Origin of the sequence: Sphingobacterium spiritivorum, from assembly GCF_016725325.1 — a bacterium.
Classification (GTDB): Bacteria; Bacteroidota; Bacteroidia; order Sphingobacteriales; family Sphingobacteriaceae; genus Sphingobacterium.
In genome coordinates this window covers 748,997-864,339 of the sequence record NZ_CP068083.1, presented here as the reverse complement: position 1 = coordinate 864,339, position 115,343 = coordinate 748,997, and the positions used below count along the sequence as shown (strand labels likewise).

102 protein-coding genes and 6 tRNA genes (1 of these 108 cut by a window edge) are annotated in these 115,343 nt (G+C 38.8%); 74 read left to right on the top strand and 34 right to left on the bottom strand.

Features of this window, described 5'->3' with window-relative positions:
* On the top strand, nt 1-166 hold the 3' end of the coding sequence (locus tag I6J02_RS03510) for a hypothetical protein (RefSeq protein WP_201680475.1). 992 nt of this gene lie to the left of the window's left edge; only the last 166 of its 1,158 coding nucleotides appear in the window; its start codon lies beyond the left edge, outside the window; the stop codon is at nt 164-166.
* Nucleotides 167-174: 8 nt separating this feature from the next.
* Here I6J02_RS03510 and I6J02_RS03505 read toward each other — a convergent pair whose 3' ends face one another.
* Nucleotides 175-1,026, bottom strand: coding sequence for a transglutaminase-like domain-containing protein (locus I6J02_RS03505; RefSeq protein WP_201680474.1), 852 nt, complete (start codon nt 1,024-1,026; stop codon nt 175-177).
* A gap of 166 nt (nt 1,027-1,192) precedes the next feature.
* On the opposite strand from I6J02_RS03505, the gene I6J02_RS03500 reads away from it, so the two are divergent.
* Nucleotides 1,193-1,714 (top strand): SAM-dependent methyltransferase, encoded by a 522-nt coding sequence (locus I6J02_RS03500; RefSeq protein ID WP_201680473.1) that lies wholly within the window; start codon nt 1,193-1,195, stop codon nt 1,712-1,714.
* Here the strand turns inward: I6J02_RS03500 and I6J02_RS03495 are convergent, their stop codons facing one another.
* Nucleotides 1,715-2,878 carry a BamA/TamA family outer membrane protein gene (locus I6J02_RS03495; RefSeq protein WP_201680472.1) on the bottom strand — a complete coding sequence of 388 codons (1,164 nt, stop codon included), beginning with the start codon at nt 2,876-2,878 and terminating at the stop codon, nt 1,715-1,717.
* A gap of 317 nt (nt 2,879-3,195) precedes the next feature.
* On the opposite strand from I6J02_RS03495, the gene I6J02_RS03490 reads away from it, so the two are divergent.
* From I6J02_RS03490 to rpoC, 14 genes are all read left to right on the top strand, one after another.
* Nucleotides 3,196-3,268: transfer RNA gene (locus tag I6J02_RS03490), tRNA-Thr, on the top strand.
* A 31-nt stretch (nt 3,269-3,299) separates the two neighbouring features.
* Nucleotides 3,300-3,380, top strand: a tRNA-Tyr gene (locus I6J02_RS03485).
* Between the two features lie 58 nt (nt 3,381-3,438).
* Nucleotides 3,439-3,511: transfer RNA gene (locus tag I6J02_RS03480), tRNA-Gly, on the top strand.
* A 90-nt stretch (nt 3,512-3,601) separates the two neighbouring features.
* Nucleotides 3,602-3,673, top strand: a tRNA-Thr gene (locus I6J02_RS03475).
* Nucleotides 3,674-3,734: 61 nt separating this feature from the next.
* Complete coding sequence (gene tuf / locus I6J02_RS03470; protein WP_002992774.1) at nt 3,735-4,919, top strand: elongation factor Tu; 1,185 nt, start codon at nt 3,735-3,737, stop codon at nt 4,917-4,919.
* A 159-nt stretch (nt 4,920-5,078) separates the two neighbouring features.
* Nucleotides 5,079-5,149 (top strand) — tRNA-Trp (locus I6J02_RS03465).
* A gap of 22 nt (nt 5,150-5,171) precedes the next feature.
* Nucleotides 5,172-5,366, top strand: coding sequence for a preprotein translocase subunit SecE (gene secE / locus I6J02_RS03460; protein WP_002992776.1), 195 nt, complete (start codon nt 5,172-5,174; stop codon nt 5,364-5,366).
* Nucleotides 5,367-5,385: 19 nt separating this feature from the next.
* Nucleotides 5,386-5,931, top strand: coding sequence for a transcription termination/antitermination protein NusG (nusG, locus tag I6J02_RS03455; RefSeq protein ID WP_002992777.1), 546 nt, complete (start codon nt 5,386-5,388; stop codon nt 5,929-5,931).
* Nucleotides 5,932-6,122: 191 nt separating this feature from the next.
* Nucleotides 6,123-6,566, top strand: a complete 444-nt coding sequence (gene rplK, locus I6J02_RS03450) for a 50S ribosomal protein L11 (protein WP_002992779.1) — start codon at nt 6,123-6,125, stop codon at nt 6,564-6,566.
* Nucleotides 6,567-6,589: 23 nt separating this feature from the next.
* A complete protein-coding gene (gene rplA / locus I6J02_RS03445; RefSeq protein ID WP_037459808.1) occupies nt 6,590-7,288 on the top strand; it encodes a 50S ribosomal protein L1 in 699 nt (232 codons plus the stop codon).
* Between the two features lie 2 nt (nt 7,289-7,290).
* Nucleotides 7,291-7,809 (top strand): 50S ribosomal protein L10, encoded by a 519-nt coding sequence (gene rplJ / locus I6J02_RS03440; protein ID WP_201680471.1) that lies wholly within the window; start codon nt 7,291-7,293, stop codon nt 7,807-7,809.
* Between the two features lie 78 nt (nt 7,810-7,887).
* Nucleotides 7,888-8,265 (top strand): 50S ribosomal protein L7/L12, encoded by a 378-nt coding sequence (gene rplL / locus I6J02_RS03435; RefSeq protein ID WP_003011668.1) that lies wholly within the window; start codon nt 7,888-7,890, stop codon nt 8,263-8,265.
* A gap of 168 nt (nt 8,266-8,433) precedes the next feature.
* Nucleotides 8,434-12,243 (top strand): DNA-directed RNA polymerase subunit beta, encoded by a 3,810-nt coding sequence (gene rpoB, locus I6J02_RS03430; protein WP_201680470.1) that lies wholly within the window; start codon nt 8,434-8,436, stop codon nt 12,241-12,243.
* 74 nt (nt 12,244-12,317) lie between these two features.
* Nucleotides 12,318-16,598 carry a DNA-directed RNA polymerase subunit beta' gene (gene rpoC, locus I6J02_RS03425; protein WP_201680469.1) on the top strand — a complete coding sequence of 1,427 codons (4,281 nt, stop codon included), beginning with the start codon at nt 12,318-12,320 and terminating at the stop codon, nt 16,596-16,598.
* Between the two features lie 66 nt (nt 16,599-16,664).
* Here rpoC and I6J02_RS03420 read toward each other — a convergent pair whose 3' ends face one another.
* Together I6J02_RS03420 and I6J02_RS03415 are read right to left on the bottom strand one after the other, a co-directional pair.
* A complete protein-coding gene (locus I6J02_RS03420) occupies nt 16,665-17,306 on the bottom strand; it encodes a bifunctional 4-hydroxy-2-oxoglutarate aldolase/2-dehydro-3-deoxy-phosphogluconate aldolase (protein ID WP_201680468.1) in 642 nt (213 codons plus the stop codon).
* A 4-nt stretch (nt 17,307-17,310) separates the two neighbouring features.
* A complete protein-coding gene (locus I6J02_RS03415; protein ID WP_201680467.1) occupies nt 17,311-18,309 on the bottom strand; it encodes a sugar kinase in 999 nt (332 codons plus the stop codon).
* A 171-nt stretch (nt 18,310-18,480) separates the two neighbouring features.
* Between I6J02_RS03415 and I6J02_RS03410 the strand changes: the two genes are divergently transcribed.
* From I6J02_RS03410 to I6J02_RS03395, 4 genes are read left to right on the top strand one after another with little or no spacing between them, the layout of a single operon-like run.
* Entirely contained in the window at nt 18,481-19,302 is an 822-nt protein-coding gene (locus I6J02_RS03410) for an SDR family oxidoreductase (protein WP_201680466.1), read from the top strand.
* Between the two features lie 23 nt (nt 19,303-19,325).
* Nucleotides 19,326-20,486 (top strand): mannonate dehydratase, encoded by a 1,161-nt coding sequence (gene uxuA, locus I6J02_RS03405; protein WP_201680465.1) that lies wholly within the window; start codon nt 19,326-19,328, stop codon nt 20,484-20,486.
* 2 nt (nt 20,487-20,488) lie between these two features.
* Complete coding sequence (gene uxaC, locus I6J02_RS03400) at nt 20,489-21,904, top strand: glucuronate isomerase (protein WP_201680464.1); 1,416 nt, start codon at nt 20,489-20,491, stop codon at nt 21,902-21,904.
* A 32-nt stretch (nt 21,905-21,936) separates the two neighbouring features.
* Nucleotides 21,937-23,286: an MFS transporter gene (locus tag I6J02_RS03395; RefSeq protein WP_201680463.1), complete on the top strand. Its 1,350-nt coding sequence runs from the start codon at nt 21,937-21,939 to the stop codon at nt 23,284-23,286.
* Here the strand turns inward: I6J02_RS03395 and I6J02_RS03390 are convergent.
* The 3 genes from I6J02_RS03390 to I6J02_RS03380 form a co-directional block, all read right to left on the bottom strand.
* Nucleotides 23,283-24,314 carry a LacI family DNA-binding transcriptional regulator gene (locus tag I6J02_RS03390; RefSeq protein ID WP_201680462.1) on the bottom strand — a complete coding sequence of 344 codons (1,032 nt, stop codon included), beginning with the start codon at nt 24,312-24,314 and terminating at the stop codon, nt 23,283-23,285. The two genes, I6J02_RS03395 and I6J02_RS03390, sit on opposite strands and share 4 nt — an antisense overlap.
* 101 nt (nt 24,315-24,415) lie before the next feature.
* The gene (locus I6J02_RS03385; RefSeq protein ID WP_201680461.1) at nt 24,416-25,072 is read right to left on the bottom strand and encodes a LolA family protein; all 657 of its coding nucleotides are present in this window, start codon (nt 25,070-25,072) and stop codon (nt 24,416-24,418) included.
* A 2-nt stretch (nt 25,073-25,074) separates the two neighbouring features.
* Nucleotides 25,075-27,696, bottom strand: coding sequence for an FtsK/SpoIIIE family DNA translocase (locus I6J02_RS03380; RefSeq protein WP_201680460.1), 2,622 nt, complete (start codon nt 27,694-27,696; stop codon nt 25,075-25,077).
* Nucleotides 27,697-27,844: 148 nt separating this feature from the next.
* Between I6J02_RS03380 and I6J02_RS03375 the strand changes: the two genes are divergently transcribed.
* Entirely contained in the window at nt 27,845-28,549 is a 705-nt protein-coding gene (locus I6J02_RS03375; protein WP_201680459.1) for a DUF4397 domain-containing protein, read from the top strand.
* Between the two features lie 79 nt (nt 28,550-28,628).
* On the opposite strand, the gene tyrS is transcribed toward I6J02_RS03375, so the two are convergent.
* Nucleotides 28,629-29,912, bottom strand: coding sequence for a tyrosine--tRNA ligase (gene tyrS / locus I6J02_RS03370; RefSeq protein ID WP_201680458.1), 1,284 nt, complete (start codon nt 29,910-29,912; stop codon nt 28,629-28,631).
* Nucleotides 29,913-30,023: 111 nt separating this feature from the next.
* Here tyrS and I6J02_RS03365 point away from each other — a divergent pair, with 111 nt between their 5' ends.
* The gene (locus tag I6J02_RS03365) at nt 30,024-30,707 is read left to right on the top strand and encodes a hypothetical protein (protein ID WP_201680457.1); all 684 of its coding nucleotides are present in this window, start codon (nt 30,024-30,026) and stop codon (nt 30,705-30,707) included.
* 59 nt (nt 30,708-30,766) lie between these two features.
* The gene (locus I6J02_RS03360; protein ID WP_201680456.1) at nt 30,767-32,467 is read left to right on the top strand and encodes an amino acid permease; all 1,701 of its coding nucleotides are present in this window, start codon (nt 30,767-30,769) and stop codon (nt 32,465-32,467) included.
* 38 nt (nt 32,468-32,505) lie between these two features.
* Here the strand turns inward: I6J02_RS03360 and I6J02_RS03355 are convergent, their stop codons facing one another.
* The gene (locus I6J02_RS03355; protein WP_201680455.1) at nt 32,506-34,449 is read right to left on the bottom strand and encodes a KUP/HAK/KT family potassium transporter; all 1,944 of its coding nucleotides are present in this window, start codon (nt 34,447-34,449) and stop codon (nt 32,506-32,508) included.
* A 250-nt stretch (nt 34,450-34,699) separates the two neighbouring features.
* On the opposite strand from I6J02_RS03355, the gene I6J02_RS03350 reads away from it, so the two are divergent.
* Nucleotides 34,700-35,206, top strand: coding sequence for a T9SS type A sorting domain-containing protein (locus tag I6J02_RS03350; RefSeq protein ID WP_201680453.1), 507 nt, complete (start codon nt 34,700-34,702; stop codon nt 35,204-35,206).
* A gap of 73 nt (nt 35,207-35,279) precedes the next feature.
* Here I6J02_RS03350 and ispG read toward each other — a convergent pair whose 3' ends face one another.
* Together ispG and I6J02_RS03340 are read right to left on the bottom strand one after the other, a co-directional pair.
* A complete protein-coding gene (gene ispG / locus I6J02_RS03345) occupies nt 35,280-37,298 on the bottom strand; it encodes a (E)-4-hydroxy-3-methylbut-2-enyl-diphosphate synthase (RefSeq protein WP_201680451.1) in 2,019 nt (672 codons plus the stop codon).
* 45 nt (nt 37,299-37,343) lie between these two features.
* Nucleotides 37,344-38,291 (bottom strand): LiaI-LiaF-like domain-containing protein, encoded by a 948-nt coding sequence (locus I6J02_RS03340; protein ID WP_201680449.1) that lies wholly within the window; start codon nt 38,289-38,291, stop codon nt 37,344-37,346.
* 293 nt (nt 38,292-38,584) lie between these two features.
* Here I6J02_RS03340 and I6J02_RS03335 point away from each other — a divergent pair, with 293 nt between their 5' ends.
* From I6J02_RS03335 to I6J02_RS03325, 3 genes are read left to right on the top strand one after another with little or no spacing between them, the layout of a single operon-like run.
* Nucleotides 38,585-39,319 (top strand): MlaE family ABC transporter permease, encoded by a 735-nt coding sequence (locus I6J02_RS03335; protein ID WP_002992825.1) that lies wholly within the window; start codon nt 38,585-38,587, stop codon nt 39,317-39,319.
* Nucleotides 39,320-39,324: 5 nt separating this feature from the next.
* The gene (locus I6J02_RS03330; RefSeq protein WP_115170483.1) at nt 39,325-40,089 is read left to right on the top strand and encodes an ABC transporter ATP-binding protein; all 765 of its coding nucleotides are present in this window, start codon (nt 39,325-39,327) and stop codon (nt 40,087-40,089) included.
* A gap of 52 nt (nt 40,090-40,141) precedes the next feature.
* A complete protein-coding gene (locus tag I6J02_RS03325; protein WP_201680446.1) occupies nt 40,142-41,050 on the top strand; it encodes a class I SAM-dependent methyltransferase in 909 nt (302 codons plus the stop codon).
* A 77-nt stretch (nt 41,051-41,127) separates the two neighbouring features.
* Here the strand turns inward: I6J02_RS03325 and I6J02_RS03320 are convergent, their stop codons facing one another.
* The 4 genes from I6J02_RS03320 to I6J02_RS03305 form a co-directional block, all read right to left on the bottom strand.
* A complete protein-coding gene (locus I6J02_RS03320; protein WP_201680444.1) occupies nt 41,128-42,912 on the bottom strand; it encodes a hypothetical protein in 1,785 nt (594 codons plus the stop codon).
* Between the two features lie 101 nt (nt 42,913-43,013).
* Complete coding sequence (gene purU, locus I6J02_RS03315; protein ID WP_201680442.1) at nt 43,014-43,856, bottom strand: formyltetrahydrofolate deformylase; 843 nt, start codon at nt 43,854-43,856, stop codon at nt 43,014-43,016.
* Nucleotides 43,857-43,882: 26 nt separating this feature from the next.
* Nucleotides 43,883-45,736, bottom strand: coding sequence for a DNA topoisomerase IV subunit B (locus tag I6J02_RS03310; RefSeq protein WP_201680440.1), 1,854 nt, complete (start codon nt 45,734-45,736; stop codon nt 43,883-43,885).
* A 158-nt stretch (nt 45,737-45,894) separates the two neighbouring features.
* Nucleotides 45,895-46,362, bottom strand: coding sequence for a GyrI-like domain-containing protein (locus I6J02_RS03305; RefSeq protein WP_236582273.1), 468 nt, complete (start codon nt 46,360-46,362; stop codon nt 45,895-45,897).
* Nucleotides 46,363-46,570: 208 nt separating this feature from the next.
* Between I6J02_RS03305 and I6J02_RS03300 the strand changes: the two genes are divergently transcribed.
* A complete protein-coding gene (locus tag I6J02_RS03300; RefSeq protein ID WP_201680436.1) occupies nt 46,571-47,263 on the top strand; it encodes a hypothetical protein in 693 nt (230 codons plus the stop codon).
* A gap of 309 nt (nt 47,264-47,572) precedes the next feature.
* Here the strand turns inward: I6J02_RS03300 and I6J02_RS03295 are convergent, their stop codons facing one another.
* Nucleotides 47,573-47,764 carry a hypothetical protein gene (locus I6J02_RS03295; RefSeq protein ID WP_201680434.1) on the bottom strand — a complete coding sequence of 64 codons (192 nt, stop codon included), beginning with the start codon at nt 47,762-47,764 and terminating at the stop codon, nt 47,573-47,575.
* Between the two features lie 341 nt (nt 47,765-48,105).
* Here I6J02_RS03295 and I6J02_RS03290 point away from each other — a divergent pair, with 341 nt between their 5' ends.
* From I6J02_RS03290 to folE, 4 genes are all read left to right on the top strand, one after another.
* Nucleotides 48,106-48,582, top strand: a complete 477-nt coding sequence (locus I6J02_RS03290) for a hypothetical protein (protein WP_201680432.1) — start codon at nt 48,106-48,108, stop codon at nt 48,580-48,582.
* Between the two features lie 35 nt (nt 48,583-48,617).
* Nucleotides 48,618-49,106: a hypothetical protein gene (locus tag I6J02_RS03285; protein WP_201680431.1), complete on the top strand. Its 489-nt coding sequence runs from the start codon at nt 48,618-48,620 to the stop codon at nt 49,104-49,106.
* 137 nt (nt 49,107-49,243) lie between these two features.
* A complete protein-coding gene (gene yidD, locus I6J02_RS03280) occupies nt 49,244-49,462 on the top strand; it encodes a membrane protein insertion efficiency factor YidD (RefSeq protein WP_201680430.1) in 219 nt (72 codons plus the stop codon).
* A 4-nt stretch (nt 49,463-49,466) separates the two neighbouring features.
* Nucleotides 49,467-50,126, top strand: a complete 660-nt coding sequence (folE, locus tag I6J02_RS03275; RefSeq protein WP_201680428.1) for a GTP cyclohydrolase I FolE — start codon at nt 49,467-49,469, stop codon at nt 50,124-50,126.
* Nucleotides 50,127-50,361: 235 nt separating this feature from the next.
* Here folE and I6J02_RS03270 read toward each other — a convergent pair whose 3' ends face one another.
* Entirely contained in the window at nt 50,362-52,104 is a 1,743-nt protein-coding gene (locus I6J02_RS03270) for a DUF262 domain-containing protein (protein WP_201680426.1), read from the bottom strand.
* Nucleotides 52,105-52,340: 236 nt separating this feature from the next.
* Between I6J02_RS03270 and I6J02_RS03265 the strand changes: the two genes are divergently transcribed.
* The 3 genes from I6J02_RS03265 to I6J02_RS03255 all read left to right on the top strand — a co-directional run bounded on the left by I6J02_RS03265 (nt 52,341) and on the right by I6J02_RS03255 (nt 57,989).
* Nucleotides 52,341-53,402, top strand: a complete 1,062-nt coding sequence (locus tag I6J02_RS03265) for an efflux RND transporter periplasmic adaptor subunit (protein WP_201680424.1) — start codon at nt 52,341-52,343, stop codon at nt 53,400-53,402.
* A gap of 21 nt (nt 53,403-53,423) precedes the next feature.
* Nucleotides 53,424-56,531, top strand: a complete 3,108-nt coding sequence (locus tag I6J02_RS03260; RefSeq protein WP_201680422.1) for an efflux RND transporter permease subunit — start codon at nt 53,424-53,426, stop codon at nt 56,529-56,531.
* Nucleotides 56,532-56,639: 108 nt separating this feature from the next.
* Entirely contained in the window at nt 56,640-57,989 is a 1,350-nt protein-coding gene (locus I6J02_RS03255) for a TolC family protein (RefSeq protein WP_236582272.1), read from the top strand.
* A gap of 451 nt (nt 57,990-58,440) precedes the next feature.
* On the opposite strand, the gene I6J02_RS03250 is transcribed toward I6J02_RS03255, so the two are convergent.
* From I6J02_RS03250 to I6J02_RS03230, 5 genes are all read right to left on the bottom strand, one after another.
* Nucleotides 58,441-58,908, bottom strand: coding sequence for a DUF6265 family protein (locus I6J02_RS03250; protein ID WP_201680418.1), 468 nt, complete (start codon nt 58,906-58,908; stop codon nt 58,441-58,443).
* Between the two features lie 3 nt (nt 58,909-58,911).
* A complete protein-coding gene (locus I6J02_RS03245) occupies nt 58,912-60,129 on the bottom strand; it encodes a DUF6596 domain-containing protein (protein ID WP_201680415.1) in 1,218 nt (405 codons plus the stop codon).
* Nucleotides 60,119-60,475 (bottom strand): YciI family protein, encoded by a 357-nt coding sequence (locus I6J02_RS03240; protein ID WP_201680414.1) that lies wholly within the window; start codon nt 60,473-60,475, stop codon nt 60,119-60,121. Before I6J02_RS03240 ends, I6J02_RS03245 begins: the two co-directional genes overlap by 11 nt.
* Nucleotides 60,476-60,634: 159 nt before the next feature.
* Nucleotides 60,635-61,048, bottom strand: a complete 414-nt coding sequence (locus tag I6J02_RS03235; RefSeq protein ID WP_201680412.1) for a DUF5367 domain-containing protein — start codon at nt 61,046-61,048, stop codon at nt 60,635-60,637.
* Nucleotides 61,049-61,300: 252 nt separating this feature from the next.
* Entirely contained in the window at nt 61,301-62,398 is a 1,098-nt protein-coding gene (locus I6J02_RS03230) for a DUF695 domain-containing protein (protein WP_201680410.1), read from the bottom strand.
* A gap of 495 nt (nt 62,399-62,893) precedes the next feature.
* Between I6J02_RS03230 and I6J02_RS03225 the strand changes: the two genes are divergently transcribed.
* Nucleotides 62,894-63,664 carry a hypothetical protein gene (locus I6J02_RS03225; RefSeq protein ID WP_236582271.1) on the top strand — a complete coding sequence of 257 codons (771 nt, stop codon included), beginning with the start codon at nt 62,894-62,896 and terminating at the stop codon, nt 63,662-63,664.
* A 197-nt stretch (nt 63,665-63,861) separates the two neighbouring features.
* Here the strand turns inward: I6J02_RS03225 and I6J02_RS03220 are convergent, their stop codons facing one another.
* Together I6J02_RS03220 and I6J02_RS03215 are read right to left on the bottom strand one after the other, a co-directional pair.
* Nucleotides 63,862-64,899, bottom strand: a complete 1,038-nt coding sequence (locus I6J02_RS03220) for a hypothetical protein (protein ID WP_201680408.1) — start codon at nt 64,897-64,899, stop codon at nt 63,862-63,864.
* A gap of 234 nt (nt 64,900-65,133) precedes the next feature.
* A complete protein-coding gene (locus tag I6J02_RS03215; RefSeq protein ID WP_201680406.1) occupies nt 65,134-65,541 on the bottom strand; it encodes a hypothetical protein in 408 nt (135 codons plus the stop codon).
* A 214-nt stretch (nt 65,542-65,755) separates the two neighbouring features.
* Here I6J02_RS03215 and I6J02_RS03210 point away from each other — a divergent pair, with 214 nt between their 5' ends.
* Nucleotides 65,756-66,151, top strand: coding sequence for a BlaI/MecI/CopY family transcriptional regulator (locus tag I6J02_RS03210; RefSeq protein ID WP_201680404.1), 396 nt, complete (start codon nt 65,756-65,758; stop codon nt 66,149-66,151).
* Nucleotides 66,144-67,940: a M56 family metallopeptidase gene (locus I6J02_RS03205; protein ID WP_201680402.1), complete on the top strand. Its 1,797-nt coding sequence runs from the start codon at nt 66,144-66,146 to the stop codon at nt 67,938-67,940. Before I6J02_RS03210 ends, I6J02_RS03205 begins: the two co-directional genes overlap by 8 nt.
* Nucleotides 67,941-68,044: 104 nt before the next feature.
* Here I6J02_RS03205 and I6J02_RS03200 read toward each other — a convergent pair whose 3' ends face one another.
* Nucleotides 68,045-68,545, bottom strand: a complete 501-nt coding sequence (locus tag I6J02_RS03200) for a phosphomannose isomerase (RefSeq protein WP_002992870.1) — start codon at nt 68,543-68,545, stop codon at nt 68,045-68,047.
* A 121-nt stretch (nt 68,546-68,666) separates the two neighbouring features.
* On the opposite strand from I6J02_RS03200, the gene I6J02_RS03195 reads away from it, so the two are divergent.
* From I6J02_RS03195 to atpG, 10 genes are all read left to right on the top strand, one after another.
* On the top strand, nt 68,667-69,653 hold the full coding sequence (locus tag I6J02_RS03195; RefSeq protein ID WP_201680401.1) for an imelysin family protein: 987 nt from the start codon (nt 68,667-68,669) through the stop codon (nt 69,651-69,653).
* A 90-nt stretch (nt 69,654-69,743) separates the two neighbouring features.
* Nucleotides 69,744-71,975 (top strand): helix-turn-helix domain-containing protein, encoded by a 2,232-nt coding sequence (locus tag I6J02_RS03190; protein WP_201680399.1) that lies wholly within the window; start codon nt 69,744-69,746, stop codon nt 71,973-71,975.
* A gap of 73 nt (nt 71,976-72,048) precedes the next feature.
* A complete protein-coding gene (locus I6J02_RS03185) occupies nt 72,049-72,267 on the top strand; it encodes an AtpZ/AtpI family protein (protein ID WP_201680397.1) in 219 nt (72 codons plus the stop codon).
* Nucleotides 72,260-72,655, top strand: a complete 396-nt coding sequence (locus I6J02_RS03180) for a hypothetical protein (RefSeq protein WP_201680396.1) — start codon at nt 72,260-72,262, stop codon at nt 72,653-72,655. The genes I6J02_RS03185 and I6J02_RS03180 overlap by 8 nt, the downstream gene beginning before the upstream one ends.
* Before the next feature lie 84 nt (nt 72,656-72,739).
* Nucleotides 72,740-73,825 carry a F0F1 ATP synthase subunit A gene (gene atpB, locus I6J02_RS03175; RefSeq protein WP_201680394.1) on the top strand — a complete coding sequence of 362 codons (1,086 nt, stop codon included), beginning with the start codon at nt 72,740-72,742 and terminating at the stop codon, nt 73,823-73,825.
* Nucleotides 73,826-73,863: 38 nt separating this feature from the next.
* Nucleotides 73,864-74,055, top strand: a complete 192-nt coding sequence (gene atpE / locus I6J02_RS03170) for an ATP synthase F0 subunit C (protein WP_002992877.1) — start codon at nt 73,864-73,866, stop codon at nt 74,053-74,055.
* Between the two features lie 108 nt (nt 74,056-74,163).
* Complete coding sequence (locus tag I6J02_RS03165; RefSeq protein ID WP_002992878.1) at nt 74,164-74,664, top strand: F0F1 ATP synthase subunit B; 501 nt, start codon at nt 74,164-74,166, stop codon at nt 74,662-74,664.
* 36 nt (nt 74,665-74,700) lie between these two features.
* A complete protein-coding gene (gene atpH, locus I6J02_RS03160; RefSeq protein WP_201680393.1) occupies nt 74,701-75,246 on the top strand; it encodes an ATP synthase F1 subunit delta in 546 nt (181 codons plus the stop codon).
* A 51-nt stretch (nt 75,247-75,297) separates the two neighbouring features.
* The gene (gene atpA, locus I6J02_RS03155) at nt 75,298-76,872 is read left to right on the top strand and encodes a F0F1 ATP synthase subunit alpha (protein WP_003011810.1); all 1,575 of its coding nucleotides are present in this window, start codon (nt 75,298-75,300) and stop codon (nt 76,870-76,872) included.
* A 79-nt stretch (nt 76,873-76,951) separates the two neighbouring features.
* Nucleotides 76,952-77,845, top strand: coding sequence for an ATP synthase F1 subunit gamma (atpG, locus tag I6J02_RS03150; protein WP_201680391.1), 894 nt, complete (start codon nt 76,952-76,954; stop codon nt 77,843-77,845).
* An 80-nt stretch (nt 77,846-77,925) separates the two neighbouring features.
* On the opposite strand, the gene I6J02_RS03145 is transcribed toward atpG, so the two are convergent.
* A complete protein-coding gene (locus I6J02_RS03145) occupies nt 77,926-78,972 on the bottom strand; it encodes a 3-oxoacyl-ACP synthase III family protein (protein WP_201680390.1) in 1,047 nt (348 codons plus the stop codon).
* 69 nt (nt 78,973-79,041) lie between these two features.
* On the opposite strand from I6J02_RS03145, the gene I6J02_RS03140 reads away from it, so the two are divergent.
* The 3 genes from I6J02_RS03140 (at nt 79,042) to I6J02_RS03130 (ending at nt 82,799) form a co-directional block, all read left to right on the top strand.
* The gene (locus I6J02_RS03140) at nt 79,042-79,323 is read left to right on the top strand and encodes an ATP-dependent Clp protease adaptor ClpS (RefSeq protein WP_003011815.1); all 282 of its coding nucleotides are present in this window, start codon (nt 79,042-79,044) and stop codon (nt 79,321-79,323) included.
* Between the two features lie 109 nt (nt 79,324-79,432).
* Nucleotides 79,433-81,877: an outer membrane beta-barrel family protein gene (locus tag I6J02_RS03135; RefSeq protein WP_201680389.1), complete on the top strand. Its 2,445-nt coding sequence runs from the start codon at nt 79,433-79,435 to the stop codon at nt 81,875-81,877.
* Nucleotides 81,878-81,971: 94 nt separating this feature from the next.
* The gene (locus I6J02_RS03130; protein ID WP_201680387.1) at nt 81,972-82,799 is read left to right on the top strand and encodes a DUF1080 domain-containing protein; all 828 of its coding nucleotides are present in this window, start codon (nt 81,972-81,974) and stop codon (nt 82,797-82,799) included.
* Nucleotides 82,800-82,873: 74 nt separating this feature from the next.
* On the opposite strand, the gene I6J02_RS03125 is transcribed toward I6J02_RS03130, so the two are convergent.
* Nucleotides 82,874-83,575, bottom strand: a complete 702-nt coding sequence (locus tag I6J02_RS03125; RefSeq protein ID WP_201680386.1) for a YjjG family noncanonical pyrimidine nucleotidase — start codon at nt 83,573-83,575, stop codon at nt 82,874-82,876.
* 218 nt (nt 83,576-83,793) lie between these two features.
* Between I6J02_RS03125 and I6J02_RS03120 the strand changes: the two genes are divergently transcribed.
* The 6 genes from I6J02_RS03120 to I6J02_RS03095 all read left to right on the top strand — a co-directional run bounded on the left by I6J02_RS03120 (nt 83,794) and on the right by I6J02_RS03095 (nt 88,404).
* Nucleotides 83,794-84,669: a sensor histidine kinase gene (locus I6J02_RS03120; protein ID WP_201680385.1), complete on the top strand. Its 876-nt coding sequence runs from the start codon at nt 83,794-83,796 to the stop codon at nt 84,667-84,669.
* Complete coding sequence (locus tag I6J02_RS03115; RefSeq protein ID WP_002992899.1) at nt 84,659-85,363, top strand: response regulator transcription factor; 705 nt, start codon at nt 84,659-84,661, stop codon at nt 85,361-85,363. Before I6J02_RS03120 ends, I6J02_RS03115 begins: the two co-directional genes overlap by 11 nt.
* 6 nt (nt 85,364-85,369) lie before the next feature.
* A complete protein-coding gene (locus I6J02_RS03110) occupies nt 85,370-85,885 on the top strand; it encodes a hypothetical protein (protein ID WP_201680384.1) in 516 nt (171 codons plus the stop codon).
* Entirely contained in the window at nt 85,885-86,922 is a 1,038-nt protein-coding gene (hemE, locus tag I6J02_RS03105) for a uroporphyrinogen decarboxylase (RefSeq protein ID WP_201680383.1), read from the top strand. The genes I6J02_RS03110 and hemE overlap by 1 nt, the downstream gene beginning before the upstream one ends.
* Before the next feature lie 140 nt (nt 86,923-87,062).
* The gene (locus I6J02_RS03100; RefSeq protein ID WP_201680382.1) at nt 87,063-87,596 is read left to right on the top strand and encodes a CopD family protein; all 534 of its coding nucleotides are present in this window, start codon (nt 87,063-87,065) and stop codon (nt 87,594-87,596) included.
* Between the two features lie 58 nt (nt 87,597-87,654).
* On the top strand, nt 87,655-88,404 hold the full coding sequence (locus I6J02_RS03095; protein ID WP_201680381.1) for a DUF4476 domain-containing protein: 750 nt from the start codon (nt 87,655-87,657) through the stop codon (nt 88,402-88,404).
* A 26-nt stretch (nt 88,405-88,430) separates the two neighbouring features.
* Here the strand turns inward: I6J02_RS03095 and I6J02_RS03090 are convergent, their stop codons facing one another.
* On the bottom strand, nt 88,431-89,861 hold the full coding sequence (locus I6J02_RS03090) for an NAD-dependent succinate-semialdehyde dehydrogenase (protein WP_201680380.1): 1,431 nt from the start codon (nt 89,859-89,861) through the stop codon (nt 88,431-88,433).
* A gap of 43 nt (nt 89,862-89,904) precedes the next feature.
* On the bottom strand, nt 89,905-90,297 hold the full coding sequence (locus I6J02_RS03085) for a thiol-disulfide oxidoreductase DCC family protein (protein WP_201680378.1): 393 nt from the start codon (nt 90,295-90,297) through the stop codon (nt 89,905-89,907).
* 149 nt (nt 90,298-90,446) lie between these two features.
* Between I6J02_RS03085 and I6J02_RS03080 the strand changes: the two genes are divergently transcribed.
* The 5 genes from I6J02_RS03080 (at nt 90,447) to I6J02_RS03060 (ending at nt 98,033) form a co-directional block, all read left to right on the top strand.
* The gene (locus I6J02_RS03080; protein WP_201680377.1) at nt 90,447-91,124 is read left to right on the top strand and encodes a response regulator transcription factor; all 678 of its coding nucleotides are present in this window, start codon (nt 90,447-90,449) and stop codon (nt 91,122-91,124) included.
* Between the two features lies 1 nt (nt 91,125).
* On the top strand, nt 91,126-92,475 hold the full coding sequence (locus tag I6J02_RS03075) for a sensor histidine kinase (protein ID WP_201680375.1): 1,350 nt from the start codon (nt 91,126-91,128) through the stop codon (nt 92,473-92,475).
* 90 nt (nt 92,476-92,565) lie between these two features.
* On the top strand, nt 92,566-93,834 hold the full coding sequence (locus I6J02_RS03070) for a TolC family protein (protein ID WP_201680374.1): 1,269 nt from the start codon (nt 92,566-92,568) through the stop codon (nt 93,832-93,834).
* A gap of 1 nt (nt 93,835) precedes the next feature.
* A complete protein-coding gene (locus I6J02_RS03065; RefSeq protein ID WP_236582270.1) occupies nt 93,836-94,939 on the top strand; it encodes an efflux RND transporter periplasmic adaptor subunit in 1,104 nt (367 codons plus the stop codon).
* A 1-nt stretch (nt 94,940) separates the two neighbouring features.
* A complete protein-coding gene (locus tag I6J02_RS03060) occupies nt 94,941-98,033 on the top strand; it encodes an efflux RND transporter permease subunit (RefSeq protein ID WP_201680370.1) in 3,093 nt (1,030 codons plus the stop codon).
* A 50-nt stretch (nt 98,034-98,083) separates the two neighbouring features.
* Here the strand turns inward: I6J02_RS03060 and I6J02_RS03055 are convergent, their stop codons facing one another.
* The 3 genes from I6J02_RS03055 to I6J02_RS03045 form a co-directional block, all read right to left on the bottom strand.
* Nucleotides 98,084-99,298 carry a bifunctional 3,4-dihydroxy-2-butanone-4-phosphate synthase/GTP cyclohydrolase II gene (locus tag I6J02_RS03055; RefSeq protein WP_003011860.1) on the bottom strand — a complete coding sequence of 405 codons (1,215 nt, stop codon included), beginning with the start codon at nt 99,296-99,298 and terminating at the stop codon, nt 98,084-98,086.
* A gap of 72 nt (nt 99,299-99,370) precedes the next feature.
* Nucleotides 99,371-100,855, bottom strand: coding sequence for an LptF/LptG family permease (locus tag I6J02_RS03050; RefSeq protein ID WP_201680369.1), 1,485 nt, complete (start codon nt 100,853-100,855; stop codon nt 99,371-99,373).
* 86 nt (nt 100,856-100,941) lie between these two features.
* On the bottom strand, nt 100,942-101,319 hold the full coding sequence (locus tag I6J02_RS03045; protein WP_201680367.1) for an START-like domain-containing protein: 378 nt from the start codon (nt 101,317-101,319) through the stop codon (nt 100,942-100,944).
* A 325-nt stretch (nt 101,320-101,644) separates the two neighbouring features.
* Between I6J02_RS03045 and I6J02_RS03040 the strand changes: the two genes are divergently transcribed.
* Together I6J02_RS03040 and I6J02_RS03035 are read left to right on the top strand one after the other, a co-directional pair.
* Nucleotides 101,645-101,718: transfer RNA gene (locus I6J02_RS03040), tRNA-Met, on the top strand.
* Nucleotides 101,719-101,867: 149 nt separating this feature from the next.
* On the top strand, nt 101,868-103,148 hold the full coding sequence (locus tag I6J02_RS03035) for a phage integrase SAM-like domain-containing protein (RefSeq protein ID WP_201680365.1): 1,281 nt from the start codon (nt 101,868-101,870) through the stop codon (nt 103,146-103,148).
* Here I6J02_RS03035 and I6J02_RS03030 read toward each other — a convergent pair.
* Both I6J02_RS03030 and I6J02_RS03025 read right to left on the bottom strand, forming a co-directional pair.
* Nucleotides 103,089-103,400: a helix-turn-helix domain-containing protein gene (locus I6J02_RS03030; RefSeq protein WP_201680364.1), complete on the bottom strand. Its 312-nt coding sequence runs from the start codon at nt 103,398-103,400 to the stop codon at nt 103,089-103,091. The two genes, I6J02_RS03035 and I6J02_RS03030, sit on opposite strands and share 60 nt — an antisense overlap.
* 34 nt (nt 103,401-103,434) lie before the next feature.
* Nucleotides 103,435-104,166 carry a helix-turn-helix transcriptional regulator gene (locus I6J02_RS03025; RefSeq protein ID WP_002992922.1) on the bottom strand — a complete coding sequence of 244 codons (732 nt, stop codon included), beginning with the start codon at nt 104,164-104,166 and terminating at the stop codon, nt 103,435-103,437.
* A gap of 162 nt (nt 104,167-104,328) precedes the next feature.
* Between I6J02_RS03025 and I6J02_RS03020 the strand changes: the two genes are divergently transcribed.
* The 10 genes from I6J02_RS03020 to I6J02_RS02975 all read left to right on the top strand — a co-directional run bounded on the left by I6J02_RS03020 (nt 104,329) and on the right by I6J02_RS02975 (nt 114,460).
* Complete coding sequence (locus I6J02_RS03020) at nt 104,329-104,586, top strand: hypothetical protein (RefSeq protein ID WP_201680363.1); 258 nt, start codon at nt 104,329-104,331, stop codon at nt 104,584-104,586.
* A complete protein-coding gene (locus I6J02_RS03015; RefSeq protein WP_201680361.1) occupies nt 104,579-104,953 on the top strand; it encodes a hypothetical protein in 375 nt (124 codons plus the stop codon). Before I6J02_RS03020 ends, I6J02_RS03015 begins: the two co-directional genes overlap by 8 nt.
* A 119-nt stretch (nt 104,954-105,072) precedes the next feature.
* Nucleotides 105,073-105,852 carry a hypothetical protein gene (locus I6J02_RS03010; RefSeq protein WP_201680360.1) on the top strand — a complete coding sequence of 260 codons (780 nt, stop codon included), beginning with the start codon at nt 105,073-105,075 and terminating at the stop codon, nt 105,850-105,852.
* Nucleotides 105,852-106,139 (top strand): hypothetical protein, encoded by a 288-nt coding sequence (locus I6J02_RS03005; RefSeq protein WP_201680358.1) that lies wholly within the window; start codon nt 105,852-105,854, stop codon nt 106,137-106,139. Before I6J02_RS03010 ends, I6J02_RS03005 begins: the two co-directional genes overlap by 1 nt.
* Nucleotides 106,140-106,145: 6 nt before the next feature.
* Nucleotides 106,146-107,264 (top strand): hypothetical protein, encoded by a 1,119-nt coding sequence (locus I6J02_RS03000; RefSeq protein ID WP_201680357.1) that lies wholly within the window; start codon nt 106,146-106,148, stop codon nt 107,262-107,264.
* Nucleotides 107,265-107,266: 2 nt separating this feature from the next.
* Nucleotides 107,267-108,433: a hypothetical protein gene (locus I6J02_RS02995; RefSeq protein ID WP_201680356.1), complete on the top strand. Its 1,167-nt coding sequence runs from the start codon at nt 107,267-107,269 to the stop codon at nt 108,431-108,433.
* A 47-nt stretch (nt 108,434-108,480) separates the two neighbouring features.
* Nucleotides 108,481-108,855 carry a hypothetical protein gene (locus I6J02_RS02990; protein ID WP_201680355.1) on the top strand — a complete coding sequence of 125 codons (375 nt, stop codon included), beginning with the start codon at nt 108,481-108,483 and terminating at the stop codon, nt 108,853-108,855.
* A gap of 450 nt (nt 108,856-109,305) precedes the next feature.
* Nucleotides 109,306-110,805: a DEAD/DEAH box helicase gene (locus tag I6J02_RS02985; RefSeq protein ID WP_201680354.1), complete on the top strand. Its 1,500-nt coding sequence runs from the start codon at nt 109,306-109,308 to the stop codon at nt 110,803-110,805.
* A gap of 1 nt (nt 110,806) precedes the next feature.
* Nucleotides 110,807-113,347, top strand: coding sequence for a bifunctional DNA primase/polymerase (locus I6J02_RS02980; RefSeq protein ID WP_201680353.1), 2,541 nt, complete (start codon nt 110,807-110,809; stop codon nt 113,345-113,347).
* A gap of 24 nt (nt 113,348-113,371) precedes the next feature.
* Nucleotides 113,372-114,460 carry a Rha family transcriptional regulator gene (locus I6J02_RS02975; protein ID WP_201680352.1) on the top strand — a complete coding sequence of 363 codons (1,089 nt, stop codon included), beginning with the start codon at nt 113,372-113,374 and terminating at the stop codon, nt 114,458-114,460.
* The last annotated feature ends 883 nt before the right edge of the window (nt 114,461-115,343 follow it).

The following is a 115,343-nucleotide window of genomic DNA, read 5'->3' as shown; positions in this document are numbered from 1 at the left end:
ATTTATGTTTGTGGTGGATAAATCTTCCAGGTATATATCCAGATTCAAAATTACAGACAATGGTAATGTTGCGCCGGATGCCCGACTGATAGTAGATAAGACTCCGGAAACAAATATCACTGTGCAAATGATTCCTGAAGGGATATACTTTGACGGAAGAGATTAATCTGCTGATTAATCTTTTTCCATCAGATCCAGTAATATTTCGATTTCCTCTTTTTTCTCCATATTATCTATCTGGGTATAGGAGGAGATCAGATTTCTCAGCACTCTTTTTATAATGGCAACGTTATCGCAAGGCAATACGTATTCCGGAGACGGAGATAGGTTGAGCTGTTTTAAAAAGGAAAGGATATCTTCCATTTTCATCACCTGCCCCTTGTTGAATACATTGATGTAGAATAATGGTTTCGAATCCATGTCATCTTCATTCATATACGCCAGAACAAAGTGTTTGGGGAGATTGACTCCGTAAATAGGGATGTCGAGACGTTGCGCAATGACACAATAGATACAAGCCAGTGTAATCGGATTGCCCTTTTTGCTTTCCAGTACTTTATTTAAATACGAGTTTTGCGGATCATGGTAGTTAGCTGTATTACCCGATAAGCCAAAATCCTGAAACAATACATGATTAATGAGTTTGACCTTTTCATAAGGACTCATATCGTATATCAGTTCATACCAGACTTCTCTTCTTAATTCAGCCAGCTGAAACATGATCTGGTCTACATTCATTGCCGGATACTGGTATCTGTTGATAATAAGTAAGCCATTAAGCAAATCAAATGAATTACTCATCTTCCATACCTGAAGCTCATTTTTGATCTGATCAAACTGGATTTTGTGAATAATATTCTCAATCCGGGTCTGCATCAATACATCAAAAGAACTTTCCCAGGAAGATTCAAGGGAAGGGATGACTTCAGGACCACATGTAATCAGTTTTTGTTCGATCTCCTCAAAAATAGTAGTGTCAGGATCATCCAGTAATGAGATTAAAGCCTTTAATTCATTATCGCTCATATTCAAATTTAATTAAAATTTCTTTTATTTAAAAGGGGTAAAAGTCAACATATTAAAGAAATTACAACCTTTTGATCCGAATAATAAGGAATGATTATGAGGAGCGAAAGTGTTTCCTTTTACAGATATAACACTACACAAATCAACTTTTTATTATGTTTGTGGCATGATTTCCTTAAGATACAGACGTTCCAGATTTATACACGCTCTTACCTCAAATACCCGTCACGGTACACATTCTCCTTTTGTATACAGACTCACAGATGAAGCTATTTATCAGCGGTTGGCAACGGGAAATGAAGTCAGTCTGTCAGGTTGGAATAGGAAGAAAAAGGCTGTATTAGGACGTGTACTTCATCATCTACACATAGTTGCTGTCCATTCGTTAGCAGACAACGAAGGTCATGAGGATAAAGATAGTATGGAAACTTCGGAGGATTTTTTCAAAAATGCCATTTTAATCAGTAAGAATGAACTTCCGGAGCCCGAATTATTTAACCGCACCGGAAGACATACTATATATATATGGGATGAACCTTATCTCAGCAGAGAGAGGCAGAGAGCCTGGGAACAGGTTCAGCAGATAGAAAGGGTAACCTTGACCATAGATTTGTTTTATTTTGGTTTGATCATATTCCGAAAAGGTCAGCGTAAACAGAATTTTAAACTGAGGTTTCCCAGGTTCTGATTAAAAGGCCTCACTTATAGAGAGGTAAAATCCGGATTGTCTTTTTTCTCCCGGTCTTTTTTCTCCGAAAGAATAATCAAAACGAACGGTACTACTGTGTTCCAGACTAAAGAAATAACGGATACCCGCTCCGTAACTGGGCACAAGACGGATATCATGTTCTTTAGAAAATGTGCTGCCGGTGCCGCCAAAACCCGTTATACCAAAGCGAGGGTGGAAGCGATACCGTAATTCAGCTTGTCCGGCAATATAATTACGGTCTTTATATCTGCCCAGATAGTACCCACGCATTATATTATCTCCACCCAACTCCCTGTATTGATAAAAAGGTATGCGTTCTCCGAAAGTAGATCTGTAGATTCCCTGCATGGCTACAGAAAGCGTTTTTGAAACAGGGTAGAAGCCTCTGAGATCTATATCAAACAGATTACCTCTGAAATTTTCTTTACCCCAGAAGTCAGGTGCGTAGGCATAACGAAGTCTGGCGTAATATCCTTTGGTGGTAAATGTAGTTACATTTCGGGTATCAAAGAGCTGGGATATTCCAAAGGCAAGGAATTGACCTCCGGTTTTGCCGATGAGATCCTGCTGATCATATATTCCGCCGGTCTCCTGATCTTCGTATTTAAAATGCTCATAATTGATGTTGATCCCCGCATAATAAGAAGATGTAATCTTTTTTTCTACATCGATGCGTGCCCGGAACAGCTTCTGACCTATTTTATCTTCATCGGATTCCCAGGTATCGTTACCCAATCCGTAAAAATTGAAAGGCCAGTCGCGGTATCTGAATTCAGAAAGAATATGGTAATCGTTATTTTTTGTCCAGATATCACTGTTGAGTTTTATATTTTTTTGACTTTTTGTAGTCATTGTTCCCATTAAGATCAGACTTGAGGTGCGGTTTGTGAGATCAGATTTGTCTACATAAAAATTATAAGTGCCCGCAATTCCGTATTCGAAACCCGACTCTTGTGCATATCCGGCCGCCGGTAAAACCATAAAACTTGCCGATCTGGTCGAATCTTTTTCACTGGAAAGGAATTTATTTTTAAATTTTTGAACAAGATTCTGCTCCTGAGCATGAGAATTTGGAAGAAAAATTAAAAGAAAAACAGCCATGCTAATACTGCCAAGCACGGATTTGGAGATCAATTTTTGCATTTTCAAATATAGGATATTGGCCGGATTTAATAAATTGAAATCTTGGGCTGAAAATTATTCCCTTGCATATCAGATACATGGTTGTTATGGGGAAGTTTTTTTGCAAAAATATTTTTGTAATGTCATCGGAGTATCTATCTTTGCAACTCAAACAAACAGGGTCTATAAGTGTCCCGGAAGCGTTTGAAATGTTCTTTAAGTCGTTTGATAATAATTTTTAAATAAAACTTGCAGAAGTCAAAAATTAATCTGATTTTTGCACTCGCTGATCGAAACAGCATCGTTCTTAGAGAGTTTAAAAATATTAAAATATAGAAGCCTCCTTAGCTCAGCTGGTAGAGCAACTGACTTGTAATCAGTAGGTCATTGGTTCGATTCCGATAGGAGGCTCAAGAATTGCAATCTTAAATTGCAGGTATCTGGAGGGGTTCCAGAGCGGTCAAATGGGACGGACTGTAAATCCGTTGCTTCGGCTTCGAAGGTTCGAATCCTTCTCCCTCCACACCAAATCAGTTTACAAATCCGAGCTTGTTCAGCAAGCTTGGTGTTTGTAAGCAAAAGCGGAAGTAGCTCAGTTGGTAGAGCGATAGCCTTCCAAGCTATAGGTCGCGAGTTCGAACCTCGTCTTCCGCTCTCTTTTTATTATACGATTTAAGTCTCTGTCTCATTTGATATAATAATATCTTGCAGGTGGAGGCGTTTATCTATAAATGGCTTTTGAAAGCCGAAGTAGCTCAGGGGTAGAGCACTTCCTTGGTAAGGAAGAGGTCGTGGGTTCAAATCCCATCTTTGGCTCGTAATAACAACTTTTTTAGAAGAAAAAAAATAAAATTTTAATTTACTAATTCGCATAAACATGGCAAAAGAGAAATTTGACCGCAGTAAACCACACTTAAACATTGGTACAATCGGTCACGTTGACCACGGTAAAACTACTACAACTGCAGCTATCACTAAAGTATTAGCGGATGCAGGTTTATCAGAAGCTCGTTCATTTGATTCAATTGACTCTGCTCCTGAAGAAAAAGAACGTGGTATCACAATTAATACAGCACACGTAGAATACCAAACAGCTAATCGTCACTATGCGCACGTTGACTGTCCAGGTCACGCCGATTATGTAAAAAACATGGTAACAGGTGCTGCTCAGATGGATGGAGCTATCATCGTAGTTGCGGCTACAGATGGTCCAATGCCTCAGACTCGTGAGCACATTCTATTGGCTCGTCAGGTAGGTGTTCCTGCACTAGTAGTTTTCTTGAACAAAGTTGACTTAGTAGATGACAGCGAATTATTAGACTTAGTTGAAATGGAAGTTCGTGAATTATTATCATTCTACGAATACCCAGGAGATGATATTCCAGTAATCAAAGGTTCTGCTTTAGGTGCATTGAACGGTGAGCAACAATGGGTTGATTCAATCATGGAATTGATGGATGCTGTAGATAACTACATTCCAATCCCTCCACGTTTGACTGAACTTCCTTTCTTGATGCCAGTAGAGGACGTATTCTCGATCACAGGTCGTGGTACAGTAGCTACAGGTCGTATCGAAAGAGGTGTAATCAACTCTGGAGATCCAGTTGAGATCTTAGGTATGGGTGCTGAGAACTTGAAATCTACAGTAACAGGTGTTGAGATGTTCCGTAAAATCTTGGATTACGGTGAGGCTGGTGATAACGTAGGTTTATTGTTACGTGGTATTGAGAAAACTGATATCCGTCGTGGTATGGTTATCTGTAAACCAGGTTCAGTAACTCCTCACGATAACTTCAAAGCTGAGGTTTACGTATTATCAAAAGCAGAAGGTGGACGTCACACTCCATTCTTTAACAAATACCGTCCTCAATTCTATTTCCGTACTACAGACGTTACAGGTGAAATCACTTTAGCTGAAGGTACTGAGATGGTAATGCCAGGTGACAACGTAACAATCACTGTTAAGTTGATCAGTCCTATCGCAATGGAAAAAGGTCTACGTTTTGCAATCCGTGAAGGTGGTAGAACAGTAGGTGCTGGTCAGGTAACTGAAATCATTTAATCTGAAATAGATTAGAAATATAGAATAAGCTAATCAGCTGAGGCTGATTAGCTTATTTTTTCTAATGCAAAAGTGCATTAAGAAATAGTAAAAAAAAGTGAAAAATATTTGTTGCAGAGGTGTGAAAACGCTATATTTGCAACGTCAAAAACAAAACCCACGGGCATAGTTCAATGGTAGAATAGAGGTCTCCAAAACCTTTGATCAGGGTTCGAATCCTTGTGCCCGTGCAAACTATAGATAAACTATAAAATGGCGAAAGTACTAGATTTTTTTAAAGACTCTTATGAAGAGATCACACAGAAGGTGACTTGGCCTACATGGGCTCAGTTGCAAAGTTCAGCTGTGATTGTACTTATTGCTTCTCTTATCATCGCTCTTCTAGTTTTTGTGATGGATAAAGCGTCGAGCAACGTATTAGAGTTGTTGTACGGTATTACTTCATAATTTTTTCAGTATTTAATTTATGGCAGATCAAAGTTTAAAATGGTACGTGGTTCGTGCTGTAAGTGGAAAGGAAAAGAAAGTAAAGCAATATATTGATGCTGAGATTAGTCGCTTAGGAATCCAACACCTGGTTGCTCAGGTACTTATTCCAATGGAAAAGTATTACCAGATGCGTGATGGCAAGAAAGTGGCAAAAGAACGTAACTACTACCCTGGATATGTGTTGATAGAAGCATCTCTTGATGCAGAAACAGAGCACGTAATCAAAAATATCAACAGCGTAATCGGTTTCTTAGGAGATAAGGCCGGAAACGCTATTCCGTTGCGTCCAAGCGAGGTGAACCGCATCTTAGGTAAAGTAGATGAGATGGCTGAGCAAGGAGAGACAATCAACGTACCTTATTATGTTGGTGAAACGGTGAAAGTAAACGATGGTCCGTTTAACGGATTTACCGGAGAAATCGAAGAAGTTCACGAAGACAAGAAAAAGCTGATTGTAATGGTTAAAGTCTTCGGAAGAAAAACCCCATTAGAACTTAACTACATGCAAGTAGAAAAAGAATAAACAAAAGAAAAGAGGAGAATTAAAGTTTCCTCTTTTCTTTTGTTATTTATTTTTTGTATTTCACAAAAATATAGTATATCTTTGCACCTCATTTGATGCTTGATTTTGGTCGGGTATCAATGAATAAATAAATGTTACGTTATATGCTTCCAACTTACTAACAAACATTTAATAATTAAATTCAGAACAAAATGGCAAAAGAAGTCAGTGCGTTAGTAAAATTACAAGTTAAGGGCGGAGCTGCAAATCCATCGCCACCGGTAGGACCTGCATTAGGTGCTAAAGGTGTTAACATTATGGATTTCTGTAAGCAATTTAACGCTCGTACGCAAGACAAACCAGGCAAAGTATTACCTGTTGTCATTACAGTTTACAGCGACAAGTCTTTTGATTTTATCATCAAAACTCCTCCGGTAGCAATCCAGTTAAAGGAAGCTACAGGGTTGAAAAGCGGATCTGGAGAGCCTAACCGTAAGAAAGTAGCTTCTGTTACTTGGGATCAGGTGAAAACAATCGCTGAGGATAAATTGGTAGATTTAAACGCATTTACTGTAGAAGCAGCTATGCGTATGGTAGCTGGGACAGCACGTAGTATGGGTATTACCGTGTCCGGTAATGCACCCTGGAACAATTAATTAACGAAATCAGTTTAAGAAAAGTGGCTAGATTAACAAAAAATCAAAAAGCGGCACTATCCAAAATTGAAGCTGGTAAAGCATACTCTTTGAAAGAAGCTTCGGCTTTAGTAAAAGAGATATCATTAACCAAATTTGACGCTTCTGTGGATATCGACGTTCGTTTAGGCGTAGATCCTCGTAAGGCAAATCAAATGGTTCGTGGTATTGCAACTTTACCTCACGGAACTGGTAAGACTGTTCGCGTTTTAGTTTTATGTACTCCTGATAAGGAAGAAGAAGCTAAAGCAGCAGGTGCAGATTTCGTAGGTTTAGATGACTATATCAGTAAAATCGAAGGCGGTTGGACTGACGTTGATATCATTATTACCATGCCTAGTGTTATGGCTAAAGTAGGTAAATTGGGCCGTATTTTAGGACCAAGAAACTTAATGCCTAACCCTAAAACTGGTACAGTAACTACAGAAGTAGGTAAAGCTGTAACAGATGTTAAAGGTGGTAAAATCGATTTCAAAGTTGACAAAACAGGTATCATCCACACTTCGATTGGTAAAGCGTCGTTCGATGCAGATAAGATTTATGATAACGCATTAGAGGTATTACAAACTATCTCTCGTTTGAAACCATCTGCAGCTAAAGGAACATACTTTAAGAGCATTCACATTTCATCAACTATGAGTCCTGGTATTCATGTTGAGACTAAATCAGTAGCGGGAATTTAATCATGAGAAAAGAAGAAAAACAAGAAATTGTTCTAGCTTTGGCCGAGCAGATTAAATCATACGGTAATTTTTATATTGCTGACACTGCTGATTTAAGCGTTGAAAAGGTGAATGGCATTCGTCGCAAATGTTTTGAAAGCGGTATTGAAATTAAAGTAGTGAAAAACTCTTTAATTAAAAAAGCATTAATCGAAGCAGGTGTTGATTCGGAAGAGATCTTTGGTACACTGAAAGGTGCATCTACTTTAATGTTCTCGGAAGTTGGTAACGCTCCTGCTAAATTAATCAAGCAGTTACGCAAAGAAGGTGATAAACCTCTTTTGAAAGCAGCTTATATCGATTCAGCAGCATTTGTTGGAGACGGTCAATTGAATACATTAGTGAATCTTAAGTCTAAAAATGAACTTATCGCTGATGTTATCGCATTGCTTGAATCTCCAGCTAAGAATGTTATTTCAGCTCTTCAGTCAGGCGGAAATACAATTTCGGGCTTAGTAAAAGCTTTAGAAGAAAGAGGCTAACGAATCCTCTCTAACAGAAACATTCGTTATTATTTAATTAACAAAAATTTTAAAAGTAAATTCAAAAATCAAAATAAAATGGCAGATTTAAAACAACTTGCTGAACAGTTAGTGAACTTAACAGTAAAAGAAGTTAAAGAATTAGCTGATATCTTAAAAGATGAGTATGGTATCGAGCCTGCTGCTGCTGCTGTTGCAGTTGCTGCTGCTCCTGCTGAAGGTGGCGCAGCTGCTGCTGAAGAGAAAACTTCATTTGACGTTATCTTGAAAGAAGCTGGTGGTCAGAAATTAGCAGTAGTTAAATTGGTTAAAGATTTAGCTGGTCTAGGCTTGAAAGAAGCTAAAGATTTAGTTGACGGAGCACCTAAAGAATTAAAAACTGGTGTTTCTAAAGACGAAGCTGAAGCTTTGAAAAAACAATTAGAAGAAGCTGGAGCTGTTGTTGAGATCAAGTAATCTCACATATTAAGCACCTTAAAGGTTTAGACTCTGACGGTATATCCATCAGAGTCTATTCCTATTTTAACACACCACTATCAGTTATGTGTGCTGTTGCATAATTGAAAATGTGAATTAAGCAGCATATAGTTAGCTCAGTTTTTTTAAACTAAAATTCTTATTCCCTTGGCAAACAATAATATTCAAAAAGAAAGAGTAAATTTTGCGACAAGTAAGAAGGTTATCGATTATCCTGATTTCTTGGATGTACAATTACAGTCTTTCAAGGAGTTTTTTCAATTAGAAACTACTTCTGACAACCGCCATCAGGAAGGGCTGTTCAAAGTATTTTCGGAAAACTTCCCTATTTCTGATTCAAGAAACATTTTTGTGCTTGAGTTTTTGGATTATTTTATTGATCCTCCCCGTTATGATATACAAGAGTGTATCGAGCGTGGTCTTACTTATAGCGTTCCTTTAAAGGCAAAATTAAAGTTATCTTGTAATGATGAGGAACACGAAGATTTCGAAACCATTGTTCAGGATGTATATTTGGGAACTATCCCGTATATGACTCCTAAAGGTACCTTCGTTGTAAATGGTGCAGAGCGTGTGATCGTTTCACAATTACACCGTTCACCAGGCGTATTCTTCGGTCAGAGTAGACACACAAATGGTACTAAACTTTATTCTGCAAGGGTTATTCCTTTTAAAGGATCTTGGATCGAATTTGCAACAGACGTAAACAACGTCATGTATGCGTATATCGATCGTAAAAAGAAATTCCCAGTTACAACTTTATTACGTGCTATCGGGTACGATTCAGACAAGGATATCTTAGAATTGTTTGATCTTGCAGATGAAGTTAAAGTTAGTAAGTCTGGTCTTAAGAAATACGTTGGCCGTCGTCTGGCAGCCAGAGTATTGAAAAAATGGGTAGAAGATTTCGTGGATGAAGATACAGGTGAAGTTGTATCTATCGACCGTAACGAAATTATCCTTGAACGTGAAACTGTTTTGGAAGAAGATCACATTGATTTTATCATCGATGCAGGAGTGAAATCTGTCATTCTGGCCAAAGATGATGCATCGAACAATGCGGACTATTCTATTATATATAATACCCTTCAGAAAGATACGTCTAACTCAGAAAAAGAAGCGGTAGAGCATATCTATCGTCAGTTACGTAACGCTGAACCACCTGATGAGGAAACTGCTCGTGGTATCATCGATCGTTTGTTCTTCTCTGACAAACGTTATGATCTGGGGGATGTTGGTCGTTACCGTATCAACCGCAAATTGCAATTAGATACTCCGGCAGATACGAAAGTATTGACTCGTGAAGATATCATTGCGATCGTAAAATATCTTATTAATCTGATCAACTCTAAAGCTGAGGTCGATGATATTGACCACTTGTCTAACCGTCGTGTTCGTACGGTAGGTGAGCAGTTATATGCACAGTTTGGAGTAGGTCTGTCTCGTATGGCCCGTACTATACGTGAGCGTATGAATATTCGTGATAACGAAGTATTTACACCTACAGACCTGATCAATGCACGTACATTATCGTCCGTCATCAACTCGTTCTTCGGAACAAATCAGCTGTCTCAGTTCATGGACCAAACAAATCCATTGGCCGAGATTACGCACAAACGTCGTTTGTCAGCTTTAGGTCCAGGTGGTCTTTCCCGCGAAAGAGCCGGATTTGAGGTTCGTGACGTTCACTACACACACTACGGTCGTCTTTGTACTATCGAAACTCCGGAGGGACCGAACATCGGTTTGATCTCTTCTCTGGCTGTTCACGCTAAAATCAATAACCTTGGTTTTATCGAAACACCATACCGTAAAGTAGAAGAAGGTCGTGTAGTAGTGGAAGAGCCTGTTATCTATCTGTCTGCTGAAGATGAAGATGAGAAAACAATTGCTCAGGCAAATGCTATCTATGATGAAAAAGGAAATTTCGAAGATCCGAAAGTAAAAGCAAGATATGAAGGTGACTTCCCGATTATCGAACCTGAGAAACTGGATCTTATGGACGTTTCTCCAAATCAGATTACTTCGATTGCTGCATCACTGATTCCTTTCCTGGAGCATGATGATGCCAACCGTGCCCTGATGGGATCAAACATGCAGCGCCAGGCGGTGCCATTGTTACGTCCGCAGGCGCCTATCGTTGGTACAGGTCTTGAAGGTCGCGTAGCACGTGACTCCCGTACACTGATCAATGCAGAAGGAAACGGTGTCGTAGAATATGTAGATGCTGAAGAAATCAAGATCCGTTATGATCGTACGGAAGACGATCGTTTGGTATCATTTGATGATGATATCAAAACATATAAATTGATCAAATTCAAGAAAACCAACCAAAGTACATGTATCAACCTGAAACCGATCGTCAGAAAAGGTCAGCGTGTTGAAAAAGGGCAGGTACTATGTGAAGGTTATGCTACTGAAGATGGTGAATTGGCATTAGGACGTAACCTAAAAGTAGCTTTCATGCCTTGGCAGGGATATAACTTTGAGGATGCGATCGTAATCTCTGAGCGTGTAGTAAGTCAGGATATCTTCACTTCTCTTCACATTGAAGAATTTGAATTAGAGGTTCGTGATACAAAACGCGGTGAAGAGGAACTTACAGCAGATATTCCTAACGTTTCGGAAGAAGCAACCAAAGATCTGGACGAAAACGGTATTATCCGTATCGGTGCAGAAGTTGGTGAAGGAGATATTCTGATTGGTAAGATTACGCCTAAAGGTGAGTCAGACCCTTCTCCAGAGGAGAAATTACTGAGAGCAATCTTTGGTGATAAAGCCGGAGACGTAAAAGATGCTTCTTTGAAAACTCCTCCTTCAATCAAAGGGGTTGTTATTGATACCAAGTTGTTCTCTCGTGCGAAAAAAATGTCTAAAGAAGTAGAGCGCAAAACGCTTGAAAAATTGGAAACTACACACGACAGAAATGTTAAAGTATTAAAAGATCGTCTGATTGATAAATTATTTACAATCGTAAATGGTAAAACAAGTCAGGGTATCTATAATGTGTACAAAGAATTATTAGTGCCAAAAGGAGCTAAATTCACACAAAAAATACTTGCTGATCTGAACTACGATAACATCAACCCAACAGGTTGGACTACAGATGAAGACAAAAACGAATTGATCAAAGCTGCACTTCACTTCTTCAACATTAAGTTGAACGAAGAACTTGGAGCATTCAAACGTGAGAAATTCGCAATCTCAGTAGGGGATGAGCTTCCTTCCGGAATCGTACAAATGGCTAAAGTTTACGTGGCTAAGAAACGTAAATTGAAAGTTGGGGATAAAATGGCGGGACGTCACGGTAACAAAGGTATCGTTGCACGTATCGTACGTGATGAAGATATGCCATTCTTAGAAGATGGAACTCCTGTTGATATCGTGTTGAACCCACTAGGGGTACCTTCACGTATGAACTTGGGACAGATCTATGAAACTGTATTAGGTTGGGCAGGTCAGAAATTAGGTGTCAAATTTGCAACGCCGATCTTCGATGGTGCAGAGCCGTCAGAAGTTGAAGGATGGATCGCTAAAGCTGGATTACCAGCTTCTGGTAGAACTTATCTTTACAACGGATTGACCGGAGACCGTTTCGATCAGCCGACAACTGTAGGGGTGATCTATATGTTGAAATTAGGTCACATGGTGGATGATAAAATGCACGCACGTTCTATCGGACCATACTCATTAATTACACAACAACCTCTGGGTGGTAAAGCTCAGTTCGGTGGTCAGCGTTTTGGTGAGATGGAGGTTTGGGCACTTGAGGCATTCGGAGCATCTAACATCTTACAGGAGATCTTGACCGTGAAATCAGATGATGTTGTAGGTCGTGCCAAAACTTACGAAGCTATCGTAAAAGGTAACAACTTGCCAACTCCATCCGTACCGGAATCGTTTAACGTATTGGTACATGAGTTACGCGGTTTAGGTTTAGATATTACATTAGATTAATTAAGCAATAGAGCTTAAGAGGTTTCGAAATCCTCTTAAGCTTCTTTATACAGCTTTAACTTTGGAATAAAAGTATGTCTTACAAAAAAGATAATAAAATTAAAAGCAACTTTACGTCAATCACCATTAGCTTGGCGTCACCGGAAACAATCTTAGAGCGTTCCAGTGGTGAAGTTGTAAAGCCGGAAACGATTAACTATCGTACCTACAAACCAGAACGTGATGGTTTATTCTGTGAGCGTATCTTCGGTCCTGTAAAGGATTACGAATGTCACTGTGGTAAATACAAACGTATCCGTTATAAAGGTATCGTATGTGACCGTTGTGGTGTAGAAGTTACAGAGAAAAAAGTACGTCGTGAGCGTATGGGACACATCAATCTGGTAGTTCCTGTAGCGCATATCTGGTACTTCCGTTCACTTCCTAACAAAATTGGTTATTTATTAGGTCTTCCAACCAAAAAACTGGATATGATTATCTATTACGAGCGTTATGTCGTAATCCAGGCTGGTATTAAAGAAGAAGATGGTATCAACTACATGGACTTCCTTACTGAGGAAGAATACCTGGATATCTTAGATACATTACCGAAAGAAAACCAATACCTTGATGACAACGATCCTCAGAAATTCGTTGCCAAAATGGGAGCAGAAGCATTAGAAGAATTATTAAAACGCCTTAACCTGGATCAGTTATCATATGATCTTCGTCACCAGGCTGCTAATGAGACTTCACAACAACGTAAAAATGAGGCATTAAAACGTCTTCATGTTGTAGAGGCTTTCCGCGGAGCAAATGAGCGTATTGAAAATCGTCCGGAATGGATGATCGTGAAAATCGTTCCGATTATTCCACCGGAATTACGCCCGTTAGTTCCTTTGGATGGTGGTCGTTTTGCGACTTCAGATTTAAATGACTTATACCGTCGTGTTATTATCCGTAATAACCGTCTGAAACGTTTGATCGAAATCAAAGCTCCGGAAGTTATCTTACGTAATGAAAAACGTATGCTTCAGGAAGCTGTGGATTCCCTGTTTGATAACTCACGTAAGGTGAATGCTGTGAAAACAGAAGGTAACCGTGCGTTGAAATCACTTTCTGATATTCTGAAAGGTAAACAAGGTCGTTTCCGTCAAAACTTATTAGGTAAACGTGTGGATTATTCGGCTCGTTCGGTAATCGTCGTTGGACCTCATTTGAAATTACACGAATGTGGTCTTCCTAAAGATATGGCTGCAGAGCTTTACAAACCGTTTATCATTCGTAAGATGATCGAAAGAGGTATTGTAAAAACTGTAAAATCAGCTAAAAAAATCGTTGATCGTAAGGATCCGGTAGTATGGGATATCCTGGAAAATGTATTGAAAGGTCACCCTGTATTATTAAACCGTGCACCTACGCTTCACCGTCTGGGTATCCAGGCTTTCCAACCTACATTGGTAGAGGGTAAAGCGATCCAGTTACACCCGTTAGTGTGTACTGCATTCAACGCCGATTTTGACGGTGACCAGATGGCTGTTCACTTACCATTAGGTAATGCTGCTGTATTGGAAGCACAAATTCTGATGTTGGCTGCACACAATATCCTTAACCCTGCAAACGGTTCTCCGGTAACAGTACCTTCTCAGGATATGGTACTTGGTCTTTATTATATCACTAAAGGCCGCAAAACTGCTGAAGATAAAGTTGTAAAAGGGGAAGGAATGTCATTCTACTCTGCAGAAGAAGTTATTATTGCTTTGAATGAGAAGAAAATTGACTTGCACGCTTTCATTAAAGTAAAAACTAAAGTAAGAAATAAAGACGGTGAAATCGTTGATACCTTATTGGAAACGACTGTAGGTCGTGTAATCTTTAACCAGATTGTTCCTGAGGAAATGGGTTTCATCAACGAATTGTTGACTAAAAAATCACTTCGTAATATCATCGGTGAGATCGTGAAAACTACGGGTATGGCCCGTGCAGCGAAATTCCTGGATGATATGAAAGAATTAGGATTCCAGACAGCATTCAAAGGTGGTCTTTCCTTTAACTTACAGGATTTAAATATTCCGGCTGCAAAAGCTGATCTGATCCAACAAGCGACGAACGAGGTTGAAGAGGTAATGGGTAACTATAACATGGGTTTCATTACAAACAACGAACGTTACAATCAGATCATCGATATCTGGACACGTATTAACAACAAACTGACAGCACACGTAATGGACATCCTGTCTAACGACAATCAGGGATTCAATTCTGTGTACATGATGCTTGACTCCGGAGCCCGTGGTTCCAAAGAGCAGATTCGTCAGTTGTGTGGTATGCGTGGTCTGATGGCTAAACCTCAGAAATCAGGTGCTTCAGGTGGTGAAATTATCGAAAATCCGATTCTTTCTAACTTTAAAGAAGGTCTGTCTGTCCTTGAGTACTTTATCTCTACTCACGGTGCGCGTAAAGGTCTTGCCGATACAGCATTGAAAACAGCCGATGCGGGTTATCTGACTCGTCGTTTACATGACGTTGCACAAGATATGATCGTAGTTGAACAGGATTGTAATGGTCTGAGAGGTATCTATACGACAGCCTTGAAAGACAATGACGATATTGTAGAACCATTATACGACAGAATCTTAGGCCGTGTATCTTTATACGATGTATTAGATCCTGAAACTAACGAGATCATTGCATTTGCGAATCAGGATATTTCAGAAGAAATAGCGGAACGTATTGAAAATGCAGGTATCGAAGGTATCGAAATCCGTACCGTATTGACTTGTGAGTCTAAACGCGGAGTATGTGCTTCATGTTACGGACGTAACCTTGCATCCGGTAAACGTGTTCAGTTAGGTGAAGCTGTCGGTGTTATTGCTGCACAATCTATCGGTGAGCCGGGTACACAGTTAACACTTCGTACGTTCCACGTGGGTGGTACGGCATCTAACATTGCTGCTGAATCTCAAATTTCAGCAAAACATGAAGGTGTCATCGAATTTGAAAACGTACGTACTGTATCTCAGGAAGGTGAAGATGGTACACACCAGGTGGTATTAGGCCGTTCAGGTGAGCTTCGTGTTATCGAGCCTACAACTAAAAAAGTTCTTTATCAACAAAATATTCCTTACGGTTCACAATTATATGTGAATGCAGGTGATAAAGTTGAAAAAGGTGCACGTTTGGTATCATGGGATCCGTACAACGCCGTGATCATCTCTGAGTTCAGCGGTAAAGTTGAATTTGATGCGATCATCGAAGGGGTAACATTCCGTGAAGAATCAGATGAGCAAACTGGTCACAAAGAGAAAGTTATTATTGAAACGCGTGATAAAACGAAAAACCCTACAATCAAAGTCCTTGATCTGAAAGGTGAAGTCGTTCGTTCATACAATATTCCGGTTGGAGCTCACGTTTCGGTATCTGACGGTCAGAAAATCAAAGAAGGTGCGATCTTGGTTAAGATCCCTCGTTCTACTGGTAAGACCCGAGATATTACGGGAGGTCTTCCACGTGTAACAGAATTATTCGAAGCTCGTAATCCTTCAAATCCAGCTGTAGTAACAGAGATTGACGGTGTAGTAGCATTGGGTGGTGTAAAACGTGGTAACCGTGAGATTTCTATTGAATCTCGTGACGGCCAGATCAAAAAATATCTTGTTCCACTTTCGAAACACATCCTTGTACAGGATAATGACTTTATTAAGGCTGGTATGCCTTTATCAGACGGTTCGATCTCTCCTGCAGATATCTTATCAATCAAAGGTCCTTCCGCAGTACAACATTATATCGTAAATGGTATACAAGAGGTTTACCGTCTTCAGGGGGTAAAAATCAACGATAAGCACTTCGAAACAATCGTTCACCAAATGATGCAAAAAGTGAATATCGAGGATCCGGGAGATACACGTTTCTTAGAAAAAGAAGCAGTAAACAAATGGGATTTCATGCAAGAGAACGACTCACTATACGACAAAAAAGTTGTTGTAGAAGCAGGAGACTCTAATGATCTTCGTCCTGGTCAGATTGTTACGCTACGTAAATTACGTGAAGAGAACTCCAGCCTGAGACGTCGTGACCTGAAATTAGTAGAAGTAAGGGATGCTATCCCAGCGACTTCAAGTCCATTGTTGCAAGGTATTACCAGAGCTTCATTAGGTACTAAATCATTTATCTCTGCAGCATCCTTCCAGGAAACAACGAAAGTGTTGAATGAGGCAGCTATCGCAGGTAAACGTGATGATTTATTAGGACTTAAAGAAAACGTAATCGTAGGTCACCTGATTCCTTCAGGTACAGGTTTACGTGATTATGGCAATATTATCGTAGGTTCCCGTGAGGAATACGATCAATTGTTAGCTTCGAAAGAAGAAGATTAATTAATCTTGCTGATATAAGAAAAGGGGTAACAATCTGATTGTTACCCCTTTTTTATGCTTTTTAAATTAGGCTTTAGACCATTTTAGCAATAACTGACAGCGCTCACTCAACCAATCTTCTCCGCTTCCATCTGATGGAGGGCTGAATAGTTTTGACCCAAGTCCGACAGCATATACACCAGCCTGTCTCCAGGTGAGGATGTTTTCTTCCGTCGTGTCTACACCACCGGTAGGCATGAATTTCAATTCTGGAAACAACGGTTTTATTGCCTTCAAAAAATTAGGACCAAGACTGTCGCCTGGAAATAGTTTTACAAGAGGAGTGCCTAATTCTTCCGCCTTTGCGATTTCAGTAGGCGTCATGCAGCCGGGAATCCATAGCAATCCATGTTTTGCTGTTATTTCAGCAATTTTTTTCTTGATAATAGGGCTGACGATGAATTCTGCACCCAGTGCTATGAATTCCTTTGCCTGTTCTCCGGTCTTAATGGTTCCGATTCCTAACTTTAAATCCGGAAAATGCTCATTTTTAAACGCCAGAAGTTGTTTGAAATTTTCCTTGGCATTGACTCCTCTGTTTACAAATTCAAAGACCCGTATTCCCCCTTTGTAGCATTTGGTAAGAACATCTATACAAGAGTCAATGTTATCGTTATAATATACCGGAATGACCGGACTGTCTCCGATTAATTTAAGTACTTCATTCATGTCATTAATTTATTTTTCCATTTCCAAAATCGCCTTCAACAAATAGTTTTTGAAAGCCGGCCTGAGTAGCCGTATAAATAATATCCTGAGGAGATTGTTCCTGTATAATAGCGTATATCAGACCTCCCATAAAAGCATCACCGCTTCCGATACGGTCGATGACATTATTTGTTTCCAATGTCTCTGACACAGCATCCGTTTCCCTGTTGTGGTACGTCCCGTAAAACAGATTGTGTGTGGCATTGTCCATAAATCTGAATGTATTGGCGATATGTTTACATTTAGGATAAGCCTGGAGGATGTTTGTGGCTGATTTTTTTGAATAGGCCACATATGTTTCTTTTGAAGTCTGGCGGTCCAGTGTTTCATCAATAGGAGTATTCAGCATTTTGTTTGCTGCCCATATGTTTCCCATAATGACATCTGCATATTGTACCAGCTCCGGCATGATTTCATTTGGCAGCTTTCCATATTGCCACAATCTGTTTCTGTAATTCAGATCTACAGAAATAGTAATGCCTCTTTCAGCTGCTTTTTGTAAGGCTTGTTTACAGATATACGCCAATTCCTGATTAAGTGAAGGTGTGAGTGCTGTAAAATGAAACCAGTCGATACCGTCAAAAATAATATCCCAGTTTATATCATCTGATGTGAGCTGACTGAAAGCAGAATATTTACGATCGTAAATAACTTCTCCCTTACTCAATCCGTTGGCTGACAGTAAGAAATAACTCCCCAGACGGTCTCCCTGAATTTTCATTAAGGAAGTATCTATTCCATAGTTTCCTAATTTGGACAGGATCTCCTGTGTAAGGGCATTGTCCGGAGCAGCACTGAGATAAGTAGTCGGAATGCCCAACCGGGCTAATGTAACGGCTACATTGGCTTCTGATCCGCCGGGGTATACTTTTAAAGTATTCCGGTTTGTTTCAAAAAAGTAGTCTGAAGTCGCCTGCATCCGAATTAATAATTCACCGAAGGAAAGCACTTTCTTATTGGGCATAGATTGATTATTTTATTGTTGAAAACGAAAATACTAACTATTTGTTATTTAAAGATTGGAGGACTATAATATTTCCGAAATCGTTATCGTAAAAATACAGAAGTGTAAACTTTACAATGTAGTTGGAAATTAGCACTTTTATAGATTATAAGATTATAAACAAGCAACCTTATGAATATTTTAGAACAATTTTCCTTAAAAGGTCAGGTTATTGTCGTAACTGGCGGTACCGGTATTTTAGGAAAATCTTTTGTGAAAGCATTGGCTGAGGCCGGAGCCAAAGTCGTTATTATCGGACGAAATCAGGAACGTGCAGACGAGCGCGTAAAATTAGTAGAAACATTAGGAGGTGAGGGGCTTGCAATTGTGGCGGATGTACTTAGTGAATCGGAAATGATTGCTGCAAGGGATAAAATTATAGAAAAGTGGGGTACAATAGACGGACTGGTAAATGCTGCCGGGGGAAATATACCCGGAGCGACTATAGGACCAGATCAGAATTTATTTGATTCCAAAATAGAAGATACATTAAAGGCTATAGAACTCAATCTTAATGGCACGATCATACCGACACAGGTCATTGGTCGGGTACTGGCGGAAAAAGGTAAGGGATCAATAATTAATATCGCCTCTCTGGCTTCCAGCAGTGCTATTACCCGTGTATTGGGATATAATGTCGCCAAATGTGGGATTATAGGATATACAAAGTGGATGGCAACAGAGCTTTCCTTGCGTTATGGTGATAAAATCCGTGTCAATGCGATCGCGCCAGGTGTATTTCTAACAGAACAAAACAGAACATTACTGACCAACGAAGATGGGACATTTACAGCACGTGCGCAACGTTTTCTTAACAAAACTCCTTTCTCAAGATTAGGAGATCCGTCCGAACTGGAAGGTGCTTTGATATTCCTGCTAAGTCAGGCTTCAGGTTTTATAAATGGGGAAACACTCTATGTAGATGGAGGTTTCAATTCATGGTCAGGTGTATAACAGTAAAAGCTTAAAGACAGAAAATGAACAGATTAGAACAGACATGGAGATGGTATGGTCCTAATGATCCGGTATCTCTTCAAGATGTTAAGCAAGCAGGCGCAACAGGTATTGTAAGCGCTCTGCATCATATTCCTCATGGTGAAGTATGGCCATTAGGAGATATAAAAGAAAGAAAAGCTATTATTGAAGCCGCAGGTCTTACATGGTCTGTTGTAGAGAGCGTACCTGTACACGAAGCGATAAAGACGAAAAGTGAAAATGCAGGTATATATATAGAAAATTATAAACAATCCCTGCGCAATCTTGCTGAATGTGGGATACATACAGTCTGTTACAATTTTATGCCGGTACTGGACTGGACGCGTACGCATCTGGATTATGGCATGACAGATGGCTCTAAAGCACTATACTTTAACTGGTTCGATCTGGCTTTTTTCGATCTATATGTACTGAAAAGGGCAGGAGCTGAGCAGGATTATCCGCAGGCGATACTGGAAGAGGCTTTTGCAAAATCTCATCAGTATACCAAAGCCGATATTGACAAACTATCTGAAAATATACTGATGGGAATTCCGAGTGAAAAAGGTATAACGTTCGAAGACCTTACCCAAAGTATCAATGTATATCAACATATAGGTAAAGAGGGATTGAGGGACAACCTGCTGTGGTTCTTATCCCAGATCGCAGAGACCTGTGAGCAAAACCAGATCAAGATGACCATTCATCCGGATGATCCACCTTATCCTATATTGGGCTTGCCAAGAATTGCTTCTGATAAAGACGATTTTGAATTTATTATTAAAGGAGTAGATCAGGCTTTTAATGGTGTCTGTTTCTGTACAGGTTCTTTGGGCGCAGGTGTCAGCAATAATGTCTTAGATATTTTTAATGTGGTCAAAGAACGTGTTTATTTTGCTCACCTGAGGAATGTGAAGAAAGACGTTTTTGGAAATTTTTATGAAGCAGATCATCTTGATGGGGATGTAGATATGTATCAGGTCATGAAAGTATTAACTGCTGAAAACCAAAAAAGAGAAACAGCGATTCCATTTCGCCCGGATCACGGACATCAAATGTTAGATGATCTGAATAAGGTGACAAATCCTGGTTATTCTGCTATCGGTAGGCTAAGAGGATTGGCTGAATTGAGAGGTTTAGAACTTGGAATTTTAGGCAGTTAAAGATGCAGACAGAACAATTTTTAAAAGACAATTTTCTGTTGTCAACTCCTTTGGCACAACAGCTTTATCAGGATTATGCGGCTAACTTGCCTGTTATTGATTATCATTCCCATTTACCGCCTTCAGATATTAAGGAAAATAAGAATTATAGAAATATAACGGATATCTGGCTGGCAGGAGACCATTATAAATGGAGAGCAATGCGTGCATTTGGTGTAGAAGAAAAATACATCACAGGAGACGCCAGCGACCGGGATAAGTTTCAGAAATGGGCAGAGACAGTTCCGTTTACAGTGAGGAATCCTTTGTTTCACTGGACACATATGGAACTTAAAAATCCATTTGGATTCACAGGATTACTGAATGGACAGAATGCACAGGATGTTTTTGATAAGACAGAGCAACAATTGCAAACTTCATCATTCTCCGCTCAGGGATTATTGCAACATTTTAATGTGGAGATGGTGGGTACTACAGATGATCCTGTAGATGATCTTGCAGATCATAGTGCTATTGCACAGTCTGATTTCAAAACAAAAATATTACCTTCATTCAGACCGGACAAATCTCTGCAACTTGATGGCGGTGATGATTACAGAACATATCTTACCCGGTTGTCTGCTGTCGCAAATGTACAGATCGTGGATGTAGATTCTCTGATTGCAGCATTGCATAATCGTATCGAATTCTTTCATTCACTGGGCTGTCGTATATCTGATCATGGACTAAGCTGTTTTCCGTTGAGAGGAAATACAGATACTGAAAAAATAAATCATATATTTAAAGCTGTATTGGATGGAGATGATACAGGTGTTACGGTTGAAATTAAAGATAGTTTTTCATTCTATATTTTAGCTGCAGTATCCAGAAAATATCATGAAAAGGGCTGGGCACAGCAGTATCATGTTGGTGCATTGCGTAATAACAATCAAAGGCAACGTCTTTTATTAGGACCTGATACAGGTTTTGATTCTATTGGCGATTATCAGCATGCTGCAGCATTGTCTGCTTTCTTAAACCATCTGGATAGAACAGACCAACTGGCCAAAACTATTATTTATAATTTAAATCCTTCCGATAATGCCGTTTTTGCTTCTATGGCCGGAAATTTTCAGGGAGAGGGAATAAAAAGTAAGATTCAGTTTGGTTCCGCATGGTGGTTTCTGGATCAGTTGGACGGAATGAAAAAGCAAATGGACGCTTTATCCAATATGGGATTGATAAGCTGTTTTATAGGAATGCTAACAGATTCCAGAAGTTTTTTATCCTATTCCAGACATGAGTACTTCAGAAGGCTGTTATGTAATATATTTGCTGAAGATATTCATAAAGGATTGATTCCGAATGACCCTGAATGGATCGGTAAAATCATATCCGATATTTGTTATTTTAATGCAAAAGAGTATTTCGGTTTTTAACCGGAATACGCCTTTTATAAACCTTACTTATTATGAACCAAAAAATAGGAAAGTATCGCTGGACGATCTGCGCCTTATTATTTTTCGCTACTACCGTTAATTATCTGGACCGTCAGGTCTTGAGTCTGCTGCATCCCATTCTGGAGGATGAATTTGGCTGGACGAATACAGACTATGCCAATATCACAGCAACTTTTCAGTTTGCATATGCCGTATCTATGTTATTCGCCGGACGTTTTATAGATAAGCTAGGCACAAAGATGGGGTTTGCCATTGCTATCATTATATGGTCTATAGGAGCTATAATTCATGCATATGCTGTAGAGATGGGAGAGATCTCTGCCCGTGTGTTGGGTATAACAGCCATTTCGACCTCGGTGTTAGGTTTTATAATCGCACGTATTGTTCTTGGATTTGGAGAATCCGGTAATTTTCCGGCAGCTATTAAAGCCACAGCCGAGTTTTTCCCGAAAAAGGAACGTTCTCTTGCAACGGGAATATTTAATTCAGGATCTAATATCGGAGCTATTCTGGCTCCGCTGACAGTGCCGTGGATGGCATATAACTGGGGATGGCAGTCTGCATTTATTATTGTCGGTGCAGTAGGATTTATATGGTTGATATTTTGGTTTATATTATACGATAAGCCAGAGAAAAAATTGTCTAAGGCGGAGTATGAATATGTCGTAAGTGATTCCATATTGCTTGCAAACAGAGATTCTGAAGCCCCTCAACCTAAAATATCATGGTTCAAGCTACTGGGATATAAACAAACCTGGGCATTTACGTTAGGCAAATTTCTGACCGATGGAGTATGGTGGTTCTTTTTATTCTGGTTGCCGTCATACCTGAAAACGCAGTATGGAATGGAAAGTACGCAAATGATGCTGCCACTGGCGGTATTATACAGTATGACTATGTTTGGATCTATAGGTGGCGGTGCTTTTCCGATGTATTTTATCAATAAAGGCTATGCGGCATATGATGGCCGGATGCGTGCAATGTTTATTATTGCCTTATTCCCTTTGGTGGTCCTGGCTGCACAACCACTGGGACATTATACTTTCTGGATTCCAGTCGTGTTGATAGGAATAGGTGCTTCTGCACATCAGGCATGGTCAGCAAATATCTTTACGACTGTATCCGATATGTTTCCCAAAAGTGCCGTTGGCTCAGTAACCGGGATAGGTGGAATGGCCGGCGGTTTCGGAGGAGTGATTATGTCTAAACTCGGAGGTGGTCTGTTTGATTATTATGGTGGACTGGGACATATAGAGACCGGTTACACAATCATGTTTTCTATCTGTGCATTGGCATATCTGGTGGCCTGGTGTATTATGAAAGCACTGGTTCCGAAAATGAAAGTTGTTCAGGTAGACTAACTTTGAATTGAAGATTTTCTGAATGTAAGAATGGTATCAAGTTCTGTAGTTTCTATCTGGACTTGATGCCAATTTTTCTTAGCAATAAATTTCATTAGTTTTTCCATAGCCATGTCACCTATTTCTAATGCAGGTTGGCGGATGGTAGATAGAGCAGGATTCAGCGATCTTGCAAAATCAATATTGGAAAAACCGATTACTGCTAATTCTTCCGGTACAGAATAACCCAATTCTGCAAGTACACCCAACAGCGTAACTGTAATGGTATCCGAAGAACCTAATATAGCATCAGGTCTATTATCTGCATTCATTAGTCTGGTAATAGCATTCTTCAACTCCACATCCAGTACTTCCTGATTTTGCATATTACACTGTATATGATACTGATCGTTAAAAGCGATGCCTGCATCTGTAAGTGCCTGATGATATCCTTTAAAGCGTTCACCTGAAAGACCAAATCTGGATGCCGTGATATTTACAATCCTGGTTCTGCCTGAATCAATCAGATGTTTGGTTGCAAGGTAAGCTCCCTGAAAATTGTTTACACCAATCTTAAAAGTTTCGAGATTGTGTTGTATCCGGTCAAAAATAACGACCGGAAAATTGTGGTCATGAATATCTTCCAGCAATTTTTGATTGGATGTCTCATCTACAGGCGAGATCAGCAATCCGTCTACACCTCGCTGCATAAGCGTCTCTATGCATGATCTTTCAATCTCCGGATTTTCACGGCTTTGCATAAAAATAACCTCAAATCCTACTTTAAGCGCATGTTGCTGTATGCCTTCGATGATCTGAGAACAAAAAGGATTGTTGATAGAAGTCAGTATCACCCCAATAGTATTGGATTTACCGGTCTTCAGATTTTGTGCAAGAAGATTTGGTTTATAATGATGAGTTTCAGCATATTCTAAAACTCTTTTTTTTGTTTTCTCTCCAATTTCATGACTGTCATTCAAAGCCTTGGAAACAGTAGAAATGGAAACATTCAACGCTTTGGCAATTTCTTTAATAGTAATGCTTGACATGTTTTAAGTTTCAAAGGGTGAGTAATAAAGTTAAGTTGAAAATCTGACAAAAACTAAAAAGAAAAGGGAATATCGTTGTCGTATTCCCTTTTCTTTTTGTTTTATCTGAGATCGACAATTTCCATACCCGGATATTTCGATTTGTTAAAGCTAAATGTACTTGCTGTTATTCCTGCATTTCCGTTTAATGATTTTATAGTGTACGTATACCGCGAACCGGATTTGTCAAAAATTGTAGCATCATAGATTAATTTTGATGCTTTATTAATGCGGAGCTTTATCTTGAAATAGTTCTTCTTCGTATCAATAGGAGATAGCTCGATGACATTTAAAGTCGTTGAACCTACTTTTTCGTCATCAGCACTCACATACTTAAATCCTGTCTTATAGAATGAAAAGATATTACTCGGATTGATGTTGTCATTAGATTGATCCGCATCGTTTATCTGTACTTCGTTTTCTTCTTTCAGAATGGTCCATGTACTTTTTCCGTCACTGATAAGATCCTGAGACTTCATCTCAATAAGGTACTTATTTGCTTTTTTATCCAGAGAGAGCGTTCCGGCGTCTGTATACGTTCCACCATTTGCCTGTTTGGCAGAAAAGGAGAATGTTGCTTTAATCGTTTTGTAACCGTCGTATTTTGCAGATACCTGATTCAGTAGCTTTTTTGCAAAGGCTTCCTGTTGTGCTGAAACCGGATGACTTATGAATAGCATAAAAGCAGCTATCACAAATGACCATAATGTTGTTTTCATCTTTAATTGTCTTTTCTTAATGTTTCCAAATACTGTTCTAACGAATACTCATCCGGATACAGCACCTCGCGTGCTTTACTTCCTTCAAACGGACCTACAATACCTGCAGCTTCCAGTTGATCGATGATTCGTCCAGCTCTGTTATAGCCCAACTTTAATTTACGTTGGATTAAAGATGTTGATCCTTGCTGATGCATGACAATTAATCGGGCGGCATCTTCAAACAGCTGATCCCTGTCATCCATATCAAAATCTGCCAGGCCACTTCCTTCCCCATTTTCATCAACATACTCAGGCAGCATAAAAGCTGAAGGATAACCACGCTGACCACCGATATAATCGGATATCTGATCTACTTCTGGCGTGTCTACAAAAGCACATTGAATACGGATCAGGTCACTCCCCGTTGACAATAGCATATCTCCGCGACCTATCAGCTGATCTGCACCTCCTGAATCCAGGATAGTACGTGAATCGACTTTTGAAAGAACACGGAATGCTAACCTGGCCGGGAAATTGGCTTTGATCGTACCCGTAATAATATTGACGGAAGGACGCTGTGTTGCAATCACCAGGTGTATACCCACCGCACGGGCCAGCTGTGCTAAACGTGCAATCGGTGTTTCCACCTCTTTTCCTGCTGTCATCATCAGATCGGCAAACTCATCTACTATAAGAACTATAAATGGTAAGAATCGATGACCCTCCTCAGGGTTTAATCTGCGATTGACAAATTTTGCATTATATTCTTTTAAATTACGGACCTGACCATTTTTAAGAAGGTCATATCGCTGATCCATTTCGATACAAAGGGAGTTTAACGTGTTGATTACCTTTTTGGTATCAGTAATAATTGCATCATCTTCCCCCGGAAGTTTAGCAAGAAAATGACGTTCAATTTTTTTGAATAAAGAAAGCTCTACTTTTTTAGGATCCACCAGTACAAACTTTAATTCAGCAGGATGTTTTTTGTAAAGCAGAGAGGTCAGAATTGCATTGATACCAACAGATTTACCTTGTCCGGTAGCACCCGCTACTAATAAGTGAGGCATTTTTGCAAGATCTGCAATATAGACTTCATTCGAAATGGTCTTACCCAGTGCAATAGGAAGATCCATATCTGTCTTCTGGAATTTCTCGGTTGCCAGTACAGAGCGCATAGATACCATTTCAGGTGTACTGTTCGGTACCTCTATACCAATAGTCCCTTTGCCGGGCATTGGAGCAATGATACGTATTCCCAGTGCTGCAAGGCTTAATGCGATATCATCTTCCAGGTTTTTTATTTTTGAAATCCGGACACCCGGTTTTGGAATGATTTCATACAGTGTTACTGTAGGCCCGATTGTAGCTTTGATATGTTCGATCTCGATGCTGTAGTTACGAAGTGTATCTACAATCTTATTTTTATTAGCTTCCAGTTCTTGTTGGTTAATGGTAATCTTACCACTACCATAATCTTTCAAAAGCTCCAGTGGAGGGTATTGATAGCCGGACAGATCCAGTTTCGGATCATATTCCCCAAACTGTGCGACCAGATCATTGGCTGTTATAGGTTTTTCTTCTATCACCTTTTCTACCCGTAATACAGGACTTGCCGGGATATCCTCTTCCACTTCCTCTTCCTCAGCATCCGGATGATCAATCGTGAAGGAGATATGAGGTGTAGAATTCGAGACGACTTCCGGTTCTTCTTCAAGAGATAAGGTAGGCTCCTCCCTGCGAGCATTATTGTTATAAGTCTCTTCTGGTTCTCTGAACTGGTTGAACTCCTGTACCGGAGCTTTATCATTCAGATCGATCGGATCGATAACATACTCTTCGTCTTTGAGTATACGTGTGTTTTTTGGATGGCTTACAGGACTGTTCTCTACATCGTCAGCATCAAAAGCAAGATCTTCATCATATATTTTCTTTTTGGACTGGAAAGTGAATTTCAGATCCAGATTATAGATCAGAATCAGAACAGTCAGATATGCAAAGACAACAATTCCGGCTACACCCGCACTCCCGATTTGCGCTTCCAAAAGTCTGTTGGTCCAGAATCCGAATTTACCTTCCAGAATATGAGGAGTTTTAGCAATAAAGGACTGTAAAAATCCTAATGTTACTGAAACATAAATAATAGCAATAGAGGAGTAGAGAATAGACTTACCTACAGGAAGTATATTTTTGCGGTATAATAATCTGTATCCCGTTACAAAAAGTATAAAGATAAAGATGAACGAAGCAATACCGAACCATTCGTAAATAAACTGATTCGCCAATAGCGCACCGAATTTACCTAGTTTATTTTGCACTACAGGCAGGTCAATAGCATCGCTGTCAATTTCCTCAGCTGTACTGAACAACGTACTCCAGCTTCCGTTGGATTTTGAAATATAACTCTGATCCTCTTCCCAGGTGAAAAGGTAAGAAACAAAGGCTATCGTGAAAGCAAAGCTCAGGATAAATAAAAATACACCCAATATTTTCATTATCTTCTCCTGTGTTTCACTTAACTGTACAGGTTCCGAAGGTTCTTTGTAACTTTTTGTTTTATAGTTTTTTGGAGAACTTTTAGAGGCTTTCTTTGATGAGTTGTCACCACCATAGTTCTTAAATGTATTTCCTTTATTTAGCATGAAAACAATAATAATGTTCTTAGTACAAACTTAACGATTTTATATAGAAAAAATCAGACCAAAAAACCAATTGTTTTGGTACTGTAGCATTTCCAATGTAATATACGTTTTAGTTATCAAAATGTGGTTTTTGAATAGATAATGCGGTATGAATAGCGTTAAATTTCTTTTAGGTAGTTTCCTTTTATGTTTGTTCTTTTTTGCATCCTGTAGTCTGGATAATGACGACTACGGATATGGTGAATTGTCAGGTACAGGAGCGATCAATGCTGTGCCTCTGGCACTCAAGTTAGATATTGGTCTGGATCAGAATAAGCTAAATCTTTCTAATGAAAGTTTTGATTTCGGAGACTATTTACCTTATCGTAATGCTTTTCCGGGTAATCGTCTTGTAAGGGTTTTTGACCGTGATAGTATAAACAAAGGCGCACTTGTTTCTAAGCAGGTAGCTTTTGCTCCGGGCAAAATCTATTCTCTATTTGTTGTTGGAAATACGAAACTTGATGTAGTCAGTTACGAAGACAAATCGGACATTCCAGCAAAAGGAACGGCAAATGTGCGCTTTATCAACCTCAGTCCGGATGCTCCTGCTCTTAATCTGGGATCTGAAGATTCGGATACGTTGCTGGTGAAAAATAAGTCTTTCAAGGAAGCGAGTGCCTACCTGACCCTGCAGACAGGAAAAAAATATAAACTCTTTATTACGTCAAATGTAAACAGAGAGCTGGTCAGTTTTGAGTTTGAACCCAAAGATCAGTCTATATACACCATATGGTCAAAAGGATTAATCAATGGAACTCCTGCAAATGAAAAATTTAAATTCGGATACAAGATTATCCAGCATTTAGAATAAACTTTATACATACAACTCAATACAAACGAAGAAGGGCTCCCAAAATTTGGATAGCCCTTCTTTTATTTTATAGCATTGATTACTCTGCTATGATAAGATAGTAATTCTTCTTACCTCTTTGAGCAATGATATATTTATCGTTGATCAGGTTCTCTGTAGTAAAGGTATTATCCGTTCCGGATACTTTTTCTTTATTTACAGATACGCCGCCACCTTCAGTCATTTTTCGGGCTTCACCTTTTGAAGGAAAGATCTGCGTTTTTGTTGCTAACAGATCCAATATATTGATTCCTTCTGCAAGTTCCCCCTTACTGATTGTAAATTGAGGTACTCCGTCAAATACATCTAATACCGCTTCATGCTCCAGATCGCTTAAGAAATCAAGAGAGCCGTTTCCGAAAAGGAATTCGGATGTTTTGAGTGCTGTCTCATAATCTTTTTCCGAGTGCGTACGGATCGTGATATCTTTTGCAAGTGCTTTTTGCACTGTACGGGTATGGGGAGCAGCATCATGTTCTGCGATGATCGCTTCTATTTCTTCTTGTGGTTTGAGTGTAAAGATTCTGATCCAGTTTTTGGCATCATCATCTGTTGCATTCAACCAGAATTGATAATATTTATAAGGAGTTGTTTTCTTCGCATCCAACCATACAGCACCTGATTCCGTTTTTCCAAATTTCTGACCATCAGATTTTTTAATCAATTGTGTAGTCAGCGCAAATGCAGTTCCCTGATCCTGGCGACGGATAAATTCAGTACCGGTAACGATATTTCCCCACTGATCCGATCCGCCCATCTGTATTTTACAATTATGATGTTTCCATAGATAATAGAAGTCATACCCCTGGATCAGCTGATAAGAAAATTCTGTAAACGATAGTCCATTTTCACCTTCAAGACGTTTTTTGACAGAGTCTTTAGCCATCATGTAGTTGACTGTAATCAATTTACCGATGTCACGGATAAAATCCAGGAATTTGAAATCCTTAAACCAGTCGTAGTTATTGACCATCTTCGCATCCAGTTCGCCTTCGCCAAATGTTAAGAATTTGCTCAGCTGATGCTTAAGGCTTGCCACATTGTGATTTAAAGTTTCCTCATCAAGTAAATTTCTCTCTGCCGATTTGAATGATGGATCACCGATCATCCCGGTAGCTCCGCCAACCAGCGCAACAGGCTTATGACCTGCGTTTTGAAAATGAATAAGGGTCATGATCTGTGTCAGATGGCCAACGTGAAGAGAATCACCTGTAGGATCAAAACCAATGTAACCGGATACTTTTTCTTTGTTTAACAACTCTTCTGTTCCAGGCATGATGTCTTGTAACATGCCTCTCCAACGTAATTCTTCTACAAAGTTCATAATAATACGGATAAGAAAATTTTAATTAAGTTGCAAAGATAGTAAGATTAGCTGTATCTTACGTCAAGATTTAAGATATTACACTTTTTGTGTGATTTTATTAAGATCACAATGAATTTTCTCTCGCATTTTTATTTCGAAAGGTATGCTACCCAGCCCGAACGTGTATTGGGCGGAATATTGCCGGATCTGCTGAAGAATGCGGACAAGAAGTATATGTTTCATCCCCAAAGGTTTGAAACCGTCTTGCTGGATCATCCACAGTTTAAGCCTATTTATGAAGGCTGGAACAGACATCTGGAGGTGGATCGTATCTTTCACAACTTACCGTTTTTTTTTGATCATACCCATCGTTTACGCATTCAGATTCAGGATAGCCTGAGTGGATTGCCTGTTCGCCCTTCATTTTTGGCACACGTTGCGCTGGAACTGATACTGGATCATCTCTTGTTAAAACATCAGGTAATTAATGTAGACCGCTTCTATGAGGATCTGGAAAAAGTACATCCGGATACGATTATTAAATTTCTGAAAATTATAGGGTTAGAAGATACAACTAAATTTATGTCGTATTATGAGCGGTTTGTAAACTCTAAGTACACATATGAATATGCAGATATTACCAGAATATCACATGCATTGTTTAATATTGCAAAACGAATCTGGGATTTTCAACCGGAAGCCGGACATCATCTCAAACTTACAGAAGAGTTGATTATGTATACGGATAAACAACTTACTGATTATAAAAGTGTCTATTTTGAGATTCAGGATAGACTTGCTTTAGCAGAATGATACTAATTAATAAACTTATAAAGTAACCTGAGGTTACCATCTTAAAATTTACAGACAGTATGGGAAATCAACTTTTCAGAAAGAAAAGCATAGATCAGATTATTAGTGATTCTGAACATGGAGGTTCGGGATTATCCAAGATCCTTGGTATCAGGGATCTTGTTTCATTAGGAATAGCTGCGATTGTAGGGGCAGGTATTTTCAGTACAATCGGACTGGCCAGTTTCAATGGCGGACCTGCGGTTTCGCTTCTTTTTGTTTTTGTGGCTTTTGCCTGTGTTTTTACAGCACTTTCGTATGCACAGTTTGCGAGTACCGTTCCGGTCTCGGGAAGTGCTTACACTTATGCCTATGTTGCCTTTGGTGAATTGTTTGCCTGGATTATAGGTTGGGCTCTGGTACTTGAATATGCGGTATCCAATATGGTTGTCGCCATATCATGGTCCCAATATTTTGTGTCCATGCTGGAAGGCTTTGGTGTCCATGTGCCGCGGTGGCTCTCTATGGCACCAGCCTATGCAATCGAAGCAAACCAGAAAATGCTGGATGTGGGAGTTGATAAACTGACTGGTATTGATAAGCTGGCATTGGAAGCGTATGAAACTGCGCCTCGTATCGGAGATATTCCGATTATCTTTGACCTTCCTGCAGGTATCATCACTTTCCTTGTGACTATACTTGTGTATGTAGGAATCAAAGAATCAAAACGGGCCAGCAATATTATGGTCATGATCAAGGTCGGAATTATACTGGCTGTGATCTTTGGAGGATTATTTTTTGTCAAACCGGAAAACTGGACTCCGTTTGCGCCAAATGGATTGGGAGGAGTTATGAGTAGTGTCGCTGCGGTTTTCTTTGCATTTATAGGATTTGACTCCATTTCTACCACAGCAGAAGAGTGTAAAAATCCACAACGGGATTTACCGAGAGCAATGATATACTGTTTGTTGATCTGTACGGTACTTTATGTCGCTATTGCTTTAGTCCTTACCGGAATGGTCAATTATACCGAACTGAATGTAAAAGATCCGCTTGCTTATGTATTTCAATATGTAGGATTCGATCATATGGCCGGGATTATCTCTGTCACTTCCGTGATCGCCATCACAAGTGCTCTTTTGGTATATCAGCTGGCGCAACCGAGAATATGGATGACGATGAGCCGTGACGGACTTTTGTGGAAGAAATTTGCGACTATTCACCCTAAATATAAGACACCGTCATATGCTACAGTTGTGACAGGAATTGTCGTCGCTGTACCCTCTTTGTTTTTTAAAATGGATTTCTTTGTTGACCTGACCAGTGTAGGGACATTCTTTGCCTTTATTCTGGTCTGTGCAGGCGTGCTTTATATGGATCATTCAGGGCTTTCGAAAAAATCAAAATTCAGAGTTCCTTATGTAAACGGGAAATATCTTGTAGGTCTGGGTTTCCTGATTGCGATGGTCTTGTTATTTGTATATGGGCAGGATACAATCACCGAATGGAAATCTATGTCTGCACTTTATATACTGGAGCATAAATCTTTGGTTATTATTTTCTGGTTAGTGTGGATCGGTATGAGTTTTTACGCATTCCGGTTGAACTTCTCTTTACTGCCTACTACAGGTATTCTGATCAATCTGTATCTGATGACTGAACTTGGAGCCAGTAACTGGATTATTTTTATACTGTGGTTAGTGGCCGGATTGATCATCTACTTTATGTATGGTTACCGGCATTCCCGATTGAATAAAGAAGCAAAAGCAATAACTGAATAAAAAAACTAAGGGCCTCCGATTCGGAGGCCCTTAGTTTTTTAGTTGATACGATTGATAACAACTTCATGTGTCCTTGGTATGCTGAGCGGTACACGTTCTATCGTCACAAAACTTGCATCCAGACCAAATCCTTTTTCTTCGGACAGACTGAATTTCTTGAGAATTTTATAGATCTCGAAGATAATACGTTCGTGCCATTTCAGATCATTGGTTTTGGATAACACTTTTTCCAGAATAACAAATCTGAAATCTCCGGGTATTTTATATTTTTTCAACGAATCATACTGACTTACAATATCGATCTCATTTCGCTGTACCATCTCTTCCACTACTTTTCTAAAGAGCAGACTGATGCGTTGTTCTTCCCTGAATCCCAGTTTAAAGTCTATGCGGATCAATTTGCCCGGAATGATCTGTTCTACTGTATATTCCCGCGTATGTGGATTATCCATCACATCTACGTGTACCAGCCAGTAGACATCTGCTTTCTTAGGCTTTTTATTGATCATAGAGTAAATGATCTTGTATTCTATCTCATTCCTGTTGTTTGCACTGGTCAGATAGACCAATTGTGATGCAAAAGTAGGAATAGTAGGATCTTTACTCATTTCTGAAATGATATCATTATAATCCCTGATATTAACAAATTTGACAAAGCGGTTTTTGATTTTTCGGGCATTGTACCAGGCATACATAACAGCTATAAGCGCCAGTGATAAGACGAGCGTCAACCAGCCTCCGTGTGCAATTTTTACAGAGTTACCTGCCAGGAATCCAAACTCGATAAAGAAATAGAAGCCTACAAATAAGAAGATCAGATACTTGTTTACGCGTTTCCATCTCAGGAAGAATCCCATAAGAATGGTCGTTGTGATAAATGTTGCATTGATGGCCAGACCATATGCAGCCTCCATATTGCTGGATTCCCTGAATACAGCAATAATCAGCATACATCCCAACCATAATATCAGATTGATGGATGGCACATATAATTGTCCTTTATGATCACTGGGATAGCGGATGGTGACTTTTGGCCAGATATTAAGGCGCACAGCCTCAGAGATCAGTGTAAATGATCCTGATATCATTGCCTGACTGGCAATAATAGCTGCAATGGTCGCAATAACAACACCATAACCCAGAAACCATTCCGGCATAATCGCGTAAAATGGATTTTTTTCACCAATCTGAGTCCCTGAATGTGCCAGCAACCAGGCTCCTTGTCCGAAGTAATTAAGTAATAAACATATTTTTACAAGTATCCAGCTTATTCTGATGTTAGCTTTTCCGCAATGTCCCATATCCGAGTAGAGTGCCTCAGCTCCTGTAGTACACAGAAATACTCCTCCAATAATAAACAACGCATTTGGTGTGCTTACTATTAATTTGAAAGCATAATAAGGGTTGATTGCTTTTAGCACCTGTGGAGCTTCATCAATGTAGCTTATTCCCAGTATCCCTATGGTCAAAAACCAGGTAAGCATAAGAGGTCCGAATACCTTTCCTACAATGGAAGTCCCGAAACGCTGAATAAGAAAGAGTCCTGAAATAATCACGATTACGATAGGTACCGTCTGAATAGTAGGATTGTTGATGGCCAGACCTTCTATTGCTGATGATATGGTAATCGCCGGCGTCAACATACCGTCGGCTAAAAGTGTGGAAGCTCCGATAATGGCCGGAATGATAAGCCACTTGGCCTGCCTCTTGACAAGAGAGTAGAGCGACAGGATACCTCCTTCACCATTGTTGTCCGCATTCAGCGCAATCAGTACATACTTAACAGTAGTTTGAAGGGTAATAGTCCATACGACACAGGATAATCCCCCGAGGACGAGGTCTGGTTCGATAGTTCCTTTGTTAATAATAGCTTTGAATACATAGAGCGGGGAAGTTCCGATATCTCCAAAGATAATTCCTAAGCTAATCAGTAAGCCGCCGAGGCTTAACTTTTGAACGTCGCTTGCGTTTTTTGTTGACATTCTAAATAAATTTAATGACTAAATCTTCAATTTTTCGCCTGTTAATCAGTATTCTTGATAACAGAATTGAACTGCCAAAGTTTGGTTTTTTTTGTGACAACGTCAAGAGTTGTTAAAAATTGTTAAAGCCATTAAAAATCGTCTGATTAATTAACGATCAGATAAAAAAAAATCTATTTTTGTATGAAGATAATTGAGAAAAAGGTTTATATTTGATTAAACCAATTAACAATACAACTGTCTCAGACATATGATGAAATTTTTTACTAAGATACACATTATTAAAACCCTTACGAACGCACTTGTGCTTATGGCAAGTCTGAGCTTTGCTTGGGGTTCCAATATGGTATTGGCGAGTGATAGTTCATCAAAAAAAATGGGCCATATGTATATGGCATCCAACGCCTCAAAGGCTGCTAAATATTTCAATAACGAATCTTCATACGACTTTGGTATGTCAGCAGCGAAAATTTTTTCTGCAGCAGAGTCTGACAAACTGATCAATAATGTAAAAGTATTCTACAATCCTATTGCTGAACAGGTAACTGTATCATTCAAATTGGGCAAACAGAATACGGTTTCCATAAAGGTAATGGATGCATTGGGGAATGAAGTATTGGGACTGATGAACAATACACTTGAGGCCGGCAATCAGAATCTTGCATTTGAAACCAATGGCAAATTATCCTCTGGCTTTTACTTTGTAAGAGTTGTAGCAGGAACGGAAACAGTCATTAAACGTATATCAGTCAGATAACGATCTGATTTTAGAAATAAGATATCAAGATATATAATAAAAAAGCGGGACTTCAAAATGAAGTCCCGCTTTTTTATACTGTAGTTTCTTGTTCTTCGATCCAAAGACCGTCGCCTTTGATAATATCGATAAGTTCATCAAGAGCATTTGCTGAGCTTACATTTTTCTTGACCACTTCCTTACCACGATAGAGCGTAATTTTGTCCGGGCCAGCACCAACATAGCCGTAGTCAGCATCTGCCATCTCACCGGGACCGTTGACGATACAACCCATGATGGCGATCTTCAACCCTTTAAGATGATTCGTTCGTGCACGGATCATCTGGGTGGTATCCTGTAAATCAAATAAAGTCCGTCCACAGCTTGGACAAGAGATATATTCTGTTTTGGATATACGTGATCGGGTAGCCTGCAGGATTCCAAAGGATAAGGAAACCAGCTTGTCAAGAGGTGTTGCGGGCGAATCCACCCATATTCCGGAACCTAGTTTGTCAATAAGTAAGGCACCAAGATCTGTCGCCGCATAGAGCTGAATCTTGGAAATAGGTTCTTCCGGATTCATAATATCCCCAATGGGGCCTGAAAATTCTTCTACCGGATAGGATCTTTTTATAATAACAGGGTTATCGAGTCCTATTTCCTGAAGATTGGAGAAAAACTGACGCTGATCTGCCATCCCGTGAATATGATCCGTTTCCAGGATAAATACAACAGTATTATCGATGGCTGAATTACCAAAAATTTCGGAATCCAGGTCATTATTTTTTATATAGATCAGATTGAGTACAGGATCTTTGCGGGATGCTGCATTAAATTGTTCCAGATCAAAAACAGGATGTATGTTAGTGGGATTAGCAATCGTTAACCAGGTATTGTAATTATAAAGCTGCTTCAGATTGCCAGGCATGGTAAAAGAAGGTAGCTGATCTCCCAGAAATACAAAATCTACCGATTGTTCTCCCATATGATACTTGTCATTGAGGATATCATAGCGATATCCCGTAGCCGTCAGTATATTCGGGTCTTTCAGGTTAGACGTGGAAATATCAACAATGACACGTGGAACGAGAGAACCACCGATAAAAGTGTTGATTTCTCTGGATTCGTAAGCTACTGTTTCGGAAGAAGGATTAAGCTGTATTATTTCCCGACTTTGTGTAGTTGCTTGCTGCAACATTTTAGACCGTTTGCTGTAACGGTTTACGAGAGCTATAGCTACCGGAGCTTCTTTTTCGGGTTCTTCGGTTAATGATACACGTACCGTATCGCCCAGGCCATCCTCTAATAATGTACCGATACCAACAGCCGATTTGATACGTCCGTCTTCTCCGTCTCCGGCTTCCGTGACACCCAGATGGAGTGGATAGTTCATATTCTCGATGACCATCTTCTCAACCAGCATACGATATGCCTGTACCATTACCTGCGGATTACTGGATTTCATCGAAATGGTCAGGTTGTAAAAATTAAGATCTTCGCAGATACGGATAAATTCCAGTGCAGATTCCACCATTCCCTCGGGAGTATCTCCATAGTGGCTCATGATACGGTCAGACAGCGAACCATGATTCGTGCCTATACGCATAGCTGTACCATATTCTTTACAGATATTGACTAAAGGAGCAAACTTTTTATAGATACGGTCTAGCTCAGCCTGATATTCATCTGCAGAATAAGAAAGCTGATCGAATTTCTTCTTATCCGCATAATTACCGGGGTTGATCCGTACTTTTTCTACGATTCTTGCCGCTACTTCTGCTGCATTGGGTGTAAAATGGATATCCGCAACGAGAGGGACATTATAGCCTCTGTTACGGAGTTCTTTTTTAATATTTGCAAGATTTTCGGCTTCTTTTATACTTGGAGCAGTAATACGGACATATTCACAACCGGCGTCTACCATGCGGATAGTCTGCTCTACAGAGCCCATCGTGTCCATGGTATCTATAGTGGTCATACTTTGGATACGTATAGGATTGTTTCCTCCCATAGGTATATCTCCGATATTCACTTCCCTGGTTACCCAGCGGCTGTAATCTGTTTTAGAATTACAATATCCTCCGGGTAAGCTCAATAAATTACTTGTATCCATATTTACCACAAAGTTATGGATTCTGAAGTAATAATTTCGTAAGATTTAGTATTGAATAATCTTGAAAGAGGTAACACCTGCATCAATTACAATGTTGTATTTTGAAGTTGCCTGTGGATAATTAGCTGTTTCACTGATACCGTCACCTTTTCTCACAAAACCGCTACCCAGTTCAATAGAAGATAGCCCACTGTCTGAAGTAACCTGACAAGGTACATCTTTAGGGATTCGGATTTCGACAGAAGATGCTCCTGCATCTATATTGATCGTGGAGGTTTCTACAGGTCTTCCTAGTTTCATATTTACAGAGCTCGCTCCTGTGTCAAAATTGATGTTTCTGATTTTAAAAGGAGAGAGGTCCATCTGTACGTCTGAAGCTCCGATATCAAAGTTGAGATCCCAGACCACATCTTTATTCAATTTGAATAATGTTGTATTATTTTTACTGCGTCCTTTTTTTCTCTTTTTTCCTGTTAAATCAACCGTTGCTGTGCCATCTTCCGCTGAGTCTGATGTGAGTTTAAGAAAATAAGAGTCCGAAGAATTTCCTGCTTCAAATAATAAGCTGCTCGGCTGACTAGATAATTTCAGATTAGTAGTGCCTATATCAAAGTTTGCCTTAGCTACGGAGAGGTTTTTAGGAAGTTGGATGGCGAGGCTCTTACTTGATGAGGAAGGAATTGAATCTTCTAACTCATCTGTACTGATATGAATATTAGATCCTTTGAAAAATCTGGAAATCAGGCTTTCATTTGGAGTCGTAAAACCGATAAATACCAGAAATCCTAATAGCAGACAGGTAAACCCTAATTTGGCGATCTGTCCGGATTGGCCATTAGGCATAAGCATATTAATACCACCTAAGATAATCAATAATGGCCAGTAACGAATGATTTCAAGCCAGTTGAACTCAATGATGTCCAGGACATCAAGAAGCAATATAATCCCCACAAAAAGAAAGATAAGTCCTGAGGTAATTCTTTTATTGTTCATTATGTTTATATGTTATGTTGTCGATTCTAATTGTTTAACTGAATCAAAATTAAAGTGAAGATGATAAAAAAAACAATGTAATTAGGTTATTTCCTGCATTTATTCGGTAAATGTCTTAAATCTGTCGGTGAAAAATTAATATTCAGGTCTGTAACAGGAATGCCCTTTCAGTGTAACAGGTTTTTGTGGGATTATGCCTATATTCGTTTATATTTTGATATAGCAGGGCAACAGGGTATACGAATCCTTCAACAGGAGGCGTTTTATAGCAAATAATGTACTAAAGGAAATATATGTTAATTTATCATATCGGAAAATACATTTTACTTTTAAAATCAGTTTTTAAAAAACCCGAGAAGGGAAAGATCTATTGGAAGGAAACCATGTTTGCAATGACTGATATCGGACTTGGTTCGTTAGGTCTGATTGTGATCATATCAACCTTTATAGGGGCTGTAATGACCATGCAGATTGCCTTCCAGCTGGTGTCCGATCTGATTCCGAATTCGATTATCGGACAAATCAACCGTGATTCCAATATTCTGGAATTAGGACCCACAATCTCAGCGTTGGTCTTGATGGGTAAAGTAGGTTCATCTATTTCTTCACAGATTGGCTCCATGCGTGTCACAGAGCAGATCGATGCATTGGAAATTATGGGGATCAATGCTCCGGGTTATCTGATTCTGCCTAAGATACTGGCTGGTATTACGATGATTCCTGCTTTAGTTATTGTTGCGATTTTCTGTGCGATATTGGGCGGACTTTTAGGAGGTGCATTATCCGGTGCAGTTAGCACGGCCGATTATATACAGGGTATTCAGGGTAGTTTTAATGGATTTACAGTATCCGTTGCGATGGTTAAGGCTGTAGTCTTTGGATTTATTATTACCTCAGTGCCTGCTTATAAAGGTTTCTATGTGAGCGGAGGTGCTCTGGAAGTAGGCGAGGCAGGTACGCAGGCCGTAGTGATTGGCTGTATTACTATACTGGCTAGTGATTATTTGATCACAGCTTTAATGTTGTAAGGAAGATGATTGAAATTCAGAATATTCATAAAGCATTTGGTGAGAAAGAAGTATTAAAAGGAATAGATGCTATTTTCGAACCGGGAAAAGTAAGTTTGATCATTGGTGGTTCCGGTTCCGGAAAAAGTACATTACTCAAATGTATAGTTGGACTGCATAATCCGGAACAGGGGCGTGTGTTTTTTGATAAACAGGAATTTACCAAGATGAGTTTTGAAGAGCGCGTGCCTATCCGTAAAGAAATAGGTATGCTTTTTCAGAATTCAGCGCTTTTTGACTCCATGACAGTAGAACAGAATCTGATGTTTTCATTGGATATGTTTACGGAGATGTCAAAAAGTGAAAAAATAGACCGTGCCAATTTTTGTCTGGAAAGAGTCAATCTGAAGGGAACTAATAAATTGTTTCCGGCAGAACTGTCTGGGGGTATGAAAAAGCGGGTTGGGATTGCCAGAGCAATCAGTATGGGACCTAAATACCTTTTCTGCGATGAACCCAACTCCGGCCTTGATCCTGAAACGTCTATTCTGATCGATGAATTGATTCAGGATCTGACCCAGGAATACCAGTGTACAACTGTTGTCGTGACGCATGATATGAATTCGGTAATGGGTATAGGCGAATATATTCTGTATTTGTATAAAGGTGAAAAATTCTGGGAAGGTACCAATCAGGATATTCTTCAGTCAGACGTCAAGGAGTTGAATGATTTTGTATTTGCAAGTCCGCTGATGCAGGCAGCCCGCAAAACGATGAAGCATGATGGTTAATGATCTTCGTGTTATAGTTTTGAATGATTAACCGTATCTTTGCTGCAAATTTTTGATTTTGAAAAATACTGAAATACAATTACTGACTCCTCAGCATTGGAAGGATTATGAACTCATCGATTGTGGTGATTTTGAAAAACTGGAGCGTTTTGGTCATCTGGTACTGATCCGTCCGGAACCTCAGGCCGTATGGCCTAAGACACTTTCTGATGCCGAGTGGACAAAAAGATATGATATTCGTTTTAAAGGTCGTTCTGCAACTTCCGGAGATTGGGTGAAAAAAAATCCGAAAGCGCAGGATCGCTGGCATATCGAATATAAGAATAAAGATGCTGCAATTAAATTCAGACTGGGGCTTACCTCTTTCAAACATGTTGGTATTTTTCCGGAACAAGCTGTTAACTGGGATTATATCTCCGAATCTGTACGCTCTTTTAAGACTGATAAACCTAAAGTGTTGAATCTGTTTGCATATACTGGTGGTGCATCATTGATTGCAAAAGCTGCGGGTGCAGATACTACGCACGTAGATTCTATCAAGCAGGTGGTGACCTGGGCTAATGAAAATCAGGAAATTTCAGGTCTCGATAATATCCGCTGGGTGGTAGAGGATGCTCTTAAATTTGTAAAGCGGGAACTTAAACGCGGAAATACATATAATGGTATTATTCTGGATCCGCCGGCTTACGGACACGGTCCGAAAGGGGAGAAGTGGAAACTGGAAGACCATATCATGGAAATGATGAAGGATGTGGTACAGCTACTTGATCCAAAAGAACATTTCCTGATTTTGAATACCTATTCTTTAGGTTTTTCTTCTGTTATTGTGGAAAATCTGATCAGAACTGCTTTTCCGAAAGTAGAGAATCTGGAAATCGGAGAACTCTACCTGCAAGCTACAGCAGGCCCTAAATTACCGTTAGGTGTATTTGGTAAATTCAGAAAAATAGCTAAAGACTAAGTGTTTATCATTGTATGCAGCGATGGTGTCATAAATCGCTGCATACAAATACATACTTTTTGAAACTCAGATTGTATTTAACTAAAGGACAGATTCTCAAGCTCCTGTTCGATCTCATCCAGCTGACCCGCAAATGCAGCCAATTCCGAAACCTTGAACGCCGTTAAATCTTTTATTAAAGCCCTGTAGTAGTTGATGCCCTCCTTTAACTGAGTCTTGAATTTATCCAGATATTTTAACTTTTTGTCCTCCATATCCAGCTTATTCACATCTATGTATTTCCGGATATGATCCATGTAGAGTCTAAGCTCATTGATAAAGAGAATGGGACGTTCAGCGGATTGAATCAGATTGTCACGACCATAAATATGATTGACCATCTGATCTAATGAAAATATACCTTTGAACCAAAAAGTATTCGGTCCGGGGCAAATAGCGACAGCGGCTGACTCTTTAGGCTTAAGGATATCATACTTTAAATATGCAGGAGTTGCAAGACCTTCACACAGACATGTTTTTGCTGTAATATCCTGGAATGCGCGTTCGTATGCTTCAGTTGTCAATTCCTGCTGATCAAGCTCCTTTAATTTCATGTGCTGATATTCACGGGAAGCTGTACAGATCGGTTGTGTAGTGTATGCCGTATTGGAAACGAGATACCTTTTCTTACATGGACTACCGGGACGACCTTTTTCAATCCGCTGTATCCGAAGTTTTTCGGCAGAACTTTGCCGGAAATTGTTGAACGGGACACCGAGAGGTGAAGATCCGCTGATGTAAAAATCATCTGCTTTGGATCTGACCAGAGCCTCCAGTGTGTCATCATCTACTGTAGTGGCATCAGGAACCAATAAAAAGGGTGATCCCCATCCAACAGCATCAAATTCATAATGACTCAATAAAAACTGATGTTCTGCAGCTGTACCCACCCCTCCCTGTACTGTATACCTGATATGTGGCGGTTGTTTGCAAATGATATTCTTTGCCTCCCAGTATTTGCGATACGTCTCAAATAACTCTTCTTTTAATTGTTGCTTTTTGTCTTTAAATTCAGCCAGTATGGGACCAAGTAGATAGCCATCTGTTGCAAAAGCATGTCCTCCGCAATTTAATCCGGATTCTACTCTGAACTCTGATACCCACAATCCTTTTTTTGCTAAAAATCTGGCTTGTATCATTGCCGATCGAAAGTCACTTACTTTGAGCGTAATCTTTTTCTCAAAATCCTGTCCCTCCTTTGGCTGGAAGACTTCCAGTTCAGACAAATAGCTATACAGACGGGGGTTCATACCTGCTGATAATACAACAGAAGAATGGAGATCTGAATTGGCAAAACCACGTAACGCTGCCAGAGCATCTGCATATTTTTCATCTAAAGCTTCACCATTAGGAGCATAATTGATCTTATCTACTTTAGACATGATATTGACGTCGATATCTCCAGGCTGAATACAGGAATGCAATTGTAGAGACAGTTGGTTTCTGGTCTTATCATCTGTTTCTTTCAGCATCTGATCGTACTGAGCCTTTATAGGATTATTATCCGGGAGAAGATTAAAGTAACGGGCAACTTCAGAATTGGCTTCCATTAGCTGGGCCCGCATGCCAGCCGTCTGTTCCCTGACAAGTTGTTTTACCAGATTAAGGTATGCTGTAATACGTTTTGCTCTAAAATCCTGATCTTTTTTAGTAATAGGAAGAAAGTCTATATTATTCAGTTTGCTGTAATATGCCCGGATACGTTCTATGAGTTCATCATCCACAATAGAAATTACAGATGAAATACCGTATCTGGCAACCTTGAGCGGAGAATCAATAGAAAAGGCCAATCCCAGTACAGGAATGTGAAAGGAGTGCGTCATTATTCAGTTCTTATTTCGATACGAAATAAGGGATAATTATGCAGGTAAAAAGTAACTGGGTTGCTTAGTAAATAGTGATGTTGGTCATATTTCTCCTGTCCCTATTCAAAAACAACTGTTTTATTGCGATCCAGCATCACTCGATCTTCCAGTAGCAGCCGGATTGTTCTGGCCAGTACAGCTTTTTCGATTTCTTTACCTGCAGTCATCATATCCTGTACAGTATAGGTATGGTTGACTCTTCTGGTATCCTGTACGATAATAGGTCCTTCATCCAGGTCATCTGTTACATAATGTGCCGTTGCACCTATGATCTTCACGCCTCTGGTATGTGCCTGCCGATAGGGATTAGCTCCTATGAAAGCGGGAAGAAAGGAATGGTGAATATTGATGATTTTACCTTGATACTGCTGTACAAATGTCGGGGACAGAATTCGCATAAATTTGGCCAGGATAATATAATCAAACTCGTATTGATCAATTTGTACAGTCAATTGGCGCTCAAACTCCTCTTTACTTAAATTTTCATGTGAAACATGGTGATAGGGGATATCAAATTTTCGGGTGAATTCTTCCAGATCACTATAATTACCTATTACAGCCTGAATATCCGTGTCCCAGGTTTCGAAATGATGGCGAATCAGAATATCGGCCAGACAGTGATGCTCTTTGGTGACCAGTATGATTAATTTTTTTCGCTCTGACGGATTGATTTTTATGCTGGCATTATCCGGAAGACTTTGTTTTAAAGCAGTAAATAATTCTTCTGTATTTTCGAGTATTCCTGTACAGACAACACGAACGAAAAACTTACCGGCTTCTTCATCCACAAATTCGCGCATCGTGACGATATTCAACCGGTACTTTGCCAGTGCATTAGCTATTTTTGCAACTAATCCAACGTCGTCCTGACATTGGATTAGAATCAATATGGGTTTAGTCATTAAGGTTAGGTTCGATTAGGACTTTACTATACTGCTTCTTTTGTCAACTCAGCTTCCAGATCAACTTCTACACGAAGATTGTTGACAATATGTTTCTGTCTGTCCGGCGTATTTTTTCCCATATAATATTCCAGCAATTGCTGAATTTTATTGTCTTTGGTTAGGATGACCGGATCCAGACGGATATCCTTACCTATAAACAAACCGAATTCGGATGGAGAGATTTCTCCCAAACCTTTGAAACGTGTTATTTCAGGTTTCGCCCCTAATTTTGCAATAGCCCGTTGGCGTTCTTCATCCGAATAGCAATATATCGTTTCCTTTTTATTCCGTACACGGAACAGCGGAGTCTGTAGAATGGCTACATGTCCGGCTTTGACAAGATCAGGGAAGAATTGCAGAAAGAAGGTCAGCAAGAGAAGGCGGATGTGCATACCGTCGACATCGGCATCTGTAGCAATAACAATATTATTGTAGCGAAGGCCGTCCAGACCATCTTCAATATTTAGAGCGTGCTGTAAGAGGTTAAATTCTTCATTTTCATAGACAATCTTTTTAGACATGCCATACGAATTTAAAGGTTTACCTTTCAGACTGAATACAGCCTGGGTCTGTACATCACGTGATTTGGTAATGGATCCGCTGGCTGAATCTCCCTCTGTAATAAAAAGGGTAGTCTCCTGATTGCGTTCATTTTTGTCCGAAAAGTGCACCTTGCAATCTCTGAGTTTGCGATTGTGTAACGAGGCTTTCTTTGCACGTTCATTTGCCAGTTTCTTGATTCCGGCAATATCTTTACGCTCCCGTTCGGATTGCAGGATCCTTTTTAATAAAGCATCTGCTGTATCCGAATTGCGGTGTAAGTAATCATCCAACGCTTTTTTCAGGAAGTCATTGATAAATGTACGTACAGTCGGACCATCGGGACCAATGCTTTGAGATCCTAATTTTGTCTTTGTCTGCGATTCGAAAACAGGCTCCTGAACTTTTATAGCAATCGCTCCGATGATAGAGGAACGAACATCGGCAGCATCGAAATCTTTTTTGTAAAATTCACGGATCGTTTTTACCAAAGCTTCTCTGAATGCGGCCTGATGAGTACCTCCCTGTGTCGTATGCTGACCATTGACAAAAGAGTAATACTCCTCTCCATATTGCTGGCCGTGTGTCAGCGCTATTTCTATATCTTCACCCTTCAGATGTATAATAGGGTAGCGCATAGATTCTGTATCTATATTGCGCTCTAAGAGATCTTTAAGTCCATTTTCAGAGATGAATTTCTGACCGTTAAAATTGATAACCAGTCCTGAATTCAGAAAGACATAATTCCAGATCATATTTTCTACAAATTCCATACGGTATTTGTAGTTTCTGAAGATACTGTCATCCGGATAGAAGGAAACTGCAGTACCATTTCGTTGAGTGGTCTCTTTCTTTTCATCAGTGACCAACTCGCCTTTGCTGAATTGAGCTATCCGTGTTTCACCCTGACGGTAAGATTGTACTGTGAATTGTGTGGATAGCGCATTTACTGCCTTAGTACCAACTCCGTTTAATCCTACAGATTTCTGAAAGGCTTTACTGTCATATTTACCTCCGGTATTGATCTTTGATACTACGTCCACTACTGATCCGATAGGAATACCACGACCATAGTCTCTAACAGATACCTTGTTTTCATTGACCGATATGTCAATGATCTTACCTGCTCCCATTACAAATTCATCGATAGAGTTATCCACTACCTCTTTGAGTAGTACATAGATACCATCATCATACGCTGATCCATCTCCCAATTTACCGATATACATTCCGGGACGTAGACGGATGTGTTCCTTCCAGTCCAGGGATCGTATGCTGTCTTCGTTATATGTAGTCATAAGGTCTTGAAAATGTTGAAAGCAAAAATATAAAAAAATAAATCGAATACAGGGTAATAAAGCTATAAATAAAACAGAGAAGACAGGTTGTCGAGTCTAATGATTAACTGACATCTGTTTAGTTTATCTTAATATCTGAATAAAAGTCCATCAATTCCTCATTCCTTAACGGAAATAAACGTCTCCACTTCGGCATTATCGCCATCATAGTATTTTTTGCCATGTATGGTAAAGTCAGCTTTATAAGCCCGTTTTGAATTAAGTTCTTTATCACCCCAGATTTCCAGCCAGGTATTAAAGACCGATTCAGGCATTTTACCTTTTGATACAAACTTCCTGTAAGATGCAGTTTCAATGGTCAGTCCCACAAAACCTTCCGGAATGGATTCCAAAGAGCTAACCGGTAATCCAATGATTGTGGTGTAAAGGCCGGTAAAGTCTGATTCATAATCTGTGTAAACAGCATAGATTTCTTCACTTACTCTGTTCGGAATTTGTTTTTGAATCTCTTCGTTCCAAAATCTGCCCCATAAAGCTTCGATATCTTTTGCAGCCTTTCCGTTTGCATTTGCCGTTCTTGTTGAAATGCCGATTACATGAAATTGTGGAATTGTTTGATCGTCCATAGTTTTAGAAATATTTGTTTGAATTTGAGATTGTGCAGTTCCTGATAGTACCATAAACGTTAAAATAAGGATGCTGTAGAGATTTTTCATTGTTTTGTTATTACAGCACAAAAATATCAGAGACTATTGACAACACTATGTCAGTAGTCTCTGATATTTTTGCATTGAAAACTTTTGTATATTTAGTAGTTAGACATAATTTTATCCGATGACACTCGACGAACTGACTCTTGAATTATTAGCAGAAAGAGCATTGGCACCATTTGACAGTAAGGGGCTGGTTAATTGGGCTGTATGTGTTTTGGAATTGGGATACGAGAGTGAAAATCTATTTATTTTGGCTGGGTTAGATTTTGAGAACACAGAAGAAAGAGAAAAGTATTTTTTGAAAAGTATCGCAGATTTGAAACTTGATGTTGTAAAACCGGATGATGAATTAATAGAAAAATATGCGATGACAATCGCAAAGAGAGCAATTACCGGGAAAATCAGTATAGAATATGCATTTGATCAAATGGTAAAAATAGAGATGGCAACTGAATACGATATTAAGTATAGAGCCTTCTACGAAATAGATGAAGATCTGGATTATTTGAAGTATGATAATTCCACTTTGTTTAATGCCGGGCTGACTATTGAAAACTCAAAAGAATTTATTTTAAAGGAGTTTGAGTTTTTTGTAAAAATGGAAAGCTTAAAAATTCCACAGGAAGAACAAAACAAGGTGTATTGTGAAAAGTGTAAAAAACTAACTATTCCGGCTACTAAAATTAAATATCAGCTCAGGCGCCCCTTTAAATACCAAGTTTGGGCATGCGGATTTTGCGGCTCTCAAAATATAAAATTCAGCAATGATCATAAAGTAAAAAGATTACTAGTTGAAGAGTATGAGAGAAAATAAAAAATATATACATTCAAAAGGTAATTTGGTGTTTCGCCAGGGATGATGAGAGGACTCTTTGTTAAGAGTTTTTTTATTCAAATGTACTTATCAACTTCTACCTTTCTTTTTCTTCATTCTTTCAGCTAACTGTTCTTATTCGCAGTTCTCGCCCTGTATTATTTTTCAGTTTTACTACTAAAGTCAGGCTATATGAATGTGACATTCAATGATAGGGCGTTGCGAAATAAACTGTAGGTAAGCCTAAAAATATTTATGATTTTCACGAACACTGCGGGCAAATCCCCGGAACGGTAAAATTTACTTCATTTACTTTATACTGTTGAGGTAATGTAAATGAGGGCTCAACATCTTCAATACAGGTTGCAGATTTACAAATCTGAGAGCTAAAGCGTATATGGTTATGATGATGTATTGTTTCGTGATGATGGCAACTTGCATTACCCCTCCGTCATTATTCACATCCTTATGTACCAAATCTTCTTCTCCTAATCTATCCAATACACGATAAATAGTATCTCTGTCACACAGACCGTTCAGTACTGTTTGTATCTCGGAGTTTTAGCCGTCGTATTCCTTGTTTGTTTCACTTTATTGTAAATTTTATTGCAACAATGTTGCAATAATGAATATAAATATTATTTTAGCAACAGCATTGCATTAAAACAATGTTTGAATAACATCAAATTTGATACAAAAATAGAGAAACCGTCAATAAAGAGAAATTCCTTGAATATGTAAACGCCTTAAAAAACAACAATTGAAAATGCTACTTGTAAAACTGCCAAACAACGTTTGCAAATAAAATATAAAACGATAAAAATTTATAAAATCAAATAAAAATGGAGCAAAAAACATTCACTTCGGAAATGGTAGAAGCCACACTACAACTATGGTGCGATAATGTGGTAGCAGTAGGGAAAGTTCATGTTGAAAATGGCAATGTAGAAGAATTTGCCAATCAACTATTAACTGACAATTACGATTACGATAAGGGTAAAGTCTTGTTCAAACCTACATTGGCCTTTGGGCAACATACTTTCAGACCGACAAAAGAGGGGGCGCTTGCATATTTTATTGGTGGGAACAGCAACTTCCCCGATGACAAAGGTTTCAAGTTAAAACCTTGGGTAAAAGTTTGGTATAACAAGTTCGACTACATCCTGCATAATGATATTGCAGTTGTTCAATGCAATATTCATTTTATAGGGGCGGACGATAGCCACATTTTTGTTAACAAAAGTTTTGTTTTCAAAATTTGTGAAGATGGTAAAACCCGGATAATCTTGCATCAATCTTCTCTGCCTTATAGTAGATGACAAATTTTAAATAATCAAATGATAACATTTTATTTATGAGTAATATTTTATTTATGGTTTGTCCGACAGACCATATAGAAATGATTATTTCCAATAGTTTTAAGCGATATTTCTTTTATACATCATTAGGGAACAGCTTTGAATTTGACGATTATACTATCGGACAAATAAAACTCTTAATATCTGCAAATGATATCAGGGAGGTTATTTACATCTGTTGTAGCGACAATAGGATTGTCAAGGATGCCATAAGTAAACAACAATATCGTAATATTTCAGGATTGAGAAATTTTTATAACAGGCTTAAAAGCCACAAAACCAAAAGCTTCTTGTTCGAAACGGAAAAAGACCATTTACAATGGATTCTATCAGAACATTTAAACTTTCAGATTAACACATTGAAAGAGAAACTAAAAGGTGCTGACGATATAGAGATTAAAGGTTTGATATATGACAGAGAGCTACAAAAAATCAAAAATACTCTTAATCCAATCTTTTCAAAACAATCTTTACATATGAATTAGAAGAAACTCAAAATTGACAAATAGAATCGCTACTTCATTATTAGGTAAGATGAAAAATTAGGCTTATAATAAATCGTGAAATCTATTTGTCAATATTTTATAAAATAATAGTATGGAATAGATGACAAGAGATAAAAATGCTAAAAAAAACATTCATATTTCCGATAAGGCTATATCAACTCTTCATTTCTCCAATGTTAGGGAATAACTGCCGGCACACGCCCACTTGCTCACCATATACTAAAGAAGCTATTTCAGAATGGGGTGTATCAAAAGGAATAGGATTAGGAATAAAAAGAATAATCAGGTGTCATCCTTGGGGTAATCAAGGTTATGACCCTGTGCCTAAAAAATAATGAAATGGAAAATAGCTTATTAGAAAAATACGAAACAGAAGGGGATTTACACGTGATGACTTCTATTGAAACACCTTTGCGTCCTGATGCTTTTGAAAAATCAGATGATGAAAAAATAAAAAATATTCAACATCATTTCCAATGTATTATGGAAGAATTAGGTTTGGACATTAACGACGACAGCCTGTGCGGTACGCCATATCGTGTAGCCAAAATGTATGTAAAAGAATTGTTTTACGGGCTTAATCCGACTAAAAAACCCAAGTTGTCTGTCTTCGATAACAAGTATCAATACAACAAAATGCTTGTGGAAAAGGATATTTCTTTTACTTCGACCTGCGAACATCATTTTCTTCCCATTATTGGGAAAGCACACGTGGGATATATTTCAAGTGGCAAAGTAATCGGTCTTTCAAAGATAAACCGTATCGTTGATTATTATGCACATCGCCCGCAAGTGCAGGAACGAATGAATATCCAGATTTTTAAAGAATTACAAAAAGCATTAGATACCAATGACGTAATCGTAGTGGTAGAAGCGGAACATCTTTGCGTATCCACCCGTGGAGTGAAGGACAAAACCAGCAAAACCACCACCATTGAATACGGAGGAGTATTTGAAAACGAGCAAACCAAAAACGAATTTTTTAAAATGATTGGATAAAAAAGTTGTATAGCATATTTCTTTTATAAATATTTGTTCGATAGAAACATAGGGCTCAATGACCCTTTACCAAGTAATATTAATAACATTTAATTTATAAATTTTTATACTCAGCAAAAATGAATATACCTCAAGCACCGCAAAAAAACATCCGTTTAAAAGATGCTTTTTTGCGGAGCGTTGATAATTGTAGCTTCAACTATTCTGACCAAAGGATTCTTTTAGTGATCCAATCTTAAAATTTTAATTCCTTTTCAAGTCTGGATTTCAAAAGATCCCACCTTTTATCAACAAATTCAACAAACTGTTTGAAATCAGTGATCTTTGGCAAAATTTGTTTTTCATAATTGATCTCATTTGTACTTGCCCATTCTTGAAATGTTTTACTGCTTTTGGATTTATTTTCATTCCCGTCAAGCATCTGCAGGTTTACAATTCCATTATAACACCAGTTATCTGTATAGTAATGAGCATTTTCCTGTGTCAGATCGATCTGATGTTTCTTTAGATTTTTAGATAAAAACTGACTTTTTGGAAAGATATGATCTTTATGGAAGTCATTATTCTTATAATCTAAATGAGGGTAAAGCAAGGCAAGTATCGGGAAAGCATATCTGTCTTCATATGCGGTGTACAATAAATTTTCAATAGCTTCATCATCCATTGTAATTGACTTTCTTGTCTTAGCCAACTTTTTGGCAATAGCCTGAGCCGGAAAAATTTGTGTTCCATTATTAACTTCTTCTTTGATAACATCTCTGATCTGTTTTAGAACGGTATCCGCCTGACCACCAAAAATGCGCTTTAATAATACAGTATGAAACCAACGTTTTATAAGCTCCCGGTCTTCCTTGTAGACGACCTTTGAAATAAATTGTTTGGTACGGTTGCTGATAAACAGATAATGAATAATTGGTAATAAAGCATTTTTTGAAGTTAGTGTTCTTTCTGCATACCCAAAATCTTTTACGAGTTCTATAGCTTCTACAATAGCAGCTCTTATTTCTATCCAATTTTCTTTGAATTCTCTTGCATTTTCTATTGAGAAATTCGTCACTCTGAATTTAATATCATCGCTAAAAATCAAAAGATATGCACGGATAATAATATCCTTATCAATTAAGATTTCCGTAGAATCCCATACTTCATCTATCAGATTATTAAATTCATCCCGGGCTGAAACTGTTTGAGAGGTCCATCCTGAGATTATGGTAGACATGATTAAATCTGAATATGATAATTTCTCTCCACCACTATTTATCCGGATAAAGATATTTAAAGCTTTGTCATAGTCCTGTTCCAGTTCTAGATAATAATTGATTAAAGTCTTTACATGGATTACATCCAATAGCTTCGAGAGTGTGTTGATAATATATTCATTGGTATCCCACTCTTTTTCCTTTAAAAATTGGTTAAGTTCATAAATTCCGTTAAGAGACAATATCTTCCCTGTTTCAAACCATATTTTATCCGAGTTCTGCAATTCTTCTTTTGTCAAAAATCGAAAATCATATACTGCACCATCCTCATTGTCATCATCCTCAACAGAATGTTCGTTAAGACATAAATACAGTTTTCTTGTAGGAAGAGAATGTTCATTATCCTTCCACGCAAAATTTTTCTTTTTGTATGCATAAGAGCCTTTCAGGCCAATGTAAAGAGCCGTTAATCTCTGTTGTCCGTCAAGAACAGCCTCAAAGTCAGGAATAGAAGAAGTGTTTACCTCATCACAATGTGTATTATATTTTTCCCGATATGTTTTTAAGATACTGTAATATCTGTGATCAGTTTTGTTTTCGCCTTGTACTTTCCACATAAGCAATGAGCCAATCGGATAGTTCCTCATTAGACTATCAAAGAGCAATTCTATCTGTCTGGGATTCCAAACAAATTCTCTTTGAATAGCGGGCAGTAAATACTGATTATAATCAATCTTATCGATTGCTTGTTTTATTGAGATAGGAGGGTAATAACTCATATTATTTTTATTTTCAACAAACCTACAATCCTTGATCCGGCTTTTTTTACGGGAATCCGTAAGCTATTAAAAAGCGTTAACTATCCTCACTTTATCTATCAATTTTTTACTGGAAGTTGCTCTTCCGTGAATAAATTTTACAACAGATAGCTTTAATTGTGTAAAAAAATTAAATGTAAACGCATGTAGATTTGTCACTGAGTCAATTGTTTGTTTCGTAACTTAAAAACAAAATAATGTTTTACAAATACAGTACACACAAATTAGGAATATTAGTTTCCCTGTTAAGCATTCTGTTCACGGCATGTGAAAGCAAACCTAAAAAAGAAGAAGCTGCTGCTCCGGCTGCTGCAGGCAAGTTGCCTGTAGACGTAATTGTTGCACAGGAGCAGGAACTCGATCAGCAGGAAATCTTTGTTGGTACCCTGATGCCTTATCGCGAGATTGCAGTTGTAAGTGAAACTGCACAAAAGATAACCAAAGTAGCCTTTAAAGACGGTAGCTATGTCAGTCAGGGAGCGGTGCTTTATACACTCAATGACTCTGATATCAGATCGCAAATCAGAAAGGTAGATGCAGAGCTCAAATTCGCCCGGCTAACTAAAGACCGGATGACCAATCTTCTGAAGACAGAAACTGTAAAACAACAGGAATACGACGAAGCGCTGATGCGACTTAGTTCACTTGAAGCACAACAGGAATATCTGCGCACAGAATTGGCAAAAACCGTGATCTGTGCGCCATTTTCTGGTAAAGTGGGTATTACTAAAGTACATTTAGGAGCCTACGTATCACCAGGGACACTTTTGGTAGATCTACAGGACCAAAGCAACCTGAAGATAAATTTTAGACTCCCTGAAAGATATCTGCCATTGATAAAAACAGGAACAGCTATTCAATTCAGTACGGGATTGTCGGAAGAGCAATACAATGCCAGTATTACTGCTACCGAACCGGAACTGGATGCAGAAGGTAGAAGCCTGCAGGTACAGGCTATTATCCGTAATAACGGGGAGAAATTCCGTGCAGGACAATCCGTCAGGGTATATTTTAGTACTGAACAAAAGGGTAAGACAGGTGTCATGATTCCTACTGAGGCATTGATGCCCGGAGAGAAAGGATATAATGCATTTGTAATAAAGGGTGGTGTAGCCAAACCGGTCCCCGTACTTGTAAGCAACAGAACTGAAGCAGAAGCCATTATTACCTCTGGCATACAATCCGGTGACAGCGTTGTGGTCTCCAATATGCTACGTGTCGCTGATGGTACACCGGTACAGGCTGTCGTAAAAAAATAACCCATCTCAATTTGCAACATCATGAGTATAGCATCTTTAAGCATAAAAAAACCGGTTTTAGCTGGTGTATTTTCCCTTCTTATTGTCATTTTAGGTATTGTTGGATGGAAACAATTAGGGATTCGGGAATTCCCTCTCACAGAACCGCCCGTCATCTCCGTTGTCACTTTTTATCCCGGAGCAAGTCCCGACGTGATTGCTTCCAAACTGACCCGTCCTATGGAAGAATCCATTGCCGAAGCAAACGGAATACGTACCATTTCCTCTGAATCCAGAGAACAGGTAAGTGTTATTTCAATAGAGTTTAACCGTGAAATAGATATAGAAGATGCACTGAACGATGTCAGAGATAAAGTATCCAAAGCTCGGAAACAGCTTCCGGCTGATGTAGACCCTCCCATTGTACAGAAAGCATCCTCACCCGATAACCTTGTAGCCTTTCTCGAAGTAGAAAGTGATACCAAAGATATAAAAGAAGTAAGCCATATTGCTTCTACTGTTATCAAAGACCGCGTACAATCCATTCCAGGCATCAACAACGTAGCCATTGTAGGAGAACATAAATATGCCATGCGGCTACGCTTTGACCCGATTAAACTGGCAGCTCATAAGCTAACTCCGGAAGATATCCGACAGGCACTGCTTAGGGAAAATATAGATGTACCGTCAGGACGCGTAGAAGGAAGCAATAGTGAACTCAGTATAAGAACACTGGGCAGACTGACAACTGTAAGTGATTTTCAAGATATGATCGTACAACAAACCGGAAACACAGTCATACGTCTGAAAGATGTAGGGTCGGCCGAATTAGGAGAAATGAATGAGCGTAACGCCATTATAAATGAAACGGATAACCTCAACCGGGTCGGTGTCGGTGTAGCTATACAGATACAACGGGGGGCGAATGCCCTCGAGGTGGTAGATGAGTTTTTCAAACGGCTTGAGCAACTACGAAAAGATATTCCAGAGGATTATCGTCTGGTTGTCGGGTTTGATTTTACACGTTCTGTCCGCGAATCGATCAAAGAAGTTGAAGAGACCCTTTTTATTGCCTTTGGTCTGGTGGTCATCATTATTTTCCTGTTTCTCCGCGACTGGCGTTCGACTATCATTCCGGTTATTGCCATTCCGGTATCTATTTTATCTGCATTTTTCATTATGTATATTTCAGGCTTCTCTATAAATGTTCTGACTCTTCTGGGACTTGTGCTTGCTATAGGGCTGGTAGTGGATGATGCCATTGTGGTTCTCGAAAATATTTATAAAAAAATAGAAGAAGGGATGCCTCCCGTACAGGCCGCTTTTAAAGGCTCCAAAGAAATTTATTTCGCTGTAATCTCCACCACTATTACATTGGCAGCTGTATTCTTACCTATCGTCTTCATGGGAGGTATCAGTGGGCAGCTCTTTAAAGAATTTGCCATCGTTGTATCTGGTTCAGTGCTGGTATCAGCATTTGTGGCCCTTACCCTGACGCCTATGCTGAGTGCTTATTTTTTGAAAAAGAAAGAAGGACCAGGATGGTTTTATCGCATAACAGAACCCTTCTTTGTAAGTATGAACAATGGATATGCCCGATTGCTGACTGTTTTTATGCGGGTTCGCTGGATGGCATGGATATTTCTTATTCTCACTACGGGACTTATCTATTTTGTCGGTAAAAAACTACCTTCTGAACTTGCACCAATAGAAGACCGCTCTAATATGAACCTTATTGCTATCGCTCCAGAAGGTGCCTCTTTCGATTATATGAAAAAACATATGATAGAAGTAGGCAAATACGTAAACGATTCTACCGATGGCTTATATCAGACTTACTCTATGGTAGCCATCTCTTTCATCCCAGCTCCAGCTCCTGTCAATATAGCTTCGCAGAGTATCTTCCTAAAGGATCCGAAAGAAAGGAAAGCCAGCATACAGGATTTGTATAATCAATATGAAGCAGCTTCAGGTAATTTTAGGGGATTTTTATTATTTCCATACCTGCCCCCCACTATTGGAACGCGGTTCGGTGGAGGTATGCCTGTACAGTTTGTATTACAGGCTCAGGATTTAGACACTCTTACTGCTGTACTTCCTAAGTTTCTGAATGCTGTACGTCAGAGTAAAAAACTGATGTTTGCCGATGCTGATTTGAAAATAAACAAACCCGAAATAAAAATAAACGTTGACAGGCAAAAAGCAGCCCTGATGGGTGTTTCGATAGAAGAAGTAGTTCGTACTTTGCAGCTATCACTCTCAGGATTGCGCTACGCATATTTCCTGCGCAACGACAGACAATATGAAGTTATCGGACAGATAAAACGCGAAATGCGGAATGATATCACAGATCTCAATTCCATTCATGTGCGCTCCAATACAGGACAACTCATCCCGTTGAACAGCCTCATTACTACCGAGGAAGCCGTAAGCCCGGCAGCTATATACCGCTATGATCAGTTTACCTCTGCCACGGTATCAGCAGCTCCCGTTCCGGGTGTGAGCCTTGCTGAAGGAATTGAAGAAATGGAACGTATTAAAACCGAGGTGTTGGGCGAAAACTTCAAAACGTCATTAGCCGGCCAGTCTCGTGATTATAGAGAAAGTCAGGGTAATATAGCTTTCACACTAATTCTCGCTCTGGTAATTATCTACATGATTCTGGCCGCACAATTTGAGAGTCTGCGTGATCCGCTGACCATTATGCTTACCGTACCGATGGCGGTGACAGGCGCTGTCCTCAGCCTCCATTGGTTCGGTCATAGCCTTAATGTATTCAGTCAGATTGGAATCATTACGCTTGTCGGACTCATTACCAAAAACGGAATTCTGATTGTGGAATTTGCCAATCATCTCAAAGATACAGGATTGTCCAAATATGAGGCAGCAATACAAGCCGCTGAACAGCGGTTTCGTCCTATTCTGATGACTTCCCTGGCCATGATATTCGGCGCATTACCTATCGCACTAACAGCTAACAGCCGTCAGTCTCTGGGTATTGTTATCGCAGGCGGACTTGTATTTTCAGGCATACTTACCTTATTTATTATTCCGGCAGTATATTCTTATTTATCCAGTAATAGACGCAGAAAAGAAGTAATAGAACTGGATGAAACTGAAATGGCAATTGTTGATAATAACAATGTATAAAATTGCCAAATTATCCACAGCTGATCCGTCATTCGATTATGAGGGATGGTAAACATAAGATTTTACAAAATAATCGGCGAACCCATTATGATAATAAATATTCTCACCATGAAAAAAATATCAAATATACTTATAATGACGCTATTGCTACTCACAGGCAGCATACCCTTACTTGCTCAGAAAAAAGCGCTGTCTCTTCAGGAAGCTCTGACGATGGCAAGAGAGGGAAATAAAATACTACAGGTGCAGCTACTGGAAGAGAAGAACGTCACGGAACAAATACAGGAAAATAAAGGGCGGATGATGCCCGAGATTTCAGCAGGAGTAGCCTATTCATACTATTTTGACCGTCAGAATATCTTTCTTCCAGGTTCATTTGCCGGAACAAGTAAATCTGTACAGGATGTTGCTGTGGGAGGAAAAAATACTTTTAACGGATTTGTATCTCTCTACCAGCCTATTCTGGATCCGGCTTCACACAGATTGATCAAAGCATCGGTAATCAATGAAAAGATTCAGTCGGAAAAGACTGAGGATATAATGAGCCGGGTTGCACTTGGAGTTTCGAGACGTTACTTGGATATATTGATGATGGAGCGTCAGCTCATTCTTTTGGAACAAAGCCATGAACGCAATGTGAAAGCACTGAAAGATTCTCGTGTATTGCTGGCACAGGGCAGAGGTCTGAAGTCAGATACGCTACGTAGTTTTATAGCCGTAGAAAACCTAAGATCTTCAGTTTCATACCTTAAAAACAATATTGAAGTCTCTGGCATGGAACTTAAAAGACTGATCGGTCTGGATGAACTACTGGAACTGGAGCTGACTGATGAATTGGAATCAAATGTGAAGGAAAACGAAACGAAGTTTCTGACTGTCAGCGAAGCATTAGATATTGCCCAAACCAACCGAAATGATCTGAATGTGCAGCAACTTGCCATAGATCTGCAAGAGCAGAAACTATCAGTTACCAAAGCCGAATTACTGCCCAAACTCGCAGTGACCGGACAATATCAGGTACAGGCACAGTCGGATAATCTGAAATTTAAGAATTATGCATGGCCCAGAACTTCTTTCCTGGGATTACAATTGACTGTGCCAATTTTTAACGGAGGTCGTAGTAAATCCAGAATCAGTCAGGCCCGAATACTGGCTCAACAGGAACAGATACGGCTCAATGACTTGAAGGACGAGGTGAAAACTACACTTGCAAGTATTATTAGTAAATGGAAAGAAGCCTCTTCTCAGTTAGAAATTCAGGTAACAACGGTACAGTCAGCCGGATTAAACCATCAGATGACGGAAGACCGTTTTAAAAACGGGTTAGGATCCCGCCTGGAACTGACAGATGCTGAGCTTGCACTCACACAGGCTAAAATTAATTATCTGCAGGCCGTCTATAATCTGCGTATATTGTATACGGAGCTACAACATGCGTTGGGATTGCTAAGTCTATAAGGGTGATAAAACTTATAGCGTAGTAAAATTTTACACAGGGTAAATGTATTCTGCAATAATAAATGAATTGAAAGGTTAAAGAAAAATACGTATTAAACAAAACAATCGACACCTTACAGCAAACGATTGGACAGCACTTTTCCTATTGTGTGCAGCGGAGTTTTTGGTAATGATAGATCCTTCTATTATTGGGGTAGGATTGCCGGATACAAGCTGATCTAAGGTATACACAAACTAAATTGCAATGGACTTCTAATGCATATATCATTCTGTTTGGTAGCTTTTTATTATTAGCAGGGCGATTGTCAGACTTCTTCGGAGCACACAAAATATTTATATAGGGATTTGTTGTGAAATCCAGGTAAAGTATGCTGTAGGTGGTGGATTTATTAAATAAACGATATAGAGTTACAAAACGAATAAAAGGCCAGGATAACAAATTGGAAGCTTTTTAAAGTCTTTCAAATTCAAATGACAGTATGAGGCTGTCTCCTGATACTAATGCATGGAGATTTTCTCCGTTTTTCCAGTATTTTATCTGTTTTGGAAAACTCAGGGAATCGTTTTTGCATGTAAATGAATCTGTACCTATATCTGATACTCTAAACTTTGTAAACTCTTTTTCTTCAGGAGCTTTTACTAATAAACTCCAATTCCCATTTGTTTTTATAAGTTGCATTTGTTCCTGACTGATGGTGTCTTTATCTCGTAATGTAAATCCAATACCGTGGTATGCAGAGTCATTTAATTTTTCCCAGCTTTCTAATGTTGTTTTACCCTTTTCTTCATTTATTCGCTGCCAGTTTCCTGAAATCCAGTCAAAGTCAGGTGCCTTTGCAGGACTATTTTGTTTGCTGATGCACATTGTAAAAACAAAGACCGAAAGCATAATAGCTAAATATTTCAATGAAATTTTCATCTTTTATAACGGAATGAGTTCGTTTTCTAAAAGGTATTCTTTTCTGATTTTTTGGTTGATTTTATGCAAAAGGGAAGTTAACAGATCATTAGCCTCCTCAGGTTCCGTTTCCTTCAGTAATTTAGCTTTTACCAAAGCAAAATAGATATGTTCGTCCGGTAATTGCTTTTTAATTTCAGAAAGAAGAATAAGAGCTTCCTTCGTTTTTCCGCTGCGGCTTAAACAAAAGCAATAATTTAGTTTTACAATAGGTGATTGCGATACCTGAAGTATTGTTTCGTACAATTTGGCAATATCTGTCCAGTCATTTGAGGTTAAGGGATATGTTGACATATACTTGCTGATAATGACAGCCTCAAGATAAATCCGGTGGATAGCGTTTGGTTTTCTGAGATAATGGAAACCGGAGTCTATTAATTGCTTATTCCATTTGTTACGGTTCTGGTTAAAAAAAGAAATAAACTTTTGATTATCTATGCGTGCAGGTATGCGCGCAATATGAAAACAAAATAAAGCTAATAAATTGCTGGTTGAATCATACTGATACTGATTCAGTAACAATTTAGTCAGCGAAAATGCTTCTATACATAAGTCTTCATTCACTATATTGGCTGTTTTTTCATTAAAAGAATCAAAACCAATATTGAAGACTCCATAAAGAATTTCTTCTATAACCGGAATGGTCTGTTGCTCTGCTGAAACAGAGTTTATGTCAATTGTCCGGTTATGGAATTCCAGTTGAAGCATTTTTTTTGTCCGGTTGATACTTTTATAAATGGCATCCTGATTGATCAATGTACTGTCGCTTATTTCAGCTGTGCTCAAACCAAAAATATTTTTAAGTATAAAAAGTATTTTGGTCTGGTTTGATACACTTTTCAATGACGCAATAAAGATTATCGTTTGGAGGCGCAGATCTTTTTCATTTCCGGTTGCTGTATCTTCTTCACTATTTCCCACAGAAGGAATATTGTTCGCTTTCTGTTGGTTCCTAATCTGATTCAGGACATCATTTCGGGCTACAATAAAAAACCAGTTCTCTTTATTCTTGAGCACATTATTTTGCTCCCATATCTTCATGGATTTCAAAAATGAATTCTGAATCGCGTCCTCAATTTCAGTAACGTAACCGGTGCCAAATTGATATAACAATCCAGAGAACAGTTTCCCATATAGTGCTCTGTAATTCGTTTCTTCCTCGGGGAGTAAATTATTCTTCATAATCTTCCATTTCCATGACAGGTCTTATTTCAGTAGTTCCGCCATACAGATGTGTAGGACACTCTTTGGCTAAGTCCACAACCGTTTGTAGATCGGATGCCTGCAAAAGATAGTATCCTCCAATAATCTCTTTGGATTCCAGATAAGGCCCGTCTTTTATTACACAATCTTTTCCGATAATCAGAATACCTTTTTCATGTAATCCGTCACCGGAAATTAAATGTCCTGCTTCAGCCAGTTTATTTGCCCAACTCATATGAGAATTAGCTAATTCCTGCATTTCTGTTGACGATAACTCACTGATTTTTTGAACATCTTCGTGAAGTAGTAATAAGAATTTTTTCATGATCAATTGTTTAGAATTTCAGTAAAGACATTTTACCATTTCCGTTTTGGACATTTTTTGAAATATTTTTTTAGTATAATTCCGGAAAGCTTTTTGTGCCTAAAAAATTTAAGATGTTTTATTCATTATCGATATATTCCGGATACGCGGAATCACCAATTAACGATGTGATTGTGATTGTTGTTTCAATCCTCTGATTAATGAAGTGATTAGGACAATAGTATAGGCCCACATCAGCCAGGAACCAAATGTCGCCGCTCTGCTGGCTGGCATATTGGGAAATATATGATCAAAAAATTGAATTACAAAAGTGTCTATAAACATTCCGGGCAATACTAAAAGTACTCCTGCAACTATGTTTTCAAATCCTGTTAATCGGAATCTTTTACAGGTAAGCACAGTGATCAATCCCAATACTGGTACTACTATAATATATAAAATGGTAAGTATTGTCGTGGATTCAGTAATAAAAAAGAATTGCCCGGCTATTCTGAAGGCAATAGTTGCAAGTAGCCAGATTAGAAATCCTATTCCGAGTACAGTGATGAAAGAGCGTTTTTGCAGAGATGTCATATTTTTTAATTTTTAGGATTGCTGTAAAACACTAAAATGAAGCTTGAGTCAGACAGAATGAAAAAGGTTAAACCTGATTAATTCTCTCCTTTCTAAGGAGAGATGCCCGCAGGGCAGAGAGGTTTACACCATTTAGTAAAGTCAGCTTAGCGCAAAGCATAAAAGCAAACACCCGCTTGCGACCAAAAAAAGTTTGCTTGTACTCTATTGTTTATTAATTATCTCCAATTCCTGATGAGTTACAGTCTTATTCTATCTGTTCGGTATAAAGCGTTCAAAAGATTGCCAGTATTTGTCTTTATAGATGTTATATTTTATATCCAACTTATTTGAGTATTTTTTTGACTGTTCGTGCAATACTTTGGAAGGTTTTCTGAAATCATGACAGGCAAAGTAAATTTCTCTTGAATTGTCAGCCGTTTGCCTGCCGATATTCAGGTAACCGTCACTATCTTTTAGTTCTGATATTACCTGATCTTCAAATTGGTTGAGCAGTTCATAAGTGCTTTTATCTGGCATGCCGTTATTGTTACTGCCTTTGTAATTAATTTCAATTGTCAAAATCCATGGATGTGATGCTTTACTGTTCCACTGCAGTAAGGTCGAATTGACAATCGCTATCAAAGGTAATCCGTTATTAAGTTCAGCTTCCAGACTGGCATAACTGTCGTTTTCGGTATTGTAGCGAATTCCGCTATATTTTTCAACAAATTCTTTTTCTCTCCAAATCAGGTAGTCTTTCAGTTTGGTAATAGGAATAGGTTCTTTTTCTGCCCGTTCTTTAGAAATTACTATGGCATTGTCTATTGTGGTGACTGCATTTAATTCTCCGAGATAGTTATCAAGGAAAATAAATGTTCCATTTATAAGGATTGATTTGTCTTTTTCATTGTAATTGTTGTGAATGATTACAATGTCAACCTCATCAGGATAACTTGCATGGTCAATAGCGTAAAACGAAAGGTTTTCACTGTTAAATTCATAGCCACCCATTTTTATACCCAGGTTTTCAATATCAACAGCAGGTTTTAGTGCGGTAAATTTCCAATGAGGTATTGTTGGTGCCTCATTTACAAGTTCTTCAACGAATACAATGTTTTGTATTATTCCGTCCGGGGTAAACACCAATTCTGCTGTATTATCGTTAAGCATTCCCGCTAAAAAGTAAAAACCATCTTTAATTTCGCCAAGCTTATGTGATAATTTGTCGAAAAAATCTTTTTCTGGATTTTTACCGCTTTTGATAATGTTATGAAATGTCTGCTCGTTCGCCTGAAACCACCTCCAAAACTCTTGATAGGTTTTAACGGTTTCTTTTTTGTTGCCGAATATGTTTTTAAGAAAACTCATTTGTGTTTGTTATTGCTGTGTATTTACTGTTCGCTTCGTCTTTAGGCCATCGTGATTATAAATACAATGAATTTACTGTTCGCTTCGTGTTAAGTCCATCGTGATTATAAATACAATGAATTTACTCAAAATATTCAAATATACAGTTACACTGTTGTCTTTTTTATTTTGATACTTCGTTATCTCTGACAAAAGCAAATTCGGTACAGTTCATTTATCAGTATTATACTCCATGACATTAGTTCCTGGCCTCATTTGTGCTTTTAATTCAAAATAATAAATACGCTATAGATAGGGAGATTATTAAACCTGTTTGTTATTGTTATCCTGCAATTTTACAAATGAAGTATATATAGAGAGATTGCTAACAGTATTTTTCGCTTTATCCTCTCTATATAAGTGTATTAGTTGTCTGTTACGGTAATAATTCCATAAATATTATAACTCTATTCGGTAATATCGTAACAGGAAAGAAAGTTAATGACGGACATTTGTATGATAAGAAATGAAATTATTAATATGAATACACATCCGCATAAAGATCCGGCGAAAGTAAAGATCGCTTTCGAACCCCAGATAATAGAAGCTGACAAACCCGCATTTTTTGTTCTATCAATTACCGAAGACGGTATCAATGTTCCTTTGGAAGTCGTTCATACGATGAAAATGCATCTGTTGGTCGTCAATGAAGAATTAACATGGTTTGATCATATTCATCCTGAAAAACAGGCCGATGGAACTTATTATGTCGCAGAGACTTTTCCATCGGCAGGGAAGTATATTTTTTTTATTGATTACAAACCTGTCGGTCTTCCTGCAAGCGTGAGTATGAAACTTGTTGGTGTTCAAGGCAGACGCCTTCATCAGGTTGTGGAGCAGAAGCCAAAGTTGGTGACAACAGTTGAAGGTTATACGATAACATTATTAAACGGAGAGAAGTTTAAAACGAATACAGCAATGAGTCTGCAATTTTCAATAGAAAAAGAAGGTAGAATGCTTACTGAAAAAGATATGGAGCCTTATCTTGGGGCAAATGCTCATATCGTAATGATTAGTCAGATAGATAAGGATTTCCTTCACATCCATCCCATGTCTGACGATCGCTTTCCTATATATGCAAAAACCGATATTAAAAAATCAGGTTTGTATAGAATGTGGGTACAATTCAAAATAGAAGGGAAGGTGCATACTGCTGATTTTACTGTATTGTCTTCAGAGGGTGATGAAGGTGTGGATAGCAACAATAGTCATTCGGCTCATCATTGATGTATTCCAATTTTGATATAAAAATCTAACAATTTTCTATTTTAATAAATCAAATCCGGTATAATTCATACCTGACATTGTGCCGGAAATAGTCCGGGCTGAATTTATATTCAGCCCGTCTGTTTATTACCCCGGATAATATATTTAAGCATACTGTTAAGAGGTTTAAAGTAATAAACGTAATTATACTTCTCATTTTAATGTTTATAATGTTCTAAATATGCTTCTTTGTAATTATATGGTTTTGCATTCGGATCCGGTACAAAATTTACCGATCGGCCACCATATCCGCCTCCATCTCCACTGTATTTTTGATTTTCAAAAGACGCAGGAAATTCAAAAGAGTTGATGAGTTCAGGATTCATTCTGATCTTTAATTCATCGCATTCCTCTTTGGTTATTTTTTTGAAGTTGTCGACAATAAACGAACAGTACATATCGTATACTATACTGGCATATTCCATAGGTGACATTGTCTCAGTGAATCCATTGTAACTACAGGAGATACTAATTTCTTTTAGCTTGCTTCCTCTCAGAGAGGGGCGAAACTTTATACTTTCGGTATCATACACAGAGCCGTAGAAAAATTTGTGACTTTTCTTTATCGGACCAGGAAACAAGGTAATATTAAGGCTGTTTTTCTGTAATAACTTTTTTGGAGCAAGAATATTAGTCTCTATAAATTCCCATACATACTCACTTATTCTATAATCAACTCTCGGTCTTTTAAACATAATTTCGGGTTTGTCAATACCATCATTCTCATCTGTATGACTCCAAAACCTTTTAACAGATATTGTCCTTTCCACATCTTCCTTAATACCGGAACTAACCGAAAGTTCTCTGATATACGTAGAAAAATGTTTTAATAGTAATCGGAAATCATCTTCGTTGTTACTGAACAGAACACAGGTTTCGCTGTCACTATCGCTTCCTGTTTCCCCAGTAAACTGAACCTTGTCCGTGATTAGTTTTTTAAGAGTAAAATCCTGCCAACCATAACCATCCGCAATATATTTTAACTGTTGCAAATTTTTATTGATATTCTCGAAGACTGTTTCCGAAGGTGAAAATTCTAAAGAATAATTTAACACTTCTTCTCCCTTCCGCAGGACAATTGAAATGTTAATTTCAAAAGGCTGATAATCGGAACATTCCCAGATGTCATCCTGTATTTTACTTTTGACGTCTTTAGGGATTTTTATTTTTTCGAGATGCAGATTGGATAAATTCATATTTAGAATTTGTTTTTATGTGTGCAGCTTATATTGGTGTTACTGCTATGAAATTCAACTCTCTAATATCAGAAATTAATAGCAGAGCTACAAGATGCAGAAGTGTTAAGAAAGATTATAAGAAAATCCTTTAACAGGGAGGTCTGTTCTGTAATATTACTTCCCATCTATAGTAAAAAAGCCAGTCCCAGGAATGGAACTGACTCTTTAAAATATATTAAAAATAGAAAATGGCTAGAAAATATATTCAATTGATCCTTTTAGACTATCTGCTGCAGATTTGAAGGATTCTGTTTTTACGACCTTTTCATCTACTTTGATTTCTAATATGATTTCTCCGTTTCCGGCAGAAGCGAAAGCTAATTTTGCCTTCTCGCCTGGTTTAGAAATTAATCTTGGAACAGATTTATGGAAAGGAACTTGTCCATTTGTTTGTACAGAGTCTTTTCCTGTACTGTCTGTAAAAGTCAACTTACCTGTCTTAATATCCTTGGATTTGGAAGTGATGCTGTAAGCAATTTTCACATTTTTGGGATAGGTGGATACATTGTTGTCGTCTTTATCACAAGAATACAATAAAGAAATACTTAATAATACTGTAAGAGCTGCTAAAATACCTGATTTGAAATTCATCTTTTTCATTTCTTTTTTGTTAAAAGTTTAAAATTAATTAGATGACTGCCGGCAAATCATTTTTCAATAATCTAAACGCAGAGGACTTGATTTTTGCTACAATAAGATTTTGGTAAGATAATATTGTATTATTTTTTAAAATTAATTATCTAATAATCAGGTGTTTGTGATTTAATTTTATTCTCGCTATTGTGTGATTAAAAATATGCTCTACATTTGTAGAATGAATTCTAATAACATAGAGACGAGTTTATCCAAAAAGGAAGAAGAGTTGATGGATTTTATCTGGCAATCGGGAAAACCATTTCTGAAAGATATCATCGAATGTTATCCTGACCCTAAGCCAGCTACGACAACGATTGCAACGTTGCTGAAGCGTTTGCAGGACAAGGGAGTGATTGATTATGAGATGTTTGGCAATTCGAGGAGATATTTTCCGTTAATTAAAAAGGATGCATATTTTTCAAATCAGATGAGCGGAATGATTAAGCAGTTTTTCAATGATTCAGCACTTCAGTTTGCCTCTTTTTTTACGACTTCATCCAACCTTAGTGATAAAGAGCTGGAAAGCTTAAGAAAAATAGTAGACCAAGAACTTAAAAAAAGAAAAGATGATTGATTTTGTTCTGAAATTCCTCGCGACCTCCACAATATTTATTGTGTTATATTTTGTGTTGCTGCAGTATGTGAAGTCTTTTAAAATCAACAGATGGTACCTGTTATCTTCTCTGATTTTGGCATTAATGATTCCTTTCTTTGTATTTGAAGTAGAGGAACCTGCGATGGGAATTCCATTGATAGAAGAAATGCCAGCAGTACAGTATGAGGCACCGATAGAGTCACAGGAAGATTTCGTTGAATCTGTCCAGTATGTTAATGCAGAGGCAGTTCCTCCTCCCGTAGACAATTCAAGACCGCTTATCTATGATGTTATTATAGGTGTAATGGCTCTTTATTTTATCGGGGCTGTGGTCATGGCTATTCGTTTCAATAGAAATCTAAGGAGATTATATCGTAAGATTGTCAATGCAGAACAAATAAGAGAAGACGAGGTAACGATTGTTTTGCTGGATGAACCAATATCTCCTTTCAGCTTTTTCAGATTTCTTTTTGTAAACAGAGATGAATACCGCAGTGGTCTGGAAAAGGATATTCTTCGCCATGAAATGGCCCATATCAGGCAAAATCACACCTGGGATGTCATATTTATAGAAACATTACTCGTTTTCTTCTGGTTCAATCCGGCCTTGTATTTTTACAGAAAAGCTATCCAGACAAATCATGAATTTTTAGCAGATGAGGCTGTAGTATCTACAGGAAACCATTTTAATTATTTGTCCTTACTAATTAATACCGTTTCTCAAAAACATATAACCACATTGGTGAGTCCGTTTAACCATTCATTAATTAAAAAGAGATTACTTATGATTACCCGTAAACCCTCACAGTTGAGATCCCATGCATTTCAATTGTTCAGCGTACTGATATTACTGGCAACAATTGCGATATTCAGCGAATGCACATATGCAAAAGCAGAAAACTCTTCTATTGCAGATAATACTTTTTCAGATACAAATCCAATTCCAGGAGTATCCCATGAAATATGTACAGATACTATCATTCAGAATGCTTTGCAAGGAGATACTATTGTGGATTCTCTGCATGCTTTGGATCCACTGGCTATAAAACCTGCAGCACCGTTAAATGTACAGACTCCTGTAAATCTTAATCTGAACTTTGACTCATTGGGTCTTTCAAAAGATCTGGCTTTTTTATCTTCTCCGGAATTTATAAACGGTATTGTTGATGTTGAAGGTTTAAGTAAAATAATCAGCGAGACTGTAGGATCAAAAGAGTTTACTGCTAATCTGCAGAAGTTAACAGATAAAGCCATAAAGGACTCTGATTATTACGATTCTCCTGAATTCAAAGCACATATTAAGAAAATAGAAAAGGATGCTGCTAAAATAGAGGCTTATTATAATTCCCGTAAGTTTAAATCAAATATTAAGAAAATAGAGAAAGATGCTGCCAAAATGGAAGCAAAATATAATTCCCCTGAATTTAAGGCACATATTAAGAAAATAGAGGATGATGCAGCCAAAATAGAGGCTTATTATAATTCTCCTGAATTCAAAGCAAAGATTGCAAAAATAGAGCGTGAAGCGGAGGAAAGTGCCCGTAAGGCTGAAGATGCAAGGATTAATTCCCCTGAGTTCAAAGCAAAGATTGCAAAAATAGAACGCGAGGCTGAGGAACGTGCCCGTAAAGCAGAAGAGGCGAGAATTAATTCACCTGAGTTCAAAGCAAAGATGGAGAAGATCGAACGTAATGCGGAGGAACAAGGCAGAAAAGAGGCAGAAAAGGCAAGAAAAGCTGCTGAAGCCAGAGCATTAAAAACCAACTAGATCATCAGATTATTATAGTTTCAATATACAAAAGACATTGTTTTATATGTTTATGTTGGCGCGAGGCTTAACGAGAAAGAGGGGAAAAATTCCCCTCTTTTCTTTTATCTTCCAAAGTCATCCTGTACCCGGACAATATCGTCCTCATCAGAAGGGTTGTCAATATCTGTATGTTGCCAGATTTCTGCCAATACACCATATTCGGATAATCCTACCAGACGGTGGCGTTCTCCCTGGCGAAGCTTAATGCTTTCACCTGTTGTAAGTTTTTTAAGTTCCTGCTCATCATCTGTATCACTTGTCACTACACCTACAGTACCTTTGATTACTCTCCAGATTTCTGCACGGCGATGGTGGTATTGCCATGAAAGACGTTTTTCCGGAGCAACGATCAGAATTTTAGGACTTAATTTACCGGAAATCTTAAGATCCTGTACATTCAGACCCTCAAAATATTCATCTGCAAACTGCTGTGCCTGATCTTCATTTATTACAAAAAAACCTCCCCATGGACGGGTCTGATCTTGTTTTTCGATGCCAAATCCTTTATCTGTAAGGATTTTCTCTATTTCACTGAATAATTCGGCTTTATCTACGTATTCCATTTTTATTGATTTACTTAAAAGGGTGAAGTTAGGATTTTTTTTAAAAATATGTATCAACTATTGTTACTTTCAATTCACAAATTAATATCTACCTTTGCGGACGTTTTTAGTAACTCAATTTATGAAAAACAGGTTTTTGGGCTTGGTGATACTACCAGTCCTGGTGAGTTGTTCCGCAGGTCAGGATAAAATTAACACACAGATTAAGATTATTGACAATATTGAATCCCATATCATTATTCCTACACATCAGCTTCTTTGTGAGCGTGTCAGTGATTTGCAGGGAGCGATCCAACGTATTGAAATCGGGAATGATATTTCCCTTTTGCAAGCAAGAGATGCCTGGGTAGAGACCCGTGAATTGTGGGAGCAGGCAGAAGGATATGCTATAGAAGAGAGTAAGATTGTACGCATCCGTCAGCGGATGGATGAAAGTACATATCCTTTATCCCAACAGCAGCCTGACCGGATCAATAAAGGTGAATTTCAGCAGATAGAATATATATTATGGGGTGCAGACGGGATGCGTATGGCTGCTGATCTGACAGAGACTGATCTGGCATCTTTACTTACTATTTCTGATAGTATGGTTGCGCAAACGAATCAATTGCTTGCGTTTGCAAAAGAAACAGCATGGACAAAGGCAAAGTTAAAAGCTAAAAATGAAGAACAACGTTCTCAAATCTGTCAGCAGCGTATGAAAGACTATGTAGGTGGTATGATAGGAGTGACACAGCAAATTTTAGATACTAAGATTACAGAACCTGATGCGCCGATATCCGCTGTTCAGATAGAAGAGCCCTATAGTGATAATACTAAATCTGATATCCTGAATAATATTATTGCTATCGAAAATCTGTATACAGGCAGATTGGATCTGCATAAAGGCGCTGGAATAGCGGCTGTTGTAGATCGTCAGGATAAAGTTCTGGATGAAACTTTACGTAAGTCCATAGAAGATTCCAAAAAAGCTATCAATGCATTGCCCGAATCCTACACTATGGCTCTGTCCAATGACAGAGATGCGGTACTGGTGGCTAAGGTAAAGCTGCAAACCCTTCAGGAATTGCTTAAAGACCGTTTATTGCCATTGGTCTCTCAGATCTGAGATAGACAGTTTTTATTTGTTATTTTTGTAAAAGATACCTTGTCATATGGTATCTTTTATTTTTTATGATTATTCCGATTATTTTTTCTCATGAGTGAATTACCTTTAGATAAACAAAATACAGCCTTTATGCAGGCCGTAGCTTTCGTCAATCAAACGAACCAAAATCTTTTCCTGACAGGAAAGGCTGGTACGGGAAAGACGACATTTCTACGGTATATCAACAAGCATTCGTATAAGAAGATGGCTATTACTGCGCCAACGGGAGTTGCGGCGATGAATGCCGGAGGTACGACGCTGCATGCGCTATTCTGGTTACCGTTCGGAGTATTTCTGGAGGATTATGAGATGAACTGGAGTGCAGAGGATAATAATATTTATAATAAAAGCCGTCTGTTCAGTACGATAAAACTTACCAAACAGAGAAGAGCTATTCTGCAGGAGCTGGAGCTGTTGGTGATTGACGAAGTGTCGATGGTGCGTAGTGACACCCTGGATGCCATAGATGTAATATTGAAGTCTGTGAGACGTGATCAGCGTCCTTTTGGTGGCGTGCAGGTACTGTTTATCGGGGACTTATACCAGTTGCCTCCGGTGGTCCGTGATTTTGAATGGTCGGTTTTGAGAGGTACGTATTCCAGTCCGTTCTTTTTTGATGCCAAAGTAATGCGTGAATATCCGCCTGTTATGCTGGAGCTTAATCATATTTACAGACAAAAGGATGATTCGTTTATTAATTTGCTGAATAATATCCGAAATAATCAGGTGTCCAAAGATGATCTGGAACAACTGAATGTGCATTATAAAGCTGATTTTGAGCCTGCTTCTTCTGATCAATATATTACACTGACTTCTCACAACCGGCTTGCTGATACGATCAATCAGGAGGAATTGGTGCGGCTGCCTGGTAAGATGCTCAATATAAAAGCTGTTATCAAGGATGAATTTCAGCAGGGATCGTATCCTACAGATGAGACACTGACTCTGAAAATAGGTGCGCAGGTCATGTTTATTAAAAATGATACAGGTGATGACCGTAAATATTTCAACGGAAAAATCGGTACTGTCAAAGAAATCAATCTGGATAAACAATACGTGGTGGTTTCATTCCCGGATGGCTCTGATGATGTAATGGTCAAAAGAGAAATATGGGAAAATATACGGTATAATTACGATAAGGGTCAGGACGAGATCAATTCTGAAGTACTGGGTACATTTTCTCAATATCCGTTGCGTCTGGCCTGGGCAATTACGATTCACAAGAGTCAGGGCCTGACATTTGAGAGAGCTATTATTGATGCAGGTACTTCATTTGCTGCGGGACAGGTATACGTTGCACTCAGCAGGCTGACAGGTCTGGAAGGTTTGATACTCAAATCTCCAATTCCTGCACATTCCATTCGTACAGATTTTCAGGTTGTATCGTTTATGCAACGTATGCTTCCGGAGGGAGAACTGCCGGCTGTTCTTGAACAGTGTCAGAAAAATTATCTTGGTCAGATATTACTTAACAGTTTTCGCTGGACTGCATTGATTGATGAGACTGTAGCGTTACAAACTTCTCTGGCCGACCGGAATATAGATGATAAAGCAGGAGCAGAACATTATTTTGTTCAGTTGGTGGCTGATCTGCGAAAACAAGAGAAAGTGGCGCATTCATTTATCAATCAACTCTATACGTTGCTTAGTGATAAGTCCAGTCTGGATTATACGCGTATATGCGAGCGTACAAAATCTGCCGTGCAATGGTTTCAGTCTAAAATTGATGATGAATTAATTAAACCCACGTTTGCACATATCAATGCCTGGAAAATCAAGAAAAGGACAAAGAAGTATATTGATGAACTGAGCAGTCTGCATCTTGATTATAAACGTAAACTTGATCAGCTGTTACATTGTCTTACGATTGCGGAGACGCTCATGAGTGACGGAAATATCGGAGAGGCTGTCACGCAGATGGAGAAATTTGAAAAATCCAAAGATGACCAGGTTAAGACGGCTACAGAAGACACAGAAACAAAAGACCTGACCAAATTAGATACAAAACAGATCACATTGGAAATGTATCAGGACGGACATTCTATAGAAGAGATAGCTCAGAAAAGAGGTATGGTTGCCGGAACAATATATGGTCATCTGATTCATTTTATAGGGGAGGGCGTCGAGGCACATGAGCTTATCGAACAGGATAAACTGGATTTAATCATTGAAGTAATCCGTAAACATCCGGATGCTTCAGCTTCCGAACTAAAGAGTATTTTAGGCCCTTCAATAGATTATCCTGATATCCGTATCGGACAAAAAGTGTTAAGTGTAGATTAAACAAAAATTATCACTTATATTTGCCGGGTAATATGACGGAATCTGAGGCATATTCCTGATCTAACACGTAATTATGGAAAAGAAAAGTGGTCCCAGCAAATGGATGATGTTTATTGCTATGCCTTCTCAGATGGGGATCACTGTTTACCTGTTTTACATGTTGGGTACCTGGCTGGACAAAAAATACGGTTGGGAGAATGAGGTAGCTATGAAGGTGTCCACATTTATAGGTGTAATTGTATCCATCTATTATTTTATAAAACAAGCAAATCGATTGAGTAAGAATGACTAAAAATATACGCTATTTTATACTGCTACTGATAGTTGGGTTTGTGTTGTATGGATTGCATTATGCCGTATTAAAAGGGTTGGATCTGCAGGATGTATGGCAGCAGACGGATTATAAGCTGTGGGGATTTTATCTTGTCGGTGGAATTTCTTCTTTGATCATGTTAATTGTTGTTATTATTATCCATAATATGATGCCCAATAGCGTAGGGTTTGTGTTTTTGGGATTACTTACCCTTAAGATGATTGTTTCATTTCTATATGTGAATAAAGGCTTAAATCAGCAGCCCGAAAACTTTATCGAATATAATTTTTTGGCTGTGTTTTTTCTTTTTATCGTGTATGATGTATTCATGGCGTATAAAGTTATGAATCAAGAGAATAAACAGTAATTTATATAAATAAAAAAAAGTTTCATTTAATCGCAAAAGATGATAAATAAAATCGTATTTTTGCGCAAAAATTAACGAGAAAACATGGAGAGTCTAAGGAGAACGCTTCTTATTTTTACAGCAGTATTATTCACATTCAACCCTTTCCTGGCGGGAGCTAGTGAAGGAGGAGATGAGCCAAAGTCGCAATCTGAAGAGATCAAAGAATACAGTGAGCACCATTTACAGGATGATTATTATTTTTCTTTGTTTACAGATAAAAAAGCGGATAAGGTATATGGTTTTCCACTTCCGGTTATCCTAATCGATAACGGATTAAAAGTTTTCTCTTCCGCTGCATTTGATCACGGTCATGCAGTAGTTGAAAAAGATGGTCAGTATTATAAACTTTTTCACAACAAGATCTACAAGACAGACGCTGCAGGAACATTGACGATGGATGAAAAACATCATCCGACCAATGCTAAACCTTTAGACTTTTCAATTACGAAAAATGTCGTAGGTCTGTTGTTAGCAACACTTCTGTTGTTCTGGGGATTTTTGAGTCTGGCTAAAACATACAAAAAAGGAGCAAATACACTTCCAAAAGGAGTAGGACGTGTGTTGGAGCCACTAGTATTATATGTACGTGATGAAATGGCTATGCCTAATATCGGTGCACGCTACAAAGAGTTTATGCCTTACCTGTTATCTGTGTTCTTCCTGATTTTTCTGTTGAACTTGTTGGGATTGACACCATTAGGTTTTAATGTGACGGGTAACATTACAGTAACATTATGTCTGGCCTTATTTACCTTCTTTATCATTCTTTTCAAAGCAAATAAAAACTACTGGAAGCATATTTTCTGGATGCCGGGTGTACCAGTTCCGTTTAAAATAGTTTTGGCACCTATCGAGTTACTGGGTATGTTTACCAAGCCATTCTCTCTGATGCTGCGTTTATTTGCAAATATTACTGCAGGACACTCTGTTGTAATGGGGTTGATTGCAATTGTTTATTTGTTTCAAACCCAACTGACGGTAGGAGGTAGTATTGGTGTCTCTATGTTACTGACACTTATTCTAATGCTTTTGGAGTTATTAGTCGCATTCCTTCAGGCATTTATTTTTACCATGTTGTCTTCACTGTTCATAGGTATGGCAGTAGAGGAACACCATGACCATCATTAATCAGAATTTTTTTTAAATTTTTATATAATTAAATTGTTATGATTCCAAATTTAGTAGGTGCAGGTTTAATCGTTATCGGTGCAGGTCTAGGACTAGGTAAAATCGGTGGTTCCGCAATGGAAGCTATCGCTCGTCAGCCAGAAGCAGCATCAAAAATTCAAACTGCAATGATCATCATTGGTGCCCTAGTAGAAGGTTTAGCATTCGGTGCTTTAATCTTAGGTAGATAATCCAATGTTACAGTACAAGCACCATTTGCAACGGTTGGTTGCAAGCGGTGCTTCTTCAGGTAAAAAAAGAAAAAATTAAAAAGAAATAATATTTTATAATATATACAAATGGAAGCATTAATTAATCAGTTTTCGTATGGTCTGTTTTTTTGGCAACTGATCATATTATTAATAGTAATCTTTATCTTAGGTAAATTTGCTTGGAAACCTATTGTTAATGCTCTGGATGAGCGTGAGACAGGTATTTCTAACGCATTAGCAGCTGCTGAGAAGGCAAAACTGGAAATGACTCGTTTGACAAATGAAAACGAGCAGTTATTGAAAGAAGCGCGTGCTGAGCGTGATCTGATTCTGAAAGAAGCAAAAGAACTTAAAGAAAAGATCGTTATTGAAGCCAGAGATCAGGCACATGCGGAAGGTAAGAGATTAATCGCACAAGCTAAACAGGAAATCGATACGCAAAAAACTAAAGCTCTGGCTGAAGTGAAAGCACAGGTTTCTGAACTGTCTATTGAGATCGCTCGCAAAGTGTTAAGCAAAGAATTTGAAGACCAGGGTAAACAGCAGGCATTAGTTGCTGATTTGCTTAAGGATGTTAAATTGAACTAATCATTCATTCAGGTTTTCAAATTATAATTTATAACTATGTCAGTATTTAAAGTAGCATCTAGATATGCAAAGTCGTTGATCGACTTGTCGCAGGAACAGGGTCAACTGGAGGAAGTGAAATCCAATATAGATCAATTTGTATCTGTGTTGAAGGAAAATTCTAGCTTGCGTGCTGTCTTAGCAAATCCGATTATTACCTGGGATAAGAAATATGCCATCCTTGAACAAATCTTTAAGGATAAATTCGGTGCTTCCGTACTGGCATTTTTCAGAATCATGATCTTCAAAGGCCGTGGTGAAATCCTTTATAATACAGCACAGGAATTTTTACGTGAATACAATACAATCAAAGGTATTGTAGAAGCGACTGTTATTTCGGCGGCACCTCTTTCAGCAGAGAATCTGGATGCATTGAAAAAAGTGATTACAGAAGAGCTAAATGCACAGGTCTTGCTGACAAATAAAGTTGATGCTTCCCTTATCGGAGGTTTCATCGTAAAAGTAGGTGATAAGCAGATCGATACCAGTATCGCACGTAAACTGGATGATTTAGAAAGATATTTAACTGCTCAGTCGGTATAACGATTGAACTTGATAATAAAACAAAAATAAAAACCCCTTATAAAAATTACAATGATAGAGGTAAGACCAGATGAAGTTTCGGCAATCTTGAGAGAACAATTGTCAGGCTTTAAATCAGAAGCCGAACTCGAAGAAGTGGGTACAGTCCTTACAATAGGTGACGGTATCGCTCGAATCTACGGCTTAACTAAAGTACAGTCAGGAGAGTTGGTAGAGTTTGATAACGGATTACAAGGTATCGTGATGAACCTGGAAGAAGACAACGTAGGTGTTGTACTTTTGGGCTCTTCGGAAGATGTGAAAGAAGGAGATACTGTAAAACGTACCGATCGTATTGCATCCATTCAGGTGGGTGAAGGACTTTTGGGTCGTGTTGTAAATACGTTAGGTCAGCCTATTGATGGTAAGGGACCTGTTGTAGGTGAGACATACGAAATGCCTATCGAGCGTAAAGCTCCGGGTGTTATCTACCGTCAGCCCGTAACGGAGCCATTACAGACAGGTATCAAAGCTATTGATGCGATGATTCCTATTGGTCGTGGTCAGCGTGAGTTGGTTATCGGTGACCGTCAGACAGGTAAAACTGCTGTATGTATCGATACCATCCTTAACCAAAAAGAATTTTACGATGCAGGTCAGCCTGTATTTTGTATCTATGTAGCTGTAGGTCAGAAAAACTCCACTGTAGCGAACATCGTTCGTGTACTGGAAGAAAGAGGCGCTATGGCTTATACTGTTATTGTCAATGCTTCTGCGGCAGACCCTGCTCCAATGCAGTTCTACGCACCAATGGCCGGAGCTGCGATCGGAGAGTTTTTCCGTGATACAGGTCGTCCAGCATTGATCGTATATGATGATTTATCTAAACAAGCGGTAGCTTACCGTGAAGTATCTTTATTACTTCGTCGTCCACCGGGCCGTGAGGCTTACCCTGGAGACGTTTTCTATCTTCACTCCCGTTTGTTAGAGCGTGCTGCAAAAATCAACTCTTCGGATGAGATCGCTCGCAATATGAATGACCTTCCGGCTTCTATCAAGCATTTGGTAAAAGGTGGTGGTTCACTGACAGCTCTTCCTATTATCGAGACTCAGGCAGGTGACGTATCCGCATATATCCCTACCAACGTAATCTCGATCACCGATGGACAGATCTTCCTGGAGTCTAACTTATTCAATGCTGGTATCCGTCCGGCTATCAACGTAGGTATCTCGGTATCACGTGTTGGTGGTAACGCACAGATTAAATCCATGAAAAAAGTTTCGGGTACTCTAAAGTTAGATCAGGCTCAATACCGCGAGCTGGAGGCTTTTGCTAAATTCGGTTCGGACTTAGATGCAGCTACTAAAGCAGTAATTGATAAAGGTGTACGTAACGTTGAAATTTTGAAACAAGGTCAATTCTCTCCAGTACCTGTTGAAAAACAAGTAGCGATTATCTATGCTGGTACAAAAGGTCTTTTCCGTAGCGTCCCTGTAAATAAGGTTCGTGCTTTTGAAGAAGATTACTTGACTCAATTGGAACAACGTCATCCGGAAGTATTAGCAGCTTTGAAAGCTGGTAAATTCTCAGATGAATTGACTGATGTGTTAGAAAAAGTTGCTAAAGAATTAGCATCACAATATTAATAAGATATGAGTAACGAGTATTGAGTATAGAGCCTTATACTCAATACGCAATACTCAGTACTCAAATCTCAATTATAGTATGGCAAATTTAAAAGAAGTAAGAAACCGTATTACGTCGGTATCATCGACGCAGCAGATCACAAAGGCCATGAAAATGGTGTCAGCCGCTAAATTAAAGCGTGCTACCAACGCTATTGTGCAGCTACGTCCATATGCTACCAAACTAAGAGATATTCTGGCAGATGTATCTGCGAGTGTAGAGGGAAATGATTCTCCTTTTACAAAAGATCGGGAGCCGAATAAAGTGCTTTTGATTGTCGTATCATCTAACAGAGGACTTGCAGGTGCTTTCAATGCGAATGTGATTAAAGCAACTAATAATCTTGTTGCTTCGAAATATGCTGAACAGCTGAGAAAAGGTAATGTAAGTATTATCGCTATCGGTAAAAAAGGAAATGACTTTTACGCTAAGCGTGATGCTTATCATGTGATTGCTAATCACAGTGATCTGTTCGCTGACTTAAACTTTGAAAATACCTCAAAGATCACTGAGTTTGTAATGGAGCAATTCAAATTGGGAAACTTTGATCGTGTAGAAGTAATATACAATCAGTTTCGTAATGCTGCAGTACAAGTACTTACTGCAGAGCAGATTCTACCTTTGTTACCAAGTGAAGACAGTAAACCTGAAGATAAACAACCGAAAGAAGTCGATTACATTATCGAACCTTCTAAGGAAAAGATTATTGAGGAACTGATCCCTAAAGCGATCAAGACTCAGCTTTATAAAGCGATTCTGGATTCCCATGCTTCTGAACACGGAGCACGTATGACAGCTATGGATAAAGCAACAGAAAATGCCGGAGATCTTTTGAAAGCATTGAAATTGTCTTACAACCAGGCACGCCAGGCTGCTATTACAACAGAGCTTACAGAGATCGTTTCAGGTGCTGCTGCACTATCTAACGGATAAACGTAATTTTTATATAAGGAAAAAGGGGAAATCGATAGATTTCCCCTTTTTGTTTTACTAAAGATAGTCTCGTTCAGGTCTTACCATCTGATCAATGCAGATCCCCAGGTAAATCCCGCTCCGAATGCAGCAAGGCAAACCAGATCCCCTTCTTTGATCTTTCCCTCTTCCCAGGCTTCACACAAAGCAATAGGGACGGAAGCGGCAGTCGTATTTCCATATTTTTGAATATTATTAAATACCTGGTCATCTCTAAGTCCAAGTGTTTTCTGTACATATTGAGAAATTCTCAGATTCGCCTGATGAGGTATGAGCATATCAATGTCAGTAGAAGTAAGGTTGTTTTTTGCGAGTGCTTCTCCAATAACTTCGGGGAATTTGACCACTGCTTTTTTGAATACAGCCTGTCCGTCCATATATGCGGAAGTTGATCCGTCTTCCAGCATTTCTTTTGTCATATAGAGTCCGCCGAGTTCCTGATCCGGCCATTGCGGAGGGTTCTCCAGCCAGATGCCCGCAGAAGCTCCGGGATAATACATCGCCAGTTTCTCTGCATCTGCTCCGTCAGAGTGAAGATGAGTGCTGAGAATACCTTTTCCGGCTTCCTGTGTAGGCTGTAGTACTACAGCTCCTGCACCGTCTCCAAAGATAACAGATACCGAACGGCTTCTCGTCGCAAAATCCATAGCAAAGGACTGTTTCTCAGAGCCGACAACGAGAATATTTTTGTACATGCCGGTTTTGATAAACTGATCTGCTACTGATATGGCATAGATGAAACCCGAACACTGATTTCGAATATCAAGTGCGCCTATTTCTTTCATGCCCATTTCGCGTTGCAGCAGCACGCCACATCCCGGAAAGTAATAATCAGGAGACAAGGTCGCAAAAATCACAAAATCAATTTCCTCAGCAGTTGTATTTGCCCGCTCAATAGCGATTTTAGAAGCTTCTATAGCCATCGTGGTTGTAGTTTCCCCCAACCGGTCAGCATAACGACGTTCCTTGATTCCGGTACGTTCCTGGATCCACTCATCACTGGTATCCATAAAACGGGTGAGATCGTTATTGGTATATACATTTTTTGGGACGTAATAGCCTATCCCGGCAATTTTGGATTGAAACATATTTCTTTATCTTACAATTTTAAGAACTTCAAAATTACACAATTTTTGAAAATTACTTACTTTTGTATCATGAGTGTACAGACACAAGAGGAAACCTATTCATTAGAGGAGATTTTAGCAGCAGCGAAAAGCTCTAACAGACTTATTCTGTGGAATGATGAAACCAATACTTTTGACCATGTGATTGAATGTTTGATGAAACATCTTCAATATACCGAAAAACAGGCTGAACAGATCGCCTGGAAGGTACATACTGAAGGTAAATGTGCTATTCTGGAAGGATCATTTACAGAAATGGAAGTGTACAGAAAAATCCTAAAATCAGAAGGACTTACGGTTTCTGTTGAATAAACTTTGCCTGTACCGGTGACTGCGAATCCTTCGTAATAATGCGGTTACGAATAAGCGATTGCAAGTAAAAAGAAGCATTTTTGCTTTTCCATTTGTAATCATATACAGCATGTCACCGAAAATTTTACTTTATTTTGTATTTACGCTACTACCCATTTTATCATTTGGACAAAATGTTCAGATCAAAGCCATCGTTGTTGATGAAAAGTCAAACGAACCTATTTTAGGTGCCAGTGCTGCGCTTCTGAAACAATCTTCTCAGGCATATGTAAAAGGACAGCAGTCTGATATTAAAGGTCAACTTCTTTTTCAGGATGTAGATGCGGGTGTGTATACGCTCCGTATTTCTTATATGGGATATACCAACCTTATCCAGGAAAATATCGTCGTACAGGCAAATAAAAATGTAGATCTCGGCACCTTGTCAATGCTGGAAGACGGAAAGATGCTGGGAGAAGTACTGGTTGAGGGAAAAGTTCCGGCTATGGAAATCGGTATAGACCGTAAAGTCTTTAATGTAGGCCAAAGTCTCGTCAGCGTTGGTGGTACAGCTACAGATCTGCTGGCTAATGTACCGACACTGCAGGTTGATATGGATGGTACAGTGAGTTTACGCGGATCCAGCAGTGTACGTATTCTGATTGACGGGAAGGAATCGGCAATGGCAGGAAGCGATATTACAAGCCTGTTGCAATCTCTGCCTGCTAATGCGATCGAAAAAGTAGAGGTCATCACGAATCCATCTTCAAAATACGATGCCGAAGGTCAATCGGGGATCATCAATATTGTTTTGAAAAAGAATGTCAGAACCGGACTCAACGGTACTGTAAATGCTTCTGCGGGTTCCTATAATAACTATATGGCAGGAGCAAGTCTCAATTATAAAGATGAAAAATTCAATTATAGCGGAAGTTATAACTTCAATCGCCGTAATATGGTAGGAGGAGGCCTTACCAATAATACTTATCTCAATAATAATAGCCAGATTAATAATACAGAAGATTCTGAAAGAAAAGGAATCAATAATATGGTAAAATTAGGCGTGGAATATTCACCAAATGCAAAAACTACCATCGGAATTTCCGGAAATCTGAGTATTCGGGATAATGATCGTCGTAATGATTTGAATTATAATTATTTCAATCACCCCGAATTATCCGGTACAAGCTTTAGAGGATCGCGTCAGAAAGAAGATGATCTTGGGTATGATCTGAATCTGGATTTTAGCAGAAAATTTGCAAGAGAAGGAGAGGAACTGACTGCGAATTTTATGTATGGGAGAGATACGGAAGACGGAACAAATGATTTCAATCAGACTTATTCATCAGGACTTCCAGCCACAAGCAGATTGAATAAAACTTCTGAAGACGGGAAAAATATGAATATTCAGGTCGATTATACACTTCCCTTTTCAAAAGACAGTAAATTAGAAACTGGATATAAATCTATTATTCGAAAATCAGCTGACACACAGTTTTCCGATACGCTGGACAACGTGTCCGGTAATTATTTCCCGGATTATGATATCAGTAATGATTTTGATCTGACTAATTCTGTCCATGCCTTGTACGTAAATTATCAGAACAAACTGACGGATAAGATTTCATATCAGATCGGATTACGCGGAGAACAAACGTACCTGACTTCTACTTACTTCAAGAAAGATCCTTCATTACCGGCAAATGAGATAGAAACAGTTGCTAAACAGGACTATTTCAGATTGTATCCTACAGCGTTTCTTACTTATGCTTTAGGAGAGAAAGGAGATAAGATTCAATTTAGTTATTCGAGACGTGTACAACGTCCGCGCGGCTGGCAGGTGAATCCATTTGAGGATGTTTCCGATGATATGAATCGTCGTCAGGGAAATCCTAACTTATTGCCGGAAGATATCCATTCTTTTGAAATGAGTTATGCTAAATTCTATGATAAATGGAATATTCTGGCTACCGGATATTACCGTCGTATGAAAGATGTAATGCAGCCGTATATTTATGAGGTGGATACACTCTCCAGTGTGACCAGAAGCCGCTGGGAAAATCTGACGAATTCCAGTGTAGCTGGTTTGGAGCTTATTTCTAAAGTGAACGCAACCAGTTGGCTGGACTTTACAGTTAACGGGAATATGTTTTATAACCGCATTGATGGTAACGCTGACTTTGGGATTAAAGAGAGTGATGGAATCAACTGGAATGCCAACCTGACCTCTAATGTGAAGATACTTCCTTCCTTATCCGGTCAGCTTCGCGCAGATTACAATGCCCCAAGATTACTTGCACAAGGTAAAACAAAAGCTATGACAGGAATAGATGTAGGTCTGAAGCAGGAGGTGTTAAACAAAAAGGGAAGTATTATGTTTAATGTAAGGGACTTATTAAACACCCGTAAATTCGGAGGATATATCAATACAGCTCAGGTTAATTCATCATTTGAACGCCGTTGGATGAAACGCATGTTTATGCTTTCTTTCTCATACAGATTCGGAGCACAGGATTTCGGAAAGAAAAAGCGTCCTGAGAATTCTATAGATATGGAGGGGGGTGAGCAGTTCTAGAAATGATGATAAAATGAATTAGCAATATCGTAGTATTCGATTTTTTTTATTAAATTTAATGATCAGTTTGAATCGATTATAAAAAAACAATACCATGAAATCAACATTTAATTACCTGTATGCAGGAATGGCTGCACTAACTTTGTCGTTAGGCTCCGGAGCATTTCAGCAGGTTCAGGCGCAAACAAAAAAAGCAGTGGCAACTTCTTATAAGCTGTTAGATCTTCCAAAGGTAGATATCAAAAAATTCCCTAAAAACAGTAAGGGTGCATACATTATTTTTGACGGTAAATCGTTAGAAGGATGGAGAGGATATAATAAGGATCATGTGCCTACAAAATGGGGTGTTGAAGATGGTACGATCAAATTTACAGCTAAACCGATAGGTAGTACGCCGGGAGAAGGCGGTGATTTGATTTTTGCACATGATTTCAAAAATTTTGAACTGGAATTTGAATGGAAAATTTCAGAAGCCGGAAATTCGGGAACATTTTTCCTGGCTAAAGAAATAGAAGGACAACCTATTTATATTTCAAGTCCTGAGTATCAGTTGCTGGATAATGAAAACCATCCTGATGCAAAAATGGGGGTTGATGGTAATCGTAAATCAGGTTCACTGTATGATATGATCCCGGCAAAACCACAGAATGGCAAACCTGCAGGTCAGTGGAATTTAGCGAAGATTGTAGTAAATAATGGTAAAGTAACCCATTATCAGAACGGTGAAAAAGTAGTGGAATATACGCTATGGACTCCTGAATGGATAGCGATGCTGGAAGCGAGTAAATTTAGCAGTGAAAAATGGCCTCTGGCATTTGAATTACTTAGTAAGGTTGGTGGCAAGACCAAATCCGGTGTGATTGGTTTCCAGGATCACGGTAATGATGTATGGCTTAAGAATGTAACGGTAAAAGTGTTGTAGATTTTAATCTGCTCTATAAAACAAAAAAGCAACGTATCACTACGTTGCTTTTTTGTTTCGATAAAGAGATAGTATTAAAACATATGTTTCAATTCGCTGAGGTCAGTAATGGCATGCGACACATCATTTGGTAACTGCATACGATTCGGATTGAAGTAAATGGCATCCATTCCCACATTTTGAGCTCCTCTGACATCTGCATCCAGATTGTCTCCGATCATCACGGCATGATCAGCAGAAGTGCCTGTAGTTTGCATAGCATGGTGAAAGATAAGAGGATCCGGTTTGTTTACTCCAACCAGTTCAGAAATAAAAATATGCTGAAAATATTGTTTCAGATCACTTGTTCCAAGTTTTACTTCACAGGCTTCTTTAAATCCGTTTGAGATCAGATGAAGATTATACCGCTCTTTCAGATAAGCAAGTGTTTCATGTGCATGTGGGAATAAATTAGTTTTCTGCGGACAGATAAACAAATATTCTTCTTCGAAATCTTTTGGAAACAAAGAAGGATCTACGCCCAGATCTGTAAATGTATTTTCAAACCTTGCTTTTCTCAGCGTCGGTTTATCGATTTTTCCATGATGATACAGATTCCATAAACGATGATTATTAGATGTGTAGGTCGAAATAAACAGATCTGCACTGCTATGATTGAACAGTTTATCAAAGTCATATTTAAAAAACAGCTCGTCTAATGTCTCTTCCGCATTCTTATCAAAATCCCAGATGGTGTGATCGAGGTCGAAAAATATATCTTTTTTATGATGGAACATATGTAAACCAAAATTAGAAATTAAAAATCAAAGTATGTGTTTTTACTGTGAGCGAATATCTGTATTATTTATCCCCTAAAAACGGGTATAATAATCCGCACTAAACACCGGTTACGGCAAAGGTGGTAAATGTTTTTCCTATTATTGTCATAATGCAGTAGATACTTTATAATACCTGATCTATTACCTATTTTTGTCCTTCATTGTTCAGTTTCTGTATGAGAAAGACACTTTTTCTGTTTTATTTTTTAGTGTTTTATGCAATCTCCCAACTTATCTGGTGGGGTATTATGTTAGTGAAATACGAACCTCAGCGTAAATCTATGATTATCGGGGAGGGGATGTTTTTCTTGCTGATATTTCTATGGGGAGTATTACGGTTGAAGAACAATTTTAAAAGAGAGCACAAAATACATCAGCAGCAACAGAACTTCTTACTGGCCATCACACATGAATTAAAATCTCCGCTGGCATCTGTCAAACTGTACATTCAGACTATTCTGAAAAGAGATCTGGATAAGGAACAACAACAGATGTTTTTGCAAAATTCACTTAAGGATATTGAGCGCCTGGATGACCTTGTGGAAAATGTATTACTGACAACTAAACTTGAAAACAGAAGTTATAATCTGCCTAAAGAAGAGTTTAATCTGACAGAGATGGTTGAATCTATTGTTGACCGTCTGCAGAAGAATTCCTGCAGATCTCAGATTATCAAACCTGATCTTGACGCAGATGTGCGGATAGTAGCGGATAAATTTGCGATTACAAATGTCGTGACCAATCTGATTGAAAATGCAATCAAATATTCTCCGCCATGTGCAAGTGTATTTGTACGGTTGAAAAGAGAGTCAGGCAAATTGATATTTTCGGTAACAGATCATGGTATCGGTATTCCGGATGAAGAAAAAAAGAATATATTTAATAAATTTTATCGTGTAGGGAATGAATCTACACGAAAAACCAAAGGCACGGGTTTGGGGTTATATATAGTGAAAACGGTTTTGCAAAAACACAATGCCAGTATTAAAGTAAAAGATAACACTCCTTCAGGGAGTATTTTTGAAGTAACATTTGACAACTATGCAGGCTAAACAACGCATACTTTTAGTAGAAGATGAAGAACATCTGCTGGAAGCAATCAAATTAAACCTCGAGCTAGAGGGATATCGTGTAACTACCGCTACAGACGGTAAGAAAGCACTGAAAGTTTTTAAAGAAGAGCGTTTCAACCTTATTATTCTGGATGTCATGATCCCTGAGATCGATGGCTTCCAGGTGGCTGAAACTATTCGTCTGCAAAACAGTGAAGTTCCTATTATGTTTCTGACAGCCAAAAACAGTAGTGAAGACCGCATCACTGGACTTAAAAAGGGAGCAGATGATTATCTGGTTAAACCTTTCAATCTGGAAGAACTTATTCTACGTGTAGGAAATCTGGTTCGCAGAGGAATGAAAGGGGATGATCTGAAAGAACTTAATTCCTATACAATCGGTGATAAAACCATTTATTTTAATTCCTATGAGTTGCACCATGCAGATGGTACCATTACCTCATTGACGAAGAAAGAAACTATGCTGTTGAAATTACTGATAGAGCGCAGAAATGAAGCCGTATCACGTGAACAGATTCTGGAAACGGTATGGAATTATGATGTTTACCCTTCTACGCGTACCATTGACAATTTTATTCTGACATTCCGTAAATATTTTGAACCGGATCAGAAACACCCTATTTATTTTCATTCCATCCGTGGTGTTGGATATAAATTTACAGACAATCCATAATATCCAATGACAAAAAAGGCTAGATATATAGTCATTGCCATTGCTGTATGCTTTCTTCTCTATGCCATCTACGCCCGGCACTATTATGCTTGTGTCTATATCGTGGGTGGTATAGGCTATTTAGTGTGGAGCCAGTATAGAGAAGGATCTGTATTTATGGCAACACAGGCTTTTCATAAGCAGGATTATGAAAAAACAAAACAACTGCTTTCAGAAGTAACGAATCCTGATGCATTACGCAAAGGAAGGCGTAATTTTTATGAATTCATGATGGGAAATATTGCCCTCAAAGAAGACCGTATTGACGAAGCAGAATATCATTTTCAGCTTGCATCACGCTTACCCTGGAAACGCGAACATGAAAAGGGAATGGTGCTGATCAATCTTGCCAATATCAACCTCAGAAAACAAGCTTACGACAGAGTGAAAGCTTACCTGGATGTGGCAAATAAATTGAAGCTGACAGAGCGTCAGAAATCAATTGTTGAGAAAATAGAAAACGAATTATCAAAACATTTATAGTGAATAAAACCTTACAAAACGATTTATTTATCAGAGCTGCTTTTGGACAACAAACCGAACGTCCGCCAGTCTGGATGATGCGTCAGGCAGGACGTTATATGCCTGAATATTGGGAAATCAAGAATAAATATACTTTTCTTGAAATGTGCAAAACTCCTGAAATAGCTGCCGATGTAACCATGTTGCCGGTAGACCTTCTGGATATTGATGCTGCTATTTTATTTTCAGATATTCTGGTGACTCCGGAAGCAATGGGAGGAGATTTATCTTTTGAGCAGGGAGTAGGGCCTCGTTTTTCCAATCCGGTGAGAAGTTGGGAAGATGCAGAAAAACTGAATGCACAAAGTGTAGACAGATTACAGTATGTAGCAGACGCGATCAAAGTGATTCAGCAGCGATTGAATGCAAGTATTCCGCTGATAGGCTTTGCCGGTGCTCCTTTCACGATCTTAAGTTATCTGGTAGAAGGTAAGTCGTCAAGAGATTTTAAGCTCACTAAAACACTATTGAATAATGATCCTAAACTGGCTCATTACATCTTACAAAAGATCACGGATCTTACCGTTGATTATCTGAATATGCAGATTGCTGCAGGAGTGAATGCTGTACAGTTATTCGACAGCTGGGCAATGGCATTAACCTGGAATGATTATATTGAATTTGGTCATGCTTATACACAACAGATTATTTCCCGAATCAACAGGGCAGGTATTCCTGTTATATCCTTTGCACGTGGAAGCTCAGTCTTCTATCCAATAATGAGTGAAGCAAAACCGGATGTTATCTCATTGGACTGGAATGCTGATATTCTGAATGTAAAAAATAACCTGCCGAAAGATATTGCAGTTCAGGGAAATTTTGATCCGATTATCCTGTATGCAGATAAAGCTGTGATCAGGAAAAAGATTCATGAACTGTTCGAACGTATGAGAGGACAGGATGGCTTCTTGTTCAATCTGGGACATGGCATTATGCCGGATATGTCTTTTGATCATGTCAAATATGCTGTGGACGTAATTAAAGAATTCAGATACTAATATATAAGTTCAGTATCCTTAAGGGACTGTCTGCACATTTTCAGTTGTAACTGCTACACGGAATTTACTCCGCAATCAGTATGATGATACCTGTTCAGACAGTTTCTTTATATCTTTGTTCAAAATAGAATATTCACCCCATGGTTTATTTATACGCTAAAGCGATTCATATTATTTTTGTCGTATGTTGGATGGCAGGATTGTTTTATATCGTCCGGTTATTTATCTATCATATAGAAGCCAAGCGTAAATCTGAAGAGGAATATACCATATTGCATAAGCAGTTTGTGATTATGGAATCGAAGTTGTGGTGGATTATTACTACACCAGCCATGTACCTGACCATTGCTGCTGGTACGCTTATGCTGTTTCTGAGTCCCTCCTGGTTGCAGATGGGATGGATGCATGTCAAGCTATTGTTTGTAGCGGGACTCATTATTTACCATTTTATATGTCAAAGGATTATGCGTCAGTTAGCTGCAGAAACCTGTACATGGTCTTCTACCAATCTGCGCTTATGGAATGAACTGGCAACCCTTTTTCTGTTTGCTATTGTATTTACTATCGTCTTAAAGTCTGCTATCAACTGGATTTTTGGAGTAGTAGGACTGGTGGGATTGTCTGTTGTCCTGATGATGGCTGTCAAACTTTACAAGAAATATAGAAAATCCTAAAACCTCTTAATCCTTTCTCTTACAAAGTAGTCATAGAATTAAACTAATACCCTACTATATGATTATTCGTAAACTCTTTTTTAGCCTTATTGCATTTCTCAGCCTGACAAGTGCTTTTGCTCAGACGCCAAATTCTTCCAATGGTGTATTCAGCGTTTTTTCAGAGCGGGAGCCCTTCATTTTATATCTTAACAACGTACGTTACAATGATCAGTTTAGTACTGCAGTACGTATTGAACGATTAGAAAAGAGAAATTATGATGTACGTCTGGAATTCAAAAACAGAAGACTGGCGAGTATTGTTTCCTACAATTTCAGACCTACAGATGAAGACGGGTATTTTATGGATAAAATGTATCTGGTTCGTTATTCCAGAGTCGGAAGACCGGAGTTAAGGTTGTTTGCCATGTTTCCTGTAGAATTCAGGATGCCGGACCAGCGTAGTTTTGATACCTATGATTTTGGTTATCCTAATGATCCTGTTTTTATTGATCCAGGAGAAGAAGAATATAGCCAAAGAGTCATGACAGCCGAAGAGTTAAAAGATGCAATACGAGTTGTCAATCGACAAGGGTTTGATAGTGACAAAGCCAAAGTAGCCTCTATGATCGCACAGAAAAACAGTATGACCGTAAAGCAGATTGGTCAGATACTGGATTTATTTTCGTTTGATGATGGTAAGCTGACATTTGCCCGGGCAGCGTACGCTACCTGTTATGACCGTAGAAATTACCATACCTTACTGGAAAAACTTGTCTTTTCAGATAGCAAAGAAAAGCTAATGTCGTTTATCAATTCTGCTAAATAAGCTGAGTATTTATGTTTTGGCGTTTATTAAACGCCAAAACATAAATATTTGATTTCCATATACTCATCCAGTCCGTATCTGGAACCTTCGCGACCTACACCGGATTCTTTGACTCCGCCAAAGGGAGCGGCAGCATTGGATATCAATCCGACATTAATACCCACCATACCTGCCTCCAATCTTTCTGCAACACGTAAACAGCGATTCAACTGCTGGCTGTAAAAATAAGAGGCCAACCCGAATTCTGTATCATTAGCCAATGCAATAACTTCTTCTTCTGTCGTAAACCTGAAAAGTGCACATACCGGTCCAAATGTTTCTTCATGTGCAATCAATGCATCTGTAGGGACATGAGTCAGGACGGTAGGTTCAAAGAATAATCCGTCTATATACTTTCCTCCGGCAGCAATTTTAGCTCCTCGTTTTGTCGCATCAGCAACATGTTGCTGCACTTTTTCAAGTCCTTTTGCATTGATTAACGGACCGACCTGAACTCCTTTGTCCAATCCGTTTCCTACCTTTAGATCTTTTACAGCCTTCGTTAGTTTTTTTGAAAAGGCATCATACACGCTGTCCTGAATGTAAAATCTGTTGACAGATACACAGGTCTGCCCTGAATTTCTAAATTTTGCAGCGATCGCTCCCTGTACGGCAGCATCTATATCTGCGTCCTCAAAAACTATGAAAGGTGCATTACCGCCCAATTCCATAGAAAGTTTTTTGATATTCGAAGCGGATTGTTCCATTAACGTTTTTCCGACTTCTGTAGAGCCTGTGAAGGATAATTTCCTGATACTTTTATGTGTTGCCAGTTCTTTACCTATGCCGGCACTATCTTTACCTGTGATAACATTGATGACACCTTTAGGCACACCGGCTTCTTCCGCCAGCTTTGCAATAGCGATGGCTGTAAAAGGAGTCTGAGAGGCGGGTTTTAATATTACCGTGCAACCTGCAGCCAGCGCAGGGGCTACTTTACGGGTCACCATTGCTAAAGGGAAATTCCAGGGAGTAATGGCTGCTACAACTCCTATTCCCTGTTTTATAGTCATCAGATGCATTCCTTTTTTTGAAGAAGGAATGGTTTCTCCGTATGCCCGTTTGGCTTCTTCAGCAAACCACTCGACAAATGAATTGCCATAATCTACTTCCGTAAGAGATTCCTGTAAAGGTTTTCCGCTTTCCAGGGTCATAATTTCCGCAAGGGCTTTTTTATTTTCCAGGATCAGCTCATACCACTTTCGGATGAGAGCAGAACGTTCGCCTGCAGAAACATCGCGCCAGGATAACCAGGCTTTTTCTGCCGCAACAATAGCTTTCGTACATTCTTTGACCGATAGGTCAGGGAGGGTTTCTATAACTTTTCCTGTTGCAGGATTAATGACATCGAAGGTTTTCGTACCGGAAATGAATTTTCCATTGATATATGCTTTGTTAATCAATAATGAGTTTTTCATCTGTGTATTATTTGTATTATCTGTTTTGCAAAGAAACAAGGTATCAGATAAAATGCTGACGCTCTTCAGCGGTCGGAATCCGGCACTGTTCTCTTTTGCCAAACCATTTGTATCTGTTTCGTGCTATAAAGTCATAACAACTATCCCGGAAAGAAGTTGGCAGTGGCTTGAAAATAAAACAAAGAGACCAGGGGAATCCCAGATCTTTAGCAATATAGAGCACAGCATCACTTTTATTCAAGACTTTGTTTTGTCTGATGTAGAGGATGGAGTTTAACTGATGTCCGGTTTGTTGTTGCACTTGCTGACCAAGAGGGGATTGTAGCGATGAAAAATAAAATTTACGCTGCTTGTCGTGCTTCATAATAAAATTCACCGTGCCATTGCAGACATTACAGATACCATCGAATAAGACGATATTTTTAGTGTGTAGCATCAAAATCAATGTTTTATTAACCTTATAAAAGTACATATAATCACACCTAATAAGGCCATTTTGAAGTCAAAAAGAGAAAAGGAAATTCTCGGTCTCTCGGAATACATCTTTTTTGGCTAGATTTGAAGTATTGGACTATTAAACAGACTATGCAGATATTACTTGTGGAAGATGATGCCCGGATCAGTGATTTTATTGTCAAAGGACTCGAAGAGAACGGATTTAATGTGCAACTGTGCGTGTCTGCAGAAGATGCCCGCGAAGTCGTTTTTGAACATAGCTTTGATATTATCATTATGGATGTAATGCTTCCGGGTATTGATGGAATTCAGCTTACCAAAATGATCCGGTATAAAAAGAACCTTACGCCGATTCTGATGCTAAGTGCATTAAACGAAGCCGAAGACAAAATTGCTGCGCTGGATAGTGGAGCAGATGATTTTCTGGTCAAGCCCTTTCATTTCAAAGAACTTATTTCCCGTATCAATGCATTGACAAGAAGAACGAAATACCAAAAGCAAGAAGTGTTGAGTAACAGTCTTGTCATCCAGAATTTAAAGATTGATCGGGATAAATATGCGGTATATCAGGATGGTGAAAAAATAGAACTTTCTCCAAAGGAATTCAAATTATTGTTATACCTAGCGGAGAATACAGATAAGGTAGTATCACGTACGATGGTGTTAAATGCGGTATGGGGAATCAATTTTGATAATAATACCAATGTGGTAGATGTATACATCTCCTATCTGCGCAATAAAATAGACGAAAGTAAACATCAGTTTATTCTGACCGTAAAAGGGACAGGATATATGTTTCAGGGATAATATGAATTTAAGAAACAGATTAGCATTTATTACCTCACTGATATTCGGTGTGATCTTCTCTGTGGCAGCTATTCTTATTTACTGGACATTTTATAAATCTTCCGAACGGTCAGTCATCAAAGAACTGGAAAAAACCTGTCTTATTACGGGAATCTATTATCTGGAAAAAGATGAACAGTCGGGAGAAAAACATAATGAATTTAAAATTCAGTTTGAAAACCTGATCCATCGTTCCCGTGTGGCTATTTATGATGCTACAGGTAAAGTGCGGTTCGGAGATCTTATGCAAGACCAGAATATATCTGCAGAAAGATTGAATCAATTGAAAAAAAGTAAAAAGATTTCTTTCCAATCCGCTAATCATTTCTACTATGGTATGTATTACCCGGATAATCAGGGTGATTTCTATGTTTTTGTAAAAGAGCAGAATTCGGAGTTCAAAAATCAGATCAACAGGCTCCTGGCTATTGTCGTAGTTGTATTGCTGGCGGCATGGACCAGTATCGTCGTGCTGGCGAGGGTATTGAGTAAGATCGCTTACAGGCCGATAAAACGTGTGGTGGAAGAAGTGCGTAATAAAGAAATAGCGACTATTCATCAACCTATTTCTTCTATAGATTCCGGTGATGAACTTCAGGAACTGGTCGATACCTACAATGCGTTGTTGAGCAGAGTTTCGGAAACTTTTGCTATCCAGAAAAATTTTGTAAGCTATGTTTCTCATGAATTCAGAACGCCATTGACAGCTATATCCGGAACACTGGAAGTTTTCTCGCAGAAAGAAAGAAGTCCAGAGGAATATCAGCGCGCTACCCGTATCGCACTTGAAAATGTAGATGCACTAGAAGATATCCTTAATAATATGCTGATCCTGACGGAAGCACGGAATTCCACAGATTCTTTTCAGAAATTTCGTTTGGATGAAGTGGTATGGGACATTGTAAGCCAGTGTCAGGGGAAGTATCAGGCACAGATAGATGTAGACCTTCAGGTGGGGAATCCGGATGTACTGAATGTGAAAGGTAATGAAGTCCTGATCCAGCTGTCTATTCTGAATATTGTAGAAAATGCCATCAAATATTCCGGCAATAAACCTGTACTGATCCGGCTTGAACAGATAAATGAGCGATTAAATCTTTCTGTTATCGATCATGGTATAGGTATTTCTGCACATGATCTTCCTTTGATTACACAGACATTTTACAGAGGGAAGAATATCGGAGCAACCAAAGGAAGCGGTATCGGACTTTCGCTGGCTTCAGTCATCTTCAAACAACATAAAGTTGATTTTCATATGAAATCAAACCCCCAAGGAACAACGGTGCAACTCCAGTTTCCAACGACACTCTAATTGAATTCTAACCCGTTCTAACCAAATTCTAATCTTACTCAAATCCGGGTATAATCTGCCGCGATTAGTTTTGTTGCAAAATCAAATCGTGTGAAATATTTAGCAGCTATAAGTGTATTCCTTACTGTTTCTTTGCAGAGTTTTGCGCAGCAGGATACAGTTATGATCCGTTCCAAAGAGCAGATCGAACAACAGTTTCTTTCCTCCAATCTGGACCTGCTGGCGGGCAAGTATAAGATTGAGCAGTCAAGAGCCGCCATTCTACAGGCTAAACTGTGGCCCAATCCTTCATTTTCTATTTCGGAAGTCAATCTCTGGAAAAATAATCCTGTGGAAACAATGTCTCCTTTGATAGGGAGTTGGGGGAGAAATCAGCAGGTATCCTTAGAACTGGAACAACTTATCGAGACAGCAGGAAAACGTAAGAAGAGAGTCAAACTGGAACAACTAAACCTTAAAAATCAGGAACTGGAATTCGAGGAAACATTGCGTAATCTGAAGTTCGATCTCCGGGAGTCGGTCATTGAATTACAGAAGTTGCAAGGGCAGGAGTCCCTGTACCAATCTCAGTTTGAACTGTTCCGTAATCTATCCGAAGCTTTTGAGAAACAATGGAAACAGGGCAATGTAAGTGAAATGGAATATGTGCGTATCCATTCGGAAATGTTGTCTTTTGAAAATGAACTGGCGGAAATCAGAGCCAGTAAAATTGACCTGATCAAAAAGATAAAGACCTATTCCAATATAGAAGGCCCTGAAACTATGGTGTTAGCAAATGCTCTGCAGATCAATACGTATGTTATTCCGGATTTATTGAGATGGAAAGAGACAGCATTGGAAAACAGAGCTGATTTTCGGATGGCTAGTAATCAGGTGGATATCAGCAGGCAGCAGCTGGCAATAGAAAAGGCAGAGCGAAAGCCCAATGTACAATTAAGCCTTGGATATGACCGCGGGGGAAATGTTATGCCGGACTTCATCGGTCTTGGGGCGAGTATTGATCTTCCTGTTTTTAACCGGAATCAGGGGAATATACGGATTGCACAACTGGAAATCGAAAAAAACAGCACAGAGCTTACCCAAAACAAACTCGTGATTGTAAATGAAATTGATGCAACGGTACAGCGGTTAGTTCAGTTGCAACGGATTCTGGAAAAGCTGAGCGGTGCTTTTGACCAGCAAATGGATCTTTCTCTTGAAAAATATACACGGAATTTTCAGAATCGTAATATTTCCGTAATAGAATTCGTGGATTTTGTGTCCTCCTATCTTGAAAATAAGAAAAACCTTATCGATCGTAAAGAACAATATTTAAAGACTATCGAAGAATTGCAATATGTTATCGGAAAAGATATTTAAGATGAAAAAGATATATTATACTCCCGTATTAATGGCAGTGATACTGTCTTTTGTGTCCTGTGGACAAGGAAATGGTGAAACCAAAGAAAATGATGACAAACAGGATAAATTTTGTCTGAATGAAGAATTTAAAAAGAAAATAGCACTCGAACCGCTAGCTTACCGACCGGTAAAAGAGCAAATTTCACTGACCGGAAGCATCAGCTATAATGAGGATGATGTGGTCAAGTTTAAGAGTATGCTGGAAGGTGTGGTCGAGAATGTGCAGTTCAATCTGGGACAATTTGTCAAGAGAGGACAGGTGCTGGCTACTGTGCGGAGTACCTCGGTAAATGATATGTCTAATGAAAGGCAAAGTCTGACTAATCAGATTGCACTGGCCAGGCAGAAGGTCTCGTCCACACAGAGTATGTTTCAGGATGGTCTGGCCTCTGCCCGTCAGGTAGAAGAAGTAAGGATGGAACTGGCTACTTTGCAATCTGCCCTACAGAGTCTTGATGCTAATATGAATCTGTATAATGCGACTTCTCACAGAGGGGTATTTGAGATTAAGGCTCCTAAGGATGGTTATATTGTAGAGAAGAACCTTAATCCCGGAGCTAATATTAATAATGAGGACCAGCTCTTTGCACTCAGCAATCTCAGACAGATATGGGTAATGGTCAATATCTATGCAAATAATCTGCAGTACGTCAAAAACGGAGCTACAGTTGCTGTAAAGACACTGGCTTATCCGGATGAGATTTTTACAGGTAAGATTCAGCAGATCTCCAATGTTTTTGATCAGGATGAACGTGTCCTGAAAGCGCGTGTACTTCTGGATAATGCAGATTTAAGGTTGAAACCCGGAATGAGTGCTGATGTGATTATAGATAAATCATCTTTAGTAGGAGAGTCCCTGATAGCAATCCCCAATCATGCGATCATCTTTAACAATAATCAGAAATATGCTGTGGTATATAATGGTGATTGCGATCTGTTGGTTATGCCTATCAAGGCTGTTGCTGAAAATAATGAATATACCTATGTCCGTGAAGGGTATAAAGAAGGTGACCAGGTAATCACTAAGAACGAATTGATAGTATTTGAAGAGTTGATGAAATAAGATGAAGAAATTTGTTCAACATATAGTAGCCTTTTCATTAAGGCATTCCCTTATTGTTATTTTTGCTACTGTCGTTCTGTTGTGTTCCGGAGTATATGCCTATCTCCATACACCTATTGAAGCCTTTCCGGATGTTACCAATACCAGAGCACGTATTATTACGCAGTGGTCGGGACGTAGTGCGGAAGAAATAGAGAAATTTGTTACGCTGCCGATCGCTAAGGAAATGAATACCATTCCTAAAAAATCGCAGGTACGCTCTATTTCGCTTTTTGGTCTTTCCGTTGTAACGGTACAGTTTGATGACGAGGTAGATGATTTCTATGCACAGCAGTATGTGGCCAACAGAATGAACGGTGTAGAACTTCCAGCGGGTGCAAAGAGTGAGATCGAGCCGCCCTATGGAGCGACGGGAGAGATCTTTCGTTATGTCATAAATAGTGATCTGCCTATTAAAGAAGTTTCCGCTATTCAGGACTGGACTATAGAACGTGAATTAGTCTCTGTGCCGGGAGTCGCTGACGTTGTCAGTTTCGGAGGAGAAGAGAAGATCTACGAGATAAAGATCAACCCTACTGAACTGGCTAATTACAATCTGTCTCCACTGGATGTATACGAAGCTGTTTCCCGGTCAAATATCAATGTCGGTGGTGATGTTATCCAGCAGGGTAATCAGGCATATGTCGTGCGGGGTGTTGGGTTGCTGGATAAAGTAGATGATATTAAAAATATACTGATCAAGGTCAATGGGTCTACACCTATTCTGATCAGACATGTAGCAGAAGTATCTATCTCTGCTAAACCAAGATTAGGACAGGTCGGCTATAATGAGGAAGACGATCTTGTGGAAGGAATTGTGGTAATGTTACGGGGAGAGAATCCTTCAGATGTCATCGTAAGGCTGAAAGCCAAGATTGAAGATCTGAATACCCGGATATTGCCAAAGAATGTACAGATCGTCCCCATTGTAGACCGGACAAAACTAGTAGATAATACAGTACACACGGTTTCTAAAAATCTGGTGGAGGGTATATTGCTGGTGTCTTTTATTGTATTTATCTTTTTATACAATTGGAAAACAACTTTTATCGTCGCCTCAGTTATTCCACTGGCCTTCCTTTTTGCCATTATTATGTTGCGGATTCAGGGACTTCCTGCCAATCTGATTTCTATGGGCTCTCTGGATTTTGGGCTGTTACTGGAAGGTACGCTGGTCATTGTGGAAACTGTATTTGTTGCTCTGGAGCGGGAGGCACATCATCTCGGGGCTGCACGGTTCAACAAAATTTCAAAACTGGGGATTATTAAGAAAAGCGCAGGTTCAGTAGCGAGTTATATCTTTTTTGCATTATTGATTCTGATCGTAGCCTTATTACCCATATTTTCTTTTCAGAAAGTGGAAGGTAAGATGTTTTCGCCACTGGCATTTACGCTTGGGTATGCATTGCTGGGATCTTTGATCCTCAGTCTGACGTATGTACCGGCCATGTGTAAATACCTGCTCAATAAAAATATCAGTGAAAAAGAAAACGCAATTTCCAGATTTTTCAGAAAGTATGTATTTAACTTTTTTCAGTTCACCTTTAAGCATAAGAAATGGACAATCGGGATTTTTGTATTTATTTTGATTGGATGTGCGGTACGTTTCCATTTTTATGGTTCGGAATTCTTGCCCAAGCTGAATGAAGGGGCTATTTATGTACGGGCTACACTGCCCAATAGTGTCAATCTCGATGAATCTGTCAAATTGACGAAGGAAATGAAGGAAATGCTGAGAACGGACTTCGATGAGATCGACTTCATTATGACGCAGACAGGAAGGCCAAACGACGGAACAGATCCTACGGGATTTTTTAATATTGAATTTAATATTGAACTGAAGCCTAAAGAGAAATGGAAGCAAAAGATTTCCAAGGATGAACTGATCACCCAAATGCGGGAAAAACTTCAGCAATATCCCGGAATTACCTTTGGATTCAGTCAGCCTATTCAGGATAATGTGGAAGAATATGTGGCAGGGGTAAAAAGTCCCCTGGTTATAAAGATTTTTGGTGATGATCTCTATGACCTGGAAAAGAAGGCCTTTGAAGTCGCTAATTCTATCAAATCAGTACACGGTATTACAGATATTAATGTATTTAAAAATATCGGACTGCCCGAATTGAGGATACAGCTTCATGATTCCAAAATGGCGAAATACGGTGTGTCTACTAATGATGTACAATCGGTTATTGAGATGACCATAGGTGGACAATCAGCAACTACTTTCTATGAGAATGAAAGGATGTTTGATGTAATGGTACGTTTTCAAAAGGACTATCGGGATAATCCTGAAAAGATCGGTAATATCCTGATTCCCACGATGAACGACCAGAAAGTTCCGCTTCGGGAGATTGCAACGATTGACTATCACACAGGTCCTGCTTTTATTTACCGGGAAGGGAATTCCAGATATATCGGTGTCGGCTTTAATATTGAAGGTCGTGATCTGGGAAGTACTATTCAGGAAGCTAAGACAAAAGTGAAACAGGACGTAAAGCTTCCGAAAGAGAATAAACTAGTCTGGGCCGGGGAGTTTGAAAGTAAAGAGCGTGCATCCAAACAGTTGATGATGGTAGTGCCTGTCTCGTTGGTGCTGATCCTGATCCTGCTGTATGCCAACTTTGGAAATGTTAAAGATACAGTGATATCTGCTATAACGCTGCCATTTGCTTTTATCGGCGGATTTCTGTCGCTCTGGATAACGGGAACTATCTTTGGTATTTCAGCCGGAATCGGGTTTATTATCCTCTTCGGAGTGGCTACTATAGACGGTATTGTGCTCATAGGTGTGATGAAAGAGAATCTGAAACACAAGATGAAGCTGAAAGATGCGATCTATGAAGGTGTAAAAAGCCGGATCCGTCCGGTGGTCATGATTGCTTTGATGGGTTCAATGGGATTACTGCCTGCGGCTCTTTCCAGTGGCATGGGGTCTGAGATTCAGAAACCTTTGGCTATTATGATTGTCGGGGGATTGATTATCTGTCTGATTCTATCCTTCGCTGTCCTGCCCATAGTCTTTTATAAGGCCTACAAAAAAGAATACGTATAAAAAAAGTGGGGGCTCATCATTGATGAGCCCTCACTTTTTTTATACTGATCTTATAAATTCTTCATGATGGTATGTCCCATACGATCACGTTTTGTTTTCAGATATTCTTCGTTATATTGATTTGCCTGAATCTCGATCGGCACATTTTCAATGATTTCCAGACCATATCCTACCAGTCCGGCACGTTTTGTCGGATTGTTAGACATCAGACGCATTTTAGTTACTCCAAGATTACGGAGAATCTGAGCACCTACACCATAGTCTCTCAGATCTGCTTTAAAACCAAGCTGAAGATTGGCATCTACCGTATCTACACCACCTTCCTGCAGTTTGTAAGCATGTAATTTATTGATAAGACCGATTCCTCTTCCTTCCTGATTCATGTATACGATGACACCTTTACCTTCCTGCTGGATCATTTCCATGGCTTTGTGAAGCTGAGGACCACAATCACAACGGCATGATCCGAAGATGTCACCCGTCATACATGAACTGTGTACACGTACTAAAATAGGCTCATCTTCTTTCCACTCTCCTTTGTACAAGGCCAGATGCTGTGCACCGGTATCTTTTTGTGTATAAGCTTTCAGTTGAAAATCACCATATTCCGTAGGCATATTCACCGTTACTTCTTCATTAATCAATGAATCGTGTTTCAAACGGTATTCAATCAGATCTTCAATACTGATGATCTTAAGGTCAAAACGTTTCGCTACTTCAATCAGTTCAGGCAGACGGGCCATTTCACCGTCTTCTTTTAATATTTCAACCAATACACCTGCAGGTTCAAATCCGGCAAGACGAGCCAGATCTACAGTTGCTTCTGTGTGGCCTGTACGGCGAAGTACACCACCATCTTTTGCAATAAGCGGGAAAATATGCCCGGGACGTCCCAGTTCTTCAGGACGGATATTCGGATCGATCAGAGCTTTGATAGTCTTAGAGCGATCTGAAGCAGAAATGCCAGTTGTACAACCGTATCCCTGTAAGTCTACTGATACAGTAAAATTTGTCTCATACACAGCTGTGTTCTGTCCTACCATAAGGTCAAGACCCAATTCATCACAACGTTCTTTTGTTAAAGGAGCACATACTAATCCACGGCCATGAGTAGCCATAAAATTGATAATTTCCGGAGTCGCATTGCGCGCTGCGGTAACAAAATCGCCTTCATTTTCACGATCTTCATCATCGACTACAATAATTACTTTACCGGCTTGTATATCGGCGATTGCTTCTTCAATCGAATTAAGCTTTATTTCCATTTTAATTTAAGAAAATATGTTTTTACAAAGTTAGAGTTGTTTATACAAGTATTTATAATGAACCTGTCATAATTATACTGAAGTACCCTGCTGGGATATGTTTTTATCTTTAATGAACCTGCTTCTGATCCATTTCCATATGGATTGTGCCTTGAGTTTATACTGCTCAACATCGAATAGAGAGGAGTCTGTAGTAGATTTATAGGTCAAAAATATAGCCAGCGGAGTAAGGACAATAATAGCCATCCACATCCCTGTCATTGGTGCTAAGCTCGCATCTTTTGCTGCTTTTTCGGATACCGTAGATATGATATGATAGATCAGGAAGAAGATAATTGCCATTACTACCGGAAGCCCCAATCCTCCTTTACGGATAATAGCGCCCAGTGGTGCTCCTATACCGAAAAGGAGTAAACAGGAGACTGCTAATGTAAATTTACGATGGAATTCCAATCTGTAACGGATATCTTTATCCCGGAATGCCTTATACTCCAGTGTTTTATTGCCTAAGGTCTCTGTAATATAACGGGATTGCGTCATGGCTGAACCGACAATCTGCCTGCGTTCTGTAGCAGGAACTACATCTTCGAGCAGATTCTTGAAAGGTTTTACTTTTGCAGGAATAACTTTCGTCCCCGGAGACCGGAAGTAATTGGAGTAATAATTATAATAATTTCGGATATCATGTTCAGCCATACGGCCTACACTGTCCATCTGACGGTGATTAGAATCTGTATACATCTTGAGCTGACGAAGATTCAACATGGCATGATGCGATTTGAACAGGTTTTCATCTGTTCGTTTCATCTGAAAATCGCCCATATCAAATTTTTGTTCGGTCTCTTTAAACTGAAAGCGTACAAATTGTTTCCGTGGGTCGTATGATTTGCTGTTCTTTCCTTTTGATTCTTCGTACCGGATACCATCTTTTAATCTCAGAACCATGTAGCTGTTGTCCGGAGAGTTTTGTACAAATCCTTCTTTGGCTAGCAATACATTGTTGGACGAGCTACCGGATGTATGATCATAGATCATCAGTTCATTTAGTACGGTACCGTCTTTACTTTTACTCTTTGCGCGGATGGCATATCCGGGAATGGTGTTGTTAAATATTCCGGGTTTGATAAGGAAATCGGCTTTCTTATTTCGGACATCATATAACAGTGATCCCATCTTCAGATTTACTACAGGTAATATATAATCGGAAAATAAAAAAGAACCTGCACTGAACAAGGCGACGAGAATAAACAGGGGAGTCATGGCTTTGCGAAGAGATACTCCGGCAGCTTTGATCGCTACCAGTTCATAACTTTCACCCAGATTACCAAATGTCATAATCGAAGATAATAACATGGAGAGGGGGAGGGCCATCTGCATTTGCACGGCGCACTGGTAGCCAATGAGTTGCAGGATGACGTACCATTCAAATCCTTTTCCAATCAAATCATCAATGTATTTGAAAAGGAAAAGCATCAACAGCACGAACATCACAATACAAAATGTGACGATAAACGGCTTAATGAAAGATTGAAGAATTAATAAGTGAATTTTTTTCATTCGTCAGCTCCCTGTACAACCTATCACTATTAATTTAGAATAAATTGTAGCATAATATATTATCATGCTACAAAGATAAAGATTTTTTATGCTCCAATAACACTTTGGAGATATTCTATCTGATTGTCCCAGATTTTTTTCCGGTCTTCCAGATTATCTTCTTTAGCAAAATCAATAATTGATAATGCGACATCATTTGTCAGCTCATCCTGATTGATTTCCATTTCGAAAAAATAGGGTTCATCATCCAGCCATTTGAACTTTACACTTTTGTTTTCTTTTGAAGCGATGAGTTTAGCTTTGTGGCTTTCATTATCCCATATAAATTCATAGGTGTTGTCACGGAAGTGAACTTCGTCAGCAAACCATTGTGCCAGCGCATTTGCCTCTTCCAAAAACGGGAAAAGAATACGCGGAGACGAGTTGATGATATATTCGCGTTGAAATTTTACTTTTTCTTCCATACGATATTTTGCACTAGTTAGTTGTTTTTATTTTTGCCTGTCTACTATTAAAAACCGTGCCATTCTTGTTTGCCAAGAAGGCCTTTAATCCTGCTTTTAAATACAACAGATCACTCTCTTTTTGTAAGTATACAGATTTATTTTGTTTAAAAAAATAGAATAAGAATTTTATTAAAATAAATTTTTGAAATATTTTTTCTGTGTATTTTTTTCATTTTTAGGGATTTGTGCAGATGGATATGTGTAATGATGAAAAAAAGCAGAAATTAAAGCTAAAATTACTTTGAATGTAAGTTGATATTGCTATATTTGCATACTCAAAAACGGCGGGGTAGCTCAGATGGTTAGAGCGCAGGATTCATAACCCTGAGGTCGGCAGTTCGATCCTGCTCCCCGCTACTACAAGGCTGATTGAAAAATCGGCCTTTTTTATGTATAACGTGCGTTTTTTGATAGGTTTTGTGAAGAATTCATTCCATTTACAGTGTTAGCTTTGACAACTTTTACTGTTAAAACAATTAGAATAAACTTTACAAATACTTTACAGCATGGCTACACTATCAGCTGTCATTCTTGACCATCATATAAAAAGCAATAAAACTGTTAATGTTAAAATTAGAATCGGGCAACATGGACAGTCGGTTTACATTGCTACGGATCTATACACAGACAGGAGAAACATTGATGCGCGTGGCAAGTTAAAGCCTGCGTATGTCGACAGGTACATATCTCCCATACTTAATAAATTTCGAGATTACCTCACCCAAGAAATTTCAAAGAGCTATTCTGCGCAAAGAATTAAAGAGTACATTTTAAAAAAGGAAGAGCCGGTTCAAGCCGCAGAAGATATTGACTTCTTAGCTTTTTGTAATGATCATATAGAAGAATTGGTCAAGGATGGTCGATCTTCCTCAGCAGTGCCATTGCGATCCGTAGTTAACTCTTTAACCGATTACTTCAAAGGTATGCTAAATCCGGCAATGCTCACTTCAAAGATCCTTATCGCATATGAAACATATCTACGTAATGATAGGACCCTTGTGCGTACCAACCAGCATGGGAAAAAAGTGAAAATCGTAAGTTCTGGAATGACTGATGCTGGGGTCTTCAAGCACATGGCCAATTTGCGTATACTGTTTAATGCATGTAAATTCAAATACAATGATGAAGATATAGGAGAGATAATCATCCGAAATAACCCCTTCGTTAAATACAAGTTGAAACCAACACGGAATAAGAAAAAGCGAAATGCCGAAGTTGATCTTTTGATAAAGCTATATACTTATCAACCTGTGGGAAGAAGGGAGCGACTCGCAAAAGATATGTTTTTCCTCTCTTTCTTCTTGTGCGGTATAAATGCAGTGGATATTTACAAAAGCGATATGACTCCAATATCCGGAAGGCTAGGTTATAACCGAAGTAAAACTCAAGGAAAGCGAGATGATAGCGCGTTTATAAGTATTGCGGTTCCAGACGTGGCCGAAGCTTATTTTAAAGAATATAGAGGTACAATCGCCAAGCGATATAGTGATGCTAGAAACTTTACTAAAGCTCTAAATATTGGTTTGAAGCAGATTGGGGAAAAGTTAGGATTTATGCTAACTTTTTATTCGGCTAGACATTCATTTGCAACAGTCGCTCGAAATGATTGTAGATGTACTAAAGATGACATTGCTGATGCTCTCAATCATGTTGTTAATGGCATGGCCATGACAGATGGATATTTGGCAAAGGATTGGAGTATTGTGGATGAAGTGCAATCAAAAGTTTTAAAGTTTTTCTTCGATAAACTTAACGAGTCCTTCAAGCTTACTTTCTATTTGCATTAATTTTAATTCAAGCTCTGTAACTCTCATTTGCAGAGCTTTTTCTTTTACGTAACCATTTTCAGCTTGTAATAAATCGTCAATATTCATTCCAAAGGAAGCAAGAGCTGCAAGAACTTGAGCATTAGGTTCCATAGTGTCATTCTCAATTCTTGAAACTGTAGATTTATTGCCATTAAATTTTTCAGCTAACTGCTCTTGAGTAATGCCTTTTATCATTCGGAAGGTCTTTATTTTTTGTCCTTTTGTTGCCATATGTATTGTAATTTTTATGTGTTATTTCTTGATTCTAATAATCCAACTCTCTCTTTATAACATTATAGATTTGTTTAACATCATCAAGATTGATTGTGAAATCAGGGTATTTCCTTTTATCCGGATTTAAGCTTGTTAGAGTCAAATCTCCTGTCTCTAGATTTTGATCCGCTATCTGCTTGACAACAATACCTTCTGTATTGTGAACAAAGATCCAGTTGGGCCACTTGTGACTATGAAGTTTACTAGTCCAATACTTACGATCGAGTTCTCTGCCAACTACAATAATTCCGCTTGGTATAGCTTCTTTTATATCTCCATTATCCATACTATCTCCATATGTTTCAAAAGCACGGTAGTTTCCTTTTGCAGGCCTATCAGTAGTAAAATAGTGTACTGGTAATTCTTCTAAAAAATGTGTATCAGTATAGTCTGTTAAATAACCTGCTTGAGCATACATAGGAACTAATTCTACTTTCATCCGGAATCTGCCTGGTGAGATCTCAACGAGTTCGCTTACTTGATCTTCTTCTATTGATCCTAAATCAAAGGCATTTCCACCCATCGCATTGAGTGAATTTATCTCAGAAGGAGTCATCTTTAAAAACTCGATGATTCTAACTTTTTCATCGGTGCTTGGGTACACCTCATGTTTTAATCTATTTCCTAAAGTTACACGCGTCATACCTAAATAATTAGCCAATTCTTCAATTGTTATTCCGCGTTCTTTTAGGATTGATTTAATGTACAATCCTTGATTTTTCATCTTTCAAGTGTGTTTTAGCAAAAAATATTGTACAAATGATAAATAATATTTGCAAATGATAAATATCAATATTACATTTGTATTGTCAAAGTTTAACAAAAGTAAATAAAGTGTGTTCAAAATGCAAAAGAAATTTATCAATCATTCAAAATTAAGAATAGTATGGAAGCTATAACTAAGCCTACCTGGCCTCAATCATGGCGTGAAAAAATGGATCGAATGGAAATAGGTGAAAGTGAACCTGTGGACCAAAGGGTTGTAAAATCTGTCAGATACATCGCAAGCAAGCATTTTCACTCAGCGAAGGCACGAAGTAATAAGAGATTTACAGTAAAAAAGGATCCGACACATCAAGGAAAGTATAAAGTATGGCGGAAGGAAGATGATGTCAGAAAGGAAGGAGGCAAAAACAATGATTAGTTTACTAGCAACACAAGGTAGCGATGTAACACTTGTTGAGAATCAATCCACAATAGCAAAGGTTCTGCGGTCAATGGCAAAATTGACCGCTACCGAAATGCTGACTATGACAGGAGGACTTAAATCATACATAAGTAAAGCGGAAGCTTATAAAATGTATGGGCGGGGGAAAGTTGACAAATGGATCGCTGACGGGCACTTATCGATAAGTCAGGATGAAGTTGGGACCAGCAGTAAAATGAGAATCAACAGGGGTGAAATTGAAGCGTTGGCAGAAGCTGACGACTTATTAAGTTATCAAATTGAAAAGGATAATGAGTCCAGAGCTAAAGAAAAAATTGCTAAGTCAGGTAAAAGATCTGCTTAGCGAAGTACATGGAGCGCTAGAAGAAGTGCATGAAATTAAAGTTCATTTGGGGATGACGGCAAACTAACCAACTGAATATTGTAAAACAGCCTAAAGGCTACACTTAACAAATATTTATTATGAAAGGACGAATTTCAACGGGAACTGTACAAGGTAGTACGTTGCCCGAAATCGGAAGAATTAAGGTAGGTATGAAAACCGAACGTGGTTTGCCTACATCATTAGACTATTTCCGGGCTACCGGAAAGTTCGCAACTCATTTCGCCTCGCTTGTGGGTGATAAGCCCACCGAATTGCACATTGCTTTTGTTAGTAATAATCTTAGTGAGGTGTGTAATGAGCAATTCGAGGCATGGGATAAAGGCAAGCGCCTTGGATGGGGAGACGGTTCGACCTTTACTGTTTGGAATCCTTTGGGAGGGAAGGACGGTAAAGGGGCATATGAAAGTGGGTTGCTTCCTGACGATCCAAAAGTCAAGGCAATTCGTAAGCATTTTGCGCGGACACTAACTCTTCGTTTTGTCCTCCTTAAAATGAAAGGTGTTCTTGGATATTGGACATTCCAAACAAAAGCCAAGGAAACGACTATCCCTAGTATTGTGAAAGCATTTGATATGGTGATGGAGCGTAGTGGAAGCATAATTGGTTTCCCGTTCTCGCTTGTGGTGGAGAAGGTGCAGTCGTACACTCCCGGTATGGCAAAGAACTATCCAATAGTTAAGCTTATCCCAAATTTCACAGAAGAAACTATCGAGCAGGTACGTGCCTATGTTGAATCGGGCGGTGAATTGAACCGATTAACCACCAACATGATCACCAGCGGAAGTTTGTTGCAGTTGGGTTCGGGAAGTGGTGTAGCTGTAGCAGTTGAGGATGTAGAAGCGGAGGAGGTGAAGTGATGGAATTTAAAGGAACACCAGGGCCGTGGGTGGCTGTAGGCAACACTCATTTTTATGATGTTAAGACATCTGTGTTGGGCTCCGACTTAAGCGTTATGGTAATGCTTTTCGATGAAAAATTAAATCCAAGCCATTTCTCAGATGAAAATAAGGCAAACGCACTACTAATAAGTAAAGCGCCTGAGATGCTGGAAATGCTAAATCATGTACTAGCGCTGGCGCAATGCGGTAACATTGTTGAAGCCTACAAGATTGAAGAACTAATCAAATCCGCAACCCAAATCTAATACCCCATGGCAATTACATTCGAAAATATCAATACAGAGTGGTTCAACGATACCGCGTTGAGACTACCATCATATAAAGTAGGTCGCATTAACTTCGGCCAAGGCCGATCATACATCCGGTTAAATGAGGATGGAGTGCCGGTCGAGAGTCCGCTACGGCTATACACCAGTCTCACCACTGCGATCAATGCTTGCGCACCTATGGAACAGCCATTGTTGGAGTGGTACGTTAAGCACGGGTTGAAAGAAGCTGGCAGACTGCTAGAGCTAAGCCAGCATTACGGCACATTGATGCACTTGGAAATAGGCAAGTTTCTGATCAATGGGCAATACGACTTTAATGCTGTTGAAACGGTGGTCGATGATTACCTAGCCGAAAACAGCTACTACCAACCGGACACGAAAGAATGGCCTGAAAAATTACGCAACGACCTATCTGCATTCATTCAGTTCTATTTGGATTACCAAATCGTACCACTAGGTATTGAATACGTCCTGCTAAGCGAGCGTGGCTATGGCACGTTGATCGACTTAGTTTGCAACATGACTATTCAAGTAGATGGCTACTCAGATACCGAGGTTTACAAGTCGGGTCCGAGAAAAGGCCAACCCAAAGAAATCAAAGTGGATAAAACCATCAGCGCTATCATCAATTTCAAATCCGGCCGTCATGGTTTCTACCGAACCAATGGACTGCAGCTTGAGGCGGAACGCCAATTATGGGAAGAAAACTTTCCGGATCTACCACTGGATGCCGCGTGCAACTGGTCGCCTAAAGAATGGAGAGGTGAAACGCCTACTTATAACTTCAAGGATTGGACAGGCGATATAACTACCTCCGAGGTTGATGCTGTTATGACGCTTGCTGATATCCGGTATGCTAGTAAGGCGGAGAGTAAAACGTACACTACCATTGGCGGGGTATTCTCAATAGCAGACCGTGGACAGGGATTATCAGGAGTGATCCGTAAAGAAGGGATTAGCGAATATGTGGGGCGCAAGTTCGGGCATGCTGAACCGAATATGGAGCCGATCGTTAGGCCTGCGGCTGTTAAGCCTTCCACCGCTGCGAAACCCACTGAACCTGTGATTAATGAACCGACTGCTGAACCATTACCATTCTAGTTATGAGTACAACAACGCAACAAACAATGGCTATCATGCCGTTTACTCAAACAGACCTGCAAAATGCAAGCGCTGTTTATACAGCTGCGCAGGGTTTCTTAGATAAGTACCGTGCGAAGCAAATCGCTTTACTTGCCAAAGCCGCTGCCAACGGCGATAAACTTCCCAAGGAATTGGATGACGAGTTGATGAACTGGCAAGTTTCGGCAAAGAAAGCTGTTAAGCACGTCGAGGAGCAGCGCAAACCGTTTACGGAAAAGGCACATGCTTTCATCAAAGCTTTTACTGCTGTGGAGAACGCTCTCAGTAAGGAACTGTATGATCCAATTCAGCGCCTACGCAATACATCCGCAAGAATACACGCGCAAGAAGCTGCTGCAGCGAAGCAAAGGGAGCAGGCAGAGCTAGCCAAAAAACAAAAGCGAATTGATGATATCGCTGCATTGGAAACCCAATTGCGGAGTGGATATGCGGCCTATCTCTCTACCGTAAAGCAAACAATGCTTACTGTGTATTCAGGCGCAACAATTGAAACAATTGGAGAAGCGGAGGCGGCTATTTCAGGCTTTATTGGCGGAACACTTACAGAAGATGCTTGGGAAACCATCACCCTAATAGGTGATCAGGAGTTGATCAACGAAGTGCGTACTGCGGATAAGTTCACGGCGTGCGCTAATCATTTCAGTGCCGAGGTGACTAAATATGCTGAATATCTTCTTTCACTTATTCCTACCCGTTTAGCGGAATTGGAAGTCGGTGTTGCCGAAAGTAAAGCTGCTGAGGCACTAGCAAAGAAACAGCAAGAGGATGCTGCTGCGGCTCAACTAGCGGCCCAGCAAAAAGCCGATGCGGATTCCGCAAAGGCAAAGCAAGCTGCATCTGTCACTGTGATGGTTGCCCAGGCTAATCGCCAAGTGGAAGCACCGAAAGCAATTGAGTCATATACCGTTTCCGTTGCGTCTGTCGATGGATGGCGTGTGATCATTGATTACTATCTGAATAATGCCGGAGTCACGGCTGAAGGTTTAGGTAATGTCAAACTTGATCAAATGCGTGCATTCGCTGAGAAGCAAGCCAAAGCAACTGGTGAAATGGTGGAGCATGCTGATATTATGTATGAACCGAAGTATAAAGCGGTGGCTCGCGCTACCAAGAAAAAGGCGGCGTAGGAAACTGTTGTATCAATCTTAGCGTTATAATATTAAAAACAAAAAATATGTCAAACAAAACACTTACTGGCTCAATAGCCCTAACAAAATTAACTCAGGCAGTTATCGTAGACAAGAAAAATAAAGCAGGTGAAATGGTTAAATGCGTACTGCTTCCGATTGATGGAAACAATCTTACTTTGAAAGATGGAGCTGTTTATATGGATGTTCGAGTCGTTATCCGAGAAGAAGCAGATCAGTACGGACAAAATGGTTTTATCGCCAAATCACTTCCGAGTGAAGTATATAACGCTAATAAATCAAATACCGACTGGTTAAATTCAAATCAACCAATTCTTGGTAATCTAAAAGATTGGTCGCAAGGTGGAGGGAATTCATCTCCTGCGACAACAATAGATGAAAACGACGATCTCCCATTTTAATTTTTGATTAAAGGGAGATTTATTTCTCCCTTTTTTTATTGTTTAAATGTTTCCTTATTGATAACTTTAGAAACTTTATGATTGTTTAATAGGACGGCAAACCTTCAATCTGAAGAACTTAACAAAATTTATTATGAACTTATTGAAACCTTACGAGTGTCCTCACTGTGGTGTGGAAGACGAGGCTAAATATGTATTCTCTGGTCCCCACATTAAACAGGTGTGTAACCATTGCAATGCATACGTCAAATTTACTTCAAAACATCAAGTTCCAGATTCAACCGAAGTCAGATTAAGAATCTGGTCAATCACCAATCAAGATGTTAATGTAATATCTGAGGCAAAACAGGCATGCTTCTTCATTGAAGATCTAAGAGGAATCGAAAGAAATATGATGTATTGGCGTCTATATTTAGCAATTCGAATATACCAAAGAAAGGAGGTAGGGTCATGAAAGTTATGCTACCAACATTAAGACCATATCAAGCTGAATTTGTAAAAAACTTAGCTGTGGCCCTGAGGGATCACCGGCGGGTCATTGCTTGCGCTCCGACAGGATCAGGAAAGACCAAAATGTTTATTGACGTTGCTTACAAGTCAATTTCGAATGGCCGAGCCGTCGTTATCATCAGTGAGACTACCAAGATTTTCGACCAGATTATTGGTGAAGCAGGAGGGATTGAGATAGCCAACGGTAAAAAGCACGTCCATATCAAAGCCGGGCAACTATATATTGCAATGGCCCAAACACTCACGCGTCGCCCACTGATACTGGAGCAACTTGCGCAATTGGAATTTCCACCGCTGATCATTGTCGATGAAGCCCATATTGGGACACCTTCGAATATTATCCGTCGTTTGATCGAGGTAAGTAATCCGTATATCCTTGGTTTCACCGCCACTCCCGATGGTAGAGTTGCTAAACATCTTGCAGAGCTATATAATACTTGTGTTATATGTTGTCAGGTAGACGAGCTAATCCAACAAGGCTTTCTTTGTTCCTACCAGCATCTTGCTAGGACTAAAGCCGATACAGATATCCTTGAAATGCGTAATGGTGAATACACTGAACAATCCCAAACCGCAGCATTTTCCACTTCGGCTGTGTATGATGGGATTTTTGAAGATCTTCGATCAGCGACATTTAAGAAGTGCATGATTTTCGTGTCGTCCATCAAACATGCGCGCGAAATGAACCAAAGACTCCAAGATGAGGGATTTGCATCGGTTGAATATCATAGTCAGTTGGAAAATTCCAGCTACGAGTTAGCAAAGTTCACTGGATTGGGACTAGCAAATATTTGCGTATCGGTAGCGAGTTTGACAAAGGGTTTCGACGCTCCGGCTGTTGATTTGGTTATTCTCAACCGTGCAACAACTTCTTTACCTCTATATCTGCAAATGATAGGACGCGGAAGTAGACCGGTATGGTCAGCTGATGGTACCCCCCTGAAAACTCACTTTCGGGTACTAGATTATGGTGGCAATTGGGAGCGTCACGGCTTATACTTTGAAGACCGCGATTGGGAAAACATGTGGGAGGTTACAAAGCGTTCCAAGAAAGGTCAAGGCGTTGCGCCTGTTGCTCTATGTTCTGAGTGCGAATCGATCATACCATCGTCAGTGCGTATATGTCAATATTGCGGACACGAACGACCATTAACTGAAAAGGAACTGGAGCAAGGAGAATTAGTAGAAGTTACCAGTCACTACACCTCTCTAGTCGGAAGAAAGATCAGCGAACTCACTCCGAATGAACTTGCCATTTATGCTAAGATGAAAAAGAAGCAGGTTTTTGCGACACGTGTGGCTAAAGCTAAAGAGCAAATGCACAAGGGCTTTCTTTCCGCATTCGGAGCTGCTATGGGATACAAGTCTAATTGGGTTGATATTCAATCTAGAATGATTGGATCAATGCCCATTGAATTTACTGACATACAATTACGTTAAGATGGGAATTGAATTAGCTAATGTTTGGAGTAAATACGAGCCTCTTATTGATGATGGCTACTCTATAATGCCTGTCTATGATCGTCATCAATTTGATCGAAAACAGAGGGAGAAAAAACCAAAAGATCCGTGCTTAGGTACATGGAAGCCTTTGCAGTCACGTAGAATGGACAGGGGGGAGCTTTATTCAGCATTAGAATATTACGATACTACAGGAGTAGCTGTAATATGTGGAGCTATCAGCGGTAACTTAGAATGTATAGATGTTGATAGTAAATATAATCCTGGCATTGATGCATTGTTGTTAAATCGAATAAAGGAAATATACCCAGATATTTTTCCTCGACTTCGAATACATAAAACTCCTTCTGGAGGCAGACATATAATTTACAGAGTCAGTGACCACAAAATTGAAGGAAGTCAAGAGTTAGCTTTTAAATATGAAGAAGGAGGAAAGGGAAAGAAAATAAAATATATTGAAACAAGAGGTGAAGGCGGATATTTTCTTTTCCCTCCAAGCTCAGGATATACCATTGTTCATGATGTTCCTATGCCTGTAATTACTTGGGAAGAACGCTGCGGATTAATAAATATCTGCCGTTCTTTCAGTGACGTAATTAAAATGGCTCCTATGCCAAAAGTCAGTAAATCAATGTCTAATTGGTATTCGGTTAATCCTTTTGAAGATTATGATTACAATTGTGACCCTGTTGCATTAATGGAAGAATTTGGATGGAGGGTATTTGGTAGACCTGAGGGTAAAAATTATATTCAGTTTACTCGTCCAGGAAAAGATTCGGGAACTTCTGCTTCTTTTATTTGCGATAAGCGTGTTTTTAAAATATTCACTACATCAACCAATTTAGAAGGTGAGCGAGGTTATAGGCCAGCCACACTGCTATCTCATCTTAAATTCGATGGAGATTCAAAGTTGACATATAAATTTTTAGTGGAGAAAGGTTTTGGAAAATTTACCTCAAAAACGGAGGAAATAATTGTAGAAAAAGCGATACGAGATGGAAATACTGGCCCCAAAAATCTAAGCTCAAATGCTAAAAAAGCGATAGAAGAAGGAAAAGCTAAATCGGCCGAACAATACCCATTTAAAAAATTCTGGGAGTTCAATGAGAAGGATGTGGTTAATATACTTTTGAAAAACCTAATAGATGTTGTAGAAGGAATTGGTTATGTATTATATAATGGAGTTATATATCGCAAGGATGTCGAAAGTAGAGTTCTAAATCAGGTTTTTGATCTGCAACCCCATTTAACAGAAGCATTGGAAGCATATATAAAAGAAGATGAAGTCACCAAAGAAAAGATTTCAAATGCATTAACAGAAAAATTAAGTACTAAGTTGAAATATATCAAAGGGGGGATTCCTAAGATGGATAAAGAATTACTGCTTTGTGACAAAAGAGACGTTTGTTATAAGTTTTATAGAAACTGCATAATAGAAATAACAGCTGAATCAGTAGAAATTCATGATTATGATTTCCTTGAAATTACAGATAAGTATATTTTTTATAATCAAAAACAGAATAGATGTTATGATCCGTCAATTGAGAGTTCAAATTTATATTCTGAATTTTTGACAAATTCTACTGGATATACGGATAACGTTAAAAATATTATTGGATGGCTGTCTCATGAGATAAAATGTAGAGATCGTGCATATATGGTTGTACTGTCTGAAATGGCGGCAGATGAATTGGATGGCGGGGGAGCTGGAAAAAGCTTGTTTGGGGAAATGTTAGCATACACTACAACTAGATGCGAAGTTGACGGGGGAGCAATTGAGGTTAATGATACCTTGTTCCAGTCGTGGCGGAATGAAAAGGTATTTGTTATAGGAGATACACCAAAGTATTTTTCTTTTGCAAAATTAAAAAATGTAATTACTAATAATTCCACAATTAAAAGGTTGTACTCTGATAGGTTTGATTTACCATTTGAAGAAACTCCGAAAATTTTAATGTCAACAAATTTTTCATGCAATATTACAGATGGAGGTTTAAAAAGGAGGGTTAGAACTATAGAGTTTACTAATTTTTATTCAGGTCCAAATGGGCCTAATGTTGTTCATGAAAAGATGTTTCCTCATGATTTTGATGATTCGGACTGGAAAAGTTTTGATGATGTTATTATTGAGTCTGTTCAGCATCATTTAAAGGTTAATGGAATCATTAAAGAACAGGAATTGTCTGATTCAGGATGGAAAAAAATGTTTAATAATAAGTATGGGGAAAAAACAATAGAGTTTATTGAAGATAATATAGATAAATGGCTAAGGCTTGACTTTGTTGAAGTAAAAATATTTCAACAAGAATATAATGAATACCTATCTCTATACGAAAAACAGAAATTGCACCCCCGATTACTGAATACAGCATTGAAAGAATTTTGTGAAAAATTTAATATTAAATTCCAACAGTCTATTGTTAAAAAGGTTGCATATCAAACAAAACGCGTGCATATTTTTACAGGGGAATATCAAATTCCATCCAATTTAAACGAGTCCGAAGATGGATTACCGTTCTAATAAATACTTAAAATAAGATTAATTATGAAATCATTAGAAATATCAAAAAATACAATAAGTAGTCTAGAGATTGCTGAGTTATCAGGAATGACACATGATAATGTTTTGAAGGATATCCGTAAAATGGAGCCTGGTTGGATTGAAGCTTGTCAAAAAATCTATGGGAAAACTACTGACGAAAATTTTAAAAGCATTAATTTTAACGTGATTGAATACAAGGATGCTAAAGTTGAAATGAGATCAATGTACGAATTGACCAAATCTCAATCATTATTTATAGCTACTAATTTTAATGATGAAGCAAGGGCGTTATTGTTATTAAGGTGGGAAGAGCTAGAACACCTCAATAAAGTTGCGCTCGACAGCTCCCAGCTGTTCACACTCCATTACGGAGGCGCATATACGTCAAATAGACGATTATCCAAGCTTACAGGCGTACCATTGGATGTAATCAATTCTGTTCTGTCAGAGTACCTTAAAGACTATGTCAGATTTGAAGAAGTAGGTTCCAAGAAGATGTTTAATGAGGGTGTTATGGTCCCTGATGTGAAATACAATGGGTATGACTTAAGCGCAACTGAAAGTCAAATAATGGACCATATCGGTTTTCGATATATTGCTCCTGTAAGAAATAATAAGAAAAGTTTTATAATGAATAATTTTGTCTGCTATAGTGGATTTGATAGTTCGCGAGAGAGTAATGGTTCTGGCTTTAGAGAATGCTATATGACATCAGAGGGATTGAAAGATTTTCTTAATTTTTACAGCAAAAAAATGATCAAATCTGGCCTTAGGGAATTTAGTGATTTAATAAATAACGAAATAATATTGGTTGAACATCAAATAGTTAAATCTATTTTAAATCTTGAGATACCTAAAGAACATTGGATTACACCGAACGGTGTCCATCTCGATGAGGATGGTAATTTTAATAGGGAACAGCACTGTCATTACTTCTTTTCTCGTAAGTGTTTTTATTTTAGAAATTTCAGTTATTGGTATCAAGTTTACTTGAATTATTGCAAGGATAATGATATAAAAATCCCTCTATCAGAGAAGAAAGTTGAAGTAATTTACAATAAATATAAGGTTAGGTTTTCACGCAGACAATGAAGAATACCTTCATTTTCTAAGCCCTCTTTTGAGGGCTTTTTTTTTGGAAAGGTAACAGCTTATAAATGTATAGTTACAACATGGTTACAACAACATTGTAACCTAAAAGCTAGTTTTATTTAGTATTAAACAAGCTTTTTTTGATAGGTTACAGGAGTTACTATAATTCTTATTAAATATTATGAAAAAAAATAATATATATACCTTTTTTTACGCAACCGTTGCGTAGAGTAAAAAAATATATACTTTTTTCTCTATATGTTAACAATGCAAAAGTCTTGTAACCCTGTAACCCTGTAACCTTCCTCGGCCTTTTCCAAGTATTTTAAATTTTTTCACTTATTATCTAATGATACGTTGCATTTTTAGTTTGTAAATGTTTTTGGGCAGATCAGTCGAGAGGTGAAGTTGAATATTATTCATGTAAAATGTATAAGTCAATAAATCCAAGTCTAATTGGTATTCTATGCATTTCTACTTATTTTATTAATGATATTATCCAGATCTCAAATAATATGAAGGAATTCTTTTTGAGAAAATATAGCGTTATTGCAACTTTTGAAAACTTTATTTTACATTTAATTTTACAAATGATAAATAATTTATACATTTGCATCGTTAACCCAAGGGGTTAATAGGATTGGAGTATAAAGTAGCGGCCGTCGTCGGCAAAACTTCGGCCGCTTTAATCACACTTAACAATGTAATTTATTATGAACTCGCAAATTAGCAAAAGTAAATCAATGTATTCACGATGTTTCTTAAATGACACTTTGAGAAACATTCGTGATGAAGTTCCAAAAACTTCTGATAAGGTTTTAAAGAGATGGAATGATCTTAAAATAATTTATGAATCATCTTTAAAGAAAGAAGACACTAAAGA

Excerpts from the sequence above, each read along its gene's own strand:
- I6J02_RS03505 (WP_201680474.1), bottom strand. The coding sequence starts at position 1,026 with ATGAGCGATAATGAATTAAAGGCTTTAATCTCATTACTGGATGATCCT.
- I6J02_RS03500 (WP_201680473.1), top strand. The coding sequence starts at position 1,193 with ATGATTTCCTTAAGATACAGACGTTCCAGATTTATACACGCTCTTACC.
- I6J02_RS03495 (WP_201680472.1), bottom strand. The coding sequence starts at position 2,878 with ATGCAAAAATTGATCTCCAAATCCGTGCTTGGCAGTATTAGCATGGCT.
- tuf (WP_002992774.1), top strand. The coding sequence starts at position 3,735 with ATGGCAAAAGAGAAATTTGACCGCAGTAAACCACACTTAAACATTGGT.
- secE (WP_002992776.1), top strand. The coding sequence starts at position 5,172 with ATGGCGAAAGTACTAGATTTTTTTAAAGACTCTTATGAAGAGATCACA.
- nusG (WP_002992777.1), top strand. The coding sequence starts at position 5,386 with ATGGCAGATCAAAGTTTAAAATGGTACGTGGTTCGTGCTGTAAGTGGA.
- rplK (WP_002992779.1), top strand. The coding sequence starts at position 6,123 with ATGGCAAAAGAAGTCAGTGCGTTAGTAAAATTACAAGTTAAGGGCGGA.
- rplJ (WP_201680471.1), top strand. The coding sequence starts at position 7,291 with ATGAGAAAAGAAGAAAAACAAGAAATTGTTCTAGCTTTGGCCGAGCAG.
- rplL (WP_003011668.1), top strand. The coding sequence starts at position 7,888 with ATGGCAGATTTAAAACAACTTGCTGAACAGTTAGTGAACTTAACAGTA.
- rpoC (WP_201680469.1), top strand. The coding sequence starts at position 12,318 with ATGTCTTACAAAAAAGATAATAAAATTAAAAGCAACTTTACGTCAATC.
- I6J02_RS03420 (WP_201680468.1), bottom strand. The coding sequence starts at position 17,306 with ATGAATGAAGTACTTAAATTAATCGGAGACAGTCCGGTCATTCCGGTA.
- I6J02_RS03415 (WP_201680467.1), bottom strand. The coding sequence starts at position 18,309 with ATGCCCAATAAGAAAGTGCTTTCCTTCGGTGAATTATTAATTCGGATG.
- I6J02_RS03410 (WP_201680466.1), top strand. The coding sequence starts at position 18,481 with ATGAATATTTTAGAACAATTTTCCTTAAAAGGTCAGGTTATTGTCGTA.
- uxuA (WP_201680465.1), top strand. The coding sequence starts at position 19,326 with ATGAACAGATTAGAACAGACATGGAGATGGTATGGTCCTAATGATCCG.
- uxaC (WP_201680464.1), top strand. The coding sequence starts at position 20,489 with ATGCAGACAGAACAATTTTTAAAAGACAATTTTCTGTTGTCAACTCCT.
- I6J02_RS03395 (WP_201680463.1), top strand. The coding sequence starts at position 21,937 with ATGAACCAAAAAATAGGAAAGTATCGCTGGACGATCTGCGCCTTATTA.
- I6J02_RS03390 (WP_201680462.1), bottom strand. The coding sequence starts at position 24,314 with ATGTCAAGCATTACTATTAAAGAAATTGCCAAAGCGTTGAATGTTTCC.
- I6J02_RS03385 (WP_201680461.1), bottom strand. The coding sequence starts at position 25,072 with ATGAAAACAACATTATGGTCATTTGTGATAGCTGCTTTTATGCTATTC.
- I6J02_RS03380 (WP_201680460.1), bottom strand. The coding sequence starts at position 27,696 with ATGCTAAATAAAGGAAATACATTTAAGAACTATGGTGGTGACAACTCA.
- I6J02_RS03375 (WP_201680459.1), top strand. The coding sequence starts at position 27,845 with ATGAATAGCGTTAAATTTCTTTTAGGTAGTTTCCTTTTATGTTTGTTC.
- tyrS (WP_201680458.1), bottom strand. The coding sequence starts at position 29,912 with ATGAACTTTGTAGAAGAATTACGTTGGAGAGGCATGTTACAAGACATC.
- I6J02_RS03365 (WP_201680457.1), top strand. The coding sequence starts at position 30,024 with ATGAATTTTCTCTCGCATTTTTATTTCGAAAGGTATGCTACCCAGCCC.
- I6J02_RS03360 (WP_201680456.1), top strand. The coding sequence starts at position 30,767 with ATGGGAAATCAACTTTTCAGAAAGAAAAGCATAGATCAGATTATTAGT.
- I6J02_RS03355 (WP_201680455.1), bottom strand. The coding sequence starts at position 34,449 with ATGTCAACAAAAAACGCAAGCGACGTTCAAAAGTTAAGCCTCGGCGGC.
- I6J02_RS03350 (WP_201680453.1), top strand. The coding sequence starts at position 34,700 with ATGATGAAATTTTTTACTAAGATACACATTATTAAAACCCTTACGAAC.
- ispG (WP_201680451.1), bottom strand. The coding sequence starts at position 37,298 with ATGGATACAAGTAATTTATTGAGCTTACCCGGAGGATATTGTAATTCT.
- I6J02_RS03340 (WP_201680449.1), bottom strand. The coding sequence starts at position 38,291 with ATGAACAATAAAAGAATTACCTCAGGACTTATCTTTCTTTTTGTGGGG.
- I6J02_RS03335 (WP_002992825.1), top strand. The coding sequence starts at position 38,585 with ATGTTAATTTATCATATCGGAAAATACATTTTACTTTTAAAATCAGTT.
- I6J02_RS03330 (WP_115170483.1), top strand. The coding sequence starts at position 39,325 with ATGATTGAAATTCAGAATATTCATAAAGCATTTGGTGAGAAAGAAGTA.
- I6J02_RS03320 (WP_201680444.1), bottom strand. The coding sequence starts at position 42,912 with ATGACGCACTCCTTTCACATTCCTGTACTGGGATTGGCCTTTTCTATT.
- purU (WP_201680442.1), bottom strand. The coding sequence starts at position 43,856 with ATGACTAAACCCATATTGATTCTAATCCAATGTCAGGACGACGTTGGA.
- I6J02_RS03310 (WP_201680440.1), bottom strand. The coding sequence starts at position 45,736 with ATGACTACATATAACGAAGACAGCATACGATCCCTGGACTGGAAGGAA.
- I6J02_RS03305 (WP_236582273.1), bottom strand. The coding sequence starts at position 46,362 with ATGGACGATCAAACAATTCCACAATTTCATGTAATCGGCATTTCAACA.
- I6J02_RS03300 (WP_201680436.1), top strand. The coding sequence starts at position 46,571 with ATGACACTCGACGAACTGACTCTTGAATTATTAGCAGAAAGAGCATTG.
- I6J02_RS03290 (WP_201680432.1), top strand. The coding sequence starts at position 48,106 with ATGGAGCAAAAAACATTCACTTCGGAAATGGTAGAAGCCACACTACAA.
- I6J02_RS03285 (WP_201680431.1), top strand. The coding sequence starts at position 48,618 with ATGAGTAATATTTTATTTATGGTTTGTCCGACAGACCATATAGAAATG.
- yidD (WP_201680430.1), top strand. The coding sequence starts at position 49,244 with ATGCTAAAAAAAACATTCATATTTCCGATAAGGCTATATCAACTCTTC.
- folE (WP_201680428.1), top strand. The coding sequence starts at position 49,467 with ATGGAAAATAGCTTATTAGAAAAATACGAAACAGAAGGGGATTTACAC.
- I6J02_RS03270 (WP_201680426.1), bottom strand. The coding sequence starts at position 52,104 with ATGAGTTATTACCCTCCTATCTCAATAAAACAAGCAATCGATAAGATT.
- I6J02_RS03265 (WP_201680424.1), top strand. The coding sequence starts at position 52,341 with ATGTTTTACAAATACAGTACACACAAATTAGGAATATTAGTTTCCCTG.
- I6J02_RS03260 (WP_201680422.1), top strand. The coding sequence starts at position 53,424 with ATGAGTATAGCATCTTTAAGCATAAAAAAACCGGTTTTAGCTGGTGTA.
- I6J02_RS03255 (WP_236582272.1), top strand. The coding sequence starts at position 56,640 with ATGAAAAAAATATCAAATATACTTATAATGACGCTATTGCTACTCACA.
- I6J02_RS03250 (WP_201680418.1), bottom strand. The coding sequence starts at position 58,908 with ATGAAAATTTCATTGAAATATTTAGCTATTATGCTTTCGGTCTTTGTT.
- I6J02_RS03245 (WP_201680415.1), bottom strand. The coding sequence starts at position 60,129 with ATGAAGAATAATTTACTCCCCGAGGAAGAAACGAATTACAGAGCACTA.
- I6J02_RS03240 (WP_201680414.1), bottom strand. The coding sequence starts at position 60,475 with ATGAAAAAATTCTTATTACTACTTCACGAAGATGTTCAAAAAATCAGT.
- I6J02_RS03235 (WP_201680412.1), bottom strand. The coding sequence starts at position 61,048 with ATGACATCTCTGCAAAAACGCTCTTTCATCACTGTACTCGGAATAGGA.
- I6J02_RS03230 (WP_201680410.1), bottom strand. The coding sequence starts at position 62,398 with ATGAGTTTTCTTAAAAACATATTCGGCAACAAAAAAGAAACCGTTAAA.
- I6J02_RS03225 (WP_236582271.1), top strand. The coding sequence starts at position 62,894 with ATGATAAGAAATGAAATTATTAATATGAATACACATCCGCATAAAGAT.
- I6J02_RS03220 (WP_201680408.1), bottom strand. The coding sequence starts at position 64,899 with ATGAATTTATCCAATCTGCATCTCGAAAAAATAAAAATCCCTAAAGAC.
- I6J02_RS03215 (WP_201680406.1), bottom strand. The coding sequence starts at position 65,541 with ATGAAAAAGATGAATTTCAAATCAGGTATTTTAGCAGCTCTTACAGTA.
- I6J02_RS03210 (WP_201680404.1), top strand. The coding sequence starts at position 65,756 with ATGAATTCTAATAACATAGAGACGAGTTTATCCAAAAAGGAAGAAGAG.
- I6J02_RS03205 (WP_201680402.1), top strand. The coding sequence starts at position 66,144 with ATGATTGATTTTGTTCTGAAATTCCTCGCGACCTCCACAATATTTATT.
- I6J02_RS03200 (WP_002992870.1), bottom strand. The coding sequence starts at position 68,545 with ATGGAATACGTAGATAAAGCCGAATTATTCAGTGAAATAGAGAAAATC.
- I6J02_RS03195 (WP_201680401.1), top strand. The coding sequence starts at position 68,667 with ATGAAAAACAGGTTTTTGGGCTTGGTGATACTACCAGTCCTGGTGAGT.
- I6J02_RS03190 (WP_201680399.1), top strand. The coding sequence starts at position 69,744 with ATGAGTGAATTACCTTTAGATAAACAAAATACAGCCTTTATGCAGGCC.
- I6J02_RS03185 (WP_201680397.1), top strand. The coding sequence starts at position 72,049 with ATGGAAAAGAAAAGTGGTCCCAGCAAATGGATGATGTTTATTGCTATG.
- I6J02_RS03180 (WP_201680396.1), top strand. The coding sequence starts at position 72,260 with ATGACTAAAAATATACGCTATTTTATACTGCTACTGATAGTTGGGTTT.
- atpB (WP_201680394.1), top strand. The coding sequence starts at position 72,740 with ATGGAGAGTCTAAGGAGAACGCTTCTTATTTTTACAGCAGTATTATTC.
- atpE (WP_002992877.1), top strand. The coding sequence starts at position 73,864 with ATGATTCCAAATTTAGTAGGTGCAGGTTTAATCGTTATCGGTGCAGGT.
- I6J02_RS03165 (WP_002992878.1), top strand. The coding sequence starts at position 74,164 with ATGGAAGCATTAATTAATCAGTTTTCGTATGGTCTGTTTTTTTGGCAA.
- atpH (WP_201680393.1), top strand. The coding sequence starts at position 74,701 with ATGTCAGTATTTAAAGTAGCATCTAGATATGCAAAGTCGTTGATCGAC.
- atpA (WP_003011810.1), top strand. The coding sequence starts at position 75,298 with ATGATAGAGGTAAGACCAGATGAAGTTTCGGCAATCTTGAGAGAACAA.
- atpG (WP_201680391.1), top strand. The coding sequence starts at position 76,952 with ATGGCAAATTTAAAAGAAGTAAGAAACCGTATTACGTCGGTATCATCG.
- I6J02_RS03145 (WP_201680390.1), bottom strand. The coding sequence starts at position 78,972 with ATGTTTCAATCCAAAATTGCCGGGATAGGCTATTACGTCCCAAAAAAT.
- I6J02_RS03140 (WP_003011815.1), top strand. The coding sequence starts at position 79,042 with ATGAGTGTACAGACACAAGAGGAAACCTATTCATTAGAGGAGATTTTA.
- I6J02_RS03135 (WP_201680389.1), top strand. The coding sequence starts at position 79,433 with ATGTCACCGAAAATTTTACTTTATTTTGTATTTACGCTACTACCCATT.
- I6J02_RS03130 (WP_201680387.1), top strand. The coding sequence starts at position 81,972 with ATGAAATCAACATTTAATTACCTGTATGCAGGAATGGCTGCACTAACT.
- I6J02_RS03125 (WP_201680386.1), bottom strand. The coding sequence starts at position 83,575 with ATGTTCCATCATAAAAAAGATATATTTTTCGACCTCGATCACACCATC.
- I6J02_RS03120 (WP_201680385.1), top strand. The coding sequence starts at position 83,794 with ATGAGAAAGACACTTTTTCTGTTTTATTTTTTAGTGTTTTATGCAATC.
- I6J02_RS03115 (WP_002992899.1), top strand. The coding sequence starts at position 84,659 with ATGCAGGCTAAACAACGCATACTTTTAGTAGAAGATGAAGAACATCTG.
- I6J02_RS03110 (WP_201680384.1), top strand. The coding sequence starts at position 85,370 with ATGACAAAAAAGGCTAGATATATAGTCATTGCCATTGCTGTATGCTTT.
- I6J02_RS03100 (WP_201680382.1), top strand. The coding sequence starts at position 87,063 with ATGGTTTATTTATACGCTAAAGCGATTCATATTATTTTTGTCGTATGT.
- I6J02_RS03095 (WP_201680381.1), top strand. The coding sequence starts at position 87,655 with ATGATTATTCGTAAACTCTTTTTTAGCCTTATTGCATTTCTCAGCCTG.
- I6J02_RS03090 (WP_201680380.1), bottom strand. The coding sequence starts at position 89,861 with ATGAAAAACTCATTATTGATTAACAAAGCATATATCAATGGAAAATTC.
- I6J02_RS03085 (WP_201680378.1), bottom strand. The coding sequence starts at position 90,297 with ATGCTACACACTAAAAATATCGTCTTATTCGATGGTATCTGTAATGTC.
- I6J02_RS03080 (WP_201680377.1), top strand. The coding sequence starts at position 90,447 with ATGCAGATATTACTTGTGGAAGATGATGCCCGGATCAGTGATTTTATT.
- I6J02_RS03075 (WP_201680375.1), top strand. The coding sequence starts at position 91,126 with ATGAATTTAAGAAACAGATTAGCATTTATTACCTCACTGATATTCGGT.
- I6J02_RS03065 (WP_236582270.1), top strand. The coding sequence starts at position 93,836 with ATGAAAAAGATATATTATACTCCCGTATTAATGGCAGTGATACTGTCT.
- I6J02_RS03060 (WP_201680370.1), top strand. The coding sequence starts at position 94,941 with ATGAAGAAATTTGTTCAACATATAGTAGCCTTTTCATTAAGGCATTCC.
- I6J02_RS03055 (WP_003011860.1), bottom strand. The coding sequence starts at position 99,298 with ATGGAAATAAAGCTTAATTCGATTGAAGAAGCAATCGCCGATATACAA.
- I6J02_RS03050 (WP_201680369.1), bottom strand. The coding sequence starts at position 100,855 with ATGAAAAAAATTCACTTATTAATTCTTCAATCTTTCATTAAGCCGTTT.
- I6J02_RS03045 (WP_201680367.1), bottom strand. The coding sequence starts at position 101,319 with ATGGAAGAAAAAGTAAAATTTCAACGCGAATATATCATCAACTCGTCT.
- I6J02_RS03035 (WP_201680365.1), top strand. The coding sequence starts at position 101,868 with ATGGCTACACTATCAGCTGTCATTCTTGACCATCATATAAAAAGCAAT.
- I6J02_RS03030 (WP_201680364.1), bottom strand. The coding sequence starts at position 103,400 with ATGGCAACAAAAGGACAAAAAATAAAGACCTTCCGAATGATAAAAGGC.
- I6J02_RS03025 (WP_002992922.1), bottom strand. The coding sequence starts at position 104,166 with ATGAAAAATCAAGGATTGTACATTAAATCAATCCTAAAAGAACGCGGA.
- I6J02_RS03020 (WP_201680363.1), top strand. The coding sequence starts at position 104,329 with ATGGAAGCTATAACTAAGCCTACCTGGCCTCAATCATGGCGTGAAAAA.
- I6J02_RS03015 (WP_201680361.1), top strand. The coding sequence starts at position 104,579 with ATGATTAGTTTACTAGCAACACAAGGTAGCGATGTAACACTTGTTGAG.
- I6J02_RS03010 (WP_201680360.1), top strand. The coding sequence starts at position 105,073 with ATGAAAGGACGAATTTCAACGGGAACTGTACAAGGTAGTACGTTGCCC.
- I6J02_RS03005 (WP_201680358.1), top strand. The coding sequence starts at position 105,852 with ATGGAATTTAAAGGAACACCAGGGCCGTGGGTGGCTGTAGGCAACACT.
- I6J02_RS03000 (WP_201680357.1), top strand. The coding sequence starts at position 106,146 with ATGGCAATTACATTCGAAAATATCAATACAGAGTGGTTCAACGATACC.
- I6J02_RS02995 (WP_201680356.1), top strand. The coding sequence starts at position 107,267 with ATGAGTACAACAACGCAACAAACAATGGCTATCATGCCGTTTACTCAA.
- I6J02_RS02990 (WP_201680355.1), top strand. The coding sequence starts at position 108,481 with ATGTCAAACAAAACACTTACTGGCTCAATAGCCCTAACAAAATTAACT.
- I6J02_RS02985 (WP_201680354.1), top strand. The coding sequence starts at position 109,306 with ATGAAAGTTATGCTACCAACATTAAGACCATATCAAGCTGAATTTGTA.
- I6J02_RS02980 (WP_201680353.1), top strand. The coding sequence starts at position 110,807 with ATGGGAATTGAATTAGCTAATGTTTGGAGTAAATACGAGCCTCTTATT.
- I6J02_RS02975 (WP_201680352.1), top strand. The coding sequence starts at position 113,372 with ATGAAATCATTAGAAATATCAAAAAATACAATAAGTAGTCTAGAGATT.